General features: G+C 63.0%; 102 protein-coding genes and 2 pseudogenes (2 of these 104 only partly in view). 43 read left to right on the forward strand and 61 right to left on the reverse strand.

What is annotated here, in order from left to right; all coding sequences use genetic code 11:
- Both pilV and IFU31_RS07750 read right to left on the reverse strand, forming a co-directional pair.
- Window positions 1-388, reverse strand: the 5' portion of a protein-coding gene (gene pilV / locus IFU31_RS07745; protein WP_192054759.1) for a type IV pilus modification protein PilV. Its footprint begins 89 nt before the window's first position; 388 of the gene's 477 nt are visible here — the first part of the coding sequence; its start codon is at window positions 386-388; its stop codon lies beyond the left edge, outside the window.
- A complete protein-coding gene (locus tag IFU31_RS07750; protein WP_192102651.1) occupies window positions 385-858 on the reverse strand; it encodes a GspH/FimT family pseudopilin in 474 nt (157 codons plus the stop codon). Before IFU31_RS07750 ends, pilV begins: the two co-directional genes overlap by 4 nt.
- A gap of 123 nt (window positions 859-981) precedes the next feature.
- Between IFU31_RS07750 and IFU31_RS07755 the strand changes: the two genes are divergently transcribed.
- Window positions 982-1506 (forward strand): GspH/FimT family protein, encoded by a 525-nt coding sequence (locus IFU31_RS07755; protein WP_192102652.1) that lies wholly within the window; start codon window positions 982-984, stop codon window positions 1504-1506.
- Here IFU31_RS07755 and ispH read toward each other — a convergent pair.
- The 6 genes from ispH to murJ form a co-directional block, all read right to left on the reverse strand.
- Window positions 1503-2450, reverse strand: coding sequence for a 4-hydroxy-3-methylbut-2-enyl diphosphate reductase (ispH, locus tag IFU31_RS07760; protein WP_185795209.1), 948 nt, complete (start codon window positions 2448-2450; stop codon window positions 1503-1505). The two genes, IFU31_RS07755 and ispH, sit on opposite strands and share 4 nt — an antisense overlap.
- 16 nt (window positions 2451-2466) lie before the next feature.
- Complete coding sequence (gene fkpB / locus IFU31_RS07765; protein WP_192102653.1) at window positions 2467-2904, reverse strand: FKBP-type peptidyl-prolyl cis-trans isomerase; 438 nt, start codon at window positions 2902-2904, stop codon at window positions 2467-2469.
- The gene (gene lspA, locus IFU31_RS07770) at window positions 2897-3418 is read right to left on the reverse strand and encodes a signal peptidase II (protein ID WP_122475327.1); all 522 of its coding nucleotides are present in this window, start codon (window positions 3416-3418) and stop codon (window positions 2897-2899) included. The genes fkpB and lspA overlap by 8 nt, the downstream gene beginning before the upstream one ends.
- A complete protein-coding gene (ileS, locus tag IFU31_RS07775; protein ID WP_122475329.1) occupies window positions 3411-6242 on the reverse strand; it encodes an isoleucine--tRNA ligase in 2832 nt (943 codons plus the stop codon). Before ileS ends, lspA begins: the two co-directional genes overlap by 8 nt.
- Before the next feature lie 15 nt (window positions 6243-6257).
- A complete protein-coding gene (gene ribF / locus IFU31_RS07780) occupies window positions 6258-7193 on the reverse strand; it encodes a bifunctional riboflavin kinase/FAD synthetase (protein WP_122475330.1) in 936 nt (311 codons plus the stop codon).
- A gap of 130 nt (window positions 7194-7323) precedes the next feature.
- A complete protein-coding gene (murJ, locus tag IFU31_RS07785) occupies window positions 7324-8862 on the reverse strand; it encodes a murein biosynthesis integral membrane protein MurJ (protein WP_192054763.1) in 1539 nt (512 codons plus the stop codon).
- 253 nt (window positions 8863-9115) lie between these two features.
- Between murJ and rpsT the strand changes: the two genes are divergently transcribed.
- Window positions 9116-9394: a 30S ribosomal protein S20 gene (gene rpsT, locus IFU31_RS07790; RefSeq protein ID WP_043192805.1), complete on the forward strand. Its 279-nt coding sequence runs from the start codon at window positions 9116-9118 to the stop codon at window positions 9392-9394.
- A 272-nt stretch (window positions 9395-9666) separates the two neighbouring features.
- Here the strand turns inward: rpsT and IFU31_RS07795 are convergent, their stop codons facing one another.
- From IFU31_RS07795 to rplU, 5 genes are all read right to left on the reverse strand, one after another.
- Window positions 9667-10125, reverse strand: a complete 459-nt coding sequence (locus IFU31_RS07795) for a CreA family protein (RefSeq protein WP_122475332.1) — start codon at window positions 10123-10125, stop codon at window positions 9667-9669.
- 19 nt (window positions 10126-10144) lie between these two features.
- On the reverse strand, window positions 10145-11263 hold the full coding sequence (gene proB / locus IFU31_RS07800) for a glutamate 5-kinase (RefSeq protein ID WP_192048882.1): 1119 nt from the start codon (window positions 11261-11263) through the stop codon (window positions 10145-10147).
- A 193-nt stretch (window positions 11264-11456) separates the two neighbouring features.
- Entirely contained in the window at window positions 11457-12677 is a 1221-nt protein-coding gene (gene cgtA / locus IFU31_RS07805; RefSeq protein ID WP_043192803.1) for an Obg family GTPase CgtA, read from the reverse strand.
- A gap of 185 nt (window positions 12678-12862) precedes the next feature.
- Window positions 12863-13120, reverse strand: a complete 258-nt coding sequence (rpmA, locus tag IFU31_RS07810; protein ID WP_008371588.1) for a 50S ribosomal protein L27 — start codon at window positions 13118-13120, stop codon at window positions 12863-12865.
- A gap of 34 nt (window positions 13121-13154) precedes the next feature.
- Window positions 13155-13469, reverse strand: a complete 315-nt coding sequence (gene rplU / locus IFU31_RS07815) for a 50S ribosomal protein L21 (RefSeq protein WP_003176051.1) — start codon at window positions 13467-13469, stop codon at window positions 13155-13157.
- A 330-nt stretch (window positions 13470-13799) separates the two neighbouring features.
- Here rplU and IFU31_RS07820 point away from each other — a divergent pair, with 330 nt between their 5' ends.
- The 3 genes from IFU31_RS07820 (at window position 13800) to IFU31_RS07830 (ending at window position 15724) form a co-directional block, all read left to right on the forward strand.
- Complete coding sequence (locus IFU31_RS07820) at window positions 13800-14768, forward strand: polyprenyl synthetase family protein (protein ID WP_185795206.1); 969 nt, start codon at window positions 13800-13802, stop codon at window positions 14766-14768.
- Between the two features lie 229 nt (window positions 14769-14997).
- The gene (locus tag IFU31_RS07825; protein WP_122475337.1) at window positions 14998-15339 is read left to right on the forward strand and encodes a zinc ribbon domain-containing protein YjdM; all 342 of its coding nucleotides are present in this window, start codon (window positions 14998-15000) and stop codon (window positions 15337-15339) included.
- A gap of 142 nt (window positions 15340-15481) precedes the next feature.
- Window positions 15482-15724 carry a PA4570 family protein gene (locus IFU31_RS07830; protein WP_122475338.1) on the forward strand — a complete coding sequence of 81 codons (243 nt, stop codon included), beginning with the start codon at window positions 15482-15484 and terminating at the stop codon, window positions 15722-15724.
- Between the two features lie 430 nt (window positions 15725-16154).
- Here the strand turns inward: IFU31_RS07830 and IFU31_RS07835 are convergent, their stop codons facing one another.
- From IFU31_RS07835 to IFU31_RS07845, 3 genes are all read right to left on the reverse strand, one after another.
- Window positions 16155-16772: an FKBP-type peptidyl-prolyl cis-trans isomerase gene (locus tag IFU31_RS07835; RefSeq protein ID WP_122475340.1), complete on the reverse strand. Its 618-nt coding sequence runs from the start codon at window positions 16770-16772 to the stop codon at window positions 16155-16157.
- A 141-nt stretch (window positions 16773-16913) separates the two neighbouring features.
- Window positions 16914-17402, reverse strand: coding sequence for a TIGR00645 family protein (locus IFU31_RS07840; protein ID WP_043192796.1), 489 nt, complete (start codon window positions 17400-17402; stop codon window positions 16914-16916).
- Between the two features lie 195 nt (window positions 17403-17597).
- The gene (locus IFU31_RS07845) at window positions 17598-20039 is read right to left on the reverse strand and encodes a Lon protease family protein (protein ID WP_185795204.1); all 2442 of its coding nucleotides are present in this window, start codon (window positions 20037-20039) and stop codon (window positions 17598-17600) included.
- Between the two features lie 227 nt (window positions 20040-20266).
- Here IFU31_RS07845 and IFU31_RS07850 point away from each other — a divergent pair, with 227 nt between their 5' ends.
- The 3 genes from IFU31_RS07850 to IFU31_RS07860 all read left to right on the forward strand — a co-directional run bounded on the left by IFU31_RS07850 (window position 20267) and on the right by IFU31_RS07860 (window position 23413).
- Window positions 20267-20755, forward strand: coding sequence for a DUF3015 domain-containing protein (locus IFU31_RS07850; RefSeq protein ID WP_043192793.1), 489 nt, complete (start codon window positions 20267-20269; stop codon window positions 20753-20755).
- A 69-nt stretch (window positions 20756-20824) separates the two neighbouring features.
- Window positions 20825-22678, forward strand: coding sequence for an Lnb N-terminal periplasmic domain-containing protein (locus IFU31_RS07855; protein ID WP_192102654.1), 1854 nt, complete (start codon window positions 20825-20827; stop codon window positions 22676-22678).
- Window positions 22679-22915: 237 nt separating this feature from the next.
- Window positions 22916-23413 carry a GreA/GreB family elongation factor gene (locus tag IFU31_RS07860; RefSeq protein WP_122475353.1) on the forward strand — a complete coding sequence of 166 codons (498 nt, stop codon included), beginning with the start codon at window positions 22916-22918 and terminating at the stop codon, window positions 23411-23413.
- A gap of 85 nt (window positions 23414-23498) precedes the next feature.
- On the opposite strand, the gene ettA is transcribed toward IFU31_RS07860, so the two are convergent.
- Window positions 23499-25163: an energy-dependent translational throttle protein EttA gene (gene ettA, locus IFU31_RS07865; protein ID WP_122475355.1), complete on the reverse strand. Its 1665-nt coding sequence runs from the start codon at window positions 25161-25163 to the stop codon at window positions 23499-23501.
- A 1289-nt stretch (window positions 25164-26452) separates the two neighbouring features.
- Between ettA and IFU31_RS07870 the strand changes: the two are divergent.
- Together IFU31_RS07870 and glyA are read left to right on the forward strand one after the other, a co-directional pair.
- A pseudogene (locus IFU31_RS07870) lies at window positions 26453-29068 on the forward strand (sensor domain-containing protein); the annotation flags it as partial.
- A gap of 255 nt (window positions 29069-29323) precedes the next feature.
- The gene (glyA, locus tag IFU31_RS07875) at window positions 29324-30577 is read left to right on the forward strand and encodes a serine hydroxymethyltransferase (protein ID WP_122475357.1); all 1254 of its coding nucleotides are present in this window, start codon (window positions 29324-29326) and stop codon (window positions 30575-30577) included.
- Window positions 30578-30683: 106 nt separating this feature from the next.
- On the opposite strand, the gene yjiA is transcribed toward glyA, so the two are convergent.
- From yjiA to IFU31_RS07890, 3 genes are all read right to left on the reverse strand, one after another.
- Window positions 30684-31664: a GTPase gene (gene yjiA / locus IFU31_RS07880; RefSeq protein ID WP_192102655.1), complete on the reverse strand. Its 981-nt coding sequence runs from the start codon at window positions 31662-31664 to the stop codon at window positions 30684-30686.
- Window positions 31665-31789: 125 nt separating this feature from the next.
- A complete protein-coding gene (locus tag IFU31_RS07885; RefSeq protein ID WP_122475360.1) occupies window positions 31790-31987 on the reverse strand; it encodes a YbdD/YjiX family protein in 198 nt (65 codons plus the stop codon).
- An 18-nt stretch (window positions 31988-32005) separates the two neighbouring features.
- The gene (locus tag IFU31_RS07890) at window positions 32006-34072 is read right to left on the reverse strand and encodes a carbon starvation CstA family protein (protein WP_192102656.1); all 2067 of its coding nucleotides are present in this window, start codon (window positions 34070-34072) and stop codon (window positions 32006-32008) included.
- A gap of 172 nt (window positions 34073-34244) precedes the next feature.
- Here IFU31_RS07890 and IFU31_RS07895 point away from each other — a divergent pair, with 172 nt between their 5' ends.
- Both IFU31_RS07895 and IFU31_RS07900 read left to right on the forward strand, forming a co-directional pair.
- A complete protein-coding gene (locus IFU31_RS07895; protein WP_192102657.1) occupies window positions 34245-34706 on the forward strand; it encodes a methyltransferase family protein in 462 nt (153 codons plus the stop codon).
- Between the two features lie 40 nt (window positions 34707-34746).
- Window positions 34747-35115, forward strand: coding sequence for a PilZ domain-containing protein (locus IFU31_RS07900; protein WP_192102658.1), 369 nt, complete (start codon window positions 34747-34749; stop codon window positions 35113-35115).
- Between the two features lie 227 nt (window positions 35116-35342).
- Here the strand turns inward: IFU31_RS07900 and IFU31_RS07905 are convergent, their stop codons facing one another.
- From IFU31_RS07905 to radA, 3 genes are all read right to left on the reverse strand, one after another.
- The gene (locus tag IFU31_RS07905) at window positions 35343-36035 is read right to left on the reverse strand and encodes an HAD-IA family hydrolase (protein ID WP_185795199.1); all 693 of its coding nucleotides are present in this window, start codon (window positions 36033-36035) and stop codon (window positions 35343-35345) included.
- A 112-nt stretch (window positions 36036-36147) separates the two neighbouring features.
- Window positions 36148-37383 (reverse strand): M20/M25/M40 family metallo-hydrolase, encoded by a 1236-nt coding sequence (locus tag IFU31_RS07910; RefSeq protein WP_192102659.1) that lies wholly within the window; start codon window positions 37381-37383, stop codon window positions 36148-36150.
- A 151-nt stretch (window positions 37384-37534) separates the two neighbouring features.
- A complete protein-coding gene (gene radA, locus IFU31_RS07915) occupies window positions 37535-38902 on the reverse strand; it encodes a DNA repair protein RadA (RefSeq protein ID WP_122475371.1) in 1368 nt (455 codons plus the stop codon).
- Between the two features lie 211 nt (window positions 38903-39113).
- Between radA and mscL the strand changes: the two genes are divergently transcribed.
- A complete protein-coding gene (gene mscL, locus IFU31_RS07920; RefSeq protein WP_192102660.1) occupies window positions 39114-39566 on the forward strand; it encodes a large-conductance mechanosensitive channel protein MscL in 453 nt (150 codons plus the stop codon).
- A 343-nt stretch (window positions 39567-39909) separates the two neighbouring features.
- Here mscL and IFU31_RS07925 read toward each other — a convergent pair whose 3' ends face one another.
- Entirely contained in the window at window positions 39910-40686 is a 777-nt protein-coding gene (locus IFU31_RS07925) for a ferredoxin--NADP reductase (RefSeq protein ID WP_192102661.1), read from the reverse strand.
- A 345-nt stretch (window positions 40687-41031) separates the two neighbouring features.
- Between IFU31_RS07925 and IFU31_RS07930 the strand changes: the two genes are divergently transcribed.
- On the forward strand, window positions 41032-42156 hold the full coding sequence (locus IFU31_RS07930; RefSeq protein ID WP_192102662.1) for a methyltransferase: 1125 nt from the start codon (window positions 41032-41034) through the stop codon (window positions 42154-42156).
- A gap of 97 nt (window positions 42157-42253) precedes the next feature.
- On the opposite strand, the gene IFU31_RS07935 is transcribed toward IFU31_RS07930, so the two are convergent.
- The 10 genes from IFU31_RS07935 to IFU31_RS07980 form a co-directional block, all read right to left on the reverse strand.
- Complete coding sequence (locus IFU31_RS07935) at window positions 42254-42415, reverse strand: DUF2474 domain-containing protein (protein ID WP_082223659.1); 162 nt, start codon at window positions 42413-42415, stop codon at window positions 42254-42256.
- Window positions 42416-42465: 50 nt separating this feature from the next.
- On the reverse strand, window positions 42466-43473 hold the full coding sequence (cydB, locus tag IFU31_RS07940) for a cytochrome d ubiquinol oxidase subunit II (RefSeq protein ID WP_192102663.1): 1008 nt from the start codon (window positions 43471-43473) through the stop codon (window positions 42466-42468).
- A gap of 2 nt (window positions 43474-43475) precedes the next feature.
- Window positions 43476-44912, reverse strand: a complete 1437-nt coding sequence (locus tag IFU31_RS07945; protein ID WP_122475379.1) for a cytochrome ubiquinol oxidase subunit I — start codon at window positions 44910-44912, stop codon at window positions 43476-43478.
- A 328-nt stretch (window positions 44913-45240) separates the two neighbouring features.
- Window positions 45241-45873 (reverse strand): C39 family peptidase, encoded by a 633-nt coding sequence (locus IFU31_RS07950; RefSeq protein WP_192102664.1) that lies wholly within the window; start codon window positions 45871-45873, stop codon window positions 45241-45243.
- A complete protein-coding gene (locus tag IFU31_RS07955) occupies window positions 45873-47129 on the reverse strand; it encodes a transporter (protein WP_192102665.1) in 1257 nt (418 codons plus the stop codon). The genes IFU31_RS07950 and IFU31_RS07955 overlap by 1 nt, the downstream gene beginning before the upstream one ends.
- 61 nt (window positions 47130-47190) lie before the next feature.
- Complete coding sequence (locus IFU31_RS07960) at window positions 47191-47694, reverse strand: hypothetical protein (protein ID WP_192102666.1); 504 nt, start codon at window positions 47692-47694, stop codon at window positions 47191-47193.
- Window positions 47695-47726: 32 nt separating this feature from the next.
- Window positions 47727-48317, reverse strand: coding sequence for a hypothetical protein (locus IFU31_RS07965; protein WP_192102667.1), 591 nt, complete (start codon window positions 48315-48317; stop codon window positions 47727-47729).
- Window positions 48318-48788: 471 nt separating this feature from the next.
- Window positions 48789-50978 carry a xanthine dehydrogenase family protein molybdopterin-binding subunit gene (locus IFU31_RS07970; RefSeq protein WP_192102668.1) on the reverse strand — a complete coding sequence of 730 codons (2190 nt, stop codon included), beginning with the start codon at window positions 50976-50978 and terminating at the stop codon, window positions 48789-48791.
- Window positions 50975-51964: an FAD binding domain-containing protein gene (locus IFU31_RS07975; RefSeq protein ID WP_122800663.1), complete on the reverse strand. Its 990-nt coding sequence runs from the start codon at window positions 51962-51964 to the stop codon at window positions 50975-50977. The genes IFU31_RS07970 and IFU31_RS07975 overlap by 4 nt, the downstream gene beginning before the upstream one ends.
- A complete protein-coding gene (locus tag IFU31_RS07980; RefSeq protein ID WP_122475723.1) occupies window positions 51961-52479 on the reverse strand; it encodes a (2Fe-2S)-binding protein in 519 nt (172 codons plus the stop codon). Before IFU31_RS07980 ends, IFU31_RS07975 begins: the two co-directional genes overlap by 4 nt.
- Window positions 52480-52715: 236 nt before the next feature.
- On the opposite strand from IFU31_RS07980, the gene IFU31_RS07985 reads away from it, so the two are divergent.
- The 3 genes from IFU31_RS07985 (at window position 52716) to IFU31_RS07995 (ending at window position 56038) form a co-directional block, all read left to right on the forward strand.
- The gene (locus IFU31_RS07985; protein WP_192102669.1) at window positions 52716-54008 is read left to right on the forward strand and encodes an NCS2 family permease; all 1293 of its coding nucleotides are present in this window, start codon (window positions 52716-52718) and stop codon (window positions 54006-54008) included.
- Complete coding sequence (gene trmA / locus IFU31_RS07990) at window positions 54005-55090, forward strand: tRNA (uridine(54)-C5)-methyltransferase TrmA (RefSeq protein ID WP_192102670.1); 1086 nt, start codon at window positions 54005-54007, stop codon at window positions 55088-55090. Before IFU31_RS07985 ends, trmA begins: the two co-directional genes overlap by 4 nt.
- 96 nt (window positions 55091-55186) lie before the next feature.
- The gene (locus IFU31_RS07995; protein WP_192102671.1) at window positions 55187-56038 is read left to right on the forward strand and encodes a shikimate dehydrogenase; all 852 of its coding nucleotides are present in this window, start codon (window positions 55187-55189) and stop codon (window positions 56036-56038) included.
- 391 nt (window positions 56039-56429) lie between these two features.
- Here the strand turns inward: IFU31_RS07995 and IFU31_RS08000 are convergent, their stop codons facing one another.
- Window positions 56430-57101, reverse strand: a complete 672-nt coding sequence (locus tag IFU31_RS08000) for a TetR/AcrR family transcriptional regulator (protein WP_122475393.1) — start codon at window positions 57099-57101, stop codon at window positions 56430-56432.
- Window positions 57102-57195: 94 nt separating this feature from the next.
- Window positions 57196-59106 carry a 3-dehydroshikimate dehydratase QuiC gene (quiC, locus tag IFU31_RS08005; protein ID WP_185795189.1) on the reverse strand — a complete coding sequence of 637 codons (1911 nt, stop codon included), beginning with the start codon at window positions 59104-59106 and terminating at the stop codon, window positions 57196-57198.
- 544 nt (window positions 59107-59650) lie between these two features.
- Here quiC and IFU31_RS08010 point away from each other — a divergent pair.
- Window positions 59651-60991, forward strand: a complete 1341-nt coding sequence (locus tag IFU31_RS08010) for an MFS transporter (RefSeq protein WP_192102672.1) — start codon at window positions 59651-59653, stop codon at window positions 60989-60991.
- Between the two features lie 70 nt (window positions 60992-61061).
- Here the strand turns inward: IFU31_RS08010 and IFU31_RS08015 are convergent, their stop codons facing one another.
- The 3 genes from IFU31_RS08015 to IFU31_RS08025 all read right to left on the reverse strand — a co-directional run bounded on the left by IFU31_RS08015 (window position 61062) and on the right by IFU31_RS08025 (window position 63899).
- Complete coding sequence (locus IFU31_RS08015) at window positions 61062-61877, reverse strand: sugar phosphate isomerase/epimerase family protein (protein ID WP_192102673.1); 816 nt, start codon at window positions 61875-61877, stop codon at window positions 61062-61064.
- A gap of 69 nt (window positions 61878-61946) precedes the next feature.
- Window positions 61947-62999, reverse strand: a complete 1053-nt coding sequence (locus IFU31_RS08020; RefSeq protein ID WP_192102674.1) for a Gfo/Idh/MocA family oxidoreductase — start codon at window positions 62997-62999, stop codon at window positions 61947-61949.
- Window positions 63000-63122: 123 nt separating this feature from the next.
- Window positions 63123-63899 (reverse strand): IclR family transcriptional regulator, encoded by a 777-nt coding sequence (locus IFU31_RS08025; protein ID WP_192058504.1) that lies wholly within the window; start codon window positions 63897-63899, stop codon window positions 63123-63125.
- Between the two features lie 143 nt (window positions 63900-64042).
- Here IFU31_RS08025 and IFU31_RS08030 point away from each other — a divergent pair, with 143 nt between their 5' ends.
- Entirely contained in the window at window positions 64043-65764 is a 1722-nt protein-coding gene (locus IFU31_RS08030) for an FAD-dependent oxidoreductase (RefSeq protein WP_192102675.1), read from the forward strand.
- Window positions 65765-65788: 24 nt separating this feature from the next.
- Entirely contained in the window at window positions 65789-66613 is an 825-nt protein-coding gene (locus tag IFU31_RS08035; RefSeq protein ID WP_192102676.1) for an aldo/keto reductase, read from the forward strand.
- A gap of 126 nt (window positions 66614-66739) precedes the next feature.
- Here IFU31_RS08035 and pcaG read toward each other — a convergent pair whose 3' ends face one another.
- Together pcaG and pcaH are read right to left on the reverse strand one after the other, a co-directional pair.
- The gene (gene pcaG / locus IFU31_RS08040) at window positions 66740-67345 is read right to left on the reverse strand and encodes a protocatechuate 3,4-dioxygenase subunit alpha (RefSeq protein WP_185795182.1); all 606 of its coding nucleotides are present in this window, start codon (window positions 67343-67345) and stop codon (window positions 66740-66742) included.
- 11 nt (window positions 67346-67356) lie between these two features.
- Window positions 67357-68076, reverse strand: a complete 720-nt coding sequence (gene pcaH / locus IFU31_RS08045) for a protocatechuate 3,4-dioxygenase subunit beta (RefSeq protein ID WP_122475410.1) — start codon at window positions 68074-68076, stop codon at window positions 67357-67359.
- A gap of 142 nt (window positions 68077-68218) precedes the next feature.
- Between pcaH and ypfJ the strand changes: the two genes are divergently transcribed.
- Window positions 68219-69106 carry a KPN_02809 family neutral zinc metallopeptidase gene (gene ypfJ / locus IFU31_RS08050; protein WP_192102677.1) on the forward strand — a complete coding sequence of 296 codons (888 nt, stop codon included), beginning with the start codon at window positions 68219-68221 and terminating at the stop codon, window positions 69104-69106.
- 41 nt (window positions 69107-69147) lie between these two features.
- On the opposite strand, the gene IFU31_RS08055 is transcribed toward ypfJ, so the two are convergent.
- The 4 genes from IFU31_RS08055 to IFU31_RS08070 all read right to left on the reverse strand — a co-directional run bounded on the left by IFU31_RS08055 (window position 69148) and on the right by IFU31_RS08070 (window position 72092).
- The gene (locus IFU31_RS08055; protein WP_192102678.1) at window positions 69148-69735 is read right to left on the reverse strand and encodes an HAD family hydrolase; all 588 of its coding nucleotides are present in this window, start codon (window positions 69733-69735) and stop codon (window positions 69148-69150) included.
- Window positions 69732-70601, reverse strand: a complete 870-nt coding sequence (gene tesB, locus IFU31_RS08060) for an acyl-CoA thioesterase II (RefSeq protein ID WP_122475415.1) — start codon at window positions 70599-70601, stop codon at window positions 69732-69734. The genes IFU31_RS08055 and tesB overlap by 4 nt, the downstream gene beginning before the upstream one ends.
- Window positions 70602-70694: 93 nt before the next feature.
- Window positions 70695-71255, reverse strand: a complete 561-nt coding sequence (locus IFU31_RS08065) for a GNAT family N-acetyltransferase (protein ID WP_192058497.1) — start codon at window positions 71253-71255, stop codon at window positions 70695-70697.
- A gap of 171 nt (window positions 71256-71426) precedes the next feature.
- Window positions 71427-72092, reverse strand: coding sequence for a GntR family transcriptional regulator (locus tag IFU31_RS08070; RefSeq protein ID WP_122475418.1), 666 nt, complete (start codon window positions 72090-72092; stop codon window positions 71427-71429).
- Between the two features lie 254 nt (window positions 72093-72346).
- Here IFU31_RS08070 and IFU31_RS08075 point away from each other — a divergent pair, with 254 nt between their 5' ends.
- The 7 genes from IFU31_RS08075 (at window position 72347) to IFU31_RS08105 (ending at window position 81181) form a co-directional block, all read left to right on the forward strand.
- Window positions 72347-73594 carry an NRAMP family divalent metal transporter gene (locus IFU31_RS08075; protein WP_185795177.1) on the forward strand — a complete coding sequence of 416 codons (1248 nt, stop codon included), beginning with the start codon at window positions 72347-72349 and terminating at the stop codon, window positions 73592-73594.
- Between the two features lie 28 nt (window positions 73595-73622).
- The gene (locus IFU31_RS08080; RefSeq protein WP_185795176.1) at window positions 73623-74393 is read left to right on the forward strand and encodes a LamB/YcsF family protein; all 771 of its coding nucleotides are present in this window, start codon (window positions 73623-73625) and stop codon (window positions 74391-74393) included.
- A 5-nt stretch (window positions 74394-74398) separates the two neighbouring features.
- Window positions 74399-75196: a putative hydro-lyase gene (locus IFU31_RS08085; RefSeq protein ID WP_197975864.1), complete on the forward strand. Its 798-nt coding sequence runs from the start codon at window positions 74399-74401 to the stop codon at window positions 75194-75196.
- Between the two features lie 9 nt (window positions 75197-75205).
- The gene (locus tag IFU31_RS08090; protein WP_192102679.1) at window positions 75206-76825 is read left to right on the forward strand and encodes a 5-oxoprolinase/urea amidolyase family protein; all 1620 of its coding nucleotides are present in this window, start codon (window positions 75206-75208) and stop codon (window positions 76823-76825) included.
- Complete coding sequence (locus tag IFU31_RS08095; RefSeq protein WP_122475433.1) at window positions 76822-78561, forward strand: acetyl/propionyl/methylcrotonyl-CoA carboxylase subunit alpha; 1740 nt, start codon at window positions 76822-76824, stop codon at window positions 78559-78561. Before IFU31_RS08090 ends, IFU31_RS08095 begins: the two co-directional genes overlap by 4 nt.
- A 140-nt stretch (window positions 78562-78701) precedes the next feature.
- Window positions 78702-79616 (forward strand): lysine exporter LysO family protein, encoded by a 915-nt coding sequence (locus IFU31_RS08100; RefSeq protein ID WP_192102680.1) that lies wholly within the window; start codon window positions 78702-78704, stop codon window positions 79614-79616.
- A gap of 338 nt (window positions 79617-79954) precedes the next feature.
- Window positions 79955-81181 carry a TIGR03862 family flavoprotein gene (locus IFU31_RS08105; protein WP_192102681.1) on the forward strand — a complete coding sequence of 409 codons (1227 nt, stop codon included), beginning with the start codon at window positions 79955-79957 and terminating at the stop codon, window positions 81179-81181.
- 162 nt (window positions 81182-81343) lie between these two features.
- Here the strand turns inward: IFU31_RS08105 and IFU31_RS08110 are convergent, their stop codons facing one another.
- The 5 genes from IFU31_RS08110 to IFU31_RS08130 all read right to left on the reverse strand — a co-directional run bounded on the left by IFU31_RS08110 (window position 81344) and on the right by IFU31_RS08130 (window position 85765).
- Entirely contained in the window at window positions 81344-82678 is a 1335-nt protein-coding gene (locus IFU31_RS08110) for a DEAD/DEAH box helicase (protein ID WP_185795171.1), read from the reverse strand.
- Between the two features lie 39 nt (window positions 82679-82717).
- The gene (gene yedA / locus IFU31_RS08115; RefSeq protein WP_122475725.1) at window positions 82718-83617 is read right to left on the reverse strand and encodes a drug/metabolite exporter YedA; all 900 of its coding nucleotides are present in this window, start codon (window positions 83615-83617) and stop codon (window positions 82718-82720) included.
- Window positions 83618-83708: 91 nt separating this feature from the next.
- The gene (locus IFU31_RS08120) at window positions 83709-84320 is read right to left on the reverse strand and encodes a 3'-5' exonuclease (protein ID WP_192054806.1); all 612 of its coding nucleotides are present in this window, start codon (window positions 84318-84320) and stop codon (window positions 83709-83711) included.
- Window positions 84321-84332: 12 nt separating this feature from the next.
- Entirely contained in the window at window positions 84333-84812 is a 480-nt protein-coding gene (locus tag IFU31_RS08125) for a LabA-like NYN domain-containing protein (RefSeq protein WP_043192734.1), read from the reverse strand.
- 230 nt (window positions 84813-85042) lie between these two features.
- Window positions 85043-85765, reverse strand: a complete 723-nt coding sequence (locus tag IFU31_RS08130) for a DUF2076 domain-containing protein (protein WP_185795168.1) — start codon at window positions 85763-85765, stop codon at window positions 85043-85045.
- Between the two features lie 221 nt (window positions 85766-85986).
- Between IFU31_RS08130 and IFU31_RS08135 the strand changes: the two genes are divergently transcribed.
- Entirely contained in the window at window positions 85987-86640 is a 654-nt protein-coding gene (locus IFU31_RS08135) for a YciC family protein (protein ID WP_122475444.1), read from the forward strand.
- 9 nt (window positions 86641-86649) lie between these two features.
- Here IFU31_RS08135 and rutF read toward each other — a convergent pair whose 3' ends face one another.
- The 5 genes from rutF to rutA are packed head-to-tail and all read right to left on the reverse strand — an operon-like array spanning window position 86650 to window position 90181.
- Complete coding sequence (gene rutF, locus IFU31_RS08140) at window positions 86650-87165, reverse strand: NADH-dependent FMN reductase RutF (protein WP_192054811.1); 516 nt, start codon at window positions 87163-87165, stop codon at window positions 86650-86652.
- The gene (gene rutD / locus IFU31_RS08145) at window positions 87162-87944 is read right to left on the reverse strand and encodes a pyrimidine utilization protein D (protein WP_192102682.1); all 783 of its coding nucleotides are present in this window, start codon (window positions 87942-87944) and stop codon (window positions 87162-87164) included. The genes rutF and rutD overlap by 4 nt, the downstream gene beginning before the upstream one ends.
- 20 nt (window positions 87945-87964) lie before the next feature.
- Window positions 87965-88348 (reverse strand): pyrimidine utilization protein C, encoded by a 384-nt coding sequence (gene rutC, locus IFU31_RS08150; protein WP_122475450.1) that lies wholly within the window; start codon window positions 88346-88348, stop codon window positions 87965-87967.
- A gap of 10 nt (window positions 88349-88358) precedes the next feature.
- Entirely contained in the window at window positions 88359-89099 is a 741-nt protein-coding gene (gene rutB, locus IFU31_RS08155) for a pyrimidine utilization protein B (protein ID WP_192102683.1), read from the reverse strand.
- A complete protein-coding gene (gene rutA / locus IFU31_RS08160) occupies window positions 89099-90181 on the reverse strand; it encodes a pyrimidine utilization protein A (protein ID WP_122475453.1) in 1083 nt (360 codons plus the stop codon). The genes rutB and rutA overlap by 1 nt, the downstream gene beginning before the upstream one ends.
- Window positions 90182-90461: 280 nt before the next feature.
- On the opposite strand from rutA, the gene rutR reads away from it, so the two are divergent.
- The 7 genes from rutR (at window position 90462) to IFU31_RS08195 (ending at window position 97788) form a co-directional block, all read left to right on the forward strand.
- On the forward strand, window positions 90462-91184 hold the full coding sequence (rutR, locus tag IFU31_RS08165; protein ID WP_122795434.1) for an HTH-type transcriptional regulator RutR: 723 nt from the start codon (window positions 90462-90464) through the stop codon (window positions 91182-91184).
- A 212-nt stretch (window positions 91185-91396) separates the two neighbouring features.
- A complete protein-coding gene (locus IFU31_RS08170; RefSeq protein ID WP_185795164.1) occupies window positions 91397-92488 on the forward strand; it encodes a BMP family ABC transporter substrate-binding protein in 1092 nt (363 codons plus the stop codon).
- On the forward strand, window positions 92485-93999 hold the full coding sequence (locus IFU31_RS08175) for an ABC transporter ATP-binding protein (protein ID WP_192102684.1): 1515 nt from the start codon (window positions 92485-92487) through the stop codon (window positions 93997-93999). The genes IFU31_RS08170 and IFU31_RS08175 overlap by 4 nt, the downstream gene beginning before the upstream one ends.
- Complete coding sequence (locus tag IFU31_RS08180; RefSeq protein ID WP_192102685.1) at window positions 93992-95104, forward strand: ABC transporter permease; 1113 nt, start codon at window positions 93992-93994, stop codon at window positions 95102-95104. Before IFU31_RS08175 ends, IFU31_RS08180 begins: the two co-directional genes overlap by 8 nt.
- Window positions 95104-96030 carry an ABC transporter permease gene (locus IFU31_RS08185; RefSeq protein WP_192102686.1) on the forward strand — a complete coding sequence of 309 codons (927 nt, stop codon included), beginning with the start codon at window positions 95104-95106 and terminating at the stop codon, window positions 96028-96030. The genes IFU31_RS08180 and IFU31_RS08185 overlap by 1 nt, the downstream gene beginning before the upstream one ends.
- A 27-nt stretch (window positions 96031-96057) precedes the next feature.
- Window positions 96058-96816: an SDR family NAD(P)-dependent oxidoreductase gene (locus IFU31_RS08190; RefSeq protein WP_122475465.1), complete on the forward strand. Its 759-nt coding sequence runs from the start codon at window positions 96058-96060 to the stop codon at window positions 96814-96816.
- 180 nt (window positions 96817-96996) lie between these two features.
- Window positions 96997-97788 carry an outer membrane protein OmpK gene (locus tag IFU31_RS08195; RefSeq protein WP_197979602.1) on the forward strand — a complete coding sequence of 264 codons (792 nt, stop codon included), beginning with the start codon at window positions 96997-96999 and terminating at the stop codon, window positions 97786-97788.
- Between the two features lie 29 nt (window positions 97789-97817).
- On the opposite strand, the gene IFU31_RS08200 is transcribed toward IFU31_RS08195, so the two are convergent.
- Entirely contained in the window at window positions 97818-98708 is an 891-nt protein-coding gene (locus IFU31_RS08200) for a LysR family transcriptional regulator (protein ID WP_043192710.1), read from the reverse strand.
- A 157-nt stretch (window positions 98709-98865) separates the two neighbouring features.
- On the opposite strand from IFU31_RS08200, the gene IFU31_RS08205 reads away from it, so the two are divergent.
- From IFU31_RS08205 to IFU31_RS08220, 4 genes are all read left to right on the forward strand, one after another.
- A complete protein-coding gene (locus tag IFU31_RS08205; RefSeq protein WP_185795158.1) occupies window positions 98866-99948 on the forward strand; it encodes a 4-oxalomesaconate tautomerase in 1083 nt (360 codons plus the stop codon).
- 77 nt (window positions 99949-100025) lie between these two features.
- Window positions 100026-101330, forward strand: a complete 1305-nt coding sequence (locus tag IFU31_RS08210; protein WP_192054825.1) for a CitMHS family transporter — start codon at window positions 100026-100028, stop codon at window positions 101328-101330.
- Between the two features lie 42 nt (window positions 101331-101372).
- Window positions 101373-102629 (forward strand): OprD family porin, encoded by a 1257-nt coding sequence (locus tag IFU31_RS08215; protein WP_192102688.1) that lies wholly within the window; start codon window positions 101373-101375, stop codon window positions 102627-102629.
- 366 nt (window positions 102630-102995) lie between these two features.
- Complete coding sequence (locus tag IFU31_RS08220; protein WP_192102689.1) at window positions 102996-104318, forward strand: MFS transporter; 1323 nt, start codon at window positions 102996-102998, stop codon at window positions 104316-104318.
- Window positions 104319-104693: 375 nt separating this feature from the next.
- Here IFU31_RS08220 and IFU31_RS21860 read toward each other — a convergent pair.
- Window positions 104694-104825 (reverse strand): annotated as a pseudogene (locus tag IFU31_RS21860) (LuxR C-terminal-related transcriptional regulator); the annotation flags it as partial.
- A 31-nt stretch (window positions 104826-104856) separates the two neighbouring features.
- Complete coding sequence (hrpB, locus tag IFU31_RS08230) at window positions 104857-107367, reverse strand: ATP-dependent helicase HrpB (RefSeq protein WP_192102691.1); 2511 nt, start codon at window positions 107365-107367, stop codon at window positions 104857-104859.
- Between the two features lie 166 nt (window positions 107368-107533).
- Here hrpB and IFU31_RS08235 point away from each other — a divergent pair, with 166 nt between their 5' ends.
- Together IFU31_RS08235 and IFU31_RS08240 are read left to right on the forward strand one after the other, a co-directional pair.
- Window positions 107534-107953 (forward strand): polyribonucleotide nucleotidyltransferase, encoded by a 420-nt coding sequence (locus IFU31_RS08235; RefSeq protein WP_192058461.1) that lies wholly within the window; start codon window positions 107534-107536, stop codon window positions 107951-107953.
- A 9-nt stretch (window positions 107954-107962) separates the two neighbouring features.
- Complete coding sequence (locus IFU31_RS08240; protein WP_192102692.1) at window positions 107963-108832, forward strand: cation diffusion facilitator family transporter; 870 nt, start codon at window positions 107963-107965, stop codon at window positions 108830-108832.
- 320 nt (window positions 108833-109152) lie between these two features.
- Here the strand turns inward: IFU31_RS08240 and IFU31_RS08245 are convergent, their stop codons facing one another.
- Window positions 109153-110193, reverse strand: a complete 1041-nt coding sequence (locus tag IFU31_RS08245; RefSeq protein WP_192102693.1) for a DUF6515 family protein — start codon at window positions 110191-110193, stop codon at window positions 109153-109155.
- Between the two features lie 472 nt (window positions 110194-110665).
- Between IFU31_RS08245 and IFU31_RS08250 the strand changes: the two genes are divergently transcribed.
- Entirely contained in the window at window positions 110666-111142 is a 477-nt protein-coding gene (locus IFU31_RS08250; protein WP_122475484.1) for an Lrp/AsnC family transcriptional regulator, read from the forward strand.
- 182 nt (window positions 111143-111324) lie between these two features.
- Here the strand turns inward: IFU31_RS08250 and IFU31_RS08255 are convergent, their stop codons facing one another.
- Both IFU31_RS08255 and amn read right to left on the reverse strand, forming a co-directional pair.
- The gene (locus tag IFU31_RS08255; protein WP_192102741.1) at window positions 111325-111891 is read right to left on the reverse strand and encodes a pseudouridine synthase; all 567 of its coding nucleotides are present in this window, start codon (window positions 111889-111891) and stop codon (window positions 111325-111327) included.
- 118 nt (window positions 111892-112009) lie between these two features.
- Window positions 112010-113472, reverse strand: the 3' portion of a protein-coding gene (gene amn / locus IFU31_RS08260) for an AMP nucleosidase (protein WP_122475488.1). Its footprint extends 7 nt past the window's final position; only the last 1463 of its 1470 coding nucleotides appear in the window; its start codon lies beyond the right edge, outside the window — the gene reads right to left on this strand; the stop codon is at window positions 112010-112012.

The raw sequence follows: 113472 nt of genomic DNA on the forward strand, positions 1-113472 counted from the left end.
CGGCGTTGGTCGCACGCGCGTCACTCCACTGCAGAGTGATAGTAACGACGCGGTTGTTCACGGCGATGCTGCTGCCCGCACTGACTCCGCCTATGGCCTTGGCATTGGCGGCGAAATCGGCAAGATCCTGGGCCCGGACGTCGCTTGCGTTGCCCGCGGGTGCCGCATCGAGGTTGGCCAGCACGTAGTTGGCGTCGGGGTTGGCACGAATGCGGTCCATCATGTCATAGGCAATGAAACTGGCCTGGCTGGTGAGCGCCGAGCTGTCGGTGAACTTCAGGGCGTTGAGCTGCAACGCTGCTGCCCCGAGCAGGCCGATCCCCATGATCAGCAGCGAAACCAGGACCTCGATCAGGCTGACCCCTGCTTGCCCCCTGCGCATGCTCATGGACAGGTGCCCCCCAGTATCACGCGCCCGTTGAGGCACACACCGATGGCCTTGGTGTAGGTACCCTGCGTGTAGGAAAACGCGACTGCCGTGACGGGATTGGCCAGTGCGCCCAAATTGTTGTACTCGATGTTGGCAATGTCGTTGGGTTTCACTACAGCTGACGCAGACATGTCTGCAATCACGCGTAACACCGGGTTGGTCACGACGCCAGCATTGACGACTTGAATATCGAGGCGGCTGGTCCAGTCGTTCGCGACCGAGGGCGTGACACGTATGCTCGCTCCCCGGTTTATCGCCTCGAGGCGCGCATAGTTGAGGGCGCGGTACAAATCTGTCGACTCGGTGTCAGCCTTGGTGTTGTTGATCAGGCCGACAAACGACGGGATTCCTATGGTCACCAGTATGGCCAGCACTGCGATGGTCACCATCAGCTCGACCAGCGTAAACCCCTTGTAACCATGCCGCATTGGACGCCTCCCCCAAGAGCATCGACTATAAACCAGCGCTCGCGCGGTTCGGTGCGCGCACAGGATATACGGTTGTTCTAGAGGGATCAGCGCCTATTGCAGGGAAACCCAGGGAGGGTTGGCATGTACAGTAAAGGAGTTACGTTAGTGGAGCTGGTGGTGGTGCTGGCGGTGGTCGCGATACTGGCTGCGATTGCCATGCCAGCCCTGCATGAGTTTCTGCAGGAGCAGCGGCGAAAAGTGGTGGCGCAGGAACTTGCTTTCACATTGCGCATGGCCCGGTCGGAAGCGATCCTGCGGCAGACGCCTGTGGTGGTAAGGGGGTTCCACCGGGGCTGGGGTTGGGGCTGGGTCACACTGCTGGATATTCGAGGTCTGAGCACCGCCAGAGGTACGCACCTCAATACCCATATCCTCGATGGCAAGGTGCCTGTCATCGGCAATAAATGGGTACGCCACGAGGTGCGCTTCGATAGTTTCGGCGCACCTGCCGGCGTGAAAGGGGAGTCAAATGCCGGGTCTCTGTTTTTTTGCGATCCGAAGCGCGCACGGTTACGTTGGCGCATCGTGATCGACTGGGTCGGCAGGGTCCGAATCACTGATCTTCCAGATCCGCAGTCTGCCGACTGGTGCGGCAAACCGCGCTAACCGATCGTCTTCACCCGCAATTCCTTGGGCATCGAGAACGTGATGTTCTCCGGCCGACCGATCAACTCGTCGGCGCCGGTCGCACCCCAGGCGTGCAGTTGCTCGATGACACCGCGCACCAGCACCTCGGGCGCCGAGGCACCAGCGGTAATGCCAATGCGCTGCACGCCGTCGAACCAGCCTTGCTGCATGTCCTGCGCGCCGTCGATCAGGTACGCCGGGGTGGCCATGCGCTCGGCCAGCTCGCGCAGCCGGTTGGAGTTGGAGCTATTCGGGCTGCCCACTACCAGCACCACGTCACACTCGTCGGCCAGGATCTTGACGGCGTCCTGGCGGTTTTGCGTGGCGTAGCAGATGTCGTCCTTGCGCGGCCCGCCAATGGCGGGGAAGCGCGCGCGCAACGCGTCGATGACCCGGCTGGTGTCATCCATCGACAAGGTCGTCTGGGTCACGAAGGCAAGGTTTTCAGGGTTGATCACGTTCAGGTTGGCAACGTCTTTCTCGTCTTCGACCAGGTAGATGGCGCCACCGTTGCTGGCATCGTACTGCCCCATGGTTCCTTCGACTTCCGGATGCCCGGCGTGGCCGATGAGAATGCACTCGCGGCCGTCGCGGCTGTAGCGAGCCACTTCGATGTGCACCTTGGTGACCAGCGGGCAGGTTGCATCGAACACCTTCAGGCCGCGCCCGGCCGCTTCCTGGCGCACGGCCTGGGAAACGCCGTGGGCACTGAAGATGACGATGACGTCGTCAGGCACCTGGTCGAGTTCGTCGACGAAGATGGCGCCTCGATTGCGCAGGTCTTCGACCACGAACTTGTTGTGCACCACTTCGTGGCGGACATAGATCGGTGCGCCGAAGACTTCCAGGGCGCGGTTGACGATCTCGATCGCTCGGTCCACACCCGCGCAGAAGCCACGGGGATTGGCGAGTTTGATTTGCATGCTTGCCTCGGTGCCCTTAAAGGGCGGTGACCGAAAGAATTTCCACCTCGAAGGTCAGGGTCTTGCCTGCCAACGGGTGGTTGAAGTCTACCGTCACTTCGTTGTCGTCGAATGCTTTCACTACGCCCGGAAGCTCGGTGTTGGCCGCGTCGTTGAAGATCACCAGCAACCCTTCGGACAGCTCCATGTTCGCGAACTGCGAGGCCGGCATGACTTGCACGTTCTGCGGATTGGGCTGGCCGAAAGCGTTTTCCGGCAGCACCTTCACGGTCCGTCGGTCGCCGGCCTTGAAGCCGAACAAGGCGGCTTCGAAACCCGGCAACAGGTTGCCATCGCCGACCTTGAAGGTCGCTGGCGACTTGTCGAACGTACTGTCGACGGTGTCGCCGTTTTCCAGGTGCAGGGCGAAGTGCAAGGTCACTTCAGTGTTTTCCCTGATGCGCTGATCAGTCATTCACCGCTTCTCCGGTTTTCTTGCTCTTGAACATATCCAACGCCAGCATGATCGCACCGACGGTGATGGCGCTGTCGGCCAGGTTGAACGCCGGGAACCGCCAGCGATCCTGCCAATGCACCAGAATGAAGTCGACCACATGGCCGAGCACGACACGGTCGAACAGGTTGCCGACCGCGCCGCCCAGCACCAGGGCCAGCGCTATCGCCAGCCAGGTGTCGCTGCGCCCCAGGCGCTTGAGCCAGACCACCAGCACCACGCTGACCACCACGGCGATCAGGGTGAACAGCCAGCGCTGCCAGCCGCCACTGTCGGCCAGGAAGCTGAAGGCGGCGCCGGTGTTGTAGGCCAGGGTCCAGCTGAGCAGGTCGGGAATGACCACGATCTGCTCGTACATCTGCAGGGTGCCGTCGAAATAGAACTTGGTGGCCTGGTCCAGCACCATCACCAGCACGCTGAGCCACAGCCACTTCAAGTGGCCGTAGCGACCGAAGGACGCCGACGAATCAGGCATAGTGGCGCACCTCGCCATCACCGCTGATGTTGTCGACGCAGCGACCACAGATTTCCGGATGCTCGGGGTCCACGCCTACGTCGTCACGGAAGTGCCAGCAACGCGCGCACTTCACGCCACTCGACTTGACCACCTTGAGCTTCAGTCCGGCGACCTCGGTGACCACCGCATCGGCCGGAGCCTGGGCGAATGGTGCCAAGGTGGCACCCGAGGTGATCAGCACGAAGCGCAGCTCGTTGCCCAGCTTGGCCAGGTCGGTGTTCAGGGCGTCTTCGCTGTACAGGGTCACTTCGGCCTGCAGGTTGCCGCCGATGGCCTTGGCGGCGCGCAGGTTTTCCATTTCCTTGTTGACTGCGGTCTTCACCGCCATCACGCGTTCCCAGTAGGCGCGATCCAGCTCGAAGCCCTCGGGCAACTCGCTCAGGCCCTGGTACCAGGTGTTGAGCATCACCGATTCGTTGCGCTCGCCCGGCAGGTACTGCCACAGCTCGTCGGCGGTGAACGCCAGGATCGGCGCGATCCAACGCACCAGCGCCTCGCTGATGTGGTACAGCGCGGTCTGGCAGGAACGCCGGGCAACGCTGTTGGCGCCGGTGGTGTACTGGCGATCCTTGATGATGTCCAGATAGAAGCCGCCCAGCTCCTGCACGCAGAAGTTGTGCACCTTGGAGTAGACGTTCCAGAAGCGGTATTCGCCGTAGTGCTCTTCCAGCTCGCGTTGCAGCAGCAGCGCCCGGTCGACGGCCCAGCGGTCCAGGGCGATCATCTGATCGGCCGGCAGCAGGTCGGTGGCCGGGTTGAAGCCGCTGAGGTTGGAGAGCAGGAAGCGCGCCGTGTTGCGGATGCGACGGTAGGCGTCGGCACTGCGTTGCAGGATGGTGTCCGACACGGCCATTTCGCCCGAATAGTCGGTGGCCGAAACCCACAGCCGCATGATGTCGGCACCCAGGGTGTCGTTGACCTTCTGCGGGGCGATGACGTTGCCCAGCGACTTGGACATCTTGCGGCCGTTTTCGTCCACGGTGAAACCGTGGGTCAGCAGCTCGCGATACGGCGCATGGTTGTCGATGGCGCAGCCGGTCAGCAGCGAAGAGTGGAACCAGCCGCGGTGCTGGTCCGAACCTTCCAGGTACAGGTCGGCACGCGGGCCGCTTTCGTGGCCCATCGGGTGCGAGCCGCGCAGCACGTGCCAGTGGGTGGTGCCCGAGTCGAACCAGACGTCCAGCGTGTCGCTGATCTTGTCGTAGTTGGCGGCGTCATCGCCCAGCAGCTCGGCGGCGTCCATCTTGAACCAGGCTTCGATGCCTTCGACTTCGACGCGCTTGGCCACCTCTTCCATCAGCTCGACGGTACGCGGGTGCAGTTCACCGGTGGCCTTGTCGAGGAAGAACGGAATCGGCACGCCCCAGTTGCGCTGGCGCGAGATGCACCAGTCGGGACGGTTGGCGATCATCGAGTGCAGGCGTGCCTGGCCCCAGGCCGGAACGAATTTGGTTTCCTCGATGGCTTTCACCGCGCGCTCGCGCAGGGTGTCGCCTTCGACAGGTGGCTTGTCCATGCCGACGAACCACTGCGCGGTAGCGCGGTAGATCAGCGGGGTTTTGTGCCGCCAGCAGTGCATGTAGCTGTGACTGACCACTTCGGTGTGCATCAACGCACCGACTTCGGTCAGCTTGTCGACGATGTTCGGGTTGGCCTTGAAGATGAACTGGCCGCCGAAGAACGGCAGCGATTCGACATACACGCCATTGCTCTGCACCGGACCGATGATGTCATCGTTGGTCAGGCCGTACTGCTTGCAGATGTTGAAGTCGTCCACGCCATAGGCAGGCGAGCAGTGAACCACACCGGTGCCCGCGCCCAGTTCGACGTAGTCGGCCAGGTACACCGGCGACAGGCGGTCATAGAACGGATGTCGGAAGTTGATCAGCTCGAGCTTGGCACCCACGGTAGTGGCGAGCACCGTACCTTGCAGGCTGTAGCGCGCCAGGCAGCTCTCGACCAGTTCTTCGGCGAGCACCAGCAGGCGATCACCGACGTCGACCAGGGCGTAGGTGAATTCTGGATGGACGTTGAGCGCCTGGTTGGCCGGGATGGTCCACGGGGTGGTGGTCCAGATCACGATGCTGGCCGGCTTCTCCAGGCCGGGCAGGCCGAAGGCGTCGGCCAGGGCCTGCTGGTCGGCGATCGGGAAAGCGACGTCGATGGTCGGCGACTTCTTGTCGGCGTACTCGACCTCGGCCTCGGCCAGGGCCGAGCCGCAATCGAAGCACCAGTTCACCGGCTTGAGGCCCTTGAACACGAAGCCGTTGCGGACCATTTCGGCCAAGGCACGGATCTCGCCGGCCTCGTTGGGGAAGCTCATGGTCTTGTACGGGTTGGCCCAGTCGCCCAGCACGCCCAAACGGATGAACTCGGCCTTCTGCCCTTCGATCTGCTCGCTGGCATAGGCGCGGCACAGTTCGCGGGTCTTGTCGCCGCCCAGGTTCTTGCCGTGGGTGACTTCGACCTTGTGCTCGATCGGCAGGCCATGACAGTCCCAGCCCGGCACGTACGGCGCATCGAAGCCGGCCAGGGTCTTGGAACGGGTGATCATGTCCTTGAGGATCTTGTTGACCGCATGACCGATGTGGATATTGCCGTTGGCATAGGGCGGGCCGTCGTGCAGGACGAACTTGGGACGGTCCTTGCCAATCTCGCGAAGCTTCTGGTACAGGCCAATGCTGTCCCAGCGCTGCAGAGTTTGCGGCTCGCGCTGGGGCAGGCCGGCCTTCATTGGGAAGGCGGTGTCCGGAAGGTTTAGCGTGGCTTTGTAGTCGGTCATTTCAGGCTCTTCAATTTAAGCGGTTGGCTTGGCCCAGTGGGCACGCGCGGCGGCGACATCCGCATCGATCGCCGACTTCAGCGCCTCAAGCGAGGCGAAACGCTGCTCATCACGCAGCTTGTGGTGGAACGCCACCGTTAAATGCCGGCCATAGAGGTCACCGGCAAAGTCCAGCAAATGCACTTCCAGGTGGGCACTGCCATCACCTGCAACGGTTGGCCGCACGCCTATGTTGGCGACTCCTGGCCAGGTCTTGCCGTCGATGTCGACACTGACCAGGTATACCCCGGTGAGCGGCGCACGACGGCGCTTGAGTTGCACATTGGCAGTGGGCCAGCCCAGTTGGCGGGCCAGCTTCTGACCATGCAGGACCCTTCCTTCGATGCAGAAGGGCCGGCCGAGCAACTGCCCGGCACGTTCGAAGTCGGCCGCAGCCAGAGCCTTGCGGACCTGGGTGCTGCTGACGCGGACGCCGTCCATTTCGACGGTCTGCGCCGACTCGACGGTAAAGCCCTGGAGGCTGCCGGCCTGGGTCAGGAAATCGAAGTCCCCTGCCCGGTCGCAGCCGAAGCGGAAGTCGTCACCAACCTCCAGATGTTTCACGCCCAGGCCGTCGATCAGGATGGTGTCGACGAACTCCGATGCACTGAGCTGGCTCAGGCGCTTGTTGAAAGCCAGGCACAGCACCAGATCGACCTGTTCCGCAGCCAGCAGCTGCACTTTGTCGCGCAGCCGGGCCAGACGTGCCGGCGCGGTCTGCGGGCTGAAGTATTCGCGCGGCTGGGGCTCGAAGATGACCACACAACTGGGCACGCCCAACTCGCGGGCACGCTCGCGCAGCCGGGCCAGAATAGCCTGGTGGCCACGATGGACACCGTCGAAATTGCCAATGGTGGCGGCGCAGCCCCGATGCTGGGGCCGCAGATTGTGAAGGCCTCGAACCAGCTGCATAACGCGCTTCTTGCTCATAAAGTGGTCGATTATAACCATACCCACGCGTCGACGACAGGCAACAGCGTGCATGGATGTTCGCTAACGCATAAAACCGCTCGCGGCCAAGGGCAGCCAGTGCGCTCGAGGATCACGCCAGCCCGCGGCGAGCGAAGTCCTTGAGGCGGAAGCCCATGGCCAACAACATTCCGAAATACACTAGCACGCCTGTCAACACCAACAGCCCCAGGCGCAGGAAGCGCTCGAGCATCTGCCCGTCGGCCCAGGCCGGCATGTACTGCAGCAGCACCAGCAAGGCAGCGGCCATGGCCAGCACGGCCACGCCCAATTTGCACAGAAAGGCGGTCCAGCCCGGCTGCGGCTGGAACAGGTCCTGCTGACGCAGCTTCCAGTACAGCAACCCGGCGTTCAGGCAGGCGCCCAGGCTGATGGCCAGCGCCAGGCCTGCGTGCTGCAGATGGCTGATGAACATCAGGTTGAAGACCTGTGTCGCCACCAGGGTGAAGATGGCGATCTTCACCGGCGTGCGAATGTTCTGCTGGGCGTAGAAGCCCGGCGCCAGCACCTTGATCAGGATGATCCCCAGCAGGCCGATGGAATAGGCGATCAGCGCGCGCTGGGTCATGGCCGCATCCAGCGCGGTGAACTTGCCGTACTGGAACAACGCCACGGTCAAGGGCTCGGCGAGCAACGCCAGGGCCACCGCGCACGGCAGGACCAGCACGAAACACAGGCGCAGCCCCCAGTCGAGGATGCGCGAGTATTCATGACGATCCCTGTTGGCGTAGGTCTTGGCCAGGGTCGGCAGGAGGATCGTGCCCAAGGCTACGCCCAATACCCCCGACGGCAGCTCCATCAGGCGGTCGGCGTAGTACATCCAGGACACCGAGCCGGCCACCAGGAACGAGGCGAACACGGTATTGATGATCAGCGAAATCTGGCTCACCGATACACCGAGGATTGCCGGCAGCATCTGCTTCATCACCCGCAGGGCACCGGTATCGCGCAGGCTCAGGCGTGGCAGCACCAGCAGGCCGAGCTTTTTCAGATGCGGCAGTTGATAGAGCAATTGCGCCAACCCACCCGCCAGCACGGCCCAGCCGAGCGCCATGACCGGCGGATCGAAATAGGGCGTGAGGAACAGGGCAAACAGGATCATCGACACGTTTAGCAGCGTGGGCGTGAAAGCTGGAACCGAGAAGCGGTTGTAGGTGTTGAGGATGGCACCGACGAAGGACGACAGCGAAATCAGCAATATATAAGGAAAGGTCACCCGCAACAGATCGCTGGTGAGCGCGAATTTCTCCGGGGTATCGGCAAAACCCGGAGCGGTTGCCCAGATCACCCACGGCGCAGCGAGGATCCCGGCCACCGTCACCAGCGCCAGTGCGAGGGTCAGCAGGCCGGCGACGTAGGCAATGAAGGTACGCGTGGCCTCCTCGCCCTGCTGGCTCTTATACTCGGCGAGAATGGGCACGAACGCTTGGGAGAAGGCGCCTTCGGCGAAGATCCGGCGCAGCAGGTTGGGCAGCTTGAAAGCGATGAAGAAGGCATCGGTGGCCATGCCGGCGCCGAAAATGCGCGCAATGATGGTGTCGCGGACGAAGCCCAACACCCGCGAAACCATGGTGATGGAGCTGACCGCGGCCAGGGATTTAAGTAGGTTCATCGAAAGTTTTTCATGCCCGTTGACGAAGAGCAGGCCCATATCCGGCCCAGGTGTGCGATACTCCGCGCCGCATCAGCAGGCAGAGCCAGAACTTCGCGAGTGTACAGGTCGCGGGCCAGAAGTGAATCACTTCGACACCCGACCAACCACTTAGCGGATCGTCTCACGTACCCTTGACAACCAACTCGTTGATGGGCATGATTCGCGGCCTTATTTGTTTGCTATTTCAAAAAGTCTTTCGAGGAGCTCGACGGTGGCCAACTCACCTTCCGCCAAAAAACGTGCAAAACAGGCTGAGAAGCGTCGCAGCCACAACGCCAGCCTGCGTTCCATGGTTCGCACCTACATCAAGAATGTAGTCAAAGCCATCGACGCAAAAGACGCAGAAAAAGCACAAGCTGCTTACGTTCTGGCCGTGCCAGTTATCGACCGTATGGCCGATAAAGGCATCATCCACAAGAACAAGGCTGCTCGCCACAAGGGCCGTCTGAATGGCCACATCAAAGCACTGAACCAGGCTGCTGCTGCCTGATCAGCGGTACGATGTAGAAAAAGCCGACCCCAGGGTCGGCTTTTTTGTGCCTGTGTGAATGTGCCGGTATCGAGGCGCCGTTTTCGCGGCCGATGACCGCTCCTACGGTGGGCTATGCATTTCTTCCGTAGGAGCGGTCCGTGGCCGCGAAGGGTGCGACGCGGCTTACCTGACACACCGCGGCGCCCTTTTCGCGGCCGATGACCGCTCCTACGGTGGGCCATGCATGTCTTCCGTAGGAGCGGTCCGTGGCCGCGAAGGGTGCAACGCGGTTATTCGGTCCAGGGGCGGATGGGGATGGCGGTCACGGCGTTTTGCGGGCTGCCTTCGATCATGCGGTCGCTGTAGACCAGATACACCAGGGCGTTGCGCTTCTTGTCGTGGAAACGGACCACCTGCATGGTCTTGAACACCAGCGAGGTGCGCTCCTTGAACACCTCCTCGCCCTCCTTCAAGTTGCCCGGCAGCTGGATCGGCCCGACCTGGCGGCAGGCGATGGACGCTTCCGCACGGTCTTCGGCCAGGCCCAGGCCACCCTTCACTCCACCCGTCTTGGCGCGCGACAGATAACAGGTCACGCCAGGCACCTTGGGATCATCGAACGCCTCGACGACGATGCGATCGTTGGGACCGACAACCTTGAACACCGTGGACACCTGGCCGATTTCCTCGGCACTCGCCAGCATCGGCAGGCACAACATGGCAGCCGCGAGGGCTTTGAGCACTTTCATCGAAACGTTCCTGTAGGGATCAAACGAGGATCAGGTTGTCGCGGTGCACCAGCTCGGGCTCGGCCATATAGCCCAGCAAGCGCTCGATAACGTCCGACGACTGACCAATGATTTTCTGGGCTTCCAGCGCACTGTAGTTGGCCAGGCCACGTGCGATCTCGCGACCATCGGGCGCCACGCACACCACCATTTCACCCCGCCGAAAACTTCCCTGGACCACTTTCACACCTACCGGCAGCAGGCTCTTGTGGCCACCGGTCAAGGCTTGCACGGCCCCTTCGTCGAGCACCAGGGTGCCGCGGGTCTGCAAGTGTCCGGCCAGCCATTGCTTGCGCGCGGCGAGCATTTCACGCTCGGGCGACAGCAGCGTACCCAGGCGCTCGCCGGCCTTGAGCCGATCGAGCACGCGCTCGATACGGCCACCGACGATCACCGTATGCGCCCCGGAGCGAGCCGCCAGGCGTGCGGCGCGCAGCTTGGTCTGCATGCCGCCACGCCCCAGCGCGCCGCCGGTACCGCCGGCAACCGCATCCAGCGATGGGTCGTCGGCACGCGCTTCGAAGATCAATTTTGCATCGGGGTTGGTGCGCGGATCGGCATCGAACATGCCATCGCGATCGGTGAGGATCACCAGCAGGTCCGCCTCCACCAGGTTGGCCACCAGGGCCGCCAGGGTGTCGTTGTCGCCGAAGCGGATTTCGTCGGTGACCACGGTATCGTTTTCATTGATGACCGGCACCACGCCCAGCTCGACCAGGGTCCGCAGGGTACTGCGCGCATTGAGGTAGCGTTTGCGATCTGAGAGGTCGTCGTGGGTCAGCAGGATCTGCGCGGTGTGCCGGCCATGCTCGGCAAAGCTAGACTCCCAGGCCTGCACCAGCCCCATCTGGCCGATGGCGGCGGCAGCCTGCAGCTCGTGCATGCCACTGGGGCGCTTGACCCATCCAAGACGACTCATGCCGGCCGCTACAGCCCCCGAAGAGACCAGCACCAGCTCGACCCCGGCATTGTGCAAAGCAACCATCTGCTCGACCCAGACACTCATCGCCGCGCGATCCAGACCCTTGCCGTCCGCGGTCAGCAGCGCACTGCCAATCTTCACGACCCAACGCTGCGCACCCGTCACCTTGCTCCGCATCATCTGCCAACCTTTGCCCGGTAGAAAAACAAAAACGCCGCTCATGGTGAGCGGCGCTTAGTTTAACACTGGAGATCATAGTGGGAGCGGTCATCGGCTGCGAAGAAGACGCCATGGAGTGCCAGGCACACCGCGGTGCGCCCTTCGCGGCCGCGGGCCGCTCCTACAGGAGCGGGACCTGCGCCCATACGCACTAGTCGCGGACGTAGATGATTTCCGGGCCGTCTTCGGCGTCTTCTTCTTCCCAATCGTCGTCATCGCCGATGTCGTGGACGCTCTTCACGCCGCTACGGCGCAGTGCGCGCTGATCATCCAGGGCCTGCAGCTGCGCGCGAGCCTCGTCTTCGATGCGCTGGTCGAGCTCGGCCAGCTCATCGGCATAGGCCGGGTCACGGGCCAGGCGATCGGCACGGTCTTCAAGGTAGCGCATGATGTCGCGGCTCAGGCGCTCGGTACCTTCCTTGGCGATGGCCGAGATCACGTAGACCGGACCTTCCCACTCCAGACGGTCGACGATTTCCTTGACCCGCTCTTCGTGCTCTTCTTCCAGAATCTGGTCGCACTTGTTGAGCACCAGCCAGCGCTCGCGCTCGGCCAGCGACGGACTGAACTTGACCAGTTCGTTGACGATCACTTCGGCGGCATCGGCAGCGCTGGTTTCATCCAGCGGCGCCATGTCGACCAGGTGCAGCAGCACGCGCGTACGCGCCAAGTGCTTGAGGAAGCGGATACCCAGGCCGGCACCGTGGGAAGCGCCCTCGATCAGACCGGGAATGTCGGCTACCACGAAGCTCTTCCAGCGATCGACACTGACCACACCCAGGTTCGGCACCAACGTGGTGAACGGGTAGTCCGCCACCTTGGGCTTGGCCGCGGAGACCGAGCGGATGAAGGTGCTCTTGCCAGCATTGGGCAGGCCCAGCAAGCCAACATCGGCCAGCACTTTCATTTCCAGCTTGAGGTCACGCTGCTCACCCGGCTTGCCCGGACTGGTCTGGCGCGGCGCGCGGTTGGTACTGGACTTGAAGCGGGTGTTGCCCAGACCGTGCCAGCCGCCGTGTGCGACGAGCAGGCGCTGACCGGCCTTGACCAGGTCACCGATCACTTCCTGCGTGGAAGCATCGATCACCGTGGTACCTACCGGTACGCGCAGCTCCATGTCTTCACCCTTCTTGCCGGTGCAGTCGGTGCTGCCGCCGTTGGCGCCGCGCTCGGCATCGAAGTGGCGGGTATAGCGATAGTCGACCAAAGTGTTGAGGTTTTCGTCGGCGATCATGTAGATCGAGCCGCCATCGCCACCGTCGCCGCCGTTGGGGCCGCCATTCTCAATGAATTTTTCGCGGCGAAAGCTCATGCAGCCGTTGCCACCGTCACCCGCTTTCACGCGGATGGATACTTCATCTACAAACTTCATGAAAAATACGCCTCTCGCCGCAGGGACGAGCTAATGAAACTGAAACGTAAGGCTCTTGCGAAAATGAGCGCGGCAAACCCGTCAATGACTCTCGTACCGACAGCCCATGCAAACCTTTGCAAGAGACTCACTCCAAAAACGAAAAAGCCCCGTCGCAAGACAGGGCTTCTCCAGCGACGTCGCGATTAAGCTGCGACAACGCTCACGTAACGACGACCGAAGGCGCCCTTTACTTCGAACTTGATCACGCCTGCGACTTTCGCGAACAGGGTGTGATCCTTGCCCATGCCAACGCCGTAGCCAGCGTGGAACTGGGTGCCGCGCTGACGCACGATGATGTTGCCTGGGATGATAGCCTGGCCGCCATACATCTTCACGCCAAGGCGTTTGGCTTCTGAGTCGCGACCGTTACGGGTACTACCACCAGCTTTTTTGTGTGCCATGAGTCAATTCTCCTAGTGAGGAATTAGGCTGAAATTAAGCCTGAATACCGGTGATTTTGATCTCGGTGTACCACTGGCGGTGGCCCATGCGCTTCATGTGGTGCTTACGACGACGGAACTTGATGATGCGGACCTTATCGTGACGACCTTGGGAAATCACTTCAGCCACAACGGTAGCGCCGGCAACCACTGGAGCGCCGATGTTCACGTCGTCGCCATTGGCGACCAACAGAACGCGATCAAAGGTAACGGATTCGCCGGTGGCGATTTCCAGTTTCTCGATCTTCAGGTATTCACCTGGGGCGACCTTGTATTGCTTGCCACCGGTAACGATTACTGCGTACGACATGGTATTTCTCCGATAATCCTGCTCACCCAGCTCTTTATAAGTAGAGTGTCGGCTGGCATGGCTGCATGGGTTGGAACGCCCCAAATGCAATTGCGTAAGGCAGGTGCTGCCCAGGAAGTTCAGGGTGCGCGATTGTACGCAAGCGGCGAACCTCTGACAAGAGGCCGCCAGTCGCCTCATCGGCGTGGCGGACCTGGCAGAACGCCTTTCACGGGCCATACCGGGCCGTGCCGGGCCTGCACGCGGGCGCCCAGGGCCATGGACGCGCCTTGACACACCCCGACCCGCGTCCTAGCATGCCGCGCAACCCTTCTGGAGCGACTCTCGCTGATGCAACCCCAAGCTTTCTACCGCGCGGTGGCGGACGATTTCAGCGCCGTCGACGGGATCATCAAGCAGCAGCTGACCTCGCGCGTGCCGTTGGTATCGACGATCAGCGACTACATCACCTCCTCTGGGGGCAAGCGCCTGCGGCCGCTGCTGGTGCTCCTCGCCGGCAAAGCATTGGGCCATCAAAGCGACGACCTGCGTCTGCTGGCAGCCACCATCGAGCTGTTGCACACCTCGACCCTGCTGCATGACGACGTGGTCGACATGTCCGGCATGCGCCGTGGTCGGTCCACCGCCAATGCCAAGTGGGGCAATGCGCCAAGCGTGCTGGTGGGCGACTTCCTCTATTCGCGCTCGTTCGAAATGATGGTCGAGCTGGGCTCGATGTCGGTGATGAAGATTCTGTCGCACGCCACGCGCATCATTGCCGAGGGCGAAGTGCTGCAGCTGTCCAAGGTGCGGGACGCCAGCACCACCGAAGAAATCTACATGGAAGTGATCCGCGGAAAGACCGCGATGCTCTTCGAGGCGTCGGCACACAGCGCCGCGGCGCTCACCGGTGCCAGCCCCGAACAGTGTGAAGCGCTGCGCACGTTCGGTGATCATTTGGGCGTCGCTTTCCAGCTGGTCGACGATCTGCTCGATTATCGCGGCGACGCCGAAACCCTCGGCAAGAACGTGGGCGACGATCTGGCCGAGGGCAAGCCGACCTTGCCACTGATCTACACCATGCGTGAAGGCACCGCCGAGCAGGCAGCGCTGGTCCGCCAGGCGATCCAGAAGGGCGGGATCGAGGATCTGGAACGCATCCGCACTGCGGTCGAGGATTGTGGCGCGCTGGATTACACCGCGCAGCTGGCACGCGATTATGTGGCCAAGGCCATTGCTCAGCTGGAGGCGCTGCCTGCCAGCCAATACCGGGATGCCCTGGTCGAGCTGAGTGAATTTGCGGTGGCGCGTACGCACTGATTCGGTGGTGGGCCATTCGCGGGCAGAGCCCGCTCCCACAAGTGTCCGATTCTACGGTGAGTGAGCGGTGGGCTCTTGCTGGCAGAGCCTGTTCCACCAAAGCCCTGCTCCCAGACAAGAACCATACTCCACATAAAGGCGCAGCTTGCATGGCAGCTGGCGCTGATGGGCTCTTGCGGCAAAAACCCTATATACTGCGCGCCTTTATTCCCTACCCCCGAGGAATCTCGTGAGCACGCTGCCGCCCTGCCCCAAATGCAACAGCGAATACACCTACGAAGACGGCACTCAGCTGATCTGTCCCGAATGCAGCCATGAGTGGTCGGCCACGAGCGACGAGAGTGCCGACGGCGATGCTTTGACGATCAAGGACTCGGTGGGCAATGCCCTGGCCGACGGCGACACCGTTACCGTGATCAAGGACCTCAAGGTCAAAGGCTCTTCGCTGGTGGTCAAGGTCGGCACCAAGGTCAAGAACATCCGCCTGTGCGATGGCGACCATGACATCGACTGCAAGATCGACGGCATTGGCGCGATGAAGCTCAAGTCCGAGTTCGTGCGCAAGGTCTGAGGCGTCGCCCGACCAGCGGTCCGGGCCGTCGCGAGGCGCCCGGCCTGACTTCCAAGGGTGCAATGCCTGCGGAAGGCAAATAGTCGCTTGCTATTATATGAATAAGAATTATTCTCATTGAATGCCCTCAAGGAGAATTGCCATGACCTATCTGATCGACGCCTGGCTCGACCGCCCACACCCCTACCTGCGCATCCTGCATCGCGAGACGGGTGAAGTCTGTGCGGTGCTTGGCGAGGATGCTCTGGATGAGCTACGCGACCAGGGCGACCTCGACCTGCATGGCCTGAGTTCGAGCGAACCTGGAGTGCTCAAGGAAGTGGTGCGCAACCTGTTTTTGTTCTGCTACGCACGGGCACTGCGGCCAATGGGGGAGTTGCACTGATACACCGCGCCGAAGCCGGACGCGGCTTGCGCCGCTGCTACAGGATTGCGGCGTCTGTAGCAGCGGCGCAAGCCGCGTCGGCGGTAGATGCGGTGCACCTGTAGCAGCGGCGCAAGCCGCGTCGGCGGTAGATGCGATGCACCTGTAGCAGCGGCGCAAGCCGCGTCGGCGGTAGATGCGATGCACCTGTAGCAGGCGCGCAAGCCGCGTCGGCGGTAGATGCGATGCACCTGTAGCAGGCGCGCAAGCCGCGTCGGCGGTAGATGCGGGCACCTGTAGCAGCGGCGCGAGCCGCGTCAGCAGTGCACGCCGGGCACCTGTAGCAGCGGCGCGAGCCGCGTCGGCGGTGGGTGCGGTGTTTCTGGACGCACGCGATGAGGCCGGACGCGGCTTGCGCCGCTGCTACAGGAACCGCGTTTCCGCTGGCGGGTTACAAGACTTCGAGCAGTTCCACGTCGAACACCAGCACGCTGTGCGGCGGGATGCTGCCGACGCCTTGGGCGCCGTAGGCCAGTTCGCTCGGTACGTGGACACGCCACTTGCTGCCGGCAGGCATCAGTTGCAGGGCTTCGGTCCAGCCAGCGATCACGCCGTTGACCGGGAATTCGGCCGGCTCGCCACGGTTGTAGGAGCTGTCGAACACGGTGCCGTCGGTCAGGGTGCCGTGGTAGTGAACGCGCACGGTGCTGTCACCGGCCGGCTTGCTGCCTTCGCCTGTGCTCAACACTTCGTACTGCAAGCCGCTGGCGGTCGTGGTGATTTCGGCACGCTTGGCATTTTCGGCCAGGTACGCCTTGCCTTCGCCGGCCGCAGCTTCGGCCTTGGCCTGCTGCTCGGCCTGCATGATGTCGCGGATCACCTTGAAGCTGGCGTTCAGCTCTTCTTCGCTCACACGGCTTTCATGGCCACGGAACGCATCGGTCAGGCCGACCAGGATGGCTTCCAGGCTGACGCCAGGTGGTGGGTTGTCGCGCAGTTGGCCGCCCAGTTGACGGCCAATGCCATAGCTGACGCGGGTTTCGTCGGTCGACAATTGTACTTCGGACATAACACTGCTCCGCTGCGGGGCCGCGCCGCAATCTTCATGCGGGGATGAAGGGCGCGCCCGGATAAAAGGGCCAGCAGACTAGCACACTGCAGGCCCGCACTTCAGCAGGCCGGGCCGTATGCGCCCGTGCTACAGGTGCAATCAGTGCTTGGTCAGCTTGTCCAGGTAGCCCATGGCAAACGCCGAAATGACGAAGGTCATATGGATGATCACGTACCACATCAGGTACTGCGGCTCGATGTTCTTGGCATCCATGAACACGCGCAGCAAATGGATGGACGAAATGGCCACGATCGACGCGGCGACTTTCATCTTCAGCGAAGACGAGTCCATCTTGCCCAGCCAGCTGAGCTTCTCGACGCCCTCTTCGATGTCCAGTTGCGACACGAAGTTTTCATAGCCGGAAATCATCACCATCACCAGAAGGCCGCCAACCAGCGCCATGTCGATGAGCGAAAGCAGCACCAGAATCACTTCCGATTCGGCCATGGCAAAGATGTTGGGCAGGACGTGGAAGATTTCCTGGAAGAATTTCAGCGCCAGCGCCAGCAACCCAAGGGACAGGCCAACGTAGATCGGCGCCAGCAACCAGCGCGAGGCGTACATGGTTTTTTCGATGAAGCGTTCCATTGAGGCTCACAGGGTGGTGGAAATTGGCGACGATTATAGCCACGGCCATGGCAAAGCACGACGTGCGACGGTGTGTCGCAGCCGCTTGCCCCCTGCAGAGGTCAGTTTTCCGCAAATCGACGGCGCACCCTGGCCGGGTGACGCCTGCACGATGGCGCAGAGGGGCCGACCCGTGCTGGGTGGCCCCTCGGAGACCTACACCGTTGGCCGGACCTCGACCAATTCTTCCAGCGCGTGCTCTTTCTCGGCTTCCTTGAGGTCTTCCTCGCTGATCATTTCTGCGATGACCCGCAGCCGCTCAACCACGCGGGCATTGATGCTGCCCTCGGGAAACGCGCCGTTCTCGTCGGGTTCACCGGCTGGCTCACCGGCCAGCAGGCTCAATGCCTCGTCCGCCTGGCGCACGGCATAGACATGGAACTTGCCGTCGCGGACTGCCTGCAGGACCTTTTCGTCGAGCATCAAGGTGGCGACGTTGGCCTGCGGAATGATCGCGCCCTGCTCGCCAGTCAGGCCGCGGGCCTCGCACAGGCGGAAGAAACCCTCGATCTTCTCGTTGACCCCGCCCACCGCCTGGACTTCGCCGAACTGGTTGATGGAACCGGTGATCGCGAAGCACTGCTTGAGCGGCATTTTCGAGAGCGCCGAGATCAAGGTGCAGGCCTCGCCCAGCGACGCGCTGTCGCCATCCACGTATCCGTAGGATTGCTCCAGGGCGATGCTGGCGGAAATGGCCAGGGGAAATTCCTGTGCATAGCGACTGCCCAGGTAGCCGGTGAGAATCATCACCCCCTTGGAGTGGATCGGCTGACCCAGGTTGACCTCGCGCTCGATGTCGACGATGCCGCTGCCGCCCGGATACACCGTGGCCGAGATGCGCGCCGGCACACCGAACGCCGAGTCGCCCACTTCCAGCACCGTCAGGCCGTTGCACTTGCCGACCGCGGCGCCGCTGGTGTCGATCAGGATGATGCCCGCCAGCATGTCGTCGAGGATGCGCGCCGAAACCCGGCCGGTGCGCGTGGCCTTGGCCTTGAGCGCACGCTCGATGTGGCCGGCGTCGGTACGTTCTTCGTTGGCCAGGTGGCGGATGAAGTCCGCCTCGCTGACCAGCTGGAACAAGTCGCCGATACGGGCCGACAGCCGCCCCTGGTTTTCTGCCAGCCGCGCACTGTAGGTGGCCAGGCGCGCGACGGCGTCACCGGTCAACGGCGCCATGCCCTCCTCCGAGGTGCGCGTCTTCAGCAGTTGGGCGAACTGCTCCAGGCTCTCGTCGACCATTGGGATGTCTTCGTCGAAGTCCACCAGGACGCGGAACATCTCCTGGAAGTCGGGATCGTGATCCTGCAACGCGTAGTACAGCTGGCGAGCGCCGATGATGATGACCTTGACCTGCAGCGGAATCATCTGTGGCGTGAGCGTGACAGTGGCCAACCGACCGAACTCGCCCAGTGGCGATTCCATCTTCAGCTTGCGCGATTGCAAGGCGCGCTTGAGCGCGTCCCAGACGAAGGGCTCGCCCAGCATCTTCTCGGCTTCCAGAATCAGGAAGCCACCGTTGGCCCGGTGCAGGGCGCCGGGGCGCAACTGCTTGTAGGTGGTGTAGAGCGCGCCCTGATCGGTGCTGTATTCGATCCGGCCGAACAGGTTGTCGTAGGTCGGGTGTGGTTCGAACACCACCGGCGCGCCACCGCTCTGGTGATGGCCGACCACCAGGCTGGGGCTGTACTGCTCTTCCAGCAGCTTGCGGGCCTGGGCATCGGCCTTGCTGTCATCGACCAACTGCTCGACCACGGTCTTGAGCAAATTGACCTGAATGGCCTGCAGGTAACCGCACACCGCGGCGTTCTCGGCGTATTTTTCCGACAGCGGCGCGAGCAATGGCTGCAGGGCCAGGGTGATGGTTTCTTCGTTGAGGTGACGCAACTGGTTGCTCGACTCGCGTTTCCACTGCGGCAGGCTGGCCAGCTCCTCGTTGAGGCGCTCTTCCAGATTGGAGATATCGGTATGGAAGCGCTCGCGGTCGACTTCGGGCAACTGGGCGAACTCGGCTTCGTCCAGGGCCTTGCCGTCGAGCATCGGGGTGAAGGCGATGTTGCTGCTGTCGCGGTACAACGCGATGTCTTTTTCCAGCGAGAGTTTTTCGATCACATCCAGTGCGCGGTCGTAGCGCTGGTTGAAGGCGCGGTCGATGGCGCTCTTGCGCTGCTGGTAGGACGGATGCTCGAACACCGCTGGAAACGTCGCCAGCAGATTGTCGATGAGCCCCCCGATGTCGCCGATGAAGGCACCTGCACTGCCGGGCGGCAGCTCGAGGGCGCGGGGTTCGCGCGGCTCATCGAAGTTGTTCACATAGACCCAGTCGGCCGGGGTCTGCAGGCGCTTGCCCTCGGCTTTCAGGTAGCGTTTGACGAACGAGAAGCGGCCGGTGCCAGGCTCGCCCATGACAAACACGTTGTAGCCGGGGCGTGGCATAGCGACGCCGAACTGCAAGGCCTCGACGGCGCGCTCCTGGCCCAGGACGCCGCGGAAGGGTTCCAGGTCGTTGGTGGTGGTGAAGTTGAACTGTTCAGCGGAAAACGGGCGGGTCAGTGCCTCGGGTGCAAGACGCAGGCTGGCAGCTACGGAATCGGGCATCGGGCATCCTTACTTCGGCGGGGCAGATGCGGTCATTCTGGGCGCTTCTGTGGCGGCGGTGCAAGCTGCAGCGGGGCTGGACGCTCACGGCTGCAAGTTACTCATTTCGTGCGGAACTGCAACGCTTGCCTAAACTCCAAGTTACGCGGCTGGCCAAATAACCGGCCCGTCCTGGATCCCCAGGCACTTAGACCCTCGGTAAGCACATCAAAAAAGAGAACAACGCTATGAAACGGATTCTGCTGGGTACTCTGTTCGCCGCCGTCTCGATCAATGCCATGGCACAAGCGCCAGGCGGTCCGGATTGCGGTTGGGGCAACATGTTGTTCGAAGGCCAGCGCGGCACTCCGGCGCACTTCCTGGCTTCCACCACCAACGGCACTTCGGGCAACGCCACCTTCGGCATGACCTCGGGCACCAACGGCTGCTCCACCAACGCTGCACTGACCTATGGCGGTAAATCCTGGATTGCCATGAATGGCATGATGGACGAGCTGTCCGAAGACATGGCCAAGGGCCAAGGCGAAGCACTGACCACCTATGCCGTGGTTCTGGGCGTCGCTCCCGAAGACCGTGCCTACTTCCAGTCGGTTACCCACGAGCACTTCCAGCAGATCTTCAGCAGCGCCGACAGCACCGCTGAAGACGTACACAGCAACACCATCGCGGTCCTGAAAAACGATCCACGTCTGGCCAAATACGCCACCCAGGCTTAAGCTCGACCCGCCCGCTCCTTTCGGAGCGGGCATCCCCCCTTTCCGATTTCGCCGAACTAGTTGCCGACAATGCTCAAACGCCTTGCCTTCCTGGCGCTCTGTGTGTGCGCCCCGCTGCATGCCGCTCCGCACCTCGACGCTCAGCGTCTGCAACAGTTGGCCAACGATCCGTACTGGATTTCCGTCGGCCACTACGAGCGTGGCAAGCTCGGCGGCTGGCGCAGCTATGTCGATGACCGCAAATTCTTCCTGGCCGATGATGGCGCGCACCATCCGGATGCCGAGCTGCAGGCCACGCTGAAGGCTATCTATGCACCCGCAGGTACCGGCGACCGGCATGCGCAGTGCGTGTTTCCAGCGCGTACCCGCTGGTTGCGCGAGCAGCTCGGGCTGAACGACCTGCCGACCGTGGAGTGCGCCGAGTTCCGCAAGTGGTTCTCGGACGTGGCGCCCCACAGCGCCGTGCTGATATTCCCGGCGGCGTACCTCAACAGCCCCTCGTCGATGTTCGGGCATACCTTGCTGCGCATCGATCAGGCCGATGTACAAAGCAACAACACTGCGCTGCTCAGCTATGCGATCAACTTCGGCGCCTATGTCGAAGGCGGTGACAACAGCATTCTCTACGCCTGGAAGGGCCTGGCAGGCGGCTATCCTGGCTTGTTCGCCCTGGTGCCCTACCAGGAAAAGCTTTCCGAATACCGCAGCCTGGAAAACCGCGACCTGTGGGAGTACCGGCTCAACCTCACGCCGGAAGAAACCGGGCGCATGGTCGAGCATGTATGGGAACTCAAGCAGGTGCAGTTCGACTATTTCTTCTTCGATGAAAACTGCTCGTATCGTCTGCTCGAACTGCTTCAGGTGGCCAGGCCAGGCCTGGACCTGACCTCACAATTCCCCCTGACCGCCATTCCCACCGACACGGTGAAGGCGGTGAAGGCTGCCGGGCTGGTCGAGAAGATCGACTATCGCGCATCTCGCGAGCGCGAGTTGCTCGAACGCGCCAAGCCGCTGGACAGCAGCGAGCAGCAGTGGGTACAGCGGATCGCTGCCGACACGGCGCAGATCGACAGTGAAGGTTTTCAGGCGCTGGGCAAGGAACGGCAGGCGCTGATCCAGGATGCCGCGTTTCGCCTCGAGCGCTATCGGGCCACCGGCCAAGAGCGCGATCCGGCAAGGACCCAGCGCAGTTTCCAGTTGCTGCGCGCGATCAATCGCAATCCCCCGCCACCGCTGGATATCGACCGGCCGGGCTTGCCCGAGGATGGCCATCAGTCACGCACCTGGAGCGCGGGGGTGGGTACCCGCGGTGATACCGCGTTTGCCGAGTACGGGCTGCGCATGGCCTATCACGACCTCAATGACAACGCCGAGGGCTTTCCGCTGGGCGCGCAGATCGAGATCCTGGGCTTGAAAGTGCGTCAGTACGAAGGCAATGACTGGCAATTGCAGCAGTTGGACCTGGCAACGATCCGCTCGCTGACGCCGCGCAACGAGCTGTTGCAGCCCCTGTCCTGGCAGGTGACCGGCGGCCTGGAACGGGTGCTGCGCAAGCATGGCGACGAGAATCTGGTGTCCCACGTCAACGGCGGTGCCGGCGGTACATGGCAGCTGAGCGAGCACCTGCTGGGCTTTGCCCTTGGCACGGCGCGGGTGGAACACAACAATGACTTTGCCCAGTTCGTCACACCGGCGGCGGGTTTCAACAGCGGTGTGCTGTGGAAGAACGCCTTGGGTAATTTCAGCCTGGAGGGCAAGGGTGACTACTTCACCAATGGCGAAGTGCGCCGCAGCCTGAGTCTGAATCAGCAGTGGGAAATTTCTCGCAACCTGGGGTTGCGCCTGAGCGCCCAGCGCGAGTTCAGCCATTTGAGCTCGCCGCGCAACGAAGTCATGCTCGAGGTGAAGTGGTACCACTACTGATCGGTTATGAACGCAGCTGCAATCTTCAGCGATCTCGCGGCCCCGCTCGATTCAGCTGAACCGGTTGAATACGGCTTATGCAACTCTGATGCGGTTTTGCGGCCCAATCTTCTACAAGCATCCGTTCTTGTAGGAGTAGGGCTTGACCGCGATCCTCGTACAGCCTCTCGGTTGGCACATCTCGGCTCCCCTACAGCAAGCTGGGCGAGTTGTACCGCCCCTCAAGGGAGGAAGACCATGAGCCGCGCATTCGTGAATGAAGACCAGGCCGCCGAACAGGCGAGCCAACCCGTGGAGCGACTGATCAGTACGCAGCCCAACTACGTGACCGCCAGTGGCCTGGCCCAGTTGCAGGCGCGTGTCGCTGAAGTGCAGATACTGCAGGCCGAGCAAATGGCGATGGGTGAGCGTGCCGACCGTCAGCGTGTGGCTGACCTGAGCCGGGACATGCGCTACTACCAGCACCGCCTGCAACATGCCCAAGTGGTGGCACCGGTTACCTCGACCGCCAAGGTACAGATCGGCAGCTGGGTGACCTTTGCCGACGACCAGGGTGCCGAGCAGCGCGTGTGTCTGGTTGGCGAAGACCAGGCGGACGCCGGTGTTGGCCTGATCAACTGGGCGTCGCCGCTGGGTCGCGCGTTGCTGGGCGCGGAAGTCGGTGAAGAGCGTGTATGGCGTCGGCCTGCGGGTGACCTGACCGTGGAAGTCACGGGCATCCAGACGGGCCCTTGAGCGACACACCGGCGCCGTTCTCCAGCCTACATCCCCTGCACCGCACAAAAAAATGGGGCCCTGCAAAGAGGGCCCCATTTTTCATTCACGCCAGCTTCTTGTGACGAACCCGGTGCGGCTGGGCAGCCGCTTCACCCAGGCGCTTCTTGCGATCGGCTTCGTACTCGGTGTAGTTGCCTTCGAAGAACACGGCCTGGGAGTCGTCCTCGTAGGCGAGGATGTGCGTGGCCACGCGGTCGAGGAACCAGCGATCGTGAGAGATCACGATGGCCGCGCCAGGGAAGTCGAGCAGGGCTTCTTCGAGCGAACGCAGGGTTTCCACGTCGAGGTCGTTGGACGGTTCGTCGAGCAGCAGGACGTTACCGCCCTCCTTCAGCGTCAGCGCCAGGTGCAGGCGACCGCGTTCACCACCAGAGAGGTCCTTGACGAACTTCTGCTGGTCGCCGCCCTTGAAGTTGAAGCGGCCTACGTAGGTGCGTGACGGAATTTCGTAGTTGCCGATGCGGATATTGTCCGAACCGTCGGAGACCTGCTGGAACACGGTCTTGCTGCCGTCCAGGTCGTCGCGGCTTTGATCCACGCACGCCAGCTGCACGGTTTCGCCCACTTCGATGCTGCCCGAATCCGGCTGTTCCTTGCCCATGAGCATGCGGAACAGGGTGGATTTACCGGCACCGTTGCCGCCAATCACGCCGACGATGGCGCCTTTGGGCATGGCGAACGACAGGTTGTCGATCAGCACGCGGTCGCCGTAGCCCTTGGTGACGTTCTTGAATTCGATGACCTTGTCACCCAGGCGCGGACCGGCCGGAATGTAGATTTCGTTGGTTTCCGAACGCTTCTGGAATTCCTGCGACTGCATTTCCTCGAAGCGCTGCAGGCGGGCCTTGGATTTCGACTGGCGGGCCTTGGCGCCTTTGCGCACCCACTCCAGTTCTTCTTTCATGGCTTTTTCGTGGGCCGACTGCTGCTTGGATTCGGCCGCCAGGCGATCGGACTTGGCTTCGAGCCAACCAGAGTAGTTGCCCTCGTACGGAATGCCGGCGCCGCGGTCGAGCTCCAGGATCCAGCCGGCGACGTTGTCGAGGAAGTAACGGTCGTGGGTGATCGCGACCACGGTGCCGGGGAAGTCGTGCAGGAAGTGCTCCAGCCAGGCGACGGAGTCGGCATCCAGGTGGTTGGTCGGTTCGTCGAGCAGCAGCATGTCGGGGGCCGAAAGCAGCAGGCGGCACAGGGCCACGCGGCGTTTCTCACCACCGGACAGGTGCTCGATCTTGGCATCCCAGGCCGGCAGGCGCAGAGCGTCGGCAGCGACCTCCAGTTGCCGTTCCAGGTTGTGGCCGTCGCTGGCCTGGAGGATGGACTCGAGCTTGGCCTGTTCGGCGGCCAGCTTGTCGAAGTCGGCGTCCGGTTCGGCATAGGCGGCATAGACCTCGTCCAGGCGGGCCTGGGCGTCCTTGATCACGCTGACCGCTTCCTCGACCACTTCGCGCACGGTCTTGGTCGGGTCGAGCTGTGGTTCCTGAGGCAGGTAGCCAACGTTGAGCTCGGGCATCGGGCGGGCTTCGCCGTCGAATTCCTTGTCGACACCAGCCATGATTTTCAGCAAGGTGGATTTGCCCGAGCCGTTCAGGCCGAGCACGCCGATCTTGGCGCCGGGGAAAAAGGACAGCGAAATGTTCTTGAGGATTTCCCGCTTCGGCGGAACGACTTTGCTCAGCCGATGCATGGTGTAGACGTATTGAGCCATGGAATGAACCTGGATAAAGAAGGTGCGAGATAGAGGATGGAAGCTTGGGCCCCCGCAAGGTGTTCAAAGCTACCGGAATGCGGGAGTCAGGGCAAACCAGGGCGCGTCCGGTGACGCGGTGTGCCAGGCGGATCGCGGTGGGCCCGACGCGGCTTGCACCGCTGCTACGGGATTGCGGCGCCTGTAGCAGCGGCGCGAGCCGCGTCGGCGGTAAACGCGGTGCGCCAGGCGGATCGCGGTGTGAACGAACGTCCGGAAGCGACACGAGCGCTGTAGCAGCGGCGCGAGCCGCGTCGGCGGTGGGTGCGGCGTGTCAGGCGCAGCACGGTGGTTTTACGCTGCGCTAGCCGGCCTTGGGCGCTAGCGCTTATAGTGCGAGGTGTAACACGCATGATTCACGTGCCCTTTGGTTGGGCCCGCGCCTATGCCTGCCCCCGACTGTCATATCGCAGGATTTCAGTTTGACCAATTTCAATCAGCCGTCCTCCTTGCGCCCGCCTGTCCAAGGGTCAGGTACGCCGCTGCACGGTTCGTTGAAAGGCGCGCTGGCATTCGTGGTTTTGATGTTGCTGATGCTGTTGTTCTGGCAGCTGCTCGACCAGTTCCAGCGCACCCAGGCCGACCAGCGCCAGCACAGCATCGACTACAGCGCGGACCTGGCCGATCACGTCAATCTGAACATGGCGCTCAATGCGCAGATCGCGCTGAACCAGTTGCTCACGACTCAGCCCTTCCCCAGCGCGCGGGAACGGGCCGAAACGCTCACTCGCGTCCGCCGCTCGGTGCCGGAACTGCAAAGCCTGGCCTGGCTCAGCGGCGATGCCCGAGTCATCGCCGACACCCTACCGGACGCCACTGACGCGCCGTTCATTGCCCTGCTGACAGGTCGCCTGGATGGCGACAGCCACTACTACACCAACAACACAGCCGCAGACCTGGTCTATCTGCTGATCCGCCAGCCTGGCGAAAACACCAACGGCTATTGGCTGCTGCGCATGAGCCCTACCGTCATCAGCCGCCTCATCCACCAGGTCGAGCGCGAGGAGAACCCCAGCTGGGTCCTGGAAAATCACGCGAACAAGCACATCATCGGCCGCGCCGGCCCAGCCCCGCTCACCGCCTCGGAACTGAGCGCCACCGAGCTTGCGCAGAGTGTACTGGTGACCCCGCTGAGCCATAGCGACTGGCAATTGCGCAGCTTGTTCGACGCCAGACAGGCGCGCCTGGCGCTCCTGCCGCCGCTGGTGGGCAAATGCCTGCTGGGCCTTCTGGTGTCGCTGGTGCCATTGCTTGCGCTGCTGGGCATGCGCCGCCGCCAGCGCGAGCTCAACGAAGAGCGTCGCCGCTATCAGGACATCTTCGAAGGCGCCGGAGTGGCGCTGTGCGTGCTCGACCTGTCGGGCGTCTTGGCGTTCTTCGAGCGGGTCGGGCGCAACGGGCACACCGACTCTGCACAGTGGCTGCAGGACAACCCAACCAAGCGCCTCGACCTGCTGCAGGCACTGCGCATCACCGAAGTGAACCAGGTTGCCTTGCGGGTGCTGCAGGTGGACACCGGCGAACAGGCGTGGCGCAAGCTCATCGAAGGCGGCTCGGCCACCGGCATCGGCCACCGTCTGATCGCTGCGCTGCTGGAGCGCCAACAGCAATTGGAACAGGAAATCCGCCTGGTCAACCAGCAGGGCCAGGACCAGTACCTGTGGCTGACCGTGCGCTTTCCCGAGCACCCGGAGGACTACCGCGCGGTGATTCTCAGCATCACCGACATCACCAGCCACAGGACGGCGAGCGAATCGCTGCGCCAGAGCGAAAAGCGCCACCGCATGCTCGCCGAGAGCATCAGCGACGTGATCTTCTCGACCAACAACCGTTTGGAACTGAACTACGTCAGCCCTTCGGTGCAGAGCGTGCTGGGCTACGAAGCAGACTGGGTGCTGGAGCACGGTTGGCAGGGCATGCTGGCCAATCCCGCACAGATGACGGGGATCAATGCGCTGCTGACGCAGGTCCGTCGGGCGTTGCATGTGCCGGCCGAGCTGGCCGCGCTGCGCAGCGATCTCAAGACCCAGGTCTTCATGTTCGACTGCATGCGCAACGATGGCCGCAAGATTCCCATCGAGCTGCGTCTGGTGTTGATCTGGGATGCGCAAGGGGCTCTGGAAGGCATGCTGGGCGTGGGTCGCGACATCAGCCAGCAGCGCCGCGCGGAGAAGGACCTGCGCATGGCTGCCACGGTGTTCGAACATTCGACGTCGGCGATTCTCATCACCGACCCGGCGGGCTATATCGTCCAGGCCAACGAAGCCTTCAGCCGCGTCAGCGGTTATGCGGTAACCCAGGTGCTGGACCAACTGCCCAACATGCTGACCGTGGATAACCAGCAGGAAGCCCACCTGCGCTATGTGCTCAAGCAACTGCAACTGCGCGGCACCTGGGAAGGCGAGGTCTGGCTCAAGCGGCGCAATGGCGAGCACTACCCGGCCTGGGTCGGCATCACCGCGGTACTCGATGACGAAGGCGATCTGGCCAGCTACGTGTGCTTCTTCAGCGACATCAGCGAGCGCAAGGCCAGCGAACAGCGTATTCATCGCCTGGCCTACTACGATGCCCTGACCCACCTGCCCAACCGCACGCTGTTTCAGGACCGCCTGTACAACGCCCTGCAACAGGCCGAACGCCAGCAGTCGTGGGTGGTGCTGATGTTCCTCGACCTTGACCGCTTCAAGCCGATCAACGATTCGCTCGGCCACGCCGCCGGCGACCGCATGCTCAAGGACATGGCCACGCGCCTGCTGGGTTGCGTCGACGACGATGACACCGTGGCGCGCATGGGCGGCGACGAATTCACCCTGCTGCTGCAACCCCGCGCGACCCGTGAGCTGGCCTTGAACCAGGCCATCCATGTGGCGGAGCAGATTCTCGGCAGCCTGGTCAAACCGTTCGTGCTCGAAGGCCGCGAGTTCTTCGTCACAGCGAGCGTGGGCATTGCCTTGAGCCCCCAGGATGGCGGCGAGCTCAGCCAATTGATGAAGAACGCCGACACCGCGATGTACCACGCCAAGGAGCGCGGCAAGAACAATTTCCAGTTCTATCAGGCCGACATGAACGCTACGGCGCTGGAACGTCTGGAGCTGGAAAGCGACTTGCGCCATGCCCTGGAGCAAGAAGAATTCGTGCTGTACTACCAGCCGCAGTTCAGCGGCGACGGCAAGCGTCTGACCGGTGCCGAGGCGCTGTTGCGCTGGAACCATCCACGGCGCGGCCTGGTGCCGCCTGGCGAGTTCATTCCGGTGCTCGAGGAGCTCGGTCTGGTGGTGGACGTCGGCGACTGGGTGCTGGCCGAGGCGTGCCGTCAGCTCAAGGCTTGGCACTTGGCCAAGGTACGGGTGCCCAAGGTGTCGGTGAACATCTCCGCGCGGCAGTTCGCCGACGGCCAGCTGGGCAATCGGATTGCCCGAATGCTGGAACGTATCGGCCTGCCACCGGCGTGCCTGGAGCTCGAGCTGACCGAGAGCATCCTGATGCGCGAGGTCAACGAGGCCATGGTGATCCTCGATATCTTGAAGAACCTCGGCCTGAGCATCGCCATCGACGATTTCGGTACTGGCTACTCGTCGCTCAACTACCTCAAGCAATTCCCCATCGACGTGCTGAAGATCGACCGTACCTTCGTCGACGGTCTGCCCTCCGGCGAGCAGGATGCGCAGATCGCCCGGGCCATCATTGCCATGGCGCACAGCCTCAATCTGTCGGTGATCGCCGAAGGCGTGGAAACCCACGAGCAGCTGGAGTTTCTGCGCGAGCATGGCTGCGACGAGGTTCAGGGCTACCTGTTCGGCCGACCGATGCAGGCTCATCGCTTCGAGTCGCAGTTCAGTAACGACGCGCTGTTCCTGTTTCAGTGACCCCCGCTTGTGGGAACGGTCGGTGGCCGCGAAGGGCGCCCTGCGGTAGATCAGTGGAACCGCGGCGTGGCTTTCGCGGCCAATGACCGCTCCTACGGTGTGCCGGGGTGCCGGGGTGCCGGGGTGCCGGGGTGCCGGGGTGCCGGTGGACATGAGGCCTGCTTGTTCACGCAGTGACTGCCTTTCATATGCCAGACAAAAGCCGATGGGGTAGAATGCTCGCCTTTCCCAACATCCCGATCCTTGAGGACCGCCATGTTCAGCCGTAGCCAGACACTCGCCAAGTACGATGCCGATCTCTTTGCCGCCATGGAGCAAGAAGCCCTGCGTCAGGAAGAGCACATCGAGCTGATCGCCTCGGAAAACTACACCAGCCCCGCTGTCATGGAAGCCCAGGGCTCGGTGCTGACCAACAAGTACGCCGAAGGCTATCCGGGCAAGCGTTACTACGGTGGCTGCGAGTACGTCGACGTGGTCGAGCAACTGGCCATCGATCGCGCCAAGGAACTGTTCGGCGCCGACTACGCCAACGTCCAGCCGCATGCCGGCTCTCAGGCCAACAGCGCGGTGTACCTGGCTCTGCTGCAGGCAGGCGACACCATCCTGGGCATGAGCCTGGCCCACGGCGGTCACCTGACCCACGGCGCCAGCGTTTCGTCGTCGGGCAAGTTGTACAACGCCGTTCAGTACGGTATCGATGCCCAAGGCCTGATCGACTACGACGAAGTCGAGCGCCTGGCCGTCGAGCACAAGCCGAAGATGATCGTGGCCGGTTTCTCCGCCTACTCGCAGATCCTCGACTTCCCACGCTTCCGTGAGATCGCCGACAAGGTCGGTGCCTATCTGTTCGTCGATATGGCCCATGTGGCAGGCCTGGTTGCCGCTGGCGTGTACCCGAACCCGGTGCCGTTCGCCGACGTGGTCACCACCACCACCCACAAGACCCTGCGCGGTCCGCGTGGCGGTTTGATCCTGGCGCGTGCCAACGCCGAGATCGAGAAGAAGCTCAACTCGGCGGTCTTCCCGGGCGCCCAGGGCGGCCCGCTGGAGCACGTCATCGCTGCCAAGGCCGTGTGTTTCAAGGAAGCGCTGCAGCCTGAATTCAAGACCTACCAGCAACAGGTCGTGAAGAACGCCAAGGCAATGGCCAAGGTGTTCATCGACCGTGGTTTCGACGTGGTGTCCGGTGGTACCGAGAACCATCTGTTCCTGCTGTCGCTGATCAAGCAGGACATTTCCGGCAAAGACGCCGATGCCGCGCTGGGCAAGGCATTCATCACCGTCAACAAGAACTCGGTGCCGAATGACCCACGCTCGCCGTTCGTCACCTCGGGCCTGCGCTTCGGTACGCCTGCAGTGACCACTCGCGGTTTCAAGGAAGCCGAGTGCCAGGAGCTGGCCGGCTGGATCTGCGACATTCTGGCTGACCTGAACAACGACGCGGTGATCGAAGCCGTGCGCGAGAAGGTCAAGGCCATCTGCGCGAAGCTGCCGGTGTATGCCGACTGATAGCTGTGCCTTGATATGAAAAAGCCCGGCTCATTGAGTCGGGCTTTTTTATGTATCAGGGCCGGCCTTATCGCGGGCAGAGCCCGCGATAAGGCCGGCACAGGCTTTAGAGGGTTTCGAATCCGGCGCGGATCTTGGCTTCGGGTAGATCATCGGCGATGAACACCATCACGCTTTCGCGTACCTCCCCCTCGGCCCATTCGGTGTCCCAGTCGAAGCCGTAGAGTTTCAGCACGCCCTGGAACACCAGGCGTCGATCTTCCCCAGCGATATTCAAAACGCCCTTGTAGCGCAGAAGTTGTTTGCCGTGCTCTTCCAGCAGTTCATTCATGAAAGTACTGAGCCGATCGATGTCCAGCGGCTTGTCGGTGCGCAGCACCAGGCTGGCGATGCGGTCGACGCTGGGCCCCTGGTTGACCGGGCGCAACGCCAGCCCTGCATTGAGATTGAAGCCCCGCACATCGAGCAGTTCTGCCAGGTCGATACGCCCATGTTCGATGACTCGGATCGGGGCCCGACGGTTGATGCGGGTCAGGCGCTCGCTCAGTTCTTCCAGCACCGTCGGTGGCACCAGATCGGTCTTGCTGATCAACAGGCGATCGGCGAACCCGACCTGCGCCTGAGCGATGGTCTGGGCCAGATGAATGCCGGCATGGGCAGCGTCGACCAAGGTCAGGATGCCATCCAGGATGTAGCGCTCGCGCAGCTCTTCATCGATGAAAAAGGTCTGCGCGACGGGCGCTGGGTCGGCCAGGCCAGTGCACTCGATGACCAGTCGATCGAAGGCGATCTCGCCACTGTCCAGGCGTTCGAGCAACAGGTACAGCGCCTTGGTCAGGTCGGTGTGGATGGTGCAGCAGACGCAGCCGTTGGCCAGCGTCATGATTTGCACCGGCTCGTCGCCCAGCAGCTGGGTATCAATGCCGGCGTCACTGAATTCGTTCTCGATCACGGCGATCTTCAAGCCATGTTCGGCCTTGAGCATGTGGCGCAGCAAGGTGGTCTTGCCGGCGCCGAGAAAGCCGCTGAGGATGGTGACGGGAATCGGGGGGGCGGCTTCGGACAAGTTTGTTGGCTCCGGAATCATTTAAATGCAAATGGCCTCTTCGCGGCCACTGGCCGCTCCTACAGGGATAATCGATCACTTGTAGGAGCGGCCAGTGGCCGCGAAAGGGCCATCACTCACGACACATCACTACGAGATGGCATGCCTCAACAACACTTGGGCCCACCCTTGCCGCCGTATCTGGCCTCCTGGCGTTCGCGGAAGAACGCCTGGTAATCCATCATCGGCTTGTCCGGGTGCTTGGTCTGCATGTGTTCGACATAGTTGTCGTAGTCCGGCATGCCCACCATCAGGCGTGCCGCCTGGCCCAGGTATTTTCCCAACTTGCTCAAGTCATTGAACATGGCGGCAGCCCTCGATCATCACGCATTGGGGAACGGCTGGAACGGTGCTTCCTTGTCGGTACGTTCCTTCTTGCCCCAGGCGGCGACGCCGACCTTCAAGGCGAAGAACAGGATGCTGAAGACCACCAGCAGGAACAGTACGGTCAGGGTTGCGTTGGTGTAGGCATTGAAGATCACGTGCTGCATCTGCTCGACGCTCTTGGCCGGTGCAATGACCTGGCCCTGGGCCAATGCGTCGCTGTACTTCTTGGCCAGCGCCAGGAAGCCAACTGCGGGGTTGGCGTCGAACAGCTTGATGAAGCCTGCAGTGGTGGTGCAGATCAGCAGCCACACGGCCGGCAGCATGGTGACCCAGATGTAACGCTGACGCTTCATCTTGATCAGCACGACGGTCGCGAGCATGAGGGCAATACCGGCCAGCATCTGGTTGGAGATGCCGAACAGCGGCCACAGGGTATTGATACCTCCCAGCGGATCGATCACGCCCTGGTACAGCAACCAGCCCCACAGGGCCACGCAACCGGCAGTGGCGATGACGTTGGCGGTCCACGACTCGGTGCGTTTGAGCGCCGGGACGAACGAGCCGAGCAGGTCCTGCAGCATGAAACGCCCGGCACGGGTGCCGGCATCCACGGCGGTCAGGATGAACAACGCCTCGAACAGGATTGCGAAGTGGTACCAGAAAGCCATGGTGTTTTCGCCCGGCAGCACCGAGTGCAGGATCTGCGCGATACCCACGGCCAGGGTCGGTGCACCGCCGGCACGCGCCAGGATGGTGGTTTCGCCGATGTCATGGGCCACCGCCTGCAGCGCTTCCGGGGTAATGGCAAAGCCCCAGCTGCTGACCGCCGTTGCCACTGCGACCACATCGGTACCGACCACTGCGGCCGGGCTGTTCATGGCGAAGTACACGCCCGGTTCGATGACCGAAGCGGCAACCATGGCCATGATCGCCACGAACGATTCCATCAACATGGCACCGTAGCCGATGTAGCGGGCGTTGGTTTCGTTGTCCAGCAGCTTGGGCGTGGTGCCCGAGGAGATCAGCGCATGGAAACCGGACACCGCGCCGCAGGCGATGGTGATGAACAGGAACGGGAACAGACCGCCCTTCCATACCGGGCCGGTGCCGTCGGTGAACTGGGTCAGCGCGGGCATCTTCAGTTCAGGCATGGTCACCAGAATACCGATGGCCAGGGCGATGATGGTACCGATCTTGAGGAAGGTGGACAGGTAGTCGCGCGGTGCCAGGATCAGCCACACGGGCAGCACGGCTGCGACGAAGCCATAGCCCACCAGCATCCAGGTGATCTGAATGCCGGAGAAGGTGAAGGCCTTGGCCCAGACCGGGTCGGCCGCCACCTGGCCACCCAGCCAGATCGAGAGCAACAGCAGAAATACACCGATGATGGAGATTTCACCGATGCGGCCCGGGCGGATGTAGCGCATGTACACGCCCATGAACATGGCGATGGGGATAGTGGCCATGACCGTGAAGATGCCCCACGGGCTTTCGGCAAGTGCCTTGACCACGATCAGCGCCAGCACCGCGAGGATGATGATCATGATCAGGAAGCAACCGAACAGGGCGATGGTGCCGGGGATGCGGCCCATTTCCTCGCGCACCATGTCGCCCAGCGAGCGGCCGTTGCGGCGGGTGGACAGGAACAGCACCATGAAATCCTGCACGGCGCCGGCCAGGACCACGCCTGCGATCAGCCACAGTGTGCCGGGCAGATAGCCCATCTGCGCGGCCAGCACCGGCCCGACCAGAGGGCCAGCACCGGCAATGGCTGCGAAGTGGTGGCCGAAGAGAATGTGCTTGTTGGTCGGTACGTAGTCCAGACCGTCGTTGTTGAGCACCGCGGGCGTGGCCCGGCGCGAGTCCAACTGCATGACGTGGTTGGCGATGAACAGGCTGTAGTAGCGGTAGGCGACCAGGTAGATGGCCACTGCCGCGACGACGATCCATAACGCATTGATTGCTTCACCGCGGCGAAGTGCAACGACGCCCAGGGCACAGGCACCAATGATCGCCACGATCAGCCACGGAACGTGGCGGAACGCACTGCTATTATTCTTCATATTATTGTTTCCAGCTCAGTGGATGAGTGTCAGCCTTATCGAGTCTAGCGATTTTTTGCTCGATGGCCATCCCCACGTTGGTCTAGAGCGGTGCGGGGCGTGAGGCAGGGACGAATCGGAACACCTGCAGCCTGTGTGGGTCGCACTTAAGGTGTCCAAAGCGAGTTGACCCATGCCCAAGCCACCTGCCCAAGCCGTCCTGCCGCCACCGTTGCTGTATCTGGCGTTCATCGCGGTGGCCATGGCCCTGAGCTATGCGCTGCCCATTGCGTTGCCGGTCAACAGCTGGACCGCCGCCACGGCGGCGGCCTTGATCATCCTCGGCCAGAGCCTCTCCTTCTGGGCCATGTTGCGTTTCAAGCGCCAACACACGGCAACCAGCAATTTCGACGCCCCCCACGAGTTGCTGCGCGACGGCCCGTTCGCGCTGTCGCGCAACCCGATCAATGTGGGTGACACCCTTGCCTATGTCGCGCTGTCGTTGCTTATGGGCAGCCTGTGGCCATGGCTGTTGCTGCCGGTGTTGTTGTACCTGATGAACTGGCTGGTGATCAGGCCTGACGAAATCCAGCTGGAAGGGCTGTTTGGCGAGACTTATCGCCAGTATTGTCGACGGGTTCGCCGCTGGCTTTGAGTCACTGCGCTATAGTCCAGCAAAACTGGAGAACCCGATCATGACGCAAACCCATACCGAGCGCCGGCGCTTCAAGCGCATCGCCTTCGATGCCAAGACCGAACTGCGCCAAGGCACCGAGCGCTGGCCGGTGAAGCTGCTCGATCTGTCATTGAAGGGGCTGTTGATCGAAAAGCCGTCGCCCTGGCTGGGTGATGCCAGCCAACCCTTCAATGTGGATGTGAAGCTGGGGCCGCAGGAAGATGTGGTGATGGAGGTCAAGCTGGCCCATGACGATCATGGGCAGCTGGGTTTCGTGTGCACCCATATTGGTCTGGATTCGATCAGCCATCTGCGTCGGTTGATCGAACTCAATCTGGGCGACCCCGAGGAGCTGGAGCGGGAGCTGGAGGCTTTGTTGGAGGTTTGAGGACGGCAGCGGGGCCTTCGCGGGCAGAGCCCGCTCCCACAGGGGTGAAGTGCACTGTGGGAGCGGGCTCTGCCCACGAAAAAAGCAATGGGGTGTGCCTGATGAAGCGCGGTGAGGCCTTCGCGGCCGATGACCGCTCCCACTGGGGTGAAGTGCTCTGTGGGAGCGGGCTCTGCCCGCGAAAAGGGCGACGCGGAGTGTCTGATTGCCCCCGCTCCTGCGCAAGGCTAGACCAGGTGGGCGGGCAGCCCCCACTGGGCGGGGTCGAAGCCCAGCAGGCTTTGCAGGCGATCGTCGGCGTGGTGATAGCGTTCTGGCGCCATGGCGGCATCCGGCACGGCCACGGCGAACATGCCGGCAGCCTTGGCGGCGGTGACGCCGAAGGGCGAATCCTCGAACACCAGACAATCCTTGGGCTCCACCCCCAGACGCCTGGCCGCGACCAGGAAAATATCCGGCGCAGGCTTGGCCGCACCCACCTCTGGGTCATCGGCAGTGACAACCGTGTCGAACAGCGCAAACCACTCCTGATGCAGGGTGGTTTTCATCGCAAAGTGCCCGCGAGACGAACTGGTACCTACGGCGATCGGAATGTTGTGCGCCTTCAAATGCCGCACCAGCGCCTCGGCCCCGGCCATGGCCTGCGCGTGGGGAAAGCGCTCGGCCATCAGCGGCGCGCGCGCTTCGATGAATTCAGCGGGCGTCAGCGGCAGGCCCAATGTCTCGACGATATAGGTCGACAGGTCAGTGGCACCCAGGCCGATGGTGTTCTGCTTGATACTCCAGTCGAAGACCTTGCCGTAACGCTCGGCAATCATCTGCGTGACTTCGGTGTAGATGCCTTCGGTGTTCAGCAGCAAGCCATCCATGTCGAAGATGACAGCCTTGACGGGGCCCATGCCCGGCACTGCAGTATTCATAGGGCGCGCTCCATGGTCGGTGAGAGGACCTCAGAGTACGGGGCGCGCCGGGGGTTGAGCAAGTTTGCATGGCAGTGCGGGCGCCTGCGCCAGGCGCCCGCACTGCAGTGGATCACGGTACCGACAGCGTGCGAATCATCGACAAGGTCAGATACAGCCGCGGCGCGATGCTGTCCAGTTCGATGTATTCGTCGTCGGCATGCAACCCCGCCCCAACCACGCCCATGGTTTCCAGCACTGCTGGCTTGTCGCTGCCGGGCACGTAGGCATAGCCGGCATCGGTACCGAAGCGCATGGCGATCGGCTCGATGGATTTGTCGATGGCGGCATAGGCTTTCTGCGCCACGCCGGCCAGTTGTTCAGAACCACTGTTCTTGGCCAGCGGTGGGCGGCCCTTCTCCAGGCGCAGGCTGACTTGAGTGTCGTCGATCAATTGCTTGCGGATCAGACGCTGGCCTTGCGCAAGCACGCGGTCGGTTTCCTCGATGTCCGAGTAGCGCATGTCGGCTTCAGCTGTTGCAAGGGCCGGGATGATGTTGCGCTTCTCGCCTGCCTTGGCCATGGTCCAGTTCACGGTGGTGCCCTTGTCGGGATCGCCCAGGTCCTTGAGCTGGACCAACTGGTGGGCCAGTTCGGTGAGCGCGTTGCGGCCCTCTTCGGGCGCGGAGCCGGCGTGGGACGAGCGCCCTTTGACTTCCAGGACCAAGCCGTTGATACCGTTGGTGGCAGTGGTCACTGCGTCCTTGTTCGGCGGCTCGTAGGAAAAGACGTAATCGTTCTGGGCAGCCAGTTCGGCGATGATTTTCTTCGAGCCGGCCGAGCCCATTTCCTCGTCCGGGTTGAACAGCACAGTGAGCGTGCCGTAGCCGTCGAAGCCTTGGGCCTTGAGCAGTTTCAACGCGTGCAGGATCATCGCCACGCCGCCTTTGGCATCGGCCACGCCAGGGCCATAAGCGCGTGCTTCGTCGGTGCGGAACGGACGCTTGGCCGCAGTGCCGGGCAGGAAGACCGTGTCGTAGTGGACCATGAGCAGGAAGTTCTTGCTGCCGCTGCCCTTGAAGATGCCGACAATGTTGTCGCCCACCGACGGCGTGGCCGGGGTGGTCTGGACCGTGGCACCCAGCTCCTTGAGGCGCTTGACCAGCAGCGCGCTGACCGTGGCCAGGCCTTTTTCCTGGCCGGTGCCCGTGTCTACCGAGACCAGTTCCTTGACCGTTTCCAGGTAGCTGGGTTGTTCGGCCTGGGCCTGTTTGTAGAGATCGGCGGCAGGCAGTTCGGCAGCCTGCGTCGACAGCGAAAACAGGCAGGCTGCAGCGATTGCGGTGACGCGTGAAGGTCGAACGGGCATAGGTCGGGAGCCTCGGGCGGTTGTGGTTTTTGTAGGCAGGATTGGCCTCTTCGCGGGCAGAGACCCGCTCCCACAATGGAACAGCGGGAGCGTCTACGCCGATAGGGCAAGTCCTGACACCCAACAACCTTAGCCTACTGCAGCGTTCGTGCTACTCGAACAAGGCATCCAGCGCTTGTTCCAGACGCGTCACGGCAATGACCTGCAAGCCTGGCGGCGCTTCCTTAGGCGCGTTGGCCTTGGGCACGATGGCGCGCTTGAAGCCATGCTTGGCCGCTTCCTTGAGCCGTTCCTGACCACTGGGAACCGGGCGCACCTCGCCGGACAGGCCGACTTCGCCGAACACCAGCAAGTCGTGCGGCAGCGGACGGTTGCGCAGGCTGGACATGATTGCCGCGAGCAACGCCAGGTCGGAAGCGGTTTCCAGCACTTTCACGCCGCCGACCACGTTGAGGAACACGTCTTGGTCATGGGTGGGGATGCCGCCATGCCGATGCAGTACTGCCAGCAGCATGGCCAGGCGGTTCTGGTCCAGGCCCAGGGTGACCCGGCGCGGGTTGGACAGGTGGCTGTCGTCGACCAGCGCCTGCACTTCCACCAGCATGGGCCGGGTGCCTTCCCAGGTGGCCATGACGACACTGCCGGGGACTTCTTCCTGGGCGCGGGTGAGAAAGATCGCCGACGGGTTGGAGACTTCTTTCAAGCCCTTGTCGGTCATGCCGAACACGCCCAGCTCGTTGATCGCGCCGAAGCGGTTCTTCACGGCCCGCAACAAGCGCAGGCGGCCATCGGATTCGCCTTCGAAGTACAGCACGGTATCGACCATGTGCTCGAGCACGCGGGGGCCTGCCAGGGCGCCTTCCTTGGTCACGTGGCCAACCAGAAAGATGGCCGTGCCACTCTGTTTGGCGTAACGCACCAGCAGCGCGGCGCTTTCGCGCACCTGCGACACGCCGCCGGGCGCGGACTGCAGGTTTTCGGTGAAGATGGTCTGGATCGAGTCGATCACCATGACTTTGGGCTGCTCGACCTTGGCGGTGGCGATGATGGTTTCGATGCAGGTCTCGGTCATGACCTTGAGTTTGTCCTGGGGCAGGCCCAGGCGTCGCGCGCGCATGGCCACCTGTTGCTGCGATTCTTCGCCGGTGACGTACAGCGCGGGCATGCGCATGGCGATGTTGCACAGGGTCTGCAGCAGGATGGTGGATTTGCCGATGCCGGGGTCGCCGCCGATCAGCACCACCGAGCCGTCGACCAGGCCGCCGCCGAGCACGCGGTCCAGTTCGGCGGATGCAGTCGAGAAGCGCGGGATCTCTTCGATGCTGACTTCGGCCAGGGTCTTGAGTTGCGCCTGCTGCCCTGTCCAGCCGGTGCGGCCACTGGGCGGTGCGGCAGCGCCGCTTTCGATGACGGTCTCCACCAGGGTGTTCCAGGCACCGCACTCGCCGCACTGGCCTGCCCATTTGGGAAACGTGGCACCGCACTCGGTGCAGCCGTACATGCGCTTTGCCTTGGCCATGAAAATTCCTGTTCGAAAAGTGCGTTCATGATAATCGAGCGCGCTGGAATAGTGGGCAAATCAAGCCCTTGCAGCGCTGAAAAGCGTCTAGTCTGTACTTTGACAAAACTTCTAGGGCGCAGTTGGGTCCCTTGCAGCAGGCATGGAAAATGAAGCATCTCGCTGATTTGGAATGCGTTGACCAACCTCATCTGTAATAAGGAATAACCTCATGAGCGTGCTAAGTGAATTCAAGGCCTTTGCGGTCAAAGGCAATGTAGTCGACATGGCCGTTGGTATCATCATCGGTGCAGCGTTCGGCAAGATCGTTTCATCCTTCGTTGGCGATGTGATCATGCCGCCGCTCGGGTTGCTGATCGGGGGCGTGGATTTCAGCGACCTGGCCATTACCCTGCGCGCCGCGGTTGGCGATGCGCCGGCGGTGGTGCTGGCCTATGGCAAGTTCATCCAGACGGTCATCGACTTCATCATCGTGGCGTTCGCCATCTTCATGGGCGTGAAGGCCATCAATCGCCTGCGTCACCAGGAAGAAAAGAAGCCTGCAGCGCCGGCTGCGCCAACCAAGGAAGAGCTGCTGCTGGGCGAAATCCGTGACCTGCTCAAGGAGCAGAACGGCAAGGGCACCGTGGTCACCACTGCGCCAACGCCCGGGCCGCATATCTGATACCGCGGTGCTGCCTTCGTGGCCGATGACCGCTCCTACGGGTGGGCCGGGGTGGGCACTGATCCACTGTAGGAGCGGTCTGTGGCCGCGAAAGGTTGATGCGGTGAGCCAGGTACAGCGCGGTGAGCCCTTCGCGGCCGATGACCGCTCCTACGGGTGGGCCGGGGTGGGCACTGATCCACTGTAGGAGCGGTCTGTGGCCGCGAAAGGTTGATGCGGTGAGCCAGGCACAGCGCAGTGCTGCCTTCGCGGCCGATGACCGCTCCTACGGATGGAAGCTGCTGCAGGAGCGGTCATTGGTTCGCGAGTGGTTGATGCGGTGGGTCAGGTGGTGAGGCGATTGCTACCAGTAGTTTTCGACCGCGACCTGGCCGGGACGGCGGCTGAGGCTGAGGTTCATGGCGCGGCCTTTGAGCAGTTGCCGGGTGTCGTCGATCATCTGCGGGTTGCCGCAGATCATCACCCGTGAATGCTCGGGAGTCAGTTCCAGCCCTGCGGCCCTTTCCAGTTCGCCGCTTTGAATCAGGTCGGTAATGCGCCCGTGCAAGGTGCCAGGCACCCTTTCCCGGGTCACGATCGGGATGAATTGCAGCTTGCCGGCGAACTCGGCCAAATAGTCGCGCTGTTCAAGCCCGGCGATCAGCTCACGATAGGCCAGCTCCTGGCCTTGTCTGGCGCTGTATACCAGCTTGATCCGCTCGAATTTTTCCCACACGGGAAAATCCTGCAGGATCGAAACGAAGGGTGCCACGCCGGTGCCGGTTGCCAGCATCCACAGGTCCCGACCGTCGACGAAGCGGTCCAGGGTGAGGAATCCGGTGGCCATTTTCTCCACCAGCAGCTCGTCTCCCGGGCGTAGTCGGCTCAACTCGCTGGTGAACTCGCCATCCGGTACGACGATGGAGAAGAACTCGAGAAACTCGTCGTGGGGCGACGACACCATCGAATAGGCGCGCCACACCACGGTGCCGTCGGCCTTGGTCACACCCAGACGAGCGAACTGACCGGCGACGAAGCGGAAACCGGCATCGCGGGTTGTGCGCAGGGTGAACAGGCTGGGGGTCAGCGGCTGGACCTCGATGAGGGTCTGGCGAGTGAATTTTTCTGCGCTGGCGGTCATGAGGCGCTCCGTTGTTCAAGTGCCGGCATTTTCCCGCAAACCGCCGAAGATAAACACCGCTGGTTTGTGTGGCGACCGGTGAACCATCTGCTCGCGAAGGTCGTACCGCAGTGGGTCTGATGTTGGGCGGTGAGCCCTTCGCGGGTAGAACCCGCTCCCACAGGGTGCAGATGCAGGATAGAACTCGCTCCCACAGGATAAGGCTGCGGTGAACCCATCGCGGGTAGGACCCGCTTGCGCAGGGTATGGCTGCGGCGCGGCTTTCGTGGCCGATGACCGCTTCTACAGGCTCCGCGTGCGATCGGGTAGAATCGCGGCTTTATTGCCGCTTTCGTGCCCTTCGCCATGCCTGTACTGACCTCGCCCTTCGCCGAACTCGATCTGATCCGCCAGCCTGATCAACCCAACGAACCGTTGCAGGCGTTCGATGCGGCGGACGAGTACTTGCTGGCCTACATGGCCGAGCACGCGCTGCCAGCCCAGGCCCGCGTGCTGATTCTCAACGACAGCTTCGGTGCTCTGGCCATCAGTCTGCAGAGCGTCGTGCAGGTGGTCAGCAGCGGCGATTCGTTTCTGGGCGCGCTAGGGCTGGAAAAGAACCTCACGCGTAACGGCCTGCCATTCGACAGCGTCGAGCTCATCCCGGCCAGCACCGATGTGCAAGGTCCGTTCGACCGTGTGCTGGTGCGCGTGCCCAAGACCCTTGCGCTGCTCGAAGAACAACTCATCCGCCTGCACGGCCACCTGAAGCCTGGCGCCGAGGTGGTGGCCGCCGGCATGGTCAAGCACCTGCCTCACGCCGCTGGCGAGCTGCTGGAAAAATACATCGGCACGATGCGACCCTCACTGGCCGTCAAGAAGGCCAGGCTGCTGATCGCCACCCATGAAGACAAACCCGCACAAGCATCGCCCTACCCTACCCGCTATGCGCTGGACGAACCTGCGCTGACGCTACTCAACCACGCCAACGTGTTCTGCCGCGAGGGCCTGGACATCGGCACTCGCGCATTCCTCCCCCACCTGCCGCGCAACCTGGGCTCGGCGCGGGTGGCCGACCTGGGCTGCGGCAACGGCGTGCTGGCCATCGCCAGCGCCCTGGCCAACCCGGAGGCGCACTACAGGCTGGTCGATGAATCGTTCATGGCCGTGCAATCGGCGCGGGAGAACTGGCAAGCAGCCCTGGGTGCCCGCGAGGTCGAGGTCCGTGCCGGTGACGGACTTGCGGGCCAGGCACCGCAGTCGCTGGACGTGGTGTTGTGCAACCCGCCGTTCCACCAGCAGCAAGTGGTGGGCGATTTCCTGGCGTGGCGGATGTTCCAGCAAGCACGCGAAGCCCTGGTTGCCGGGGGCGACCTGTACATCGTCGGCAATCGCCACCTGGGCTATCACAGCAAACTGGCGCGGCTGTTCCGGGCCGTAGAACAGGTGGCGTCCACGCCCAAGTTCGTGGTGCTGCGCGCACGCAAGTAAGCGCACTGCACAGGCGCTCAGCTGCCCTCAGGCAAAAAAAAAGCCCTCCGCAAGGAGGGCTGTAAAATGAGCACTGCCAGGGCAGCACTGATGGGATTCAATGGGATTTCATCCCCGCCGCCGTCATGAACAGGCGGATCAACATGGCAAACAAGCCCAGCGCGACGACGCTGCCGGCGTAGATCACCACCAGCCAGCCCAAGCGTTTCCACAAGGGCTTTTTCTCTTCGCTGTGCGTAACGATCGGTTTCTCGCTCATGCTTCTACTCCTGCCCGACCCAGGCCTTGGCCTGGGCAGCGGCGGTTGGACTAGTGGTAGCCGTCTTCGTGGGTAACCTTGCCGCGGAACACGTAGTAGCTCCAGAAGGTGTACACCAGGATGATCGGAATGATGAACAGCGTGCCCACCAGGATGAACCCCTGGCTCTGAGGCGGCGACGACGCGTCCCAGATCGAGATCGACGGCGGAATGATGTTCGGCCACAGGCTGATGCCCAGCCCGCTGTAGCCTAGGAACACCAGCAGCAGGGTCAGCAGGAACGGCGTGTAGTGCGCGTTGCTTTTCACCGAGCGCAGCAGGCCGACGACCGTGGCCAGCACCAGAATCGGCACGGGCAGGAAGTAGAACAGGTTCGGCGTGCTGAACCAGCGCGTGGCGATGTCGTCATGGGCCAGCGGCGTCCAGATGCTGACGATACCGGTCACGACCAGCAGCCCGTAGGTCAGCGGCGGCGCTAGTTTGTGCATGGCCTGCTGCAGGCTGCCTTCGGTTTTCATGATCAACCAGGTGCAACCGAGCAACGCGTAGGCAACGATCAGTGCCAACCCACAGAACAGGCTGAACGGCGTCAACCAGTCGAAGCCACCACCGGCATAGTTGCGGTCGACCACGGCAATGCCGTCGATGTACGCACCCAGTGCCACGCCCTGGAAGAACGTGGCCGCCAGCGAGCCGCCAATGAACGCCTTGTCCCAGACATGGCGCTTGGCCGCAGTGGCCTTGAAGCGGAACTCGAACGCCACGCCACGAAAGATCAGGCCCATCAGCATCAGGATCAGCGGCAGGTACAGCGCCGACAACACCACCGAGTAGGCCAGCGGGAAGGCGCCGAACAACGCCGCACCGCCCAGGACCAGCCAGGTTTCGTTGCCGTCCCAGACCGGCGCCACGGTATTCATCATGACATCGCGGTCACCTTCGTCCTGCATGAAGGGGAACAGGATGCCGATGCCCAGATCGAAGCCGTCCATGATCACGTACATCATGATGCCGAAGATGATGATCACGGCCCAGATGAACGGAAGGTCGATACCCATGCTTAGTGCCCCTTGCTCAAGGTGTCGGTGTGGCCTTCTTCGGTGCCTTCATGGGCAGCCGAAAGAGGACGTGCAGGCGTGCGCTGGGTACCAGGGCCACCGGTGTTGATCTTGTCTTCGTGCGCCTTCGGACCCTTGCGCACCAGGCGCATCATGTAGCCCAGGCCCACGCCGAACAGCGCGAAATACACCACGACGAACATCACCAGGGTGAAGGTCATCTGGCCGATGCTGTGGTTGGAGGATGCGTCGGCAGTGCGCATCAGACCGTAGACCACCCACGGCTGACGGCCGATCTCGGTGGTGAACCAGCCCGCCAGTATCGCGATCAGGCCCGATGGCCCCATCCACAGGGTGAGGTAGAGGAACGGGCGGCAGGTGAACAGCGCATCTTTCTTGCGCAGCCACACGCTCCACAGACCGACGAAGATCATCAGCATGCCCAGTCCGGCCATGACGCGGAACGACCAGAAGATGATGGTCGAGTTGGGACGGTCTTCCTTGGCAAACGACTTGAGCGCGGGTACCTGCTTGTCCAGGCTGTGGGTCAGGATCAGGCTGCCCAGGTACGGAATCTCGACGGCGAAACGGGTCTTCTCCGCTTCCATGTCGGGCCAGCCGAACAGGATCAGCGGCGTTGCCTCGTCACCCTTGTTTTCCCAGTGGCCTTCGATCGCGGCGATCTTGGCCGGCTGGTGCTCGAGCGTGTTCAAGCCGTGCATGTCACCCACGAAGGCCTGCACCGGCGCCACGATCAATGCCATCCACATGGCCATGGAGAACATCCGGCGGATGGCCGGCGTGTTGCGACCGCGCAGCAGGTGCCAGGCCGCCGAGGCGCCGACGAAGAACGCCGTGGCCACGAACGCGGCAATGGACATGTGCACCAGGCGATACGGGAACGAGGGGTTGAAGATGACCGCGAACCAGTCGACCGGAATCACCCGGCCGTCGATGATCGCATGGCCCTGGGGGGTCTGCATCCAGCTGTTGGACGCAAGAATCCAGAACGTGGAAATCAGCGTGCCGATTGCCACCATTATCGTCGAGAAGAAGTGCAGGCCACGGCCCACGCGGTTCCAGCCGAACAGCATGACACCCAGGAAGCCCGCTTCCAGGAAGAACGCAGTGAGCACTTCGTAGGTCAGCAACGGCCCGGTGACGGCACCGGCGAAGTCGGAGAAGCGGCTCCAGTTGGTGCCGAATTGGTAGGCCATCACCAGACCGGACACGACGCCCATGCCGAAGTTGACTGCGAATATCTTCGACCAGAAGTGATACAGATCGCGGTAGGTGTCGTCACGGGTTTTCAGCCACATGCCTTCGAGCACAGCCAGGTAGCTGGCCAGACCGATGGTGATGGCGGGAAACAGAATGTGAAACGAGACCGTAAACGCAAACTGCATTCGGGCGAGATCGATTGCCTCTAAACCGAACATGGGGCTTCCTCTATCAGGTGAACCGGCGCAGGCGGGCGGCCCATGCCAGCGGCCCCTGCGAGGGGAGCGCGGTCTGATGACTTCGTTCTAGTGGAGTCCACGTCGCAGGGATTGTGGCCGTTTGGCCGCCATGCCGCGCCAGACGAGGCGTTGACATGGATGAAGACACCTTCAAAGAGTAGCCTTGTTTGCAGCCTTGGCCTGTGTGGTTTAGTGCCGCACGACCAGATGTCGCACCCGGTTTACTTTCCTCTGGTATGGGGTTTGGAAAGGCTATCTGTACGGCTTTGGTGGATCTGATACCTAGGCGCAAGGTAGCCGTACGGCATCATTGCACTGGGGTTCGTTGCATTGTCCGAACAGTTTCCCGCTCGGATGCAATCAAGCGACGCGATGGCAGCCTTAACCCATGCTCCGATGGCAGTCCGAAATGGTCTCGGCCCAGTGCAAGCGTTTCACCCTGCCATTGTTCGAACAGTTCAAACAGGGGCATACGGATATGTCCCCGTGCGGGATCTGCCACCAAAGCACTACCATTGCTTATACCTTTGAGCACGACAAAATGATTCAGCGTTTTTTGCCTGAGCAGGATGATCACCGGACCTTTCAGCAAGGCCAATGCCTGACGAGGCAACATCACACCTTCGGCCAGATAGCCTAAACGCTGGGCGGTGGTTTTGAGGTCAAGCAAGGAAAATCCTTGAGTGGTTCGCTCCATAGCCTGCTCATTGGTAAGCCTGGCAACCATGTCGGCGAGTACGTCCTGCTCACTCAGGGTCTCGCCGAAATACAAGTTGAGCAGAATGGTCAATGACGCAGCACCACAGGAGTAATCCAGCGTTTGGCGATCAATGTTAGCCATGCGCAATGCGACAAAGGATCTGGGAGCCTGGAATGGCGAAGCGTTCGCCATGATGGTTAACCCAAACATGAACGCCAGGCCAACCGCTAGATGACGCATCAATTGAACTGGCGCTTGAGGTTCAATGACATGGAAGCCGGCCCTGCATCGTCATTTAGCCCAAGCATGATTTGAGGAGAGACCACCCAATCGTCATGAAGCCGGTAGGACAGGTTGAAGGCAAGGTCCGCCGGATCGATATCAGTACCTTTGATGATTTGTCTATCTGCCTTCAAGTTGGCGCTGTAGCTATATGAGAATCTCGCCCCTATGGACAGCTTCTCATTCAGTGCAAAACCTGCACCCAAGTGACTCCGCAACGCCCAGCCCGGCTTCACGGCATAGCCGTCTATGGTGCTCTTAAAAAAGTGCTGATAGCTGAGACCGCCAAACAAAATGGCAGGGTCTGTGCTGCGCACCCACGCAATGCCTGGCGCTACGTTCCAGTGTCCCGAGCCGTTGTTCAACGGGTCCTTCCATCTGTTGGCTGCGTCGTTGTAGCGTTTTCGGCCGGTGGGAGCGCCGATGTCGAACGTGAACGAGAGAGCTGGATGTGCGGAGGTTTCGTCCAGCCACTGATACTGGACTCCAAAGCCTATGTCCGCGAGGTCCCACGCGCCGGTGGTACTTACATACTCATTGGAAGAGACATCTTCGACGCTCGTATAAGTGAAGGGCACTGCAAGATGCCCTTCCAACCGGTCGAAAAGCCCTGCGCGAAGCGTAGGTTCGAACTGGATGACGCGTGCACTGTAGGAGGATTTCTGGAAATAGCCAACGTCAAACAGATTGTGTTGCCGGCGGCTTTGCTTGTAAACAAGCCCCATATCGAACTCATACTCACCCGGCCCGAGCAATACCGTAGAGCCCACCAGGAAATCCAGCGGCGGTTGTTCGGTACGTTCGCCGTATTCGGCGGGAACATCCTCGGCTTCGGGATTCCGCTCTTCGATGAAGCTGCGAGTCAGTGCTTGTATTTCGGTCATCCTGACCTCGACCTCACCGAAGGTCGTGGATGTGAGCAAGGTCAACGTTGCGCCATTACTCATCAAGCGCCCCGAGGCTAGTTCGCCATTCTTGAATCGCACTTCATAATCATGGTCGGTTTGCAATGACGCAATGTCCGGACCCGGAATATTCAACCCCGTGCCGTAGGAAGCGCTGAAAACGCAGACGTCGCCCTCATAGCTGATCAACCTGCCTGAGAGGCTGTCGCCATTCTTCAGGTGGACAGTATCAGCCATTGCAACAGGAGCGGTAGATAACAGAATGCTGACACTCGCGGCAAAGTGCGTGAGTGAAGACGGGATAGACATTGGCGTCCTTGCGGTTATCGAAAAAAGTAGGCGCAGCACGTATCAAGGCTGCGCTTATGGGTCACCAGCGGAATGTGGAGATGGGCCGTGACCATTGACTGGCGCGGAAGCCATAGTTGCGCGGCGCCTTGGTCTCGCGATCCAGAGCCTGGTAGTGATGCTCGATTTCGCGGGCATTGGCACGATTCCAGGCGTTCATACGGCTAGTTGAATCGGCCAGCCAGACATCGCCTGCAACAAGCTCCAGCGTCCCGCCATCTCGATACCACTTATATTCATGCGGGCTATAATCGAATCCTTGATATTGATAGGCTCGATAATCAGACTGACTACCGCGCTTTTTCCATGTGACCTGATGAGTTTTGATACCTTGGGTGACACTGGGTCGGGCGTATCCAGTGATGCGGGCCGCACCTTTTATTAGCGCCATTTGTCCATCGTCAAGTGTGCGCACTTCCATACCCGCGCCGCGCAGTGCTTCAACCATGGGAACCGCAGCATAACTGCCCACTGACGCCGCGACCAACATTACGCCTATCGAAAGGGCTTTCCATTGCATGGACATATTTCTGTACTCCTTTATTAAAAAATCGGGACTTATACGTCAGGCGATTCAATGTCCGTCATGTAAAAGCCTATTTCAGCGATAAGTGCCACAAGTCGGGCATCCGAACGGATTGCCTCGTTCATCTCTCGATGCAGGGTAGCTTCAATGCCCGGCGTGGTATTCATGATCACGTAATGTTCCAAATCATCGACCCCCCACAAACCATGACCCTCCGACACCGTTTGCTGTACGGCCTGCAGGCGCTCGCGGAACTCTTGCATCTGACCGTCTGAAACGTTGTGGGTCAGACGGGTTTCGACAGTTTGTGAACCCACGACTTCAACAATGGAATTGGCAAAGCCAATCATCCAACTCGGCACTTGGCATATCGCCAACTCTGCGCGACTCACCCCGCACTCACTCAATTCCCGCCCCTGCGCCCGCACTCGCTCGATTTCCCGTTCTTTGTCAGCCAGACTCACGGCAGCTGGAGAAAGCGTTACGTTATCGTGCCGAGAAGGTGGCGTTTCCGATGATAGGTTCAGTATCTGCTTGAAACTTTCCGTTGTGTCCGATGCTGGCTTTGACTCTTTAACCAACGGATTTACAACTCGAGTAAAATCGACTTTCGATACATTCATCGGTTGCCTCCTGGCAAGTAATGTCCGTTGCGAATTTTGCAGAAATTGAGCGTTAACAATCATGCGCCTGACTGCAGCGCGACGGTACTGTAGTCGACTTAACCCTACCGACGTCAAGGCGCGCCATAATCTGGAAAGTTAAAAAACATTGCGAGATAGCAGCCCGACCAAAGACTATTCGCAACAAGCTGTAAGAACATTCTGAAAAAAACCGCGTCGATACATACTTAGCGCGCAAAATCCGCTGGAGAGATAGTGAAATATTCCTCCTTCCTGCGGGTTTGCTCAGATAGCTGATGCCCATGATTATGGGTAGGTGGGCGACGGAGCCCGCACTGATCAACGCGGATACGCAGTCGCGATCGAAAGATTCTTCTGGTGTGCGTACTTGGCTTGCACCTGCAAGAACACTCCCCAAAAAACCTAAACGGCTCTTGAGGAGTGCACTGTCCTACCAAGACACCAGATGCGTTACATCACCTTGTCCAGCGTGATCGGAAACTCGCGGACACGCTTGCCGGTGGCGTGGTAGATGGCGTTGGCCACTGCAGCGGCAACCCCGACGATGCCGATTTCGCCAACGCCCTTGGAACCCAGGGCGTTGACGATGTCGTCGGGCTCGTCGACGAAGATCACTTCGATGTCGTTGATGTCCGCGTTCACAGGAATGTGGTACTCGGCCAGGCTGTGGTTCATGAATCGGCCCAGGTTATGGTCGGTCTGGGTTTCTTCCTGCAGCGCCATGCCCAGGCCCCAGACCACGCCACCGAGAATCTGGCTGCGGGCCATCTTCGGATTGACCACGCGCCCAGCGGCCACGGCGCTGACCACACGGGTCACGCGAATGGTGCCCAGGTCTTCGTCGACCTCCACTTCAACGAACACCGCCGAATGGGTGGCCGTGGCATAGCCTTCGCGCTTCTTGTCCGGCTTGGCGTCGACCTGCGCTTCGAAAGTGTCCGAGCCGTCGATGCTGGCCAGGTTTGCCAGCGACAAATGGTGGCCAGGGCAACGCAGTTCGCCGCCCTCGACGAACACCTGGGCAGGATCGGCGTCGGCAAACGCCGGCTGCACCTGGCTGGCGGCATGGATGAGCTTGGCTTTGAGCGCTTCGCAGGCCTGCTGCACGGCCGTACCCACCGAAGACACGGTGAACGAGCCGCCCTGCAGCGGCGCCGTAGGCAGCGACGAATCGCCCAGCTTGAACTCCACGTCCTGCGCGGCGACGCCGGCCGCCGCAGCGGCGATCTGGGTCATCACGGTGTAGGTGCCGGTGCCGATGTCGGTGGTTGCACTGCTCACCACCAGCTTGCCTTGCTTGTCCAGCCTGGCCTTGGCGCTGGCCGGCATCTGCATGGCTTCCCAGACCCCACCGGCCATGCCCATGCCAACCAACTGGTTGTCACGTCGCATACTGCGTGGCTCGACCTTGCGCTGGCTCCAGCCGAAGCGTTCGGCACCCTGCTGATAGCAGGCCTTGAGCTCTTTGCTGGAATACGGCTTGCCTTCGTTCTGGTTGGTGTCGGAGAAGTTGACCAGGCGCAGCTGGACCGGGTCGATTTTGGCTGCCACGGCCAGCTCGTCCATCGCGCACTCCAGGCCGATCATGCCCAGGGCCGCACCCGGTGCGCGCATGTCCAGCGGCGTGAACACGTCCAACGGCACCAGGTTGTAGGTCAACTTGACGTTGTCACAGTGGTAGAGCATGCCGCTCCATTCCACGACGTGCTCCGAGAAGTCTTCGAAGCGCGAAGTCTGCCCGGTCGCAGTGTGACCGACCGCCTGCAACTTGCCGTCGGCGCTACAGGCCAGTTGCAACTGCTGCACGGTGCGTGGACGGTAGCCGAAGGTGAACATCTGCTGGCGGGTCAGGGTCACGCGCACCGAACGCTTGAGGTGCAGGGCCGCCATTACGGCCAAGGGCAGCTGATACTGCGGACGCAGGCCGGAACCAAAGGCGCCGCCGACGAAGGCGGCCATGACGCGGATCTTTTTCTTGTCCAGGCCGAACACGTTGGACAGGTAGGTCTGACAGTTCTGCGTGCTCTGGGTCTTGTCGTGGATGACCAGGCTGCCATCGGCTTGGTAGAGCGCGGTGCTGGCGTGCGGCTCCATCGGGTTGTGGTGCTCGACCGGTGTGTCGTAGGTCGCGTCGACGGTGATCGGCGCAGCTGCGAATTGCCCGGCGAAATCGCCACGTGGCTCGGGCAGCTCGGCGGGTGCCGGCTTGGCGGCGGACAGCTGGGCGCGCAGGTCGGTCTGGTGGGATTCCTGGGCGTACTCGATCTGCACCAGCGAGCCTGCATGGCGGGCAAGCTCCAGATTATCAGCGACGACCAGGGCCAGGGGCTGACCACTGTAGAGCACGTTGTCGTTGTACAGCGGGCGAAACGGCGAGCCATCGGCGGAGTCGTCGTCTTCGTATTTTTCGTCGTAGCTGGCCAGCTTCGGCCGGTTGCTGTGGTCGATCACGGCCACTACACCGGGCAGCGCCAGCGCCCTGGAAGCGTCGATGGAAACCACTCGACCATTGGCGATGGTGCTGGAGACAACGCTGCCGAACAGCAGGCCGTCTTCCGGGAACTCGCCGGCGTAGCGCGCTTGACCCGTCACTTTGAGCAGACCGTCGACGCGGTCCATGGGTTGGCCGAGTGTGCTCATGGCTGCATCTCCCCTTTTGCGGCATCGCTCAGGGCACGGACTATCGCGCGGCGGGCCAGCTTGATCTTGAAGGTGTTGTGTTGCAGGCCGCGAGCGTCCTGCAGCAACAGGTCGGCGGCTTTGCCAAAGGTTTCGGCAGTGGCGGGCTGGCCGATCAGCAGGCGTTCCACCGCCTCGTCGCGCCATGGCTTGTGAGCCACCCCGCCCAGCGCCAGGCGGGCGTCGCGGATGGTCTCGCCGTCGAGTTCCAAAGCGGCCGCAACCGAAACCAGTGCGAAGGCATAGGACGCCCGATCGCGAATCTTCAGGTACTGGCTGTGGGCGGTGAAGCCGGCGGCAGGCAATTCCACTGCGGTGATCAGCTCGTCATCGGCCAATTGGTTGTCGCGCTCGGGGGCGTCGGCAGGCAGGCGATGAAAGTCGGCGAACTCGATGGTGCGTGCGCCGTTCGGGCCTTGCACATGAACCACGGCAGCCAGGGCCGCCAAGGCCACACACATATCCGAAGGATGGGTGGCCACGCATTGCTCGCTGGCGCCAAGAATGGCGTGAATGCGATTCAGGCCGTCCTTGGCCGGGCAGCCGGTGCCAGGCTCGCGCTTGTTGCACGGCATCTTCGAATCATAGAAGTAGTAGCAACGCGTGCGTTGCAGCAGGTTGCCACCGGTGCTGGCCATGTTGCGCAGCTGCGGCGATGCGCCCGCCAGAATCGCCTGGCTGAGCAATGGGTAACGCTGCTCGATCAACGGGTGCCAGGCCAGGTCGGCATTGCTCACCAATGCGCCGATGCGCACGCCGCCGTCGGCGGTCTCCTCGACTTCGCGCAGCGGCAGCCCGGTGATGTCGATGAGCTGCTCGGGCTGCAGGACGTTTTCTTTCATCAGGTCGAGCAGGTTGGTGCCGCCGGCGATGAAGCGCGAATGCGGGCCGGCCAGGCGTACGGCTTCATCGACGCCTGCAGGCTTGGCGTAGGTAAACGGATTCATGAGCGCTCACCCCCCTGCACTTCGACCACTTCTTCGATGGCCGCGCGAATGTTGCTGTAGGCACCGCAGCGGCACAGGTTGCCGCTCATCAATTCCTTGATGTCGGCGCTGGATTCGGCGCGACCCTCGTTGATCAGGCCGACGGCGGAGCAGATCTGCCCCGGCGTGCAGTAACCGCACTGGAAAGCGTCGTGCTTGATGAACGCCGCCTGGACCGGATGCAGTTGGTCACCCTGCGCCAGCCCTTCGATGGTGGTCAGTTCGGCGCCATCGCACATCACGGCCAGGGTCAGGCAGGCATTGACGCGTTTGCCATTGAGCAGCACGGTGCAGGCACCGCACTGGCCGTGGTCGCAGCCTTTCTTGCTGCCGACCAGGTCGAGTTGTTCGCGCAACAGGTCCAGCAGCGTGGTCCAGGGCAGCACGTCGAGTTGACGTGATTGGCCATTGAGTTGCAGGGAAATGCTGTGGCTGGCGTACGGCTGCGCACCAGCGCTTGTAGAAAGCGTGTTCATCGGGTCGACCTCACGGTAATTCAGCTTGCTGCGCGACATTTTTCTTGTCGCGTCGTTTGCAGGTACGACTTTGAGCGGTCGCCATTCGTTCAGACGAGCTGATGAGTGTTTCCATGCGGTGCTGCTGGTATGATGCGCGGCTTTTTTTACCGCCCGGATGTGCTTTGCTATCAGGGTCGACACTACAACACTCGACAACAACGGCAACGGCGCAAAAAGCGCCACAGGGAGCAGGCATGCTGGAAAGGCTGTTTCAACTCAAGGCGCACAACACCAACGTGCGCACGGAACTACTCGCCGGGGTGACGACCTTCCTGGCGATGGCCTACATCCTGTTCGTCAACCCCAGCATCCTGGGTGAAACCGGCATGGACAAGGGCGCGGTCTTCGTCGCGACCTGCCTGGCTGCAGCCATCGGCTCGACGATCATGGGCCTGATCGCCAACTACCCGATCGCCCTGGCGCCCGGCATGGGCCTGAACGCCTTCTTCACCTACACCGTGGTCCTGCACATGGGCCACACCTGGCAAGTGGCGCTGGGTGCGGTGTTCATCTCGGCCGTGTGCTTTTTCCTGCTGTCGATCTTTCGCATCCGCGAATGGATCGTCAACAGCATTCCCCTGCCGCTGCGCTCGGCCATCGCCGCCGGCATTGGCCTGTTCCTGGCGCTGATCGCCCTGCAGGGCGCTGGCATCGTGGTCGGCAATCCGGCCACGGTGGTAGGCATGGGCGACCTGACCAAGCCTGGCGCGGTGCTGGCGATACTGGGCTTCTTCCTGATCGTCGCCCTGGAGGCGCGCAAGGTTCGCGGGGCGGTGCTGATCGGCATTCTGGTGGTGACCACCGCCTCTATTCTGCTGGGCTTCAGCCCGTTCAACGGGCTGGTGTCGATGCCGCCTTCGCTGGCACCGACGTTCATGCAGCTGGACATCGCCGGGGCCCTGGACATCGGCCTGCTGAGCGTGATCTTCGCCTTCCTTTTCGTGGACCTGTTCGATAACTCCGGGACCTTGATCGGCGTCGCCAAGCGCGCCGGCCTGATGGGCAAGGACGGCCACATGCCGAAGATGGGCCGCGCGTTGATCGCCGACAGCACGGCGGCCATGGCCGGCTCGCTGCTGGGCACCTCCACCACGACCAGCTACATCGAGTCGGCCGCAGGTGTGAGTGCCGGTGGCCGCACCGGGCTGACCGCCATCGTGGTTGCGGTGCTGTTTTTGCTGGCGCTGTTCTTCGCTCCGCTGGCCGGCAGCGTACCGGCCTATGCAACGGCACCGGCGCTGTTCTTCGTGGCGGTATTGATGGCCTCGGGGCTGGCTGAAATCGACTGGGACGACATCACCGAAGCCGCACCGGTGGTGGTCACCGCTTTGGCCATGCCACTGACCTATTCAATCGCCAATGGCATCGCCTTCGGCTTCATCGCCTGGACCTTGATCAAGCTGCTGGCGGGCCGTACCCGCGACTTGAATTCGGCCCTGGTGATTCTTTCCATTCTGTTCGTTGTGAAACTGGGCTGGTATCCATGAGTGCTGTTCTCGACCCCTCCTCCTACACCCAGCAGTTGGATGACAAAGTGGCGCGCATGCGCGCGCTGCTGGCGCCATTCGACGCCCCGGAACCGGCTGTCTTCGATTCGCCGCGCGAGCACTACCGGCTGCGTGCGGAATTTCGCCTGTGGCGCGAGGATGGCCAGCGGCACTATGCGATGTTCGCTCCCGGCGAGAAGCATGTACCGATCCTGATCGACAGCTTCCCGATTGCCAGCATCCGCATCAACGAGCTGATGCCGCGCCTCAAAGCTGCCTGGCAGAACGATGCAGCGCTGAGCTACAAGCTGTTCCAGGTGGAGTTCCTGACCACCCTGGACGGCGACGCCATGATCACCCTGTGCTACCACCGCCCGCTGGACGAGCACTGGCAGCGCGCGGCCGAGCAGTTGGCGAGCGATCTGGGCGTGAGCCTCATCGGTCGTTCCAAGGGCAAGCGTGTGGTCATCGGCCGCGACTATGCAGTCGAGGCGCTCGAAGTCGCTGGCCGTACCTTCCGCTATCGCCAGCCCGAGGGCGCGTTCACCCAGCCCAACGGCACGGTCAACCAGAAGATGCTCAACTGGGCGTACGAGGCGTTGGGCCCGCGTGACGATGATCTGCTGGAGCTGTATTGCGGCAATGGCAATTTCACCCTGCCGCTGGCCACACGAGTACGCAAGGTCCTGGCCACGGAGATCAGCAAGACGTCGGTTGCCGCTGCCCTGCACAACCTCGACGACAATGGGGTCGATAACGTGACGCTGGTGCGCCTGTCGGCCGAAGAACTGACCGAGGCGCTGAACGAGGTGCGGCCGTTCCGCCGTTTGCACGGCATCGATCTCAAGGCCTATGACTTCGGCAGCGTATTCGTCGACCCACCACGGGCCGGCATGGATGCGGACACCTGCGAGCTCACCCGGCGCTTCGACAACATCCTGTACATCTCCTGCAATCCGGAAACCCTGGCGGCCAACATCCAGCAGCTGCATGACACCCACAAAGTGGCCAAGTGCGCGCTGTTCGACCAGTTTCCGTATACCCACCACATGGAATCAGGGGTCCTGCTGGTGCGCCGTTGAGGCGCGCCGTGCGCCATCGGCGAAAACCATTTGACGTAAGTAACTAGTTCGTACAATTTATCTCCATTAAACAAACAATAACAATGGAGTCACTCGATGAGCGGCAATAACGTCCTGGCAGGCCTGATCGGCGCCGGTATCCAGCAGTCCCGTACCCCGGCCATGCACGAGCGCGAAGGCGCCGCGCAGGGCTTGGGTTATGTCTACCGATTGATCGATCTGGATGCGCTGAAGCTCGACAACGGCGCCCTCGAAGAATTGCTCACTGCCGCTCAGCGCATGAGCTTTACCGGCTTGAACATCACCTTCCCTGCCAAGCAGGCGATCATTCCCCTGCTCGATGAGCTGTCGCCGGAAGCGGCCGGGATCGGCGCGGTGAATACCGTGGTGCTCAAGGATGGCAAACGGGTGGGCCACAACACCGACTGCCTGGGTTTCGCCGAAGGTTTTCGCCGCGGCATGCAGGGTGCCAAGCGCGACCGCGTGGTGCAGATGGGCGCCGGTGGCGCCGGTGCGGCGGTGGCCCATGCGTTGCTGCTCGAGGGTGTGGGGCAACTGAGCATTTTCGATGTCGAGCCGGCACGGGCGCAGTCCTTGGCGGACAACCTCAATCAGCATTTCCCGGAGCAGCCGGCGCGGGTGGGCAGTGACCTGCTGGCGGCCTTGTCCGAGGCCGACGGCCTGGTCAATACCACGCCGATGGGCATGGCCAAGCTGCCGGGAATGCCTGTGCCCAAGGCGGCCTTGCACCCGGGGTTGTGGGTGGCCGAAATCGTCTATTTTCCCCTTGAAACCGAACTGCTGCGCGAAGCCCGCGCCTTGGGTTGCCGCACGCTGGACGGTGGCACCATGGCGGTGTTCCAGGCAGTGAAGGCCTTCGAGCTGTTCAGCGGCCGGCAAGCCGACGCCGAACGCATGATGGCGCATTTCGCCGAAATGAACGGATAAGTCAAAACCCCGATCACGACCCCTGTAGCAGCGGCGCGAGCCGCGTCGGCGGTCAATGCGGTGTATCAGGCGCAACGCGGTGCAGCCGGACGCGGCTTGCGCCGCTGCTACAGGGGATCGCGGGGTCCGTAGCAGCGGCGCGAGCCGCGTCGGCGGTGGGTGCGGTGTGTCAGGCGCAACGCGGTGCGGCCGGACGCGGCTTGCGCCGCTGCTACAGGGGATCGCGGTGTCTGTAGCAGCGGCGCGAGCCGCGTCGGCGGCCAAGACGGTGTGTCAGGCGGATGCGGTGCGGCCGGACGCGGCTTGCGCCGCTGCTGCAGGGGATCGCGGTGTCTGTAGCAGCGGCGCGAGCCGCGTCGGCGGCCAGGGTGGTGTGTCAGGTGGAATGCGGCTACGGGGCCTGGATGAAGCGCAGGAGCGATTCGCAGAGCATTTCGCGGTGGTGCAGCTTCAACGTGGCTTCGTTGAAATCGACCTGGAACAACTCGCCGAAGGTGTGCTTGTTGGACACTCGGTAGAAGCAGAACGAGCTGATCAGCAAATGCACGTCCATGGCATCCAGACCCGGACGAAACACGCCCTGCTCGGTACCGCGCCGCAGCAGGTCGGCCAACGCCAGCAGCACGGTCTTGTTCAACTCGCGAATGCTCGTGGACTTCTTGACGTACTCGCCCTTGTGCATGTTTTCGTTGCACACGATACGCACGAAATCCTCGTTGCGATCATGGTGATCGAAGCTGAACTCCACCAGCCGCCGGATGCCTTCCACCGGCGTCAGCTCGTCCAGATGCAACTTCGCTTCGGTGCCGCGAATATCACCATAGAGTTTTTCCAGCACCTCCAGGTAAAGCTGCTCCTTGCTGCTGAAATAGTAATAGATCATGCGCTTGGAGGTGTGCGTACGCTCGGCGATGGCATCCACGCGCGCGCCCGCCAGGCCCTGCTCGACGAACTCGGTGATGGCGGCCTGCAGGATGTTCTCGCGGGTCTTCTCGGGGTTGTTCTTGCGGGGCTTGCGAGGAACGTCGGTCGATTGCGCGTCCGCCTCTGAGATCGTAGTCATGCTGGGCTCACGGCCGTCGTTGGTCAGCGGCCATTATGCGGCGCGCCGCGCGCCCATGGAAAGCCCGCAGCACACCTGCGCTGCGGGCACGCCTTCACAGCTTGGCGTGACGGATGCCACCGGCGCGCGCCTTGGCCATGGCCGACAGCCGCACGGCGACGTTGGCCGCGCCATAGCCGGCATAGCCACCACGACGCTGCAGCACCTCGAAGAAGAAACGCTCTTCGAACGGCTCCGTGTACACGTGGAACAGCTCGCCACCGTTGGCGTCACGGTCGTACAGCACGTTGTAGTACGCCAGCTCGCTGAGGAACTCATCGTCGAAATCGAACCGCGCGCCCAGGTCGTCGTAATAGTTGAGCGGGATGTCCAGCAGTGCCACCCCTGCCTCCTTGGCTTTGCTCACGGCCGCGAAAATGTCGTCGCAGTCGAAGGCGATGTGATGCACGCCCGAGCCGCGATAAGTCGACAGCGCATGGGAGATCGCCGTGTTGCGGTTTTCCGAGATGTTCAGCGGCAGGCGGATCGAGCTGCACTGGCTGCGCACCGCACGACTTTTCACCAGGCCGTAGGGGTCGGGCAGCACCACCTCGTCGTCGGCCTTGAAGTCCAGCACGGTCTTGTAGAACAGCACCCAGCTGTCGAGGGTGTCCGGCGGTATGGCCATGGCCATGTGGTCGATGGACTTGAGCATGCCGGGTGTCGCCGCGGGCGCACTGAGGCTGAAATCGGACTCGTAGATGGTCGGCCCGTCGCTGGCGTCGTCCACCAGGTAGATCAGGCTGCCATCCAGGGCGCGCACGGCGGCCAGCTGGCGCTCGTTGGGGCCGACCAGACCGCGGAAAGGCTGGGCCTTGTAGGCCACGGCGCGCTCCAGCGCCTTGGCGCTGTCCTTGACCCGCAACGCCGTGGCGCACAGTGAAGGGCCGTGGGATTCGAAGAAGTTGTGGGCGAAGGAGTACGGTTCGGCGTTGAGGATCAGGTTGATATCGCCTTGGCGCAGCAGGCTGACGTTCTTGGAACGGTGTTGACCGGCCTTGGCGAAGCCCAGTTGCTGCAGCCAGTGGCTGAGCTTGGCGCCCAGGCTTTCGTCCACGGCGAACTCGAGAAACTCGATGCCCTGGTATTCATCCGCAGCCGGGGGCGCGAAGAGAATATCCAGGTTGGGCACCGGCGTAGCCTCCTGCTCCAGCAGCTTGCGGGTCTTTTCCTCGAGGTACAGCAGCGAGCGCAAACCGTCGGCCGCGTTGGCCCGAGGCGGTGCGGCACGGAAACCGTCGTTGAAGATTTCCAGAGACAACGGCCCGGTGTAGCCGGTCTTGATGATCGGCGCGAGAAAGCCCGGGAGGTCGAACTCGCCCTGCCCGGGGAAGCAGCGGAAATGTCGGCTCCACTCCAGCACGTCCATGGCCAGAATGGGCGCATCGGCCATCTGCACGAAGAAGATCTTGTCGCCCGGAATATCGGCAATCGCACGCGGATCGCCCTTGAGCGACAGCGTGTGAAAGCTGTCGAGCAACACGCCCAGTGCCTTGTGGTCGGCCTGGCGAACGATGTCCCAGACCTGCTGGTAGGTGTTGACGTGGCGGCCCCAGGCCAGGGCTTCGTAGCCGATGCGCAGGCCACGCTTGTCGGCGCGCTCGGCCAATTGGCGCAGGTCGTCGACGAGAATCTGCTGTTCGCCCAGGGAGTCGGCAGCGGTATTGCTGCATACCAGCACCAGGTCGGTACCCAGTTCCTGCATCAAGTCGAACTTGTGCTCGGCGCGGTCGAAGTTGCGCGCCATGCGCGAACGGTTGCCGCCTTCGAAGTCACGGAACGGCTGGAACAGGGTGATGGCGATGCCCAGGTCGGCGCACATCTGCCGAACTTCCCGGGGGCTGCCGTCGTAGTACAGCAGGTCGTTTTCGAAGATTTCCACACCATCGAAACCGGCGGCGGCAATGGCTTCGAGTTTTTCCGGCAGGGTACCGCTCAGGGACACAGTGGCGATCGAACGCTGCATGGCACGCTCCAATGACTGCTCGAGGGCTTACGGGGAGGCCTCGAAACGAGCCTTTTTCTGCAGTTCTGCCGTGCCCTTGCAAGCAGGCAAAACCGTGATGAAAGAAGTGGTTGTATCAGCCTGCTACTCTACCCGAGCACGTACCAACCAGTTAGTTTTGCGTGCGATTATCGACCAATTACCGCATGGGTCGATTGATTCGCCGGGGCCGTGTGCCCACCATCGTTCCCGACAGTGAAGCTGGTCGATGCACATTTTGCCAATCGACCGAGCGCGGACCGTCAGCAACGCCGGTCAACACCCCATAAGAATTTCAAGAACCCAGGTAATCGCTCATGCACACCCCTATCTGCTCCTGCGCCGTGTCCGTACCCGCCCCCGGTTGCGTCGAAGACTACCAAGACGCACCTGTCTGACCCCACCGAGCGCACCCCTGACGGCGACGTCTCTGATACCGTGCACGCCGCTGTATCGGACTGCGCCGCGCTCAGTCGAAGTTCGGCGGTGGCTCCTGCCCACCGCGCCTGTACGGAAGGCCCCAACCATGACACAACCCCACAGCTCCGCCCTGCCCCGCGCCCAACAGGCGCCCGATGCCAAAGTCGGTTTCCGGGACATGGTCAAAGCCGGCGCCGCGGTCGGCAAGACTCGCTGGGGCATGCTCGCCCTGGTGTTCTTCGCGACCACCCTGAACTACATCGACCGCGCCGCGCTGGGCGTGATGCAGCCGATCCTGGCCAAGGAAATGAACTGGACGGCGATGGACTACGCCAACATCAATTTCTGGTTTCAGGTGGGCTATGCCATCGGCTTCCTGCTGCAGGGCCGGTTGATCGACAGGATCGGCGTCAAGCGCGTGTTCTTCTGCGCGGTGCTGCTCTGGAGCCTGGCCACCGGCGCCCATGGCCTGGCCACTTCGGCGGTGGGCTTCATGGTCTGCCGGTTCATTCTCGGGCTCACCGAGGCGGCCAACTACCCGGCCTGCGTGAAGACCACCCGGCTGTGGTTCCCGGCCAAGGAGCGCGCGGTGGCCACCGGCATCTTCAATGCCGGCACCAACGTGGGCGCCCTGCTGACGCCGATGATGCTGCCGCTGATCCTCAGCGTCTGGGGCTGGCAGGCGGCGTTTCTCACCATCGCCCTGCTGGGCCTGGCCTGGGCGGTGTTCTGGGGCCTGAAGTACTTCGACCCGGACCAGCACCCCCGGGTCAAGGCCAGCGAACTGGAATACATTCAGGATCAGGAAGCGCCTGAACAAGCGGGCGTGCCGTTCTGGAAGATCATGACCATGCGCGGCACCTGGGCCTTCGCCGGGGCGTTCATGATGACGGCCCCGGTGTTCTGGTTCTACCTGTACTGGCTGCCGCCGTTCCTCAACCAACAATACCAGTTGGGCATCAACGTCACCCAGATGGGCATTCCGTTGATCATCATCTACCTGAGTGCCGATGTCGGCAGCGTAGGCGGTGGCGTGCTGTCGTCGTTCCTGATCGGCCGCGGCATGCAGCCGGTGAAGGCGCGGCTGTTGTCGATGCTGGTGTTTGCTCTAGCGATCATCAGCGTGGTGTTCGCCGCTGGCGCGGCCAACCTGTGGGTAGCCGTCGCGGCGATTTCGCTGGCCATTGCCGCGCACCAGGCGTGGACGGCCAACATCTGGAGCGTGGTGATGGACTACACGCCCAAGCACATGATGAGCACGGTGTTCGGCTTCGGCGGCATGTGCGCGGCGGTGGGCGGGATGTTCATGACCCAGGTGGTGGGCTACATCCTGACGGTGACCAACAACAACTACACGGTGTTGTTCACGATCATTCCGGCGATGTATTTCATTGCCCTGGTGTGGCTGTACCTGATGGCACCGCGCAAGGTGCCGCAGGGGGGTTGAGCCAGGCGCGGATTTGCGGTGGAGCTCTTCGCGGGCAGAGCCCGCTCCCACAGAGGCCGGTGACCCCACCCTAGATCCCAGCCAATAACACCTGGGTTTTCTCGAGGGCCGTCCGCGCTCTTTCATAAGCGCTCACACCCTGTTCCAGCAGGCGCGCCGTGGGTATCTCCAGGCTCAATGGCACATCGTCAGGCAGTGCCCGCAGCAGGCCGACCAGGTCGCAATCACCGTCTCCGGGAAAACGTCGTTCCTGGCGCGCCTGGCGCAGTATCTCCGCCATGTCATCGGGACGCGGGCCCGCCACGTCGCACAGCTGGGCATAACGCAAGCGGTGCGCTGGCAGGCTGCGCAGGTCTTCGAGTCGCGAGTTGGAGCGGTCGAAATGAAAGGCATCGACCAGGATGCAGGCATTGTCGCGACCGGCCTTGTCGAGCATGACCATCGCGCTGGCCAGGTCCGGGCAGTCGGTCCAAGGCATGAATTCCAGGTGCGGATGGATGCCATAGGGCCGCGCCAGGTCGCACAGCTGGGCCAGATTGTCGCTGGCCCTTTGCAGGTCTGGATCATTACCCGCCACCAGCAACTCGCTCGCGCCGAACTCGGCGCCCAAGGCCAGGTGAGCTTCGAACTCCGCCACGCGGGTAAACGGCTTGAGCCGCAGGATTTCGATGTCCAGCACCTTGATGCCGGTGTCACGCAACCGTGCGGCAGTCTGGCGTTGTAATGCCTTGTCGCGCAGCAAAGGATAATGGTGCTCTTCGGCGGTAGCCGGCTCGGTACGCAGGCCGACGTGGCTGTAGCCGGCGCGGGCAGCGACTTCGACCATCTCGGGGGGCGACAGCTCGAGCACGGTCAATGCGGCCAGGGACAGGATGCGGTGAGTCATGGGCGGCTCCTTGGGGCGTGAAAGGGACGACGGTGGCCAGGGCACGAGGATGTCAGCCAAGCAACCGGGCTAGCCCAAGGCGCGTGGCGCACAGGCGCATCCGCTACGCATCGCTTCGCCGATGGCGTCGACCAACGCCAGGGTGCGCGCGGCATCCGCTGCGCTCACCAGTGGCTCGGCGCGCCCATGCGCGACCTCGACGAAATGCTCCAGCTGCACGCGCAGCGCCTCTGCGGAATCAAAGGTTTCCTGCACCTGCAGCAACGGCTCATGCCAACCCGCACCCGGTTCAGCGTAATGCCAGCGCCTGAGTTGCGGCACGCTCAGCGCACCGGCAGTGCCAGCCAGCAGGTAGCACGGCTGATCGGCCTGGCGGGGATAGACCGGGTTCTCGCCCGAGCCGAGCTCCCAACTCCAGGGCGCAGCCACACCGTCGGAACCGGTCAAGGTGCCCAGCGCACCGTTTTCGAACTGCAGCAACACGGCCAGACTGTCTTCGTTGCCGAAGCCGCGAATGCCATTGCTGCCGAAAGCCTGCACCTGGCGGACTTCGCCGCACAGGTAGCGCAGCAGGTCGAGGTCATGAATCAGGTTGGTCAGCAGCATTCCTGCCCCTGGTTCGCGACGCCAGGCGATGTCGAAGTAACTGTCGGGCTTCTGCAGCTGCCACAGCGCCGTCACCGTGGTCAGACGGCCGAGCACGCCGCTTTGCACGACGTGCCGGGCTCGGCTGATCATCGGGTTGTGCCGCCGGTGATGGCCGACCAGGACCGGTACGCCGCTGGCGGCGCTGGCAGCCACCAGCGCGGCCACTTCGTCCAGATCGATCCCGACCGGTTTTTCCAACAGCACGGGCACACCGGCTGCCAGGCAATCGAGTGCCGTGCGCACATGCTGAGCATTGGGGTTGGCCACGATGACGGCTGCGGGCGCTACCTGCGCCAGCATCTGCCGATGATCGGTGAAATGCGGGACCGCGCATTCAGCGGCAAAGGCCTCAGCGTCAGGGCCGGGGTCGGCGATGGCGCAGAGTTGGGCTGCGTGCATCTCGTGCAGGTGCTGGTAATGCTGCCGGCCCATAGTGCCGGCACCGATCAGGGCAATTCGCAGGGGGACGGTCACGATGAAGTCCTTTGTTTATTATTCTCTCCACTTATTTAGAACCGAGTTCCGAAATATTTCAAGTCAAGGATAACGGATTGGCCAGGAATCGGTGGACCAAGACCACACCGCTGGTTCCAGCGCTCAGCTGAACAGCTCCGACGCCAGGCTGACCTGAGACAGCTCCTGTGCCGCAGCCAACAGCCCATTGGCCAATTCGTGCATGCGTGTCTCGGACAGTCGCGCGCTGGGCCCGGCCACACTCAGTACGCCCACCACATGGCCGTCCCGCGGATGCCGTATCACCGCCGCCAGCGCCGAGGTGCCCAATGCCGAACTCTCGACGACCCAGGCATAGCCGGCCTCGCGGGCCAGGCGCAGACGCTCCAGCAGATCGGCATTGGACCGCGGCGCATTGGGCCCGAAGTCTTCACCAGCGGTAATCCCCTGCTGCTCCACCAACGCCAGTGCCTTGGCATCACTGAGCGAAGCCAGCCAGGCATGCCCTGAAGCGGTGTAGAACAAAGGCGCATCACGCCCCATTTCCGGGTCGTAGCGCAGGCCGGAACGAGCGCCCTGGGATTTGGCGATCCACGTCTGACGGTCGCCCTCGACCACGCCCAGCCGGACCAGCTCACCGGTTGCCTGGGCCAGGCGATCGAGAATCGGCTGGACGATATCGGCGCCGCTGCCGGCCAGGTATTGAAAACCCAGCGCCACCAACTTGGTCGACAAGTGATAGCGCAGGGTTTCCGCGCTCTGCCGTACATAGCCCAGTCGGGCCAACTCGGTGAGCATGCGGTGAGCCGCGCTTTTGGGCATTCCCAGCTGTTCGGCAAGGGCTTGCAAGGCTTGGCCGCGTGGTTCGTTGGCAAGGCTTTCAAGCACGCTGAACGCCCGTTCGATCTGACTGCCGGCCATGGTGAGGCTCTCGTGAAGTTGGAACGCGATGAAAAATTCCGCTGATTCTACACTTGGCGATTCGGGCGGCAATCCATAGAATGTGGAACTCGGTTCCATAAAATTACAATTCATCGGACGTGTATACCTCGGAGATTCATCCAATGCAGGGGCCTGACAGCGAAACGAAGAGCGTGGATTGCGACGTGCTGGTCATTGGCTCCGGCGCTGCTGGTCTGGCCACCGCAGTGACCGCCGCCTACCACGGGCTGCGTGTGATCGTGGTCGAAAAGGACAGCACCTTTGGCGGCGCAACCGCCTGGTCCGGCGGCTGGATGTGGGTGCCACGCAATCCGCTGGCGCGCCGCGCCGGCATTGACGAAGATCCGGGGTTGCCGCGCACCTACCTGCAACATGAGTTGGGTGAGCACTTCGATCCGGCACGCATCGATGCCTTTCTCGAGGCGGCCCCGCACATGGTGGCGTTTTTCGAGAAACACACCAGCCTGCAGTTCGCCGATGGCAATGCCATCGCCGATATCCACGGCGATACACCGGGGGCCGGCACCGGTGGCCGTTCGGTGATCGCGGCCCCCTATGACGCACGCCAACTGGACAAGCCGTTGCTCAAGCGACTGCGCAGAACGATGCGCGAAACCTCCTTCCTGGGCATGCCGATCATGGCCGGCGCCGACCTGACCGCCTTTCTGACCCTGACCCGCTCGTGGCGCTCGCTGCTGCACGTGAGCCGGCGCGTGGCTCGACATATGCTGGACCTGGCCCGGCACGGCCGCGCCATGCAGCTGTGCAACGGGGTGGCACTGGTCGCACGCCTGGCCAAGTCGGCCGATGATCTGGGCGTTCTGCTGTGGGAGTCCGCGCCTGTCCGGCGCCTGTCGAAGGAAGGCTCACGCGTCTGCGGCGCCGTGATCGAGACTGCCGAGGGCGAAGTGGTGATCAAGGCGCGCAAGGCCGTGATGCTGGCCACCGGTGGCTTCGCTCATGATATCGACCGACGCCGGGCACTGTTCCCGCGAACGCCCAGCGGCCACGAACACCTGGCTCTGCCGCCGCTGGGCGTAAACGGCGATGGCCTGCGCCTGGGCGAGACCGCCGGTGGCGAGGTAGCCGCCGGATTGGCCTCGGCCGCAGCCTGGTGCCCGGTGTCTCGAGTGCCCTACCGCGACGGCAGCATCGGCCACTTCCCGCACATCATCGAGCGCGCGAAGCCGGGCATCATTGCCGTGCTGGCCAACGGCAAGCGTTTCGTCAACGAAGCCGACGGCTACTATGACTACGTGAAAGCCATGGTAGCCCATGCCCCCGGCGAGGAAGTTGCCTCATGGCTGATCTGCAGTCACACCTTCCAGCGCCGCTACGGGCTGGGCATCTCACGGCCGTTTCCGCTACCGCTCAAGCCGCACATCGACAGCGGCTATCTCAAGGTGGGCGACACGCTGGAGGCGCTGGCCGCTCTATGCGGCATCGACCCGAACGGGCTGCGATCTACCGTAGACCACTTCAACGAGCACGCGCACCTAGGCCGAGACCCGCAGTTCGGCCGCGGCGGCAGCGCCTACCATCGCAAGCAGGGCGATGCGCTGCACCGGCCCAACCCGTGCGTGGCGCCGATCGAACAGGGGCCTTTCTATGCGGTCAAGGTTGAAGCGGGCAGCTTCGGCACCTTCGCCGGGCTCAAGACCAACGCACAGGCGCAGGTGCTCGACAAGCAAGGCCTGCCGATTGCCGGGCTGTACGCCGCGGGTAGCGACATGGCCAGCATCATGGGCGGCCACTACCCGGCCGGGGGTATCAACCTGGGCCCTGCCGCCACCTTCGGCTATATCGCCGCCCGACACATGGCCGGGGCCACCCATCACGAATGACCGCCAGCGGAACAGGAGACCGACATGCAACTCATCACCAACGCGCAGCACCTGAAGATGCCGAAACTGGGGCTTGGCACGTGGCCAATGCTCGGCGACGAATGCACCACAGCTGTGATTCAAGCCCTGGACCTGGGTTACCGACATATCGACACGGCTGCTGGCTACAACAACGAGGCCGCGGTGGGCCGTGCCTTGACCGAGTCCGGCGTGCCACGCGGGGACATTCATGTCACCAGCAAGGTCTGGTGGGACAAGCTGGCGCCCGACGCCATGCGCGAATCGTTCCAGAACACCCTGAGCGCGCTGCAAAGCGACTACATCGACCTGTTCCTGATCCACTGGCCCGGCCAGGAGGGCTGGGATGTGAAAGCGGCCATCGACACCCTGGTGTCGTTCAAGCAGGACGGCCGTGCGCTGAACATCGGTGTGGCGAACTTTCCCCTGCCGCTGCTGCGCCATGTCATGGAGGAGTTGAACGCCCCGTTGGCGGCGATCCAGGTTGAATACCATGTGACCCTGGGCCAGAACGCCCTGCTCGACTACGCCCGCAAACATGACATGGCGCTGACCGCCTACAGCCCGTTGGTGCGCAACCAGGTGTCGCAGATTCCCGAGCTGCAGCAGATCGCCAGCAAGCACGGCGTGCTACCGACTCAGGTGGCACTCAAGTGGCTGCTGGATCAGGACAATGTCGCCGCGATCCCGAAAGCGGCCAGCAAGGCCAACCAGCAAAGCAACCTGGATGCGTTGAAGGTGCAGTTGGACGATGAAGATCGCCGGATCATTGCGGCGTTGCCCAAGGATCAGCGGTTGGTGAGCCCGGATTTTGCGCCGAAGTGGGATTGAGGTAGGGCTTTGAATCGCGGTGCTCCCATTCGCGGGCAGAGCCCGCTCCCACAGATTGCCCAGAGGTCACATGGGAGACCTGTGGGAGCGGGCTCTGCCCGCGAATGAAGGCACCGCAGTATCCGATCAGAAATCGAAAAACACTGTCTCCCCTTCCCCCTGAATGCGCATATCGAAACGGTAGGCGAGCTTGCCGTCCACCTCGCAGCGCGTTGCAATCAGGGTTTCCCGACGCGCGGGTTGTTCGATCAGATTCAACACCGGATCCTTGCCGTTGGCTTCCGCCTCGTCGCTGAAATACAGCCGCGTGTGCAGGTGAATGTTCACCCCGCGGGCGAACAGACTGATGTTGATGTGCGGCGCCATCGGTACGCCAGCGGCGTTGTTCACCACGCCCGGCTTGATCGTCTGCACGGTCCATTCGCCGGCATCGAACGTGGTGGCGGTACGGCCAAAGCTGTTGAAGGGTTGTTCCTGGTCGAAATCGATGTGGTAGTGGCCCTGATCATCGGCCTGCCACAGTTCCAGGAACGAGTCGCGCACCAGATGGCCATTGCCGTCGTAGACATTGCCCAACAGCAAGATGTGCTCACCCGGTGCTTCGGGCTTGGCCATCTGGTTCCAGATTTCATGCTCGCGCGGCTCGATGCCGGCGGCCGCCAGGGCCAGGCCGATGTGAACGTAGGGGCCAGCCGTTTGTGACGGGGTTTCTTTAAGCAGTTCGATAGGCATGTCGATTCCCCTCAACGGTTTTCGAAGTGAGTCTTGCGCTGACCGCGCAGCACGATGTCGAAACGGTAGGCCAGGCAATCCATGGGATTGGCGTTGGCCATGTCCAGCCTGGCGATCAGGCTCTGCACCGCCTCGGGGTCGTTGATCGACTTGACGATGGGGCACATCGGGATCAACGGGTCGCCTTCGAAATACAGCTGGGTGATCAACTTGGTGGCGATCGACGGGCCGCTCACCGAGAAATGTACGTGGGCCGGGCGCCAGTCGTTCGGCCCGTTGCGCCATGGGTACGGGCCCGGCTTGATGGTACGGAAACTGTAGTAGCCCTCGCTGTCGGTCAACGTGCGACCGACGCCGCCGAAGTTGGGGTCCAGGGGCGCCAGGTAGCGGTCGTTCTTGTGCCGGTAGCGGCCACCGGCGTTGGCTTGCCACATTTCCACCAGGGTATTGGCAATCGGTTTGCCGAATTGGTCGCAGACGCGCCCGGCGAGAATGATCCGCTCACCGATCGGCAAGCCACCATGGTTGTAGTTGAGCAGCAGGTCGTTGTCGAACTCGCCGAACTTGAGGTGGGCGAAATTAGGGCCGGTGCTTTCACTGGCCGACTGCGGAATGCTCACCAAGGCCTGACGCGGCGAGCGCATGGTCGAGGTCTTGTAGTCCGGCGTCAGCGCCTTGGGGTGCCAGTTGCGATCACGGATGATGAAGCGACTGCTGTCTTGGGAAGACATGCCGTTCTCCTGTTATTCGATTTATAGAGGACCTGTTTTCAGGCTTCGTACTAGTCTCAAGGAAATGGCCGACAACGAATATTGAAAAACACGGTCACAGGCATACCCGAATGGTTATGCATGAATCGAGTGAGGATTTGCCATGTTATGGAAGAAAGGCCGACGCAGCGATAACGTCGTGGATGCCCGCGGTGATGGTAGCGGCAGTGGCGGCGGCGGAATGCGCATGGGCGGCAAGGGCCTGAGCCTGACCGCCGTGGTGCTGATCGTCGGCTTCGGCCTGCTGACCGGGCAGGACCCCATGCAGATCCTCGGTGAACTGACCGGCCAGGGTCAGCAGGCCGCGCCGGTCGACACCAGCCAGCGCAAGGCGCCACCGGCCAACGACGAGCAGGCCGAATTCGTCAGCACGGTACTGGGCGATACCGAGGACACCTGGAAGCAGATCTTCCAGCAAGGCGGCCAGACCTACAAGGAACCCAAGCTGGTGCTGTTCAGCGGCCAGGTGCAGTCGGCCTGTGGCCACGCGACGGCAGCCAGCGGACCGTTCTATTGCCCGGCCGACCAGCAGGTGTATCTGGACATGGCGTTCTTCCGCGAAATGTCCCAGCGTTTCGGCGCCGCCGGTGATTTCGCCCAGGCCTACGTGATCGCTCACGAGGTGGGTCACCACGTGCAGACCTTGCTGGGTGTGTCGGATCAGGTGCAGAAAGCGCGTCAGGGTGGCCAGCGCATGGAAGGTGCCAATGGCTTGCTGGTGCGTCAGGAACTGCAGGCCGATTGCTTCGCCGGGGTCTGGGCGTTCAATGGGCAGAAGCGCTTGAACTGGCTGGAGCCGGGTGACATCGAAGAAGCCTTGAACGCCGCCAATGCCATCGGCGACGATCGTCTGCAGCAGCAGGGCCAAGGGCGGGTAGTGCCCGATTCGTTCACCCACGGCACTTCGGCTCAGCGCGTACGCTGGTTCAAGGCCGGCTTCGCCCAGGGCCAGATCGCCCAGTGCGACACGTTTGCGGCCAAGAGCCTCTGAATGGTTTGCCCACCACCACCTGCCCAGCAGGTGTGGCGGGTTCAGATCAGTTCGCGCAGGTGTGTGCAGTCCAGCGCATGCCAGTCCGCCAGCTCCGGCCAGAGGTTTTCTGGCTGGTTGACCAGCACCGTGGCGGTGCCCGCCGCCCGACCTGCCAGCAGGTCCATTCGATGATCCCCCACCATGACCATCTCCGGCTGGCGTACCCCCCAGGCGTCGGCCAGGTGCAATAGCCCGGCCGGGTCGGGCTTGTGCGCAGCTTCGTCGCGGCCCAGCACATCGTCGGCCTGAAAGCAGTCGGCGATGCCGATCGCCTGCAGGCTGATGTGTGCCAGTTCGCGCGCGTTGCGCGTGAGGATGCCCAGGCGATGGCCACGGTCGGCCAGTTCGCGGACCAGTTCCACCGCGCCCGGTGCTGCCGTCGACGCTACGGCCAATGCGCGCTCGTGTTCCAGCAACCAGGCATGCTTGGCATGTGATTCTTCGGCCGGCAAGGTGGCCAGGTGGTCGAGGATGTCGGCCTCCTGCGGAATCTCCAGATGACGGCGGATGGCGGCGAAGTCGTGCACGGCCACCGTCAGCGTGCCGTCCAGGTCGAACACCCAATGGCGAACCCGCGCCAGACTCATGACCAGTCCTGCCGATGGCGGATCAGACCTTCCTGGGCCGACGAGGCCACCAACTGGCCGGCGCGGTTGTACACGCTGCCGCGGGCGAAGCCACGTGCGTTGCCCGCCCAGGGGCTGTCCAGGGCATACAACAGCCAGTCGTCGGCGACCAGGTTGCCGTGGAACCACAGCGAGTGATCGAGGCTGGCGATCTGCATGTCACGGTGCCACACCGACTTGCCGTGAGGCAGCAGCGAGGTGGTCAACAGGTTGAAGTCCGAGGCATAGGCCATGACGTACTTGTGCAAGGCCGGGGTCTGGGCGAGTGCGCCGTCGGCGCGAAACCAGATGTATTTGATCGGGTCGGTCGGCGTGGGGTTGTACGGGTCGCGCTCGGCCACCGGGCGCATCTCGATGGGTTTGCCGCACAGCAGTTTGTCGCGCATGTGCGCAGGGATCAGATGGGCCACCTGCTGCATCAGCTCAAGCTCGGTGGGCAGGTTTTCCGGGCCGACCACCTCGGGCATCACACTCTGGTGGGCAAAGCCTTCTTCGTCGTACTGGAACGAGGTGGTGCCGGTAAAGATCGGCTGGCCCTTCTGCACGGCGGTCACCCGGCGCGTGCTGAAACTGCCGCCGTCACGCACTCGGTCGACCATGTACACCACCGGCAGCTGGGCGTCGCCGGGGCGCAGGAAGTAGCCATGCAGCGAATGCACGTGGCGATCGGGCTCCACCGTCTGGCTGGCGGCCGACAACGACTGGCCCAGCACCTGGCCACCGAACAGCTGGCGAAAGCCCAGGTCCTGGCTGCGGCCGCGGAACAGGTTTTCTTCTATGGGTTCCAGGCTCAGCAGCTCGACCAGATCGTCCAACACATGGCTCATTCAAAACTCCTCGGCATAGGCAACACCCACATAGGCAGAACCAAATGGGCGCAATGATAGCGGACACTTGTACTGCGGACACCTGTGGGAGCGCTAGCGGGTGTGCTGCCACTGATCCTGGGTGATGCGGTACAGCATGTGCCGCTGCAATTCATGCCCGGGCAGGTTCGGGTGGTCGAAGTCGCCCTCGTGGTCGCGCAACATGCCGATCGATTGCATCACCTTTTCCGACGACACATTGGCCACCGCCGTGAACGCCACCACCTCATCCAGCCCCAAGCGATCGAAGGCGCAAGCCAGGCAGGTCCAGGCCGCTTCACTGGCGAAACCCAACCCCCAATGCTCATAGGCCAGACGCCAGCCAACCTCGGTAGCCGGGGCAAAAGGCGCATCGAAACCTACCTGGCCCAGCCCGGCGAAGCCGATGAACTGCCCACTGTCCTTGCGCTCCAGCGCCCACAGGCCATAGCCCAATTCGGCAAAGTGACCGCGCACACGACCGATGACCGCTGCGCTCTGCAGCCGTCCCAAGGTTTCGGGAAAATAACGCATGACCCGCGGATCGGCGCACATGTCGGCAAACGCGGGCAGATCGCTGTCCCGCCACTGACGCAAGATCAGTCGCGCACTTTCAAGTTGGAGGATCCCGCTCATTGCTGATTCCTTGTCGATACCCGCCCGCCCCGACCCGATTCGGCCTGGCAAGCACCTTCCCGCTCATTTCGAACGCGAGGTGGCAAGGGAGTTTTCACGGCAAGACCAACGGCGCATGCAGGCATGTCGAGCAGCCATTTCGACCGGACGCGTTTCGCTCGGCCTGGCGGGCTAGCGCCGGGTACTGCGCTCCCAGGCGGCCAGCACCGTACGCTCCGAACGCACCAGATAGGCCTCGAGCAACTGCGTGGCCTCTTGCGCACGCCCCTCTTCCAGGCAATGCAGAATGCAACCGTTCATGTCCAGGTAGGGCATGTGCAGGAACCGCGGATCGTCGAGCAAGCCGAAGGCCAGCCGCAATTGCGCCGATATCTGCGCATAGAACGCCTCCAGGCGCGGGCTGTCGGCCAGTTCGACGACCGCCTGGTGGAACATCATGTTGGCCGTACCCACGGCCTTCCAGTCCTTGGCCTCGCCCGCCTGCTTGCCCATGGCAACCGCTTCGCGCATGCGCACGGTGCCTGGGTGCAGCGGATAGCCTTGGGCAAGGGCCTGGCACTCGATGAAGCGGCGTACCCGGTAGATGTCGATGATCGACGCCATGTCCGGCACCGCCACGGTCACGCCGCGGTTTGGCTCGTGTTTGAGCAAGCCTTCACGGGTCAGGCCTCTGAAGGCCTCGCGCAGGGTGTTGCGCGAGATCTGCAGGGTTTCCGCCAGGGCGGCCTCGGACAGGCGCTGGCCAGGGACCAGTTCACCTTCCACCAGCATCCGGCGAATCTCCTGGGTAATGGATTCACCCAGGGAACGAGGCGCAGAAAGTGAGAGGTCGGTCATGTACGGTCCAGGGTCGGAAAAGTCGATTCGATGTTCACCCACTGCCAGATCTCAGGCAAGGCGAATGGCACTTCTGTGCATCATTAAGTAACAGCGCTCCTTGCAAGCGTTACAAACTGGTGCACATTGTGGGTTACTGTAAAACGTATTGTTGAACAATCCAAAGCATACAGATCAACACCTTCCGCTGGATTGGCAGGCTCTGGCATGTTCATTGCTCTGGCCCTGTCATCTCCCATCGCAGGAACGATGCCGTGACACAGACAGCCGCGACACAGACCGCCAAGGATTTCACCAAGGCGCGTCGCTCTTCCCTGATCGCCGCGATCTTCATGATGGCGACCTCGGCCATCGGCCCGGGCTTCATCACTCAGACCGCCACGTTCACGGCAAAAATGGGCGCGGCGTTCGCGTTCGGCATCCTGGCGTCGATTCTCATCGACTTCGTGGTCCAGTTGAACATCTGGCGCATCGTCACGCTGACGCGCATGCGCGCGGCCGACATCGCCAACAAGGCGATTCCAGGCAGCGGCTACTTGCTGGCCGTACTGGTCATCTTCGGCGGTGTGGTGTTCAACGTCGGCAACATCGCCGGTGCAGGCCTGGGCCTGAATGCACTGATGGGGCTGGATCCGAAATGGGGGGGCGCCTTGAGTGCGCTGATGGCCATCGGCATTTTCCTGTCTCGCCGTGCAGGCCTGGCCGTGGACCGAATGATTGTGGTGCTGGGCCTGGTGATGATTGGCATGACGCTGTTCGTCGCCTTCGCTTCCAACCCGCCGCTGGGTCAGGCGTTGTACCAAACCATCCTGCCGGAAACCGTGGATTTCGCCATCATCACCACCATCGTCGGTGGCACGGTGGGGGGCTACATCACCTACGCCGGCGCCCATCGCCTGCTCGATCGCGGCACCACCGGGATCGAGAATCTACAGGCGGTGAACAAGGCGGCTTTGAGCGGCATCCTGGTCACCGGCCTCATGCGCTACATCCTGTTCCTCGCCATTCTTGGCGTGGTAGCCAGTGGCGTGGTCATCGACATTTCGGGTCAGGGCGCAAATCCGGCGGCGCAGGCCTTCCAGGCCACCGCAGGCGAGTTCGGCCTGCGCATCTTCGGACTGATTCTCTGGGCGGCCGCCATCACCAGTGTGATCGGTGCGGCCTATACCTCCATCTCCTTCATCACTGTTTTTTCGCCCACTATCAGCGAAAAGGCACGCAACCGTGCCACCACCGTGTTCATTGCCGTGTCGCTGCTGATCTATGTCCTGATGGGCACGGCGCCTGCCGCGCTGCTGCTCTTTGCGGGTGGTTTCAATGGCTTGATCCTGCCTATCGGTTTGAGCATCTTCATCTACGTGGGCTGGCGCCGGTCCGACCTGATGGGCGGCTACCATTACCCTCGCTGGCTGCTGGTGCTGGGCCTGCTGACGTGCCTGCTGACCTGGTACATGGCGATCAAATCGGTCGGGCCGATCTTTGCCTTCCTCAAGGTCGTATGAGCCAGAACAATTACAAGGAATCTCTACAATGCCAAGCATCGATATCAACAGCGACCTGGGTGAAAGCTTCGGCGCCTGGAGCATGGGCGACGACGATGCCATGCTCGACATCGTCACCAGCGCCAACGTTGCCTGCGGCTTCCACGCCGGCGATCCGGCCGGCATCCTGCGCACTCTCAAGGCTGCCGCGGCCCGGCAGGTCAGCATTGGCGCCCATGTGTCCTACCCGGACAAGGTCGGCTTCGGCCGCCGCAACATGGATGTGGCCAGCGACGAGCTGACCGCCGACGTGATCTACCAGATCGGCGCCCTGCAGGGCCTGGCCCAGGCCGCCGGCACCCGCGTCAGCTACGTGAAGCCCCATGGCGCTTTGTACAACACCATCGCCCACGACCGCCGTCAGGCGCTGGCGGTGATCGCCGCGATCCGCGCCGTCGACTCGCGCCTGGTGCTGGTGGCTCTGGCCGGCTCGAGCCTGATCGAACTGGCACGTGAGCAAGGCCTGACCTGCATTGCCGAGGCCTTCGCCGACCGCGCCTACACCCCAGAGGGCACGCTGGTTTCACGGCGCGAGCCGGGCGCGGTGCTGCACGATCCGCAACTCATCGCCCAGCGCATGCTGCGCCTGGTCGAAGACGGCACCCTGGAAGCGATCGACGGCAGCATCACGCGCATCCAGGCCGACTCGATCTGCGTGCACGGCGACAGCCCGGCCGCCGTGGCCATGGCCCGTGAGCTGCGCCGGGTAATGGAGCAGGCGAACATGCGCCTGCAAGCGTTTGCCGGAGACCGACCGTGAGCGCCCTGAAGCTCGCCGCCCGGCGCGCTGTCGACGCCGCCCGCGCAGCGCGCGCGGGCTACCGTGGTGGTCTGGTTGCACCTTCTGCCGGGATCGCGCCGGGCATGACCCAGGCCAACCTGATCGCCCTGCCCCGCGACTGGGCCTATGACTTCCTGCTGTACGCGCAGCGCAATCCGAAAGCCTGCCCCATCCTCGACGTCACCGATGCGGGCAGCCCGCACACCGTACTGGCAGAAGGCGCCGACCTGCGCACCGATCTGCCGCTGTACCGGGTCTGGCGCAACGGCCAGTTGGCCGAAGAGATCAGCGACGCCCGCCCCGCCTGGGCCGAGCACGACGACATGGTGACCTTTCTCATTGGCTGCAGCTTTACCTTCGAAACCGCGCTGCAGGAAGCCGGTATCGAAGTCCGGCACATCGCCGACGGCAGCAATGTGCCGATGTACCTGAGCAACCGTGCCTGCCGCCCCGCCGGGCGACTGCGCGGTGACATGGTGGTGTCCATGCGCCCTATCCGCGCCGACCGGGTGGCCGAAGCCTGCACCATCACCGCCCGCTATCCCTCGGTGCATGGCGCGCCGGTGCACGTCGGTGATCCAGCGCTGCTGGGCATCGCCGACCTGGCCCATCCCGACTTCGGCGAAGCCGTGCGCATCGAACCGGGCGAGGTGCCGGTGTTCTGGGCCTGTGGCGTCACGCCCCAGGCGGCGGTCATGGCGTCGGGCGTGCCGTTCGCCATCACCCATTCGCCGGGCCATATGTTCATCACCGACGTGCCTGACAGCACGTACCACGTCTAGGAGATTGCCGTGCGTTTTCTACCGGTCAACCTGGACACCCTGCTGGTCGAGCTGAGCGACCTGGAGCAGACCCTGGCCCTGTTGGACGCCTTGAGCGCCGAGCCGCTGTTGGGGGTGGAAGAGATCATCCCGGCCGCGCGGACGCTGCTGATCCAGTTCCGCCCCAGCGCCATCACCCGCCAGGCGCTGGTCGACCACGTCGCCCGTCAGGACCTGGGCCAACGCCGGGCCGCCGAGCAGCGCCGGGTGGAAATTCCCGTGCACTACAACGGCGAAGACCTCGACGAGGTCGCCGCGCTGCTGCAGATCAGCCGCGACGAAGTGATCCGCCGCCATACCGCCGAGGACTACAGCGTGGCGTTCTGCGGCTTTGCGCCAGGCTTCGGCTACCTGACCGGCGGCGCCGGGTTCCAGGTGCCGCGCCGGCAGACGCCGCGCACGCGCATTCCGGCCGGTGCCGTGGCGCTGGCCGGCGAATTCAGTGGTATCTACCCCAAGGCCAGCCCCGGTGGCTGGCAGATCATCGGCGTCACGCCCTTGCAGATGTGGGACCTGGAGCGCACTGAACCGGCTCTGTTGCGCCCCGGCTACAAGGTACGTTTCATCGATGCCGGGCCGCTGCCTGTAGGTGGCTTGCCGGTGCCCAGCCAGCCCGCTGCGGCCCTGCCACCGAGCGGCGCGTACCTGCAGATCCTCAGCCCCGGCCTGCACAGTGTGCTGCAGGACACCGGCCGCATTGGCCAGACCGGCCAGGGCGTGTCCCGCTCCGGTGCGCTGGACCTGGGCGCGTTGCGGGCCGCCAACCGCGCCGTCGGCAACCGCTCGGACATGGCCTGCGTGGAAACCGTGCTCGGCGGCCTGCGCTTCGTCTGCCACGGCCACGCCGTGATCGCCGTCACCGGCGCGCAAACCCCGGTTACCCTGACCAGCGTCAGTGGCCTGCAATGGCCTGTGGACAACTATCGACCCCTCGAACTGGTACCGGGTGACACGGTCACCGTGGGTACGCCCAGCGCCGGGCTGCGCAGCTACCTGGCGATCCGCGGCGGCTTCGACGTGGCGCCGGTGCTCGGCAGCCTGTCGACCGACACCCTGGCCCAGGTCGGCCCGCCCGCCCTGGCTGCGGGAGACCAGTTGGGGTTCACCCCGCCCAAGGGCGGCACCAGCGTGTCGCTGAGCGAAGCCCCGGCGTTCGCCCTGCCCAAGACGGCCGACATCGTCACCCTGGATGTGCTGATGGGGCCACGCAGTGACTGGTTCACCACCGACGCCATCGAGCGCTTGAGCAGCCAGCTCTGGCAGGTCACCCCGCAATCCAACCGCGTCGGCATCCGCCTGGCCGGTGAAACGCCGCTTACGCGCAGCAACCCCCAGGAGCTGCCCAGCGAAGGCACCGCCGTGGGCGCGATCCAGGTGCCGGCCAGCGGCCAGCCCGTATTGTTCCTGGCCGACCACCCGCTGACCGGCGGCTACCCGGTCATCGCCGTGGTCGCCAGCTACCACCTCGACCTGGCAGGGCAGATACCGGTCAATGCACGGATCCGCTTCAACCCGGTGGCCGCCTTCGAAGAAATCCAGCCCACCGCGCCCGCCCCTTCTTCCTCTGCCGATGTGGAAAGACTTCCATGAAAAAACTCCTGATTGCCAACCGCGGCGAGATCGCCGTGCGCATCGCCCGTGCCTGCCGCGACCATGGCGTGCAATGCGTGGCGGTGTACGCCGATGCCGATATCGACGCCCTGCATGTTCGCCACGCCGATGAAGCCTACGGGCTCGATGGCCAGCGGCCTGCCGAAACCTACCTGAACATCGGGAAACTCCTGGAGGTGGCCCGGCGCAGTGGCGCCGACGCCGTACATCCGGGCTATGGCTTTCTCTCGGAGCGAGCCGATTTCGCCCGCGCGGTCATCGACGCGGGGCTGATCTGGGTCGGCCCCAATCCCGAGACCATCGACGTGCTCGGCGACAAGGTAGAGGCGCGCAAGATCGCCCAGGCCGTGGGCGCGCCTCTGGTTGCCGGTACGCCGGGGCCGGTGGCAAGCGCCGACGAGGTGCTGGCCTTTGCCGAACAGCACGGTCTGCCCATCGCCATCAAGGCCGCATTCGGGGGTGGTGGGCGCGGCATGAAGGTCGCCTGGCGCCTGGACGAGGTGGCTGAGCTGTTCGCCTCGGCGGTGCGCGAGGCAGAGGCCGCCTTCGGCCGTGGCGAATGCTACGTGGAACAGTTTCTCGACCGGCCCCGGCACATCGAAGCGCAGATACTGGCCGACAAGCATGGCCAGGTGGTGGTGGTGGGCACGCGCGACTGCTCCCTGCAGCGCCGCAACCAGAAGCTGGTGGAAGAAGCGCCCGCGCCGTTCATCACCGAACAGCAGCGCGAGCGTATTCATCAATCGGCCCGCGACATCTGCGTCAAGGCCGGTTATGTCGGCGCCGGCACGGTCGAATTCCTGCTCAGCCAGGATGGCACCCTGTCGTTCCTGGAGGTCAACACGCGCCTGCAGGTCGAACACCCGGTCACCGAAGAGACCACCGGCGTGGACCTGGTGATCGAGCAACTGCGCATCGCCGACGGCTTGCCGCTGTCGTTCGATGAAACCCCGGCGCCGCGCGGTCACAGTTTCGAATTTCGCATCAATGCCGAGGATCCGGGCAAGGGCTTTCTGCCCACTCCCGGCCAGATCGACGAGTTCATGCCACCGTTCGGCCCAGGCGTGCGCCTGGACAGCGGTGTGACCAGCGGGTCGAGCGTGCCCAGCCACTTCGATTCGATGATGGCCAAGCTGATCGTCACCGGCGCCACCCGTGAGCAGGCGATTGCCCGCGCCCGGCGCGCCCTGGCCGAGTTCCGCATCGAGGGGATCGCCTCGGTGCTGCCGTTCCACCGCGCCGTGATGGATCACCCGGACTTCACCGGCAGCGACGGTTTTGCCGTGCACACGCGCTGGATCGAAACCGACTTCGCCGAGACCATCAGCCTTGCGCCGCGGGCCGCACCCGTGGCCGACACGGACATTCTGCGCACCTTCGTTGAGATCGATGGCAAGCGCCACGCCCTCGGCCTGCCAAGCGCGCTGTTGCGTGGCATGAGCCTGAATGCGCCGGCCGCGGCCCCACCGCACGCAACGGCCGCTGCAGACGTGGATCCCCAGGCCTTGCTCACCCCGGTGGCGGGTAACCTGCACACTTGGGTAGTGGAAGACGGTGCGACGGTGTCCAGCGGCCAGGTAGTGGCAGTGGTCGAAGCGATGAAGATGGAAAGCTCGGTGCTGGCCCCGTGTGCAGGCCGTGTACGCATCGGCCAGCAGGCCGGTGACTACTTCGAGGCAGGCGCCGTGATCGGTCGTATCCAGGCCGACGACTGACCCATGGCAGCAGGCGGCACCGGGTCATGGCCCAGGTGCCGTTACCTGGAAAAAGCCCAGCCGAACGCGCTGCGCATCTGGAATAATGCCGGCCTTCGTCACCCGCACCACTCCATGGATTTTGCACAAGGCCTGCAACAATGCTTTCGATCGTCGCTTCACTCCTGCCCATTCTGCTGGCGCTGGCCGGCGGCTGGCTGCTGGCAATTTTCATCAGCCCCGCACTGCGCAAGCGGCTGGTGAAGCTGATCACCCCATTCATCTGGCTGCTGCTGTTTTCGATCGGCTACGAATTCGGCAATGTCTTGGGCGCCTTGAACTCGGCACGCGAATCGGCGCTCACCGCGCTGGTCTTCGCCCTGCTCACCACCGCCGTGCCCTGGTTGATGCTGTCGTGGGGCACCGCTGCTGCAGTGGCCCACCCAGCGTCGGCGCGTCAGGGGCTGGCGGGCATTGTCCCACCGCTCAAGGAGTGTCTGATCGCGCTGCTCGCCCTGGCGCTGGGCGTCGGCATGTATCACCTGTGGGGCGCGGCCGACGGCTCGGGTTTCGCCTGGCCTTCGACCAGCTACTTCCTCTATGTACTGATCGTGCTGGTTGGGCTGGACCTCTACGGAGTCCGGCCCGACCCGTCGTGGTACTCGCTGCGCACGCTGAAGATTCCCGCGATGGTGGTGATCGGCTCGCTGCTGGGCGGCCTGCTCGCGGCGTGGGCCACCGGCCAGCCACTGGCCATTTCCATGGCGCTGTCCAGTGGCTTTGGCTGGTTCACCTTGTCCGGCGTGCTGGTGGGCCACCATGCCGGTGAAGCCTTCGGCGCCATGGCCCTGCTGACCGATCTGTTCCGCGAGATCCTCGCCATCGGTCTACTCTACAGCCTGGGCGCGCGGCGTCCGCTGCAATGCATCGCTGCAGGCGGTGCCACATCCCTGGACTCGACCTTGCCGATCATCAAGCAGAAGTGCCCGCCACAATTGCTCCCGGTGGCCCTGGTCAGCGGTTTTCTGCTGACGGTGGTCGGGCCCTTGTTGATGGTGTTCTTCCTGACCGTATAAGTTATGCACACCGGCGCAGCGGTGGATAAGTTACGCACAATCGCTGTGCAACTGCCTGTGGATAATCTGCGCATAAGCGCCTGGCGTGCCGTACAGGCGGGGGTATGAGCGAAGCGGTCATTTTTTGATCAGTGCTGTCGAGCGGTTTTGCACGCGCACGCGCCAGTTACCCACATCCGCTGTGCAACCGCATGTGGATAACCTGCGCAAAACAGGCTGCAGGCCTTGCGCTGTGGGGCTTTCAGTGATGTGATCACATTTTGATCAGCGCCGCCTGTGGATACAGGAGCGGAACGAGCCGTGTAGAATTCTCGTTCTTTCCCTGTCGATCCGCTTACATGCACTCTTCCTCCCCTCGCGTCGCCGTGATCGGCGGCGGCCCAGCAGGCCTGATGGCCGCCGAAGTGCTGAGCCTTGCCGGCGTGGCCGTCGACGTCTACGACGGCATGCCCTCGGTGGGCCGCAAATTCCTCCTGGCAGGCGTCGGCGGCATGAACATCACCCATTCCGAGCCCTACCCGGCTTTCGTTTCGCGGTATGCGGAACGTGCGCAGGACGTTCGAGCATGGCTGGACCCATTCGATGGGCAACGGCTGCGCGAATGGATTCATGGCCTGGGTATCGACACCTTCGTCGGCACCTCCGGGCGGGTGTTCCCCGCCGACATGAAGGCCGCACCGTTGCTGCGGGCCTGGCTCAAGCGCCTGCGCGAGTCCGGCGTGGTTATCCACACCCGCCACCGCTGGCTGGGCTGGAACGCCGACGGCAGCTTGCGCATCGCCAATCCACAAGGCGAGTTGGCCATACCTGCGCATGCCACGGTGTTGGCGTTGGGTGGCGCCAGTTGGGCGCGGCTGGGTTCCGACGGCGCCTGGGTGCCGTGGCTGCATGATCGCGGTGTACCGATCAAGCCGCTGCAACCCTCCAACTGCGGCTTCGAAGTGCCGGGCTGGAGCGCGCTGCTGCTGGAGAAGTTCGCCGGCGCACCGTTGAAGAACGTTGCCCTCGGGCTGGCTGGCGAGCCCTCGCGCAGGGGTGAATTCGTGCTGACCGAAACGGGGGTGGAAGGCAGTTTGGTGTATGCACTGTCAGCCGGGATTCGCGAGGCGATCAACCGCACAGGCAAAGCGACCCTGCATCTGGACCTGCTGCCGGACCGTCCTGTGGATAAGGTTCGGGCCGCGTTGCACAAGCCGCGGGGCTCTAAAAGCATGGCCCGGCACCTGCAGGGGCAACTGGGCCTGGAAGGAGTGAAGGCCGGCCTCCTGCGGGAGCTGACCGATGCGCAAGCCTTTGCCGACCTCGATGCGCTGACCTTGGCGATCAAGGCCCTGCCGCTGACACTGGTGCGCGCGCGGCCGCTGGACGAGGCCATCAGCACGGCGGGCGGTGTGGACTTGCAAGGGCTGGATCGGCACCTGATGCTCAACGCTGTGCCAGGCACCTTCTGCGCGGGTGAAATGCTGGACTGGGAAGCGCCTACCGGCGGCTATCTGCTGACAGCCTGTTTCGCCAGCGGGCGGCGCGCGGCGGATGGCGTGCTGGAGTGGCTGGCTCGGGGGTGATGTTTGCCTCTAGGGCCTCTTCGCGGGCAGAGCCCCGCTCCCACAGGGTCAGCATTCTCTTTAACCTGTGGGAGCGGGCTCTGCCCGCGAAGAGGCCATCAGTCACACCACACAATGTGAGAGCCCTCCGCCCACGAAGAGGCCCTCAGCCCCCCACACACCTCAAGGCTTGCGCTTGCGCGGCCCGGTATTGAACACCGGGACCTTGCGCACTGGCTTGACCACCGGCACCGCATCCACCGGTGAGTCACCGCTGTCGACCCACTTGCCCAGGTTCTTCTTGCTGCCACTGACCTTGGGCTTCTTCGGCTTTTTCGGTTTCTTCACCACCTGGCCGCTGGCATCGGTGTCCGGCACGCGGTGGTCGGGCACGAAGTCAGGCTCGTCGACGCGCTTCAGCGTCTGCCGGGTGAGCGTTTCGATGGCCGACAGCAACTGCACTTCGTCGGCGCAGACCAGCGAGATAGCCTCACCGGTGGCCCCGGCGCGACCGGTGCGACCGATGCGGTGAATGTAGTCTTCGGCGACGATGGGCAGGTCGAAGTTGACCACCAACGGCAGGTCTTCGATGTCCAGGCCGCGCGCGGCAACATCGGTGGCCACCAGGATCTGCACCTCCGAGGCCTTGAAGCGATCCAGCGCGCGCTGGCGCGTGGCCTGGGGCTTGTCGCCGTGGATGCCATCAGCGTTGACACCCAGACCTTGCAGCTTCTCGACCAACGCGTCGACGCCGTTACGGGTCTTGGCGAACACCAGCACCTGTTTCCAGCGCTGCTTCTTCAACAGATGGCAGAACAGCTCGGCCTTGCGCTTCTTGTCCACCGGCACGATCCACTGCTGCACCGAGCTGGCCGCCACGTTGCGCGGGCTGACTTCGATGCTCAGCGGGTCGTTGAGCATCTGCCCGGCGAGCAAGCGAATGGCATCGGAAAAGGTCGCCGAGAACAGCAAGGTCTGACGCTTCTTCGGCAAGGCCGCATAGATGTCGCGCAGCTCCTCGGAAAAGCCCAGGTCGAGCATGCGATCCGCTTCATCCAGCACCAGGGTCTGCAGCTGGGAAAACTTGACCGCGTTCTGCCGATACAGATCGAGCAGACGCCCAGGCGTCGCCACCAACAGGTCGACGCCCTTGCGCAGTTTCATCATCTGCGGATTGATGCTGACCCCGCCGTACACGGCATAAGTGCTCAACGGCAGGTGCTCGCCGTACTCGACGATATTGGCATGGACCTGCTCGGCCAGCTCGCGCGTGGGGCACAGCACCAGCGCGCGCACCGAATTGCTCGCCACCTTGGGCCCTTCCATGGCCAGCAACTGCAGCAATGGCAGGGCGAAACCGGCGGTCTTGCCGGTGCCGGTCTGGGCCGCAGCCATCAGGTCGCGGCCGGCCAGCACTGCCGGAATGGCTTGGGTCTGCACCGGGGTCGGCGTCTGGTAGCCAAGCGTTTCAAGGGCGCGCTGCAGGGGTTCGATCAGGCCAAGGGTGGCGAATGTCATGGGTCTACCGTCAGAAGATGTTTCGCAATGGCCGGCAGTTTACCCTGTCGGCAGCGCTTTCGCCTTGCGCCATTGCGGTACCCCGATCAACACCACCGCACCGATGATCACCGCCATCGCCACGCACTCCTCGACGCCGATGTGCTCGCCGGCGAAGAGAATGCCCAGCAGCACGGCCACTGCAGGGTTGACGTATGCATAACTGGTGGCGGCTGCCGGGCGCACGTGCTTGAGCAGGTACATATAGGCACTGAAGGCCACGATCGAACCGAAGAACACCAGGTAGGCCAGCGCGCCCCAGCCGGCGGCGGTCGGCCATTGCTGCAGGCGCTCGCCGGAAATCAGGCTGCCGAGCAGCAGCACCGCGCCGCCGATGAGCATTTCCGCCGCTGCTGCCATGGCGCCCTGGGGCAATGGCAGGCTGCGGCTCCACACCGAGCCAAAGGCCCAGGCGGCCGCTGCGAAAATCAGCAAGGTGGCGCCCAGCGGGCTGGCCTGCAGGTTGGAACCCAGGTTGAGCAGACCAATGCCAATCAGCCCGAGGACGATGCCGGCCCACTCCAGACGAGTATTGCGCTGGCCGCGAAACAGGCCGAAGAACAGGGTGAACAGCGGCACGGTGGCCACGGCCAGCGCCGCCACGCCGGAGGACACCCCGGCGTGCTCGGCGACCGTGACCCCACCATTGCCGCAACTGAGCAGCAGGATGCCCACGCACCCGGCTGCGCGCCATTGCGGCCAGCTGGGGTTGGGCGCCCCGCGCAGGCGCAGGAAGCTGTACAGCAGGGTTCCGGCGATGAGAAAGCGCACCCCGGCCATCAGCAACGGTGGCCAGGACTCGACGCCGATACGGATGAACAGGTACGTCGAGCCCCAGACGAAGTACAGGGCCAGAAAAGCGCCGATAAGCAGCAGGGGGAAGCGGGACTTGGCAGGCATTTCAAAGGTCATCCATGGTGTGTTTTTATTCTTTCCTGATGGGAACGGCGCGGGCGGCACTCCCTTCTACCCGCGAAGAGGCCCTCCAGCCCTAGCCCATCCGATGCTTCTGCAACACCTCGCGCATCTTCGCCATCGGCACTTTCTGCAGCGTGCAGAACAACCCATGGGACACCTCGGCCAGCCCGTGGCGTTCGCGCAGTTCCAGCGCCAGGTGCTGGGTCAGGTTGGCGGCCATCTCGGCGTCGGCCATGGCCCGGTGAGCCTGGCCGGTGTGTGGCAGTTTCGCCCACTGGGTCAAGGTGCCCAGCTTGTGATTCGGCGCGCCAGGGAACAGGCGCCGGGCCATCAGCATCGAGCAGGCGAAACTCTGCACCCGTGCCCGGCGCAGCAGGCTCAGCTCGTGGTCCCAGAACTTCTGGTCGAAGGAAGCATTGTGCGCAAGCAACGGCGTGCTGCCGACGAACTCGGCCACTTCGGCCATGACCTCGGCGGCCGGTGGTGCCTTGCGTACCATGGCCGTGGTGATGCCGGTGAGGCTGGCAACGAAGCCAGGCACGGGCAGGCCGGCGTTCATCAGGCTCTGGTAGCGCCCGACGATTTCGCCGCGCTCGAGCATGACCACGGCAATTTCCGTAGCGCGGCAGCCCATGTTCGGCGAGATGCCAGTGGTTTCGAAGTCGATGACAGCAATGCGTTCCAAAGCGGTGAAACCTCAGTTCTTCAGCAGCAACGCGCCTTCGATGGGCACGTAGCGGGTGGCGGCGCGGATCAGTGAATTGGCGGTCAGGCCTGGAACTCCATAGGCGACGGCCTCGACGCCGTGCTTGCCGATGATGCGGTCGAGCAGCAGGTCGAAGTCGCCGTCGCCCGAGGCAAGCACGATTTCGTCGACGTGATCGGCGGCGTCCATGATATCAATGGTGATGCCCACGTCCCAGTCGCCCTTGGCCGAGCCATCGCTGCGCTGGATATAGGGCTTGAGTTTGACCGTGAAGCCGAGGTTGCGCAGGATCTGCTGGAATTGCTGCTGCTTGCTGTCGCCACGGTCGATGGCGTAGGCATAGGCTTCGACGATCTGCCCACGCTGGCCGATGTCGGCCCACAGCGCGGCATAGTTGAAATGGCAGCCGTAGGCCTGGCGCACGGTGTAGTAAAGGTTCTGTACATCGGCGAACACCGCGATCTTCTTCACCGCACTTCCTCGTCGCGCTGGGCGCCTGAGCTTCTGGATAGCCAGTATGCCAGTGTTGGGGCAAGGATGGGGGTGACTGTGCCTGCCTCTTCGCGGGCAGAGCCCCGCTCCCACAGGATCGCACGCAACCCTGTGGGAGCGGGGCTCTGCCCGCGAAGAGGCCATGAGGTCCACCGAACAATGTAAAGGCAGGTCGACGAGCCCTCTGCCCGCGAAGAGGCCCTCGGCCTTTACACGAAATCATCATCCTCGGACATGAAGCCGCCGTCATCGCCGCTGTCATAACCGGCATCCGCCAAACCACCCTGTTCATTCCAGCTGTCATTGCTGACCTGTTGGGCATCGCCGCTTTCGTTCCAGCCACCGCCGTCGCTGGCCTGGGCGGGCTCTTCCTTGATCACCTCGACGACCTCCTGCGGATTGTCGTGATGAAACAGACTGCTGATGCCCTGCGCCAGCATCACACCACCGGCCACACCCGCGGCCGTCTGCAGGGCGCCGCGCATGAAACCGCCACCTGCGGCCGGCGCCTGAGCACCTGGGGCGGCGTAGTTCTGCTGTGGCGGTGGCTGGTACGCCGGCGCCTGGCGGGCCGGCTCGCGCCAGCCATTGCCCTGCGGCTGCACTGCCCGCGCAGGCTGCTGTGCATCGCGAGTGCCGCCGCCGAAAATGCTCGACAGGAAACCACCACCGCCCTGCTGTGCCGGTGCTGCCGATTGGCTACGCGCCTGTTGCAATTCGGTCTGCAGCTGTTGGTTCTGCTCGCTCAGGCGCTTGATCGCCGCTTCCTGGACCAGGATCGCCTGCGCCATGTAATAAGGCGCGGCCGGCTGGGCGGCCACATGCCCCTTGATGCGTTCGTCAGCCTGCGCATCACGCGCACTGCCATCTTTTTCGGCCTGCTGGAGGCGGGTGAACAGACCGTCGATCAAGCTTTGTTCATCAGTGTTCATGGCGACCTCGCTCGATTGCCCACAAAATGGGTACAGCCGGCGCACAGTGCGTCGGTTCTGCTTCAATGATGGGGCTGGCGCCCCGCCTTTCAATGACCGGCCGCGATTAAACTTTGTTCACCCTCCCCCGTTGCCGCCGTTCGCAGCCTGCGGGCCGGGTGTTGAAAAGCGCCACCATCGGCTAAAGTGTCGACCTGCTTTTTGACCTGTGACCCGGCCCCATGAACCCGCTGATCGTATTGCGCGACTCGTTCTATTTCTTCCGCATCAACCTGTGGGCGATTCTGCGCCTGTGCCTGCCGCTGGTGGTCTGCGAGGCCCTGGCGCGCGAACTGGTGGCGCGCGCCAGTGGCCCCGACGCCACCGTCATGTACGACGTGGCGGTGGGCTTGCTGTTCTACCCGCTGTACACCGCCGCACTGATCCTGTTTCTCGACGCCCGCACCGACGGCTACGAGCCGCAGGGTCGGCACCTGCTGGGCAAGGCCTTGCACCTGTGGCCACGCTTCGCCCTGATGGCTGCCCTCAGCACACTGCTGATCATGTTCGGCATGTGGCTGTTCGTGCTGCCGGGCCTGTACCTGATGATCAAGCTGTCGTTCTCGGAATACCTGCTGGTGCTGCGCAACATCACCCCCTTGCAGGCCATGCGCGAAAGCTTCGACATGACCAAGGGCAAGTTCTGGCCGATCCTGTTCACCCTGCTGGCGATCATGATCCCGCTGTGGCTGCTCGACGGCCTGAGCGCCATGGCCTGGACCGACACCCAGCCCACGCTGGTGCGGCTGCTGGTGGACAGCGTCAACAGCTTCCTGCAGCTGCTGCCCAGCGTGGTGTTGTTTCGCCTGTTCATGTTGATGAGCAAGCCTGACTGACCACTGCGTTCAGGCGCTGGCCTGGGTGCCGGCCAGCTCGTGATAACGCCGAGCGAAGTAGACCAGCACATCGGCTTCGTCCTGCTGGCGGATATCCAGTACTTCGCACACCAGAATGTCGTGGGTACCGACGCTGGTACTGCTGGTGATCTTGCAGTCGAAAGACAGCTTGGCACCTTCCAGTATCGGCGCACCGGTGACCCCCTGGCTCCAGCAGCCGCCCTCGAAGCGCTGCGCCTGGGGCGTCTTGCCGCCAAAGGCATTGGACAAGGCTTGCTGGCCATTGCCCAGGGTGTTGACGCACACCGTGCCGTTGCCCGTGAACGATTCGTACACCGATGCAGTGCGATTGATGCACACCAGCAGCGTCGGCGGCTGGTCGGTCACGCTGCACACCGCCGTGGCAGTGAAACCCGCGCGCCCATGGGGGCCGTCGGTGGTGATGACGTTCACGGCGGCGGCCAGGCCGGCCATGGCGTCACGGAAGGCTTGACGCTCGACGGGAAGCGAATGAGGCACGGTCATAGTGAAAGTCCTTGAAAGTAGTCCAGCACAGCATGATGGAAGGGTTGCGGGTCGCTGACGCTTGACGCGTGCCCGCCGTATTCGAGTACCACCAGCGTGGCATTGGGCAGCCGATCGGCCAGGTGCCGGGAACGCTGCCACGGCACCAGCATGTCGTCCCTGTTGGCGATCAGCAGCGTGGGCGTGTGAATGCCTTGCAGCCGCGATTCGATGTCGAAGGTTTCCAGCGCGTTGATCCGCCGCAGCAGGTTGTCATGGCTGGGAAAGTGGGCCAGAGCATGGGCCTCGTCTTCGGCCAGACGCGCGCCGTTGCTGGCGATCCAGTCGGCGGGATACAGGAACAACGCCTGCGCTTGTACGTAAGCCTGCGCGCCGCAGTGGCGCAGCAGGTTCTTGCGTACCGCAAAACAACGGGCGCTGTGCGGATTGGGGCTGCTCCAGGCGTTGATCAGCACCAGGCTGCTCAACCGCTCCGGGCACATCGCTGCCAGTTCCAGCCCAACCAGTCCACCCAGGGCATGGCCCATGAAATGGCACTGTTCGATGTCGAGTTCATCGAGCAGTGCCAGCAGCTCTTCGGCCATGTGCGCGATGCAGTAGCCTTCGGGCAGTTGCGCAGGGCTGCGCCCGGTGCCGGCGTGATCGTAGGTCACGACCCGGAAATGCTCGCCGAGCAGCGCCAGATCACCGGCCCAGAACCCGGCCGAGCCGCCGAGACCGGAACTGAGCAGCAAAGTAGGTGCGCTGGCGTCCTTTCGACCTTGAATGGAGTGGTGCATGGAAACCTCCGGGTTGAGCGTCAGCCAACGTGAGCGATGCTGGCGATTTCGATCAGCGCATCGGGCTTGACCAGACCGCACTGGATGCAATAACGCGCAGGTTTCTCACCGGCGAAGTACTCGGCGTACACCTCGTTGACCTTGGGGTAGTCGGCCCAGTCGCGGATCATGATCATGTTGAAGGTCACGTCATCCAGGGTACCGCCAGCCGTTTCCACCACACCCTTGATGGTCTCCAGCACGTGACGGGTCTGCGCTGCCGCGTCACCGACGTGCACCACGTTGTTGTCCTTGTCGAACGGCAGGGTGCCCGAGACGTACAGCACGCCATCGGCCAGCGACCCCGGAACGAACGGCGCCAGGGGCTTGCCGGTGCCTGCAGGGATAATCGATTGCTTGGTCATCTGTGCGTCCTCAGGAGGGTTGCCCGACAGGGGCAAAGGTGGTGCAGAAGTCATCGACGCTGGAGACCCAGCCGAAGAAGGTTTCGATGTTGAACAACGCGGCTTGCTGAGCGAATGCGGGGCCCGCCTGATGGGTGGCATCGGCCAGCACCACGCCGAAGTACTCCAGATGGAAGCCGTCGCGCAGGGTCGACTCGACGCACACGTTGGTGGCAATGCCGGTAAACACCAGGTTGCGGATGCCGCGCGCGCGCAGCGTGCTGTCGAAGGTGGAGTTGAAGAAGCCGCTGTAGCGTGTCTTCGCGACTACGATGTCGCCCGGCTGGGGCTTGAGCTCGTCGACCAGGGCATAGTCCCAACCGCCCTTGGCCAGCAGCTGGCCTTGCATTTCGGGGCGCTTGCGCATGGTTTTCAGCGCATTGGACTTGTGCCAGTTGGGCGAGCCGGGCCCGCCGGCCTCGACGTAGGACGGGTCCCAGCCGTTCTGGAAGAAAATCACCGGGATGCCAGCGGCGCGGGCTGCCGAAATGGATCGCTGAATGGCGGCGATCACCGGCCCCGTGCTCGACACATCGAAGCCGGCCAGGTCCAGGTAGCCACCCAGCGTGGCGTAGGCGTTCTGCATGTCGACCACCACCAGCGCGGTTTCGCTGGCTTTCATGCGCAGCGCTTCAGGGCGGGCGGGCAGTTCACGGGCGGGGTGCGGGTCCAGCGGCAGGGACACGCCGGAAACGCTCGCGGGCGTATTCATCACACGGCCTCCAGGGTGCGCAGCACATGGCGACGGCTGCTCATCAGCGGCTGTATCTTTTGCCCGAAGTCTTCGATGCCTTGCACGAAATCGTCGAACGTCAGCATCACGCCCTGGGTGCCCGGCACGCTGGCGACTTCGTCGAGCATGCGTGCCACATTGGCCCACGAGCCGACCAGGGTGCCCATGTTGATGTTGACCGCCGAGGTGGGGTCGGCCATCTGCCGCAGGTTGGAGCTGGCACTTTTGTCTGCCGAGCCCTTCTCGCCCAGCCAGGCAATGGCTTCCTGGTCGGCACCGGCCTTGATGTGCTCCCAGCGCGCGCGGGCCGCCTCGTCGCTGTCGGCGGCGATGATCATGAACAGCACGCAGGAGGTCACGTGGCGCCCGGTCTTCTTGTTGGCCTCGACCAGCGCCTGGGCGGTGGGGGCGAACGCGGTCGGGGTGTTGACGCCTTTGCCGAAGCAGAAGTTGTAGTCGGCGTATTGCGCCGAGAAGGCCATGCCCGCTTCGCTCTGGCCGGCGCAGATCAGCTTCATGTCGGCCTGCGGACGCGGGCTGACACGGCAGTCCTGCATGGTGAAATGTTCACCCTTGAAGTCGCTGCGCCCGGTACTCCAGAGGTCGCGCAGTACCTGCGCGTATTCGCCCAGGTACTGGTAGCGGGTACCGAAGAACTCGTCGCCGGGCCACAGGCCCATCTGTTCGTACTCCGGTTTCTGCCAGCCGGTGACCAGATTGACGCCGAAGCGGCCATTGGAAATCGAGTCGATGGTTGCCGCCATGCGTGCGGTGATGGCCGGCGGAATGGTCAAGGTGGCAACGGTGGCGAACAACTGGATCTTGCTGGTCACGGCGGCCAGGCCAGCCATCAGCGTGAACGACTCCATGTTGTGTTCCCAGAACTCGGTCTTGCCGCCGAAGCCGCGCAGTTTGATCATCGACAGCGCAAAGTCGAAGCCATAGTGCTCGGCCTTCTGCACGATCTGCTTGTTCAATTCGAAGGTGGGCAGGTACTGCGGCGCGTTTTCGGAAATCAGCCAGCCGTTGTTGCCAATAGGAGTGAAAACACCGATATCCATGTGGGTCCCTCTCTGAGTAATGAGCGTTACGCACCGGACAGGTTGCGCATGAAAGGGTACTTAGCAGGGATCGGGCCAGGTTTGATTAAGCTATGCTTTTCATAAGCTTATGAGTTAAGCAGGCATATTTGTGGACCAATTGGTCCGAAGTAGAGCACTTGGTTTGTGCGTTTCTCCGGCTGCCGGTGCAAAACGATGCACGCCGCTCCCCTGCCTGTATCGTCGGCAGACATTCGCCCGCTATCATGGCCGCCTACATCCAGCTGCAGGTTCCAGTCGCGTGAAAGAACAGCCACCCGCCAACGAGCCCCGTGCCAAGCGCGCGCGCAACGTCAAGCCCAAGCCTGTGGTCAAGGCGACCCGAGAGCCCAGCGCCGCGGCACTCAAGCGCCGGCTGCAACTGATGGAAAGCAAGCGCACCGCGATACTGGGCGCTGCATTGGATGTGTTCTCGCGCTATGGCCTGCACGGCAGCAGTCTTGATCAGGTAGCCACCCGGGCCGACGTGTCCAAGACCAATCTGCTGTACTACTTTTCCAGCAAGGACGACCTTTACCTGAGCGTGCTCAGGCAGTTGCTGGAGGTCTGGCTGAGCCCCCTGCAGTACTTCACTGCCGACAAGAACCCGGTAGAGGCCATCGGTGCCTATATAAAAGCCAAGCTCGAACTGTCCCGGGATCACGCAGCGGAATCGCGCTTGTTCTGCATGGAGATCATGCAGGGTGCCCCGCTGATGCTCAGTGAACTGCAGCAGCCCCTGCGCGAAACCGTCGACACCAAGGTTGCGGTGATCGAGCACTGGATCGCGACGGGCCAACTGGCGCCGGTCAACCCGCACCACTTCATCTTTTCGCTGTGGGCGACCACCCAGCACTACGCCGACTTCCGCACCCAGGTGGAGGCCGTGACCGGCAAGACCTTGCACGATCCGGTGTTCTTCGAAGAGGTCCTGGTGGGGTTGCGCGGGTTGATACTCGATGGCGTGCGACCCAGGGCGAACTGAGCGCCCCGTAATCGTGCCGAGCGCACAAACCAAGTGCTCTACTTCGGACCAACTGCTCTGAATTAAGCTGGATGAATAACTCAAGCAACTGTTAAACAAGCGTTTTTCTGATATGGCACGGATGCTGCTTTCGAGCTTCGGGCGGCCAAGGGCAGATTTCTGGCCCTGGCAGCGCCCTGCTGCCCCACGCTCATATTTCAGGAAGGCGCCTCATGCTCAAGACACTGCTGCCAGGAATGCTGCTCGCCGCTTCGGCCTACGGGACAGGGAGTGCGGCATACGCCGAGGGCCTGACCCTCAAGGGCCCGGCCAAGATCGCGATGGTCTACATCAGCCCACGCAACGACGGTGGCTGGACCCAGGCTTTCGACGAAGCTCGCCTCAAGCTGGAAAAAAGCCTGGATCAGAAAATCCAGTACGTCGAAAGCGTCCCTGAAAACGCTGCGGCCGTCACCCCCGTGGTCGACCGGCTGATCGCGCGCGGCGCCAACATCATCATCGGCACCGCATTCGGCTACTCCGACACCTTCCTGGCGCTGGCGAAGAAATACCCCGAGGTAGCCTTCCTCAATGGTTCGGGCACCACCAACGCCGCCAATCTCGAATCCTTCTACGGCCGCACCTACGAAAGCCAGTACCTGTGCGGCATGGCGGCTGGGGCGGCGTCGAAGTCAGGCAAGCTGGGCTTCGTTGCTGCCAACCCCTTCGGCCAGGTCAACTGGACCATCAACGCGTACGAACTGGGCGCTCAGCAAATCAATCCCGCCGCCACGGTCACCGTCATCTACACCGGTGCGTGGAACGACCCGGTGAAGGAGCGCGCCGCGACCATGGCGCTGATCGACAACGGCATCGACGTGATCGGCCAGCATGTCGACAGCCCTACTCCGCAGATCGTGGCACAAGAGCGCGGTATTCATGGCACCGGTCATCATCGGGATCTGAGCGAGTTCGCGCCCAAAGCCACGGTGTGCTCGTCGATGTGGGTGTGGGATCGCTTCCTTACGCCTGAAATCAAGAAAATCATGGCGGGCAATTGGGTACCCGAGGCCAACGGCGCGTTGCTGTCGATGCAGCAGGGCGGCACCGATATCAGCCTGACCAAGGACGCCGCGATCAGCCCCGAGAATCGGGCGAAGATCGAAGCCGCCCGGGCTGAACTGCTGGCGGGCACGAAAACCCTCTACAAAGGCCCCATGGCCGACCGCGATGGCCAACAGCGGCTTGCTCCCGACCAGGTCATGAGCGATCCGGACCTGTGGAAAATGGACTGGTTCGTCGAAGGCGTGAAGACGCAGAAATGAGCCAGGCCAACGCGCTTCAACTCACCGGTATCAGCAAGTCGTTCGACGGTTTCAAGGCGCTGAGCGAAGCCGACTTCAGCGCACGCTGGGGCGAGGTGCATGCCCTGCTCGGCGAGAACGGCGCCGGCAAGTCGTCCCTGATGAACATTGCCGCAGGCCTGTACGCACCGGAAACCGGCAGCGTGCTGATCGACGATAACAGCGTGCGGCTCAACAGCCCGAAGGATGCCAGCCGGCACCGCATCGGCATGGTTCACCAGCACTTCAAACTGGTGCGCCCCTTCACCGTGGCGCAGAACATCCTGCTGGCCCTGCCCGAGCAACCGGGTGAAGGCAGCTATCGCAAGCGGCTTGCAGCGCTGGAACAGACCATCGCCAGCAAGGCCGAGGAACTGGGCTTCGTCCTCGATCCGCGCCAGGTGGTAGAGACCCTGTCGGTGGCCGAGCAGCAGCGCGTGGAAATCCTCAAGGTGCTGCTGGCCGGGGCGCGCATCCTGATTCTCGATGAGCCGACCGCCGTGCTTACCGACCACGAAGCCGAGCGTTTGTTGAGCACCGTGCAGTCCTTTGCCCGCCAGGGCGCCGCCGTGGTGCTGGTCACGCACAAAATGGCCGATGTCAAACGCTATGCCGACCGGGTCACGGTCATGCGCGGCGGCCGCACGATAAAGACCCTGGACCCGCAGGGCATCAGCATCGAAGAACTGGTGCGCCTGACGGTGGGCGAGTCGGCGCCCCACGGCGCGGTGTTGCCGGCAACGCCTGGCGAGCCGTTGCTGCGGGTCAGCAACCTCACCAGCGTGGCCGGCACCGGCGCGCTGCGGGGTGTCGACATGACGCTCTGCGCCGGGCAGATCTACGGCATTGCCGGCGTCGGTGGCAACGGCCAGGGCGAGTTGGCCAATGCCCTGATGGGCCTTGAACAGCCCACCGAAGGGGATATCCATCTGCAGCCCTTCGGCGACCTGCGCAACGCCAGCGCGGCACAGCGTCGGGCCCTGCGTATCGCTGCCATCCCTGCCGATCGATACGGCGCCGCGCTGGCCGGCTCGCTTTCGGTAGCGGAAAACTTCGCCATCGGCCAATTGCACGATGGGCGCTACGGCTCCTTCCTGCGCTTGCGCGGCCAACGCCTGCTGGAGGATGCCGCCCAGGCCGTGGCCGATTTCGATGTGCAGGGTGTGCGCTCGCTGCAGCAGAAAGCGGCGCTGCTCTCGGGCGGCAACGCCCAGAAGCTGGTGATCGCACGCGAGTTCAGCCGTGATCCGCGGCTGATCCTGGTGCATAGCCCCAGCCGTGGCCTGGACGTGCGCGCGAGCCAGGCGGTGCATGCACGCCTGCGCGCCGCGCGTGACGCCGGGGCCGCCGTGCTGGTGATCAGCGAAGACCTTGACGAGGTCATGGCCTTGGCCGATCGCATCGGTGTGATGAATGGCGGCCGCATCGTCGCCGAATTCGACTGCCCGGCAGACCGCCAGGCCATTGGCAAAGCGATGGTAAGCCATGACTGAACTCTCCCAACCGCTGGCCAAGGCGCCACGCCAACCCCTGCTCGGCAGACGCTACACCCTGGAGCTGCGCCAGCAGATGGGCTGGAGCGGCCAAGCCCTGGTGATCGGCCTCGCGGTGATCGTCGGCCTGGCCTTGAGCACAGCCATTCTGGTGGCAGCGGGCGTGCCGGCCGATCAGCTGCTGGAAGAGTTCGTCGGGCAGACGCTGCTCGACGCCGGCAACTTCAAGGCCGTGCTGTTCCAGGCGGCGCCGATGATCCTGGTCGGCATGGCTGGCTGCCTGGCATTCCGCGCCAGGTTCTGGAACCTGGGCCTGGAAGGCCAGATGATCTGGGGTGGCATTGGCGCGGCGGCCGTCTCGATCTTCCAGATCGGCCCCGAAGCATTGCGCCTGCCGTTGATGATGGCTTCCGCCATCGCCTGCGCGATGCTCTGGACCCTGGCTCCGGTTCTGCTGAAGTTGCGCCTGAAGGTCAACGAAGTGATTTCGACCCTGATGCTCAACTACATCGCCGCCAACTTTCTGCTGCACCTGCTCTACGGCAGCTGGAAAGACCCGCGGGACAACTTCCCCTACTCACCGGCCTTCCAGCCGTTCGAACGCCTGCCGGACCTGTTCGCCGGCTACAACGTGGCGATCGTCATCGCCCTGGTCATCATGGCCCTGGCCGTGTGGTTCATCAGCGTATCGCGCGCCGGACTGTACCTGCGCTTCGTCGATGCCAACCCCAAGGTCGCCAGTGCGGTCGGCGTCCCAGTACGGCGGATGATCCTCGGCACCGTGTTGCTCTCCGGCGCTCTGGCCGGGGTGGCAGGCTTCATCGTCAGCGCGGGCCAGGAAGGTCGGCTGACCCAGTCGTTCTACCAGGGCTACGGCTTCTCCGGAATCCTCATTGCGTTCCTGGCCCGCAACAACCCATTCGCGGCCGCCGTGGTCGCGCTCGTGGTGGCGATGCTGTTCGTCGCCGGGCGCAACCTGCAGGTGTTCTACCAGGTGCCCTTTTCGATGGTGCAGCTGATCCAGGCCATCCTGGTGATCTGCGTAGCCTCGTCGGACTTCTTCATACGCCACCGTTTGCGGCGCATCCAGGCAGGAGAACAGTGATGGATCTGGTGACTTACTGGCTGGGCAGCGTTCCGGAATTTGCCGTGCCCTTCGCCCTCGCGGCGCTGGGCTTGATCATCATCGAGCGCGCAGGCGTGCTGGCCCTGGGCGCCGAAGGCATGATGCTGGTCGGCGCCCTGGCAGGCATCGGCATGCAGTTGACGCTCGGCCTGCCGGGGCTGTCGATGCTCGCCGCCATGCTTGCCGCCAGTGCGGTCTCGCTGCTGTTCGCGCTGATGGTGCTGGTGCTGCGCATCAACCAGGTCATCGCCGGCCTGGCCCTGGTGTTTTTCTGCCAGGGCCTGACCGGGCTGCTCGGCACCCTGCTGGGCTGGACCAATCGCCCGGTCAGCGGTTTGCAGGCCGTGGAGCTCTGGCCATTGAGCGAGCTACCCGTGGTCGGCGGTCTGTTCAGGCAGAACCCGATGGTGTTCCTGACCGTGCTGATCTTTGTCGCGGTGGTCTGGTTTCTGAATCGAACGCGCACGGGGCTGAAGCTGCGGGCCGTTGGCGAAAACCCCCAGGCTGCCGATGCCGCGGGCCTGCCAGTGCTGCGCTATCGACTGGCCGCGATTCTGGCCGGCAGTGCGCTGATGGGGTTGGCCGGTGGGTTCATCGCCGTGCTCAGTACCAAGATGTGGATCGCCGACATGACCGGCGGCCGTGGCTGGATCGCCATTGCGCTGGTGATCTTCGCCCGCTGGTCGCCCTGGCGCGCCTTCGCCGGTGCCCTGCTGTTCGGCAGCATCGAGGCATTGATTCCGCAACTGGCCGCCGCCGGGGTGCAACTGCCGCAATATTTCATGCTGATGACGCCCTATGCCGTGACCCTGGCGGTCATGGTCTGGGTTGCCGCCAGCAAGCGTGCGGGCGCCAGCCAGCCCGGCGCGCTGGGTGAGCCCTATGTTCGCGAAGAGCGACGTTGACCGATTTTCACCTGTCGAGGTTTCAACATGAGCGGTACTGTTTTCATCACCGGAGCAACGTCCGGTTTCGGCCGGGCAACGGCCCGTCGTTTTGCCCGGGCGGGTTGGTCGCTGATTCTCACCGGGCGGCGCCTGGAGCGCCTGCATGCCCTGCAGGATGAACTGGGTGCGCGCGTGCCGGTGCATGTCGCCGCCATGGATGTGCGCGATGCCGCGGCCGTCGCCGCAGTGGTCACCGGCTTGCCCGAGGCTTTCCAGCGCGTGACGGCGCTGATCAACAACGCCGGCCTGGCCCTGGCGCCCGTGCCGGCGCAGCAGGCCAGCCTCGACGACTGGCACACCATGATCGACACCAACGTCACCGGCCTGGTCAATGTCACCCATGCGGTCCTGCCGGCGCTGTTGGAAACCGGCGCCGGCGCCAGCATCATCAACATTGGCTCGATCGCCGGTGCATGCCCCTATCCCGGCAGTCACGTGTATGGCGCGAGCAAGGCGTTCGTCAAACAGTTTTCCTATAACCTGCGCTGCGATTTGCTCAGCACGGGCGTACGCGTCACCGACGTGGCCCCCGGCATCGCCGAAACCGAATTCACCCTGGTACGCACCCAGGGCGACGAGAAGGCTGCAGGCCAGGTGTATCAAGGCACGACCCCACTGACGGCGGACGATATCGCCGAGCAGATTTTCCACGTCGCCACACTGCCCGCCCACATCAATATCAACCGCCTGGAAATGGTCCCCGTGCGCCAGGCCTGGGGACCCTTCGCGATTGACCGCGATTGAACGAGAAGCGTCGTACAACCGGTTTCGGTTTTCAAGACGCCATTGCGCTACACCCCTGCGCCTTGTGCAGGTTCAGCTATCGAACTGCGTGGTCTGCCCACCAATACGGCGCCCGGTCCTGGACATGCGTCCAACCAATACCGGTGCGCTCTGAATAAAACATTGATTGATGGGTAAAACATGAAAAACGCTTGGGGAGCATCACTGTGCATGTTGGGTCTGCTGGGAGCAGGCAGCGTTCATGCACAAGGACCACTGTTATGGCATGGCGAAAGTGTGTCGTATTTGTATGGCAAGAATTACAACGTCGATCCGGCCATCCAGCAAACCATTACACTGGAACATGCCAGCGCATGGACGTGGGGCGATCTGTTCGCCTTCGTCGACAACAGTTGGTACAACGGCGCCCGGTCCGGTAACGGCAATTACAGTTTGTATGGCGAGTTCAGCCCGCGCTTCAGCGCCGGCAAGCTGCTGGGCCAGGACCTGTCGTTCGGGCCGGTGAAGGACATACTGCTGGCCACTACCTACGAGTTCGGCGATGACGACGTAGACGCTTACCTGATAGGTCCGGGCTTCGATCTGGCCATTCCCGGCTTCGACTATTTCCAGTTGAACTTCTACTACCGCAAACCCGATGGCAACCGCGTCCCGTCAGGCGCCTGGCAGATCACTCCGGCCTGGTCCTACACCCTGCCGCTGGGCAACTCGAACCTGTTGTTCGACGGTTTCATCGACTGGGTGGTGAACAACAAGAGCGGCCATGGCAATGGCCAGGCGGATTACCACGCCAACCTGCACTTCAACCCGCAGATCAAGTATGACTTGGGTAAAAGCCTGGGCTATGAAGCTAAGCACTTGTACGTCGGCGTCGAATATGACTATTGGTCCGACAAGTACGGCATCAAGGATGACGGCTCTTTCACTACCGACCAAGACACCGCGAGTTTGTTGGTGAAGTACCAGTTCTAGCTCTGTCGGGGCTGCCCATGCCGAGGTGTTTATTGCGGCCACTGCTCCAGCAAGATCGCGACGAACTTCTCGGCGGCGGGCGACAGCGAGCTGCCCCGTCGCGTGACCAGGCCCAGGGTTCGGTCCACGACCGGTTCGATCAGCGGTACGCTCACCAGGGTGGGATGCTCCCCGGCCGGCATGGCCAGGCTGGGCATCACTGAAATACCCAAGCCGGCCTCCACCAAGCCCAGCGACGTGGACAGATGCTGCACCTCGTAGAACCACTTCAAGCGCCAGGGCAAGCCTGCCAGGGCGTTGTCGAGCAGCATGCGATTGCCGCTCAGCCTTCCCACCCCGATCAGTTGATGGCCGGCCAGCTCGGTCCACTTCACCGACTTGCGGCTCGCCAGTTCATGGTCGCGCCGGCAAGCCAGCACGAACGGCTCCTTGACCAGGGCATGGAACTCGATGTCCGGATGCTGGCCGCTCATCATGTTGATACCGAAATCCGCTTCACCGCGCAGCACCGCTTCCAGGCCCTCGTTGGCACTCAGGTCGAGAAGCCTGATGCGAATCTGCGGGTATTGCTGGTTGTAGATACGAATGACCGAAGGCAGGAAATAGAACGCCGCCGTAGGAATGCACGCCAACGTCACCTGCCCTACCTGCCGCTCGGCCAACTCCTTGATGTTGAGGATTGAGTCTTCGAAATCGTCGAGCAGGCGCCGTGCCTTGGGCAGGAAGTCGCGCCCGACGCTGGTCAGGCTGACTCGGCGAGTGGTCCGGTCGAGCAGTGATGTGCCCAGACCTTCTTCAAGCTTCTTGATACGCCGGGTCAGTGCCGGCTGAGAAATGTGCAGCTGATCCGCCGCCTCGTGAAAGCTGCCCACTTCGGCGATTTTCACGAATGATCGAATGTCGACCAGCTCATATTGCATGAATTTCGCTCTCCCCTGCCGGAACGCTCCAGCCGCTTGTTTATTTCGTTTGATGGAATAATCGCTACGATCTTTGCATTGGATCTAGCAATTCAAGCTGTGTAAATCTTCACTCCAATACATCAATGACGTCCATTGATTACCAGAGTCGTGACTTATGCAACTGATTCCTTGCGTACTGATGCGTGGCGGGACCTCCAAAGGGCCAGTGTTTCTGGCGTCCGATTTACCGGTCAGATCCGACGAGCGCGACGAGATGCTGCTGGACGCGATGGGCTCGGGGCATGAGCTCGAGATCGACGGCATTGGCGGTGGCAGCCCGCAGACCAGCAAGGTGGCCATCGTGTCGCGCTCCGATCACCCGGACGCGGACGTGGACTACCTGTTCGTCCAGGTGATGGTTTCGCAACGACGCGTGGACACCGCGCCCAACTGCGGCAACATGCTCTGCGCAGTCGGCCCGTTCGCCATCGACCAAGGCCTGGTCCAGGCGCAGTCGGGCGTGACCCAGGTACGCATTCGCAACCTCAATACCGGTACGTTCGTCTGCGCCGATGTGTGCACGCCCGACGGCAAGGTTACCTACGAAGGCGATACCGCGATCGACGGCGTACCCGGTACGGCCGCCCCGGTGGGGCTGACCTTTCTCGATGCCGCCGGCAGCAAGACCGGCAAGCTGTTTCCCACCGGTGCCACGGTGGACTGGCTGGGCGACGTGCCCGTCACCTGTATCGACATGGCCATGCCGATGATGCTGGTCGAAGCGGCTCAGTTGGGCAAGACCGGCAGCGAAAGCCCGGCTGAACTCGACGCCGACAAGGACTTCCTGCACAAACTGGAAACCCTTCGCCTGCGCGCCGGGCAACTGATGGGGCTGGGTGACGTCACCGACAAAGTCATTCCCAAGCCTGTTCTGGTTGCCCCGGCCCAGGCCGGCGGTACGCTGCAGGTGCGCTACTTCATGCCGCACAATTGCCACACGGCACTGGCCATTACCGGTTCGATCGGCTTGGCGACCGCCTGTGTCACCGACGGCACGGTGCTGGAACGCATGCTCGGCCAGCGCCATGAGAAGCGTCTGACCACTGTGAAGCTCGAACACCCCAGTGGCGCCATCGAAGTCGGCCTGTCCTACGTCGGGCACAATGCCAGCATCGTCCGGGCGTCGGTGGTCAGAACCGCGCGCAGGCTGTTCTCAGGCAGTGTCCATGTTCCCAATGCTCACCGGCTGGCCGGTTGAAGCAATACCCGCTTTACCCTGATCGACCTGCTTCTGCATCAGCGCAACTCCTCAAATAACTACAAGAGATAACTCATATGCTGGCGCTGTTAGGCTTAGCCATGGTGGTCGTGTTCACCTACCTGATCATGTCCAAACGCTTGTCGCCCATCGTTGCACTGACCGTGGTGCCGATTGTGTTCGCCGTCATTGGCGGGTTCGGCGGATCCACCGGCAAGATGATCCTCGATGGCCTGAAAGTGGTCGCGCCGTCTGCCGCGCTGCTGCTGTTCGCCATCCTGTTCTTCGGCCTGATGATCGACTCCGGCCTGTTCGACCCGCTGATTCGCAAGATCCTCAAGAAGGTCAATGGCGACCCGGTGAAGATCGCCATCGGCACCGCGCTGTTGTCGCTGACCGTTGCGCTGGATGGCGACGGCACCACCACCTACATGATCACCTGCGCGGCCATGTTGCCCCTGTACAAGCGCATCGGCATGAACCCGATGGTCCTGGCCACCGTGGCGATGCTGGCGCTGGGCATCATGAGCGGCATGTCGCCCTGGGGTGGCCCTGCCACCCGAGCCATCGCCGTGCTGGGCATCGACGCGAGCGAGTATTTCATTCCGTTGCTGCCGACCATGGCCGGGGGCGCCGCCTGGGTGGTGTTCACGGCGTACCTGCTGGGCAGGGCCGAGCGCAAGCGCATCGGCAGCGTGCAGCTGCAAAGCGGCGGCGGCGAATGCTATATCGAGGCGATCCTTGGCGATCAACCGTACAAGCGGCCCAAGCTGGTCTGGATCAACCTGCTGCTGGTGATCGGCGTGATGGTGGCGCTGGTGATGGGCCTGGCTCACTCGGCGGTACTGTTTCTGATCGGCTTCGTGCTGGCACTGATGATCAACTACCCGCAACTCGACATCCAGAAAGAACGCATCCTCGCCCATTCCGGCAACGCCATGACGGTGGTGCTGCTGGTGTTTGCGGCGGGTGTATTCGCGGGCATCTTCAGCGGCACCAAGATGGTCGACGCCCTGGCACAGTCGCTGGTCGACATGATTCCGCCGTCTTGGGGCCACCTGTTCCCCCTGGTGGTTGCGGTTACCAGCATGCCGTTGACCTTCGTGCTGTCCAACGACGCCTACTATTTCGGCGTAGTGCCCATCCTGGCCAACGCTGCGGCCGCCTATGGCATCTCCCCCGTGGAAATCGCCCGAGCTTCCATCCTTGGCCAACCGGTGCACCTGATGAGCCCGCTGGTGGCGTCCACGTTATTGCTGGTCGGCATGGTCGACCGCGACATCGGCGACTTTCAGAAGGCGACCGTCAAATGGGCGGTGCTGACCTCCCTGGTAGTGACCGCCCTGGCACTGCTGACAGGTGCAATCACCTTGTTCGCGTGAACCTGATCCCCCGCTATTCATAACAAGAAGAGAGTCCATCTGATGCGTACAACCCTGATCGGCGGGTTCGCCTTGCCGTGCCTGAGCGTATTGCTCCAAGGCTCGGCCCTGGCCCAAGGTTTTATCGAAGACAGCACCTTGAAACTGCAACTTCGCAACGTGTACTTCAACGAAAACTTTCGCGATGAAAACGGCCTGAGCCCGCGCGCCGCCGCCACTGCCAAAAGCGAGCGAACCGAATGGGCGCAGGGCGTGCTGCTGGACTTCCAATCCGGCTATACCCCAGGCACCGTCGGCGTGGGCTTCGATGCCCTGGGCCTGCTGGGCGTCAAGCTCGACTCCGGTCGCGGCCGCAGCGGCACAGGGCTGCTGCCCGTGCACAGCGATGGCCGCGCCGCCGACGAGTCGACCAGCCTTGGCCTCACCGCCAAGGCCCGTGTCGCGCAAACCGTGGTCAAGCATGGCACCCTGCTGCCCAAGACCCCGGTACTGGTCTACAACGATGCACGCCTGGTGCCGCAGACCTATCAAGGCACTCAACTCGTCATCAAGGACTTCGAGGGCTGGCTGCTCACCGCCGGCCAACTCGATCGGTTCAAGCTGCGTGACTCCACCGACAGCCGTTCGATCATCCCCGACGGCTATTCCGGCAGAGAAGGTGGCGACTTCACCTATGCCGGCGCCGACTACACGGTGAACAAGCAGCTGCGACTCAGCTACTTTCGCGGCCAGCTCGATGACTTCTACAGTCAGGACTTCTTCGGCCTGCTGCACACCCTGCCGCTGGGCACCGGCACATTGACCAGCGACCTGCGGTATTTCCTCAGCCGAGACGAAGGCAACCACTATTTCGGACAGATCGACAACGGCATGCTCAGCGGTCAGCTGAGCTTCGCGGTGGCAGGCCACACCGTTGCCGCCGGCTACCAGCAGCTGCACGGCAACGGCGGCTTGCCCTACATCAACGGTGCTACCGTGTACTCGTTCAGCAACGTCGGCATCGGCAAATTCATCGAAGAAGATGAAAAGACCTGGCTCGCCAGTTACGGCTACGACTTCAAGCAGCTTGGGATGCCCGGCCTGAGCTTCATGACCCGCTACATCAGCGGCTCGGACGGCAAGTCGGGCCCTGCCGGCGTGAACGAGTGGGAGCGCGACATCGAACTCGCCTACGTGGTACCGACCGGCACCTTGAAGGGCCTGGGGGTGAAGCTGCGCAACTACGTCTATCGCTCCGACATCGCGCGCGGGCGCGATAGCAATCGGCTGTATCTGACGTATGACATTGCGGTGTGGTAGGTGGGGTTTTACTTGCGGGGTTTGATGCGCGCCGTGGGTTCGGCCACCAGGGGGTTATCCGGCCAATAATGCTTTGCTATTAGTTACGTTCCTTCCATCATAGCTGTAGCACTCGGCTTGCTTTGGTAAAGTCCACGGCATGACTTTTCACGGCCTCGACCATGTATCTCAGCAACCGAGCAGTTCGCGCACAAGATCGCTTGGGAATTGGGCCTGCCGACAGCGCGAAACGCTAGCCCAGGCCTCGGCCCTGACGCGTCTTCACTCGCGCATACCGAACGCTACAGTAGAGAGGGCATCCGAATGCCTGAACGCCTACGTTGCAGCCGGCTGCCTGGAGCGCCTGCGCCGCGCCGAGTTGGGGCAATGAGTAATCCTTCCCTCGGTGGGCTGGGACGGGATTTCTACCTGATCCAACTGGCAGCGTTCTTAAACGCGGTGGGAACGCGTTGTGGTCAATTCGCAATCGCTTGGTGGGTGCTGGGAAAAACCGCAGACCCCGTTGCCTTTGCAGGCTATGTCGCGGTGGCCATCCTGGCGGATGTGCTGGCACGAGCGGTGTTTGGCTGGCTGGGGGATCAATACGACAGGCACCGCTTGCTGGTGGGCTGCTACGTCATCAGCGCGACGATGACCCTAGTACTGGCCTGCCTAGGTACCCTAGATCTTTACCTGTCCTGGGTGATCGGGGGCTGCCTGGCGATTTCCGGGGTAACCATTGGCATTCGCGACCCTATCCAGATGAGCTTGACACCTGCACTGGTCGCCGCGCACAGGATCAGCGACGCGGTGCGCCTCAGAAGCATCGTCGGCTCGTCATCTGCGCTGATGGGGCCTCTGGCTGCGGGCATTTTATTAGGCCCGCTGGGGGTGTTAGGAACTCTCTGGCTCAACTCCTTGGCAGTCATGGTGGCGTTAGCGCTGATAGTGCTGGTCAGGGCGCCCGCTGCCAGCCACAGCCCTGGCACCACTCGGCAGATGTCCTATCTGGCGACTTGGTACACACGCACCCGTGAAGGTTTTACCGCGCTCTATCGGGTCAAGCCTGAATGGAACCTGAGCCTACTGGCGTTCATCGTCAACTTCTCGCTGTACCCGCTCTTCGCGGTTCTGTTCCCTGTGCTGATCAATCGCTATTTCTCCCAAGACTTATGGTTGATCGCCGTCACCGAGGGCGCCTTCGCGTTGGGCCTACTGGCCGGCAGCCTGTTCCTAGTGAAACGCGCCAATGAGCGTTGTGGCCGGCCCTATGTAGTATTTGGCGGTTTCCTGCTGGTTGGGCTGGCCATGCTTGGTTGTGGGCTTTTCAGCCAATTCTTCCATGTCGAGCCCGGTTGGTTCGCCGGAGTCACTGTGCCCTTGCTGTTTATCGCAGGCATCGGCTTGGTCATGGTGACCGTAAACACTTCGACCGTGCGAATGCTGGCCACCCCCGACAATTACCGCAACCGGATTGGGTCTGCGACCTCGTTTGTTTCCGGCATGGTCATCCCCTTCGGGGCGCTGGTCGGTGGGGCTTTTTCTGAAGCGCTAGGCGTGGGCTACGCCATGGCAGCCTTGGGTTTGCTCATTATCCTGGCATCCCTGCCGTGCATGTTCAGTGGGGTACTGGTGTGTGTCCTAAGCATGGGCGATGAACAGATCAAGAATGTCTACAAGGATTTTTACCCTGATGCTTTCCCGGATTGAAGGTGAATCATGATTACTGCCACGACCGAAATTATTCGTGACCGCACACTGGGGGCACCCCGGCAGTGCCAAGTGCTGGCAGCGTGTGATCCGCACAAGGGCTGATAGCCCCTTGTACATGCTAGCGCTGGATAAAAAGCCAGAGTTGCTGTTTGCGGGGGCGCGATGTTGAGTGTGCAGCATCTACAGGAAGTGCGTACGCTTATCACTGTGTTGCAGGGCGAGGCGCCCATAACTCTGGCTGAAGCAATACCGGAGCAGGCCGACAATGAGCAAGTACACGCAGGGGTGCGCTGGTTGTATGAGCGCGCCGCGATCAACGTCTTTATCTGAGCGTGTGCTGGCATAGCGGCCAAGGCCGCTATGCCTCGGGCATCAGATATGGCCTTGGGCTACGGCATAGGTGACGGCTTGAACTCGATTGCAGGCGCCAAGCTTTTTTTGGATATTGCGCAGGTGAAAGTTCACCGCATCGGCAGTCACATTTAATATGCGGCCAATCTCTTCTGAGAGACGCCCGCGACATTCTCATCCCCTATCAGGATTTTCTAGGCTTCACTCGAGCGGTAGCCTCGGCCACCAACGGATCCTCCGGCCAATAATGCTTTGGATACCGTCCCTTCAAATCCTTCTTCACTTCCTCGTAGGTGTTGGCCCAGAAACTCGCCAGATCCTGGGTCACCTGCACCGGTCGCCGCGCCGGTGACAGCAGATGCAACTTCACCGCCTGTCGTCCACCGGCGATGCGCGGGGTTTCAGCCAGGCCGAACAGCTCCTGCAAACGCACCGCCAGAATTGGCGGTTGCTCGCTGTAGTCCAGGCGCACCGAAGAGCCTGACGGCACGGCGATGTGGGTTGGCGCCAGCTCGTCGAGTTTCTGTGGCAGCGGCCAGGGCAAGCTGTTGCGCAGGATGGAGGACAGGTCGAGCTGTCCGAAGTGGCTGAGGCGTGTGACCTTGCCCAGGTAGGGCTGCAGCCAATGTTCCAGCTGCTGCAACAACGCCGCGTCGCTGACGTCCGGCCAAGGGTTCTGGGTGTCCAGCGCGCGCAGCAGCGCGACCCGCGCCTGCCATTGGCGCAGTTCCGGGGTCCAGGGCAGCAGCTCCAGGCCCTTGCGCCGCACCAGCCCGAGCAGCGCGGTGGCGCGGGCGTCGGCGCCCAACCCTGGCAGCGGTTCGCGGCTGAGGATCAGTTCACCGACCTTGCGCTGACGTTCGGCGCGCAACACACCTTCACGTTCGTCCCATTCCAGGTGATCGACGCGGCTGACCTGTTCGGCCAGCACCGTATCGAACAACCCGGGATCGAACTCGGCAGCCAGGTAGATGCGTTCTTCACGCTGCCCCTGACGACTGCCCAGGTCGGCGATGACGATCCAGGCCTGTTTCATCAAGCCGTCCACCTCGCCGAACAAGGCAGCGCGGCCGTTGGCGAGGCGATACTCGGCGCCGCCTTCGCGACGCTGCTGCGCCACGCGATCCGGGTAGGCCAGGGCCAGCAGGCAGCCCAGCCAGCGCGGGTGCGCAGGGTTCTCGACCGGCGTCGCCGGCCTGCCACGCAAGTAGCCGCGGTACTGCCGGGACAACTGCCGTATGCGTTGCACGGCGCCGTGGCTCTGGCGCTGGGCCTTCTGCTCGCCGGACAGCAACACAATACGGCTGTGCAGGTCGGCACCGGCACCGCGCAAAATGTCGCGTTCACCTAACAATGCTGCCACATCGCAGGCCATGTCGCCGAGGCCCAAAGCGTGGCCGCGCAACAGCAGATGCGCGATGCGCGGGTGCGCCGGCAGTTGCGCCATGGCTTGGCCATGAGGGCTGAGACGGCCGTCGGGCAGGCGCGCGCCGAGGCGCAGCAACAGGTCCTGCGCCTGCGCATACGCCGCGCTGGGCGGCTGGTCCAGCCAGGTCAATTGAGCCGGTTCGACACCCCAGCGTGACAACTGCAGGGCCAGGCTGGCGAGGTCTGCCTGGAGGATTTCCGGACTGCCGTAGGCCGCCAACTGGGCGTGCTGGTCTTCGGACCACAACCGATAACACACGCCCGGCTCCAGACGCCCTGCCCGTCCGGCCCGCTGGGTGGCACTGGCGCGGGAGATGCGTTGGGTGTCCAGGCGGGTCATGCCGCTGCCGGGGTCGAAACGCGGCACCCTCGCCAGGCCGGCGTCGATGACTACGCGCACGCCATCGATGGTCAGGCTGGTTTCGGCAATGTTGGTCGCCAGCACGACCTTGCGCTTGCCGGCGGGCGCAGGCTCGATGGCGGCGCGCTGGGCATTGAGATCAAGCTCGCCATGCAGCGGGCACAGCAGCACATTTACATCGCCAGCCAGGGCTTCGGCCAACTGCTGATGCACGCGGCGGATCTCGGCCTGCCCCGGCAGGAACACCAGCAGGCTGCCAGCCTGTTCATCGAGGGCATCGAGGCAGGTCTGCACCACTCGTGGCTCGATGAACTCACCCGGCTGCCACGGCCGCCCCCAGCGCACATCCACCGGGTACATGCGGCCCTCGCTGCGCAACACCGGGGCATCGTCGAGCAATGCCGACAGGCGCTCGCCTTCCAGGGTGGCGGACATCAGCAGGATCTTCAGCGGCGGCTCGTCGCGCAGCAGCTCCCGGCCATTGAGGCTCAAGGCCAGCGCGAGGTCGGCATCCAGACTGCGTTCGTGGTACTCGTCGAAGATCACCAGCCCCACCCCGTCCAGGGCCGGATCATCCTGCAGGCGCCGGGTAAGAATACCCTCGGTCACGACCTCGATACGGGTGTTCGGACCTACCTTGCTGTCCAGCCGAATGCGGTAGCCGACCGTCTCGCCGACCTGTTCGCCCAACTCACTGGCCAGCCGCTCCGCCGCCGCCCGCGCGGCCAGGCGCCGCGGTTCGAGCATGAGAATGGTCTGCCCGGCCAGCCAAGGCTCGTGCAGCAGCGCCAAAGGCACGCGAGTGGTCTTGCCCGCGCCGGGCGGGGCTTCGAGCACCGCTTCATGGCGCTCGGCCAGGGCTTGGCGCAGGGCAGGCAGGACGGCGTCGATGGGTAGCGAGATCATGAATGCTCCAGGTCGGGCGCGAAGTATAACGCCGCTCCGAGGTGCGGGCGCCGAGCACGTATGGATAGCACGCCAAGGTCAGCGAACCGACCCTCAGGTGACAAGGTCCATCTACTCGGCTTGACCATTTGCTTGTATCGTTGCGGCCTATTTTGCGGAGATTGCCATGCGTATTCCTTCACGTTTGATCGGCGGCGCCGTTGTCGCTGCCTTGGTAACCCAACTGACCGCCTGCGGCACCCTGTTCTGGCCGGATCGGCGCGGGCAGATCGAAGGGCGTATCGACCCTGTGGTGGCCGCGCTGGACGCCATCGGCATCCTCTTCTATGTGCTGCCGGGGCTGATTGCCTTCGGTGTGGACTTCGCCACCGGCGCGATCTACCTCAACGACGGCAAGACCGCGCAGGTAGCGCCGGAAAAGCTGCAACATGCGATTGATCGCGACGGCAAGGTCGACAACCTGAAGCTGCAGGCCATCCTGGAAACCGAGCTGGGCCGCAGTTTGCCGCTCGACGATCCGCGCCTGATCCAGCACACCGGCAGCGTCGAACAGCTGGCCATGTATGGCTTGAAGCCGGTCATCTAGGAATTTGTAATGGCAACCAGCAAGGAACACGCACGCCTGCTGCGACTGGCGACAAGGGCGTCACTGGCGGTCGCCAGCATTCTCATTGTGGCCAAGGCCATTGCCTGGTGGCTCAGTGGTTCAGTGAGTCTGCTGGCGGGGCTCACCGATTCGGTGCTGGATGGCGCGGCGTCGTTTCTCAACCTGCTGGCGGTGCACTATGCGCTGCGTCCAGCCGATGACGATCATCGGTATGGACACGGCAAGGCCGAGGCTCTGGCGGGGATGGCCCAGGCGTTGTTCATCGGTTCGAGCGCGGTGTTGATCGGGTACCAGGCATGGAAACAGCTGCAGGACCCGCAGCCGCTGGGCGCGGCCGGGGTCGGCATCGCGGTGATGATTCTTTCGCTGGCGCTGACCGTGGCGCTGCTGGCCCTGCAATACAAGGTCGTTCGCGAAACCGGTTCGACCGCCGTGCGGGCGGACTCGCTGCACTACCGTTCCGACCTGCTGCTCAATGGCAGCATTTTGGTAGCGCTGGTCCTGGCCAGCTACGGTTGGCCGCAGCTGGATGCTTTCTTTGGCCTGGGCATTGCGCTGTACATCCTGTGGAGCGCGGTGCAGATCGCTCGCGAAAGCACGGCGATTCTGATGGACAAGGAGTTGCCAGTGGATGTCAGTGAACAGATGCTGGCGCTGGCGTGCGATGTGCCGGGCGTGCTTGGCGCCCATGACCTGCGCACGCGCATGTCGGGCAATCATTGGTTCGTGCAGTTGCATCTCGAGTTGCCGGGACAGCTGTCGCTGGCCGAGGCCCATGGCATCTGCGAGAGCGTGGAAGTTGCCATTGAAAGCCGGTATCCACGTGCCGAAGTGCTGGTTCACGCAGACCCCATTTGAGAGAAGCGCGGTCAGCCTGCAAAACCGCAGTGTCCCCGGACGCGGCTCGCGCCGCTGCTACAGGGGATCTCGGCACCACATAAACCCATGCCCGTGCCGACAAAACGCGATGCCTGTAGCAGCGGCGCAAGCCGCGTCGGCGGCGAATGCAGTGTCTCAGGCAAAACGCGATACCTGTAGCAGCGGCGCAAGCCGCGTCGGCGACGAATGCGGTATGTCAGCCAAAACGCGGCACCTGTAGCAGCGGCGCAAGCCGCGTCGGCGGTGGATGCGATGTATCAGCCAGAACGCGGTGCCCTATTGCAGCGCTGCAAGGCCGATCAATTCACCGTGTACCCACGCGACGCGAAGCAATTGGCCAGGCTCTGCCGGTACACGCTGACCACTTCCGGCGACGGCGCATAGGTAGCACTGGCTGGGTCGAAGCGGCTTTGTTCGACAGCCCAGCGCTTGCACTCGTATTGATCCTGGGCGATCTGCTGCGGGCTCTGACCCTGGGCCGGATAGGCTGCGACGTCATAGTTGGTCAAGGTCGGGGCTGGCTGCGGGATACTGGCATTCACTGGCGGATTCACCACCACATATTCCTGGGTATTGTCGGCCCATTGATAGTAAGTGCCGGCCGCGACAAAGAACACGGAACTGCCGATCCACATGCGCTGGGCGTAGTCGGGCAGCACGCGCACCCGAACGCCGCGAGGTGGCTCGATCACTACGTACCGCGGACCCTGCGGTCGATACCAGTAGCCACCCGAGTAGTAATAATCCTGCCCCCGATACGGCACGCGATAATTCTGGCCGGGGAAGCGATCAATCACCTGCCCCGGACGGTACTGCGGGCCGGGGCCCCAGCCGCCACCGTGCTCGCCGGGCCAACGGTCTCGACCGCCCTCCCAGCGCCTGTCGTTGTCGCGCCGCAGGTCTGGATAACTGCCGCGCAGCGGCGCCTGGGTCTGGCGCACTGCATCGGGCTTGCCGATGATCGGCGGCCGATTGTCCTGCTGGCCACCTTCGGGACGACCCTGATCCGGGCGACCTTGTTCTGGGCGACCCTGCTCCGGCCGGTTGCCTTGCCACTGGTTCTGGCTGCCGCCACCGGGTCGTCCCTGCCACTGGTTCTGATTGCCCTGATTGCCTTGCGGCGGTCGCCCCTGCCACTGACCCTGATTGCCACTTGGCGGCGGACGGTAATGCCCTCCGCCTTGCGGCTGCCCAGGCCCGGCATTGCCCCCTCCCTGCCCACGCTGGCCACCATTGGAACTGCCGCGCAACTGGTCTTGCGGGCCTTCCGCATACGCAGGCGCGCCCACAGCCAGGCAGAGCACAGCGACACCGGCCATACGCCATAGGGGCAAGTTCATGCTGTTCCTCGTAGAAAAAGGGGGTGACCCAGTATCAGACTGACAAACCCGAACGCGGTTCTGTGAAGATCCCGTCAGGTGCCTGCAAAGGATATCGGCACGTACCGCGCGTTCATGACCGCACTCCAGGCACCGGTCACACACATTTCGCAGACGAAAAAAGAGGAGACCCGCAGGCCTCCTCTCGCGAAACTGTGTCCTTGCTCGACGCTTGTGACGTCGGCTCACCTCACGCTGCCTTCTGGGCCGCATGCAGCCCGGGGGCCAGCGCGACCCCGGTGGGGGCGGTGGCCGCAATTCGCTTGATTCAGCGGATCGCAGTGGACGTCTGTCCGGGCAGTGATTCTGTGAATAACAATAGCGCCACGGGCGCAGCAGCCGATTGCGAACATTGCTGATTTACACAGCACTTGCGCAATTTTTGCCTTCGGATAGATAATTTGCCGCAACGCAAAACACGAAGGCAGATTTGATGAGCAAGCTTGATCGCTATGACCTGAGCATTCTGGCGGAACTGCAGCGTGACGCGCGCATTTCCAACCAGGAACTGGCCGAACGCATCGGTCTCTCTCCGTCGCCCTGCTCACGGCGCGTCAAGCAGCTCGAAGACGACGGCTACATTTCCCGCCAGGTCGCCCTGCTGGACCGCAAGAAGCTGGGGTTGAGCCTGACTGCCTACGTGCTGATCGGCATGGACCGGCACACGCCGGAACGCTTCGAAACCTTCGAAGCGGCGATTCGCGGACTGCCTCAGGTCCTCGAATGCAGCCTGGTGACCGGAATGGATGCCGACTATCAGCTCAAGGTGGTGGTGCCGGACATGGACCACTACCAGAAGCTGCTGCTGGGCCACCTGACGCGGATCGAGGGCGTCACCAGCGTGCGTTCCAGCTTCGTTCTCAACCAGGTCATGGCCAGCACTGAACTGCCGTTGACCCATCTGCGCTGAGCTTCAGGCCTGAGCCAGACTTGAAGCTCCTTCGCGGGTAGAACCCGCTCCCACAGGGGTGCAGGCCGGCTACAGACCTGAAACACCTTCGCGGGTAGAACCCGCTCCCACAGGGGTGCAGGCCGGCTACAGCCCTGAAACACCTTCGCGGGTAGAACCCTTCTCACAGAGGGACAGGCTGGCTAAAGACTGGCCGGCACCTCGCGCCACTCGCCCTGCCCCAGGCCCTCGAGGCTCCAGTCGCCGATGCGCACCCGCACCAGGCGCAAGGTCGGCAGGCCCACTGCCGCCGTCATGCGCCGCACCTGACGGTTGCGCCCCTCCTTGATCACCAGCTCCAGCCAATGCGTCGGCACGCTCTTGCGAAAGCGCACGGGCGGATCGCGCGGCCACAGGTCCGGCTCGTCCAGCAGCCGCGCTTGCGCCGGCAGCGTCATGCCATCGTTGAGCTCGACCCCGGTGCGCAGACGCTGCAACTGGTCTTCGTCGGGTACGCCTTCCACCTGCACCCAATAGGTCTTGGCCAGCTTGTGCTTCGGGTCGGCAATGCGCGCCTGCAACTGGCCGTCGTTGGTCAGCAACAGCAGCCCCTCGCTGTCACGGTCCAGGCGACCGGCCGGATAGACCCCGGCAATCTCGATGAAATCCTTCAGCGTCGCCCGCCCTTCACCGTCGCTGAACTGGGTCAGCACATCGAACGGTTTGTTGAACAGCACCAGCCGCGGCTGGGCCGGCGGGGCTTTGGCCACACGGCGGCCGCTGGTGGGTGGACGTTTGTTGGAGCGAGGAGGAAGAGGCATGACGAAGCGGCTTTCGGGCTGGCAAGGGCGCTCATGCTAGAGGCCCTTGCCAGCCACGGCAAACCTGTCAGCGGAACGGCGGCTCGTCGAAGCTGCGCAGCTTGCGTGAGTGCAGCGAATTGAGCTGGTTGCGCAGCAGGTTCAAGGCCGTGATGCCGATGTTGAGATGCTGGCTGACCGCGCGGTTGTAGAACGCGTTGGCCGAGCCCGGCAGTTTGATCTCACTGTGCAAGGGCTTGTCCGACACGCACAGCAGAGTGCCGTACGGCACCCGCAGGCGATAACCCTGGGCGGCAATGGTGCCGCTTTCCATGTCCACCGCCACGGCGCGCGACAGATTGATCAGCGGACGCTCCTGGGCCCAGCGCAGTTCCCAGTTGCGGTCATCGTAGGTCAACACGGTGCCGGTACGCAGGCGCTTCTTCAAGTCGTCGCCACGCTCGCCGGTGACCTGCGCCGCCGCTTCCTGCAATGCCAGCTGCACTTCGGCCAGGGCCGGAATGGGAATGTTCGGTGGCAGGACCCGATCGAGAATACCGTCCTGGCGCATGTAGGCGTGGGCCAGCACATAGTCGCCGATGGTCTGCGACTGTCGCAGGCCACCGCAGTGGCCGATCATCAGCCAGCAATGCGGACGCAGCACGGCCAGGTGGTCGGTGATGTTCTTGGCGTTCGAAGGGCCGACGCCGATGTTCACCAGGGTCACGCCGTCGCCGTCCTCGGCAATCAGGTGATACGCCGGCATCTGATAGCGGTGCCATACCACGCTGGCCACCAGCGCCTGGGCCTCACCGTTGTCCATGCTCTTTTCGATGATCACATTGCCCGGCATCACCAGGCGCACGAAGCGCGGGTCGTTGCGCAGCTGTTCCAGGCCGTGGGTGACGAACTGGTCGACGTAGCGGTGGTAGTTGGTCAGCAGGATCCACGGCTGCACGTGCTTCCAGTCGCTGCCGGTGTAGTGGATCAGGCGACGCAGGGAGAAATCCACCCGCGCGGCGTCGAACAGCGCCAACGGCAGCGGATCGGCAGTGGCCCAGTCGTACAGGCCGTCGGCGATGCCGTCGGTGGCGGCAGACAGGTCGGTACTGGGGAACACCCGCGCCAGTGCCGCAGCAGTCACGCCACTGCCGGCCAGCTCGTCGCCCTGGTCGACGACATAGGGATAAGGGATGTTCTGCTCGCTGACACCGACTTCGATGGTGACCGCGAAGTCGCGCATCAGCGGCCGCAACTGGTCCAGCAGATAACCGCGGAAGGCGGCCGGCTGGGTCACGGTCACCGAGTACACGCCAGGCAGGTTGACCTTGGCGTAGGCTCGGGTGATGGCAGGCAGTTCGCCGCCGTAGGCGTAGGTCAGGCGCAGTTCAGGGTAGCGAAACAGATCACGCTCGGCCGCATCCGGCTCGCTGCGATCCTTGAGGTAGCGCTTGAGCGCCTGGCTCAGGGCGCGAGTGGCCCGCTCGTGCAGTTCTGCCAACCGATCCACGGCTTGTTCGGCAGTTTGCACAACTACGAAGTCTGGAGCAT

Origin of the sequence: Pseudomonas sp. CFBP 13602 (genome assembly GCF_014842725.1) — a bacterium.
In the GTDB taxonomy this organism is placed as follows: domain Bacteria; phylum Pseudomonadota; class Gammaproteobacteria; order Pseudomonadales; family Pseudomonadaceae; genus Aquipseudomonas; species Aquipseudomonas baltica.

What these genes read in the sequence shown, in the direction of transcription:
- IFU31_RS07750 (WP_192102651.1), bottom strand. Translation starts at nt 858, where the DNA reads ATGCGGCATGGTTACAAGGGGTTTACGCTGGTCGAGCTGATGGTGACC.
- IFU31_RS07755 (WP_192102652.1), top strand. Translation starts at nt 982, where the DNA reads ATGTACAGTAAAGGAGTTACGTTAGTGGAGCTGGTGGTGGTGCTGGCG.
- ispH (WP_185795209.1), bottom strand. Translation starts at nt 2,450, where the DNA reads ATGCAAATCAAACTCGCCAATCCCCGTGGCTTCTGCGCGGGTGTGGAC.
- fkpB (WP_192102653.1), bottom strand. Translation starts at nt 2,904, where the DNA reads ATGACTGATCAGCGCATCAGGGAAAACACTGAAGTGACCTTGCACTTC.
- lspA (WP_122475327.1), bottom strand. Translation starts at nt 3,418, where the DNA reads ATGCCTGATTCGTCGGCGTCCTTCGGTCGCTACGGCCACTTGAAGTGG.
- ileS (WP_122475329.1), bottom strand. Translation starts at nt 6,242, where the DNA reads ATGACCGACTACAAAGCCACGCTAAACCTTCCGGACACCGCCTTCCCA.
- ribF (WP_122475330.1), bottom strand. Translation starts at nt 7,193, where the DNA reads ATGCAGCTGGTTCGAGGCCTTCACAATCTGCGGCCCCAGCATCGGGGC.
- murJ (WP_192054763.1), bottom strand. Translation starts at nt 8,862, where the DNA reads ATGAACCTACTTAAATCCCTGGCCGCGGTCAGCTCCATCACCATGGTT.
- IFU31_RS07795 (WP_122475332.1), bottom strand. Translation starts at nt 10,125, where the DNA reads ATGAAAGTGCTCAAAGCCCTCGCGGCTGCCATGTTGTGCCTGCCGATG.
- proB (WP_192048882.1), bottom strand. Translation starts at nt 11,263, where the DNA reads ATGCGGAGCAAGGTGACGGGTGCGCAGCGTTGGGTCGTGAAGATTGGC.
- cgtA (WP_043192803.1), bottom strand. Translation starts at nt 12,677, where the DNA reads ATGAAGTTTGTAGATGAAGTATCCATCCGCGTGAAAGCGGGTGACGGT.
- rpmA (WP_008371588.1), bottom strand. Translation starts at nt 13,120, where the DNA reads ATGGCACACAAAAAAGCTGGTGGTAGTACCCGTAACGGTCGCGACTCA.
- rplU (WP_003176051.1), bottom strand. Translation starts at nt 13,469, where the DNA reads ATGTCGTACGCAGTAATCGTTACCGGTGGCAAGCAATACAAGGTCGCC.
- IFU31_RS07820 (WP_185795206.1), top strand. Translation starts at nt 13,800, where the DNA reads ATGCAACCCCAAGCTTTCTACCGCGCGGTGGCGGACGATTTCAGCGCC.
- IFU31_RS07830 (WP_122475338.1), top strand. Translation starts at nt 15,482, where the DNA reads ATGACCTATCTGATCGACGCCTGGCTCGACCGCCCACACCCCTACCTG.
- IFU31_RS07835 (WP_122475340.1), bottom strand. Translation starts at nt 16,772, where the DNA reads ATGTCCGAAGTACAATTGTCGACCGACGAAACCCGCGTCAGCTATGGC.
- IFU31_RS07840 (WP_043192796.1), bottom strand. Translation starts at nt 17,402, where the DNA reads ATGGAACGCTTCATCGAAAAAACCATGTACGCCTCGCGCTGGTTGCTG.
- IFU31_RS07845 (WP_185795204.1), bottom strand. Translation starts at nt 20,039, where the DNA reads ATGCCCGATTCCGTAGCTGCCAGCCTGCGTCTTGCACCCGAGGCACTG.
- IFU31_RS07850 (WP_043192793.1), top strand. Translation starts at nt 20,267, where the DNA reads ATGAAACGGATTCTGCTGGGTACTCTGTTCGCCGCCGTCTCGATCAAT.
- IFU31_RS07855 (WP_192102654.1), top strand. Translation starts at nt 20,825, where the DNA reads ATGCTCAAACGCCTTGCCTTCCTGGCGCTCTGTGTGTGCGCCCCGCTG.
- IFU31_RS07860 (WP_122475353.1), top strand. Translation starts at nt 22,916, where the DNA reads ATGAGCCGCGCATTCGTGAATGAAGACCAGGCCGCCGAACAGGCGAGC.
- ettA (WP_122475355.1), bottom strand. Translation starts at nt 25,163, where the DNA reads ATGGCTCAATACGTCTACACCATGCATCGGCTGAGCAAAGTCGTTCCG.
- glyA (WP_122475357.1), top strand. Translation starts at nt 29,324, where the DNA reads ATGTTCAGCCGTAGCCAGACACTCGCCAAGTACGATGCCGATCTCTTT.
- yjiA (WP_192102655.1), bottom strand. Translation starts at nt 31,664, where the DNA reads ATGATTCCGGAGCCAACAAACTTGTCCGAAGCCGCCCCCCCGATTCCC.
- IFU31_RS07885 (WP_122475360.1), bottom strand. Translation starts at nt 31,987, where the DNA reads ATGTTCAATGACTTGAGCAAGTTGGGAAAATACCTGGGCCAGGCGGCA.
- IFU31_RS07890 (WP_192102656.1), bottom strand. Translation starts at nt 34,072, where the DNA reads ATGAAGAATAATAGCAGTGCGTTCCGCCACGTTCCGTGGCTGATCGTG.
- IFU31_RS07895 (WP_192102657.1), top strand. Translation starts at nt 34,245, where the DNA reads ATGCCCAAGCCACCTGCCCAAGCCGTCCTGCCGCCACCGTTGCTGTAT.
- IFU31_RS07900 (WP_192102658.1), top strand. Translation starts at nt 34,747, where the DNA reads ATGACGCAAACCCATACCGAGCGCCGGCGCTTCAAGCGCATCGCCTTC.
- IFU31_RS07905 (WP_185795199.1), bottom strand. Translation starts at nt 36,035, where the DNA reads ATGAATACTGCAGTGCCGGGCATGGGCCCCGTCAAGGCTGTCATCTTC.
- IFU31_RS07910 (WP_192102659.1), bottom strand. Translation starts at nt 37,383, where the DNA reads ATGCCCGTTCGACCTTCACGCGTCACCGCAATCGCTGCAGCCTGCCTG.
- radA (WP_122475371.1), bottom strand. Translation starts at nt 38,902, where the DNA reads ATGGCCAAGGCAAAGCGCATGTACGGCTGCACCGAGTGCGGTGCCACG.
- mscL (WP_192102660.1), top strand. Translation starts at nt 39,114, where the DNA reads ATGAGCGTGCTAAGTGAATTCAAGGCCTTTGCGGTCAAAGGCAATGTA.
- IFU31_RS07925 (WP_192102661.1), bottom strand. Translation starts at nt 40,686, where the DNA reads ATGACCGCCAGCGCAGAAAAATTCACTCGCCAGACCCTCATCGAGGTC.
- IFU31_RS07930 (WP_192102662.1), top strand. Translation starts at nt 41,032, where the DNA reads ATGCCTGTACTGACCTCGCCCTTCGCCGAACTCGATCTGATCCGCCAG.
- IFU31_RS07935 (WP_082223659.1), bottom strand. Translation starts at nt 42,415, where the DNA reads ATGAGCGAGAAACCGATCGTTACGCACAGCGAAGAGAAAAAGCCCTTG.
- cydB (WP_192102663.1), bottom strand. Translation starts at nt 43,473, where the DNA reads ATGGGTATCGACCTTCCGTTCATCTGGGCCGTGATCATCATCTTCGGC.
- IFU31_RS07945 (WP_122475379.1), bottom strand. Translation starts at nt 44,912, where the DNA reads ATGTTCGGTTTAGAGGCAATCGATCTCGCCCGAATGCAGTTTGCGTTT.
- IFU31_RS07950 (WP_192102664.1), bottom strand. Translation starts at nt 45,873, where the DNA reads ATGCGTCATCTAGCGGTTGGCCTGGCGTTCATGTTTGGGTTAACCATC.
- IFU31_RS07955 (WP_192102665.1), bottom strand. Translation starts at nt 47,129, where the DNA reads ATGTCTATCCCGTCTTCACTCACGCACTTTGCCGCGAGTGTCAGCATT.
- IFU31_RS07960 (WP_192102666.1), bottom strand. Translation starts at nt 47,694, where the DNA reads ATGTCCATGCAATGGAAAGCCCTTTCGATAGGCGTAATGTTGGTCGCG.
- IFU31_RS07965 (WP_192102667.1), bottom strand. Translation starts at nt 48,317, where the DNA reads ATGAATGTATCGAAAGTCGATTTTACTCGAGTTGTAAATCCGTTGGTT.
- IFU31_RS07970 (WP_192102668.1), bottom strand. Translation starts at nt 50,978, where the DNA reads ATGAGCACACTCGGCCAACCCATGGACCGCGTCGACGGTCTGCTCAAA.
- IFU31_RS07975 (WP_122800663.1), bottom strand. Translation starts at nt 51,964, where the DNA reads ATGAATCCGTTTACCTACGCCAAGCCTGCAGGCGTCGATGAAGCCGTA.
- IFU31_RS07980 (WP_122475723.1), bottom strand. Translation starts at nt 52,479, where the DNA reads ATGAACACGCTTTCTACAAGCGCTGGTGCGCAGCCGTACGCCAGCCAC.
- IFU31_RS07985 (WP_192102669.1), top strand. Translation starts at nt 52,716, where the DNA reads ATGCTGGAAAGGCTGTTTCAACTCAAGGCGCACAACACCAACGTGCGC.
- trmA (WP_192102670.1), top strand. Translation starts at nt 54,005, where the DNA reads ATGAGTGCTGTTCTCGACCCCTCCTCCTACACCCAGCAGTTGGATGAC.
- IFU31_RS07995 (WP_192102671.1), top strand. Translation starts at nt 55,187, where the DNA reads ATGAGCGGCAATAACGTCCTGGCAGGCCTGATCGGCGCCGGTATCCAG.
- IFU31_RS08000 (WP_122475393.1), bottom strand. Translation starts at nt 57,101, where the DNA reads ATGACTACGATCTCAGAGGCGGACGCGCAATCGACCGACGTTCCTCGC.
- quiC (WP_185795189.1), bottom strand. Translation starts at nt 59,106, where the DNA reads ATGCAGCGTTCGATCGCCACTGTGTCCCTGAGCGGTACCCTGCCGGAA.
- IFU31_RS08010 (WP_192102672.1), top strand. Translation starts at nt 59,651, where the DNA reads ATGACACAACCCCACAGCTCCGCCCTGCCCCGCGCCCAACAGGCGCCC.
- IFU31_RS08015 (WP_192102673.1), bottom strand. Translation starts at nt 61,877, where the DNA reads ATGACTCACCGCATCCTGTCCCTGGCCGCATTGACCGTGCTCGAGCTG.
- IFU31_RS08025 (WP_192058504.1), bottom strand. Translation starts at nt 63,899, where the DNA reads ATGGCCGGCAGTCAGATCGAACGGGCGTTCAGCGTGCTTGAAAGCCTT.
- IFU31_RS08030 (WP_192102675.1), top strand. Translation starts at nt 64,043, where the DNA reads ATGCAGGGGCCTGACAGCGAAACGAAGAGCGTGGATTGCGACGTGCTG.
- IFU31_RS08035 (WP_192102676.1), top strand. Translation starts at nt 65,789, where the DNA reads ATGCAACTCATCACCAACGCGCAGCACCTGAAGATGCCGAAACTGGGG.
- pcaG (WP_185795182.1), bottom strand. Translation starts at nt 67,345, where the DNA reads ATGCCTATCGAACTGCTTAAAGAAACCCCGTCACAAACGGCTGGCCCC.
- pcaH (WP_122475410.1), bottom strand. Translation starts at nt 68,076, where the DNA reads ATGTCTTCCCAAGACAGCAGTCGCTTCATCATCCGTGATCGCAACTGG.
- ypfJ (WP_192102677.1), top strand. Translation starts at nt 68,219, where the DNA reads ATGTTATGGAAGAAAGGCCGACGCAGCGATAACGTCGTGGATGCCCGC.
- IFU31_RS08055 (WP_192102678.1), bottom strand. Translation starts at nt 69,735, where the DNA reads ATGAGTCTGGCGCGGGTTCGCCATTGGGTGTTCGACCTGGACGGCACG.
- tesB (WP_122475415.1), bottom strand. Translation starts at nt 70,601, where the DNA reads ATGAGCCATGTGTTGGACGATCTGGTCGAGCTGCTGAGCCTGGAACCC.
- IFU31_RS08065 (WP_192058497.1), bottom strand. Translation starts at nt 71,255, where the DNA reads ATGAGCGGGATCCTCCAACTTGAAAGTGCGCGACTGATCTTGCGTCAG.
- IFU31_RS08070 (WP_122475418.1), bottom strand. Translation starts at nt 72,092, where the DNA reads ATGACCGACCTCTCACTTTCTGCGCCTCGTTCCCTGGGTGAATCCATT.
- IFU31_RS08080 (WP_185795176.1), top strand. Translation starts at nt 73,623, where the DNA reads ATGCCAAGCATCGATATCAACAGCGACCTGGGTGAAAGCTTCGGCGCC.
- IFU31_RS08095 (WP_122475433.1), top strand. Translation starts at nt 76,822, where the DNA reads ATGAAAAAACTCCTGATTGCCAACCGCGGCGAGATCGCCGTGCGCATC.
- IFU31_RS08100 (WP_192102680.1), top strand. Translation starts at nt 78,702, where the DNA reads ATGCTTTCGATCGTCGCTTCACTCCTGCCCATTCTGCTGGCGCTGGCC.
- IFU31_RS08105 (WP_192102681.1), top strand. Translation starts at nt 79,955, where the DNA reads ATGCACTCTTCCTCCCCTCGCGTCGCCGTGATCGGCGGCGGCCCAGCA.
- IFU31_RS08110 (WP_185795171.1), bottom strand. Translation starts at nt 82,678, where the DNA reads ATGACATTCGCCACCCTTGGCCTGATCGAACCCCTGCAGCGCGCCCTT.
- yedA (WP_122475725.1), bottom strand. Translation starts at nt 83,617, where the DNA reads ATGCCTGCCAAGTCCCGCTTCCCCCTGCTGCTTATCGGCGCTTTTCTG.
- IFU31_RS08130 (WP_185795168.1), bottom strand. Translation starts at nt 85,765, where the DNA reads ATGAACACTGATGAACAAAGCTTGATCGACGGTCTGTTCACCCGCCTC.
- IFU31_RS08135 (WP_122475444.1), top strand. Translation starts at nt 85,987, where the DNA reads ATGAACCCGCTGATCGTATTGCGCGACTCGTTCTATTTCTTCCGCATC.
- rutF (WP_192054811.1), bottom strand. Translation starts at nt 87,165, where the DNA reads ATGACCGTGCCTCATTCGCTTCCCGTCGAGCGTCAAGCCTTCCGTGAC.
- rutD (WP_192102682.1), bottom strand. Translation starts at nt 87,944, where the DNA reads ATGCACCACTCCATTCAAGGTCGAAAGGACGCCAGCGCACCTACTTTG.
- rutC (WP_122475450.1), bottom strand. Translation starts at nt 88,348, where the DNA reads ATGACCAAGCAATCGATTATCCCTGCAGGCACCGGCAAGCCCCTGGCG.
- rutB (WP_192102683.1), bottom strand. Translation starts at nt 89,099, where the DNA reads ATGAATACGCCCGCGAGCGTTTCCGGCGTGTCCCTGCCGCTGGACCCG.
- rutA (WP_122475453.1), bottom strand. Translation starts at nt 90,181, where the DNA reads ATGGATATCGGTGTTTTCACTCCTATTGGCAACAACGGCTGGCTGATT.
- IFU31_RS08170 (WP_185795164.1), top strand. Translation starts at nt 91,397, where the DNA reads ATGCTCAAGACACTGCTGCCAGGAATGCTGCTCGCCGCTTCGGCCTAC.
- IFU31_RS08175 (WP_192102684.1), top strand. Translation starts at nt 92,485, where the DNA reads ATGAGCCAGGCCAACGCGCTTCAACTCACCGGTATCAGCAAGTCGTTC.
- IFU31_RS08180 (WP_192102685.1), top strand. Translation starts at nt 93,992, where the DNA reads ATGACTGAACTCTCCCAACCGCTGGCCAAGGCGCCACGCCAACCCCTG.
- IFU31_RS08185 (WP_192102686.1), top strand. Translation starts at nt 95,104, where the DNA reads ATGGATCTGGTGACTTACTGGCTGGGCAGCGTTCCGGAATTTGCCGTG.
- IFU31_RS08190 (WP_122475465.1), top strand. Translation starts at nt 96,058, where the DNA reads ATGAGCGGTACTGTTTTCATCACCGGAGCAACGTCCGGTTTCGGCCGG.
- IFU31_RS08195 (WP_197979602.1), top strand. Translation starts at nt 96,997, where the DNA reads ATGAAAAACGCTTGGGGAGCATCACTGTGCATGTTGGGTCTGCTGGGA.
- IFU31_RS08200 (WP_043192710.1), bottom strand. Translation starts at nt 98,708, where the DNA reads ATGCAATATGAGCTGGTCGACATTCGATCATTCGTGAAAATCGCCGAA.
- IFU31_RS08205 (WP_185795158.1), top strand. Translation starts at nt 98,866, where the DNA reads ATGCAACTGATTCCTTGCGTACTGATGCGTGGCGGGACCTCCAAAGGG.
- IFU31_RS08210 (WP_192054825.1), top strand. Translation starts at nt 100,026, where the DNA reads ATGCTGGCGCTGTTAGGCTTAGCCATGGTGGTCGTGTTCACCTACCTG.
- IFU31_RS08215 (WP_192102688.1), top strand. Translation starts at nt 101,373, where the DNA reads ATGCGTACAACCCTGATCGGCGGGTTCGCCTTGCCGTGCCTGAGCGTA.
- IFU31_RS08220 (WP_192102689.1), top strand. Translation starts at nt 102,996, where the DNA reads ATGAGTAATCCTTCCCTCGGTGGGCTGGGACGGGATTTCTACCTGATC.
- hrpB (WP_192102691.1), bottom strand. Translation starts at nt 107,367, where the DNA reads ATGATCTCGCTACCCATCGACGCCGTCCTGCCTGCCCTGCGCCAAGCC.
- IFU31_RS08235 (WP_192058461.1), top strand. Translation starts at nt 107,534, where the DNA reads ATGCGTATTCCTTCACGTTTGATCGGCGGCGCCGTTGTCGCTGCCTTG.
- IFU31_RS08240 (WP_192102692.1), top strand. Translation starts at nt 107,963, where the DNA reads ATGGCAACCAGCAAGGAACACGCACGCCTGCTGCGACTGGCGACAAGG.
- IFU31_RS08245 (WP_192102693.1), bottom strand. Translation starts at nt 110,193, where the DNA reads ATGAACTTGCCCCTATGGCGTATGGCCGGTGTCGCTGTGCTCTGCCTG.
- IFU31_RS08250 (WP_122475484.1), top strand. Translation starts at nt 110,666, where the DNA reads ATGAGCAAGCTTGATCGCTATGACCTGAGCATTCTGGCGGAACTGCAG.